The following is a 102211-nucleotide window of genomic DNA, read 5'->3' as shown; positions in this document are numbered from 1 at the left end:
AATGGACTTGTCCTCATCCTGAACGAGCTTCACGACCGGCTGGATGCGGCGGTGGCGGAAACCTATGGCTGGCCCGCCGATTTGCCGGAGGCGGAAATCCTCTCCCGGCTGGTGGCGCTGAACAAGGCGCGGCTGGCGGAAGAAGCGCGCGGCAAGGTTCTATGGCTGCGCCCGGAATACCAAATCCCCCGCTTCGGCACGGCGCTGCAAAAGCTGGACCTGCTGGGCACCATGCGCGAGCAGGCGCAGGAGGAAACCGCCACCCGCAAGCCTTTCCCCGCCAGCGAGATGGAACAGACGGCGGAGATCATGGCCCTACTCGCCAATGCCCCGGCGCTGGAAACCGGCGACATCCTCGTCCACTTCAAACCCGGCAAAACCATCCGCCCGAAAGTGGAGGCCGTCCTCTCCGGCCTCGTCCGCATGGGGCTGGCCGGGAAGCAGGGCAACGGCTACAGCCTCCGTCGCGCGGGGTGATACCCTCCGTCAGACGGCAAGCTAGGACCGGCCCGGCTAAGCTGGCAGTGTCGTCTCTCCATTTCCATCCACCGCAGCTTGCGGCTGTTGTGTGCTTTCCTGCCCTCCAATATCGGCGGCAGGCCGAAACTCATTCAAGAGAAACGATTCTGGTTGAGCAAGCGAACTATTATCGGGGTTCGGTGGATCGTTTTCTTCAGCGAGCTGATTGAGGTTCTCGTTATAGATTTTGAGATATTTTTCAAACGCAGTTTGGTACTGAACATAACTTTCTGGAAAACTCTCGCTCCAATCTGCACGCCCCTCGCCGAGGCAAGGCTTATCAATGTTGGCGACTTCCATGAAGGTCTCTAAGAAGTCACATAGCGCGTGGGGCAGAATTGTCGCTTCGCCGGTTAGCGCAGCTTCCCGGCTTTTGAGCTTTGACTTAATCTCACTGCGTTCAGTATCCACCGAAACAACTGGATAGGGCGCTCCCTCAATGACACCCTTCAGAGGTTCACGCCCATGATAGCCAAATGAATACGAGAATTTTCTTTTTGTCGCGGCGCGCGCAAGAACATAGCCAAGCTGTACCGAGCATACAAAGCGATCTTCCGACGCATTCTTTGCAATACGGAAGCCCGTATCAATTCCTTTGCCCAGGAAATCATACCGACTTGGAGTAGTGTCCACAGCCTGCTCAAACTCCTCGGTATTTTCGCTGAGAGCAGTATCTCTGGACTGAGCGGCGCCCAGATCGGAAGTAACATTAATGCTAATATTAGGAGCCGGAAAAGCCGCCAGCCACCCCGCTCCTTTCAAACGTAGAGGTTTATCGTCACCCTCTAGCCTCTTAGAATAACGTTCTAGGGCCTTAAGAAAAGCGGACACGGATGCGGCAGTATGTTCGACACTTCGGACGCGCCCACAGAAGATGATCTCGTCTCCAATAGTTTTCCAAACATTGGGGCAGTTGTCTATGTCTCCTTGCCACTCGTCTCCAAGCTCTCCAATCACGCGCTGGTAGGCCGCTCTGACCTCGACAGGAAATGCTTTATAGAACGCCCGAAACTCGTCTATCCATGGAGGTGATGGACTGCCGTTCAGTGGTTCCGCATGTTTCTTGTCGGCCTTAAACGCAGTTGACCCTACTAAGTCCACCGACATGAACAACCTGATCCGATAGGAGGGGCAACTGGTCGAATCAGAGTCCAAGCGTACTCGCTCGAACTTTGATTGCGCTCTGACTAACCCCGAAATGAGATGCCAAATCAGAAATATTCTTTTGCTGATAGGCCTGCTTGAACGGTTCTTCGGGCATTAAGAATGCCGCAGCGAACCAGTTAGCCTCCCACTCGGCGCGCTGCTGTTCAGCGTCATCTTTGTCCACTCGGCGTGTTGCAGCCATCGGGCGCCCAGGATTCTCATGCTTCACTTTTGGGAAGTGAAGAAATAGATGCCCGAGTTCATGCGCGATGGTAAATCTGTCCCGTTCCAGGGTTGTCACTGTGGGAAGAAAAATCTGAAACTCCCCGCTCGACTGCACGATGATCGACTCAGGTTCTTCGGCACCGGGACGCACAGACTCATTATACGAAATCCGACCACCAAGACGCGCCACGAACAGTCGCATATCTTCGCCAATTTGATACTTCAGATGCCGAGCCACAACTTCCGCAAAACTTGAAACGGCCTTCTTGCTTGCCCCAAGGGGGCTGGGCTTGACATAGTCCATACCGTCCTCCTCGAAAACAGACAAAACAAGAACAAATGGGTCGACGCCTTACTACAACATAGGGCCCGTGGTCAAGGCAAGGCGGTTACGATACTCGCCCGGCAGTAATTGCGCGGGTTTCCGTTTATTTGGGCCTGTGCCGTCAGCGCCCGGCATATTGGAGTGACAGCAGGCGGCGCGGAGCCATGGTTTACCTCCCCCAGCACTGATAGCCCCCGCATTGCTCCCTTGGCGTGCAAAGGAGCTAACCCTTTCTTTCAGATAGCAATTCTTCGGGCTTAATCCCCAGTGCATCCGCAATGCGGCCCAGGACTGTAACGCTGACAGAAACGTCCGCCCGCTCAATCGCCCCAATATAACGGGAGCTGACCTCGGCCCGGCTGGCAAGCTCCTCCTGGGTCAACTGCGCCTCATGGCGCAGCCTGCGGAGATTGATGGCCACGGCATCTTTAAGGTCCATGGCCTCAATCGGCCCAGGCAGGAAGGATAATTCCAGGAACGATAGTTCCTATTCGTTATGACTCGTGTCATAGAATTCTGGCGCCCTCAAAGGCTCAAAGGGACGCCGGGTGGAAAACGCCCTTCGACTAGACTGCAAAACTCAACTTTATCGGGGAAGGCTTACATAATGATCTGGTACATCGTCGCGGTGCTACACGTAGTCTCTTCTGGTGCCGTGGCAGAGATTGATTACTACCAAACGAAAGGGTACGGGGATTGCGAACAGCAAATCGCAATGACCGGCCCAACCGTTTCATACACCATGCATGATGGCACCCCCGTGCAAATTGTTTCAACATGTGAGAGTTTTTCTCCGGCTGCCGCCGCAAAATTGCCCCCTTCGGTTGAGTATTTCGTGCCTTAACCCTGCATCAGTTTCCGCCGTTCAAGCGGGCTGTGTAGGAGGCATTAACCTCGAGCAGACGGGTGCGGATGCGCGCAGCGGTGGCAGGGTCCGCCTTGGCCACCTCTGCCAGCACGACACGATGGAACTCGTCCACCTCCGCACCGTCCTGGATGGCTTCTTGCAGCTTCACGGCAGTTTCTAGCGAACGCCTTAGATTTTCCGCCGCCTGGAGTAAGAGACGCGCGTTCCGCACCTCCCCGTCAACCCCGCGCGCTTTTGCGATGACATCTTGCCCGGCTTGGATACACTGGCAGACCAGCGCCATGACCGGCACCACAGCGGCGGCGGTTTCATCAAGCGTGGGGAGGGGCAGCGCCAGCGGCAAGGGCGGGGGTACGCGAGCAGCGGCAGACGGCGGGACAACGCGCTCTTGGATTTCCCGCACGACGCTCCCCACCGTGCCTGCGTCACCGGAGCGGGCATCCGTCAACATCTCCTTGGGGGTGCGGGCCAGGGGCTGCTTTTTGGCTTCTGCAATCCATCTGTAGATGCTCGATTGCGGCGCGCGGTCGATGAACCGGGCTACGAGGGAGGCGCGATCCACGTGCTTCCAGCCCGTCACGCGTGCAGCGGCGAGTGCAGCTTGTTGGACTTCGAGGCGAACGGCGGATTTCGAGAAAGCAGGGTTTTTCATGGAGCCAAATTCTCATCACGATGATTGCACGTTATCGGCACCGCAAATGAAGGGCGTAGGGTTTTCTTTTGTAGCTCAAATGAATTTTGCAATTCTGGAGATAGTGCAGAGTTGAGAATTCGGATATTCCTCACCTTGGCAAGGGATGCACGGGGGAGTGAAACAAGGCTCAGAATCCCCTAATATCCCCCCTTACGCCGACACAGAGAGGGTGACGGCGGGGTCTTCTATATCCGCGTTATCAGGACATAACTGCTACGAATCCACCCTTCCGGTGCGATTAGTCGAGTCCGTGGTGCGGCCACCTACCTGGCAGTGGTCATACGGTTTCCCGTGTATTCATCCCATGGCCACAAACGACGATGAGGGCGAGATTCGCGGCGGGACGCCGCCGATTACGAAGTAATCGGAATGATTCTACGTCTGTTGAAAAGGACTTGATTTACCTTGATACACCTTGATGTTGCATGTCGGCTTTAATTTACTTCTGCGGCAGGTGAGTATTGAGACAGAATTTCCATGTATCGCGCGGCGGCACGGCGATTCTGCTCCTCCATGCCGGAAAACCACGCGGCAGTCATGGATGTGCGCGGCCTGAATTTCAGCCGGGCAATACCTACGACCTGTACCTCGCCGAGGTGGCGAGGAGCGGGGATAAGCAAGGCATTAGATGGAATCTTCTTCCGGCTGGCGGCGTCAAGCAGCACTGCGCCAGCCCGAGAGGCAGCCACAGCCGCCGTGCGTTCGGCTTCTTCACCACTCCACCAGCCGACAGCGTGTAGCGTCTCACCATTGTCTCCAGATTCGAATAGATACGGGACAAATTCGAGCAGCTTGATTGCGGCCAATAGACTCAGAGCTTCCCAAAATACTGGCCAGCCAGCATCCCGTTTCTGGCCATCTACTGTTTCTATGCGTCCTGTCATAAAGGCTTGCGCCGGGAGCTTATCTGGCCACGCACGGCGTACTCCAGCCGTGAACGCCCAAACCACATGTTGCCCGCGTTCGTAGAGGTGCATTGCAGTGTACTCTTGCCGCAAGGCTCGGCGATCTATGCCACTGTCATCAAGAAGCCGGTGCGCTCCATAGAATTCGATAAGCAGCCTCAGGGCATTCTGATTTTGTGTTTGACGAATCTGCGCTAGGGGGGAGTCAGTGCCCACTGTGAGGCCCGTAACAAGGGCATTGGGAAGCCAGATTAGTGCATCGCCCTTATTCCGTTCGGCGCCATCTAGGCCGATTACATAGGCGGGACGCCCAGTGTCTTTGACCTTGCGAACGAGCCTGGCCTCGATCAAACCGACAACAGCATCATGTGCGCGCTTGCGCCCGATGCCTGCATATTTTTCGATGGCGTGAACACTCCATGCGGTGCGCCGATTGTCACCGCCAGTGCCAGCTGCCATGACCAGATAGGCGCACGCTGGGTTAAGCCCCAGGGCACACGCGGCACCCCAAGATTCACGGTCAACGGCGAAGAATTTACCGCTCATATTTGCAGTCCCTTTATGATGGACCGCCAGAAACCGTTGCCCGCAGAAACTCCGTGACGTAGGATTGTGCTGTTGCTGTCACAATCCTTTCTTAAGAGGGAGAACGCCGCCAGGCGAAAGTTTGGCGGTGTTTCTTTAGATGGCGTCCGAGGATGACGTGACGTTGTCGTTCACACTCAGCTTGCTCAACTCTGCCGTGGAATGGACCTTCTTGGAGAGACGGTTGCGCGCCCATTCGAGCGCATCTCCCCATTCATACAGCACCATCGAACCCCACTTCGTGAAAGGCGGTCCCTCGCCACGGCAGGCAAACACAGCCAAGGTTGACGTCTTAATAGGAAATCCCTCCTCCGTCAGCGACTCCGCCAGCTCTTTGCGTTTGAGAAGACGGCGACAATCCGAGGTGGGAGAAGACATAAGGCTCGCTCCTGTAATAAAAGGGAAGCGAGTATAAACATATAAAGCCCGATCAATGGAATAGAGCGAAATCCTATTGAGTACGTTTTTTTGAAGAAAAATGCTTTGGATTTCCTATTCTGCCTTCACGCGACAATTTCCGCGCCGGGAAAGGGGATGATGTTGCCTTCCTCAGTCACCGGCACCAGCCCCATACGGCGGGCAATCTCCAGCGCCACTTCATCCGCTGCTGCAAGCAGCACATCATCCGCGTGGTGAGTGTACCGGCCAGTCACGGAATGCTGCTTATGCCCCACGAGCGCGCCGATGGTCGATTCCGGGCGCCCCATGTCCGCCGCGACTGAAATGAAGGAATGCCGGAGGACGTGCGGTGTAACGCTCTTATCCAGCCCGGCCTTGTCCACAGCGCATTGGAAAAAGGACCGGAACCCGCTCATCACCCCGCCGCCGCGCGTGGGCGGGAAGAAAAGCTCATCGGCCTTACCCTTACCCTGGGCGCGCAATATGTCCGCCGCGACCCTGGCCAGGGGGCGGGCGCTGGCATCCGTTTTCGTATCGATGATTGCCAGGCGGCCATCCTGGTGCATATCGCCACGGCGCAGATTGATGGCTTCACCAGAGCGCCAGCCTGTGAAGGCTAGAAATTTTATTGCCGCCAGGGCAGGTGGCCACATCTCGTTGCTCAATGCCACCAGGGCGTCTCCAAGCGCGGCGTATTCCTCATCCGAGAGGCGGCGTTTCTTCTTGTTATCAGCGTAGCGCGTCACTCCGCGCACCGGGTTGTCCGCCCGCATCTCCTCCTTTACCGCGTACTCAAAAATGGCTCCGAGCAAGCCCACGGTACGCGAGGCCGCGCCTTTTCCACCACGGACATTGTGCAGGACACGAGCCTTCTCCCCCTTCTCGCGCTTTGCGGTTTTACCCGCCGCGACCTCACGCAGAAACTTTTGAATATCCTTACTGGTGACGCCCTGCACCTTTTCCTTGCCCAGCAGCGGCTTGATATGCGCCTCGATCCGGCTCCTATCCGTGGCGATGGTTGAGGCCTTCTTGGCCTTGCCGCCGCGCTTCAGAACCTCGCCCTTCGCCGCCGCAGTGAGGTACTCGTCGCATAGCTCCGCCATCGTGGGGGCTTCCCGCCGCGCGCGCTTCTCCGCCGCCACATCGCGGCCCTTTACCTTTACCTCGTTCAGCAGCTCCTGCGCCCGCTTTCGGGCCATGTCCAAGGTCCAGGGGGCGCCGTACCGCCCGATTGTGATCTTCCGTTGGCCACCGTCCTGGTTGCGGTAGGAGAAAACGAACACCGGGGCTTTCTCTCCCTGCCGCCGCACCATGAAGCCGGGAACGGAGGCACAACTCACCTGCGCCCCGACAGGCAGGTCTTCGACATCAGCCCTCGTCAGTTTCCTCAATTCCTTCATGGAGATACCCCTGGAAAACAGGCAGCACATAGGCAGCACAGAGCGTTAAATCGCGTAAAACGCCATATAACGATACAGGGTATATAACAAGTAAAATCAATGAAATAGGAAATGCGTGAAGGGCCTTAAACCCCCTTAAAACGCTTATGATTGCCCTCCGAAGGCAAAGGTCGCGCGTTCGAATCGCGCCGGGTCCGCCAATAAATCAAAAACTTAAAGGGTCGCGTCCCTACGCCATAAGCCGCTCGGCGGCAAAGCCGATCATCTCGCGCACAAAACTGGCGTCGGAGGACTTCTCCAGAAGCCTGGGAAGCGCAATCTTGTCGTCGGTCTTCGGTGTGGTTCCTTGGGTTAGCATTGAGATTCGTAAAACCAATGCTACCCAAAAACCGCCCCGGCGGGCCGCCAATCGGCCCGCCTCCGCCAGACTCTCGGCGGTCGCTACGGCAGGCCGATTACCGGCCTCCTACACCACCAGACGGGGCACGACCGGGTACCCGAAAGGAACTCTAAGCGGACACAGCCCAGTTTTGCATGATATCACGCATGGTGTCCCGCAACCATTTCTGCGCCGGCTCATTTTCATGCGTAGGGTTCCAGGCTATTGCGAAATCCAGTTCCGGCAATTTGACCGGGGTGTTGATCCACTTCACCCGGCCTTGGGCGCAGGCTTTTAAGGCGAAACGCTTAGGTACGATTGCGACTACATCACTCTCGGCGACCACATCGGGGAAGCTGGCGTAACCAGGCATCAACATGCGGTAATTCGGCTCGACCCGCATATCTTGCCAGGAAATCGCCTCGTGACTGAATATCATGCGCGGCATGGCCGAGAAGCCGATATGTGGCAAAGTCAGAAATGCTTCCACATCCATACCCTCAAAAATATTCTGGTTGTCCTTGTTCGCAATGCAGACATATTCATCCACATAGCATGCCTGTTTTCTGACCCCAGCGATGCGCACGGCGTTGGCAGGGAATATGAACAGATCGATACTTGTTATGCTGGTCTTGTTTATCTGCGCCGGCCCCAGTGTGACAAAGTCGAGCTTAAGGTTGGGCGCCTCCTGCATGGCACGGGTGATCAACTCAGCGCCATAGAGAGCGACCACAAAATCAACCGAAGCAATAACCAAGTTCCGCTCGACGCTGAGCGGCGCGCCGCTCGCCTTCTCTAGCAGGGTACGAACACGGGAGAGAACATCACTGGCAAGCGGCATGAGTTGCTCTGTAACCGGCGTCGGAACCATTTCATGTCCGTTCCATACAAACAACTCGTCATTCAACTGGTCGCGCAGCCGGTTGAGCGCCGCAGAGATAGTGGATTGCCCAAGATTAAGGCGACGCGCCGCGACACTGACACTGCGCGTGAGCCAGATCGCTTCGAGAATATTGAGCAGGTTGATGTCGAAGTCCCGGAGCTGCATGTTTCCAACCAATATTATCAATAGTCGTTATCGAATTTAATCGCTTTGCATGATAGTATCGCGCAATTAGATGGGTATCAATAAGCCCTGTGGTAACGGGGCATGCTGGGGAGTCGACACCTGAAATTTCTGGTATTTTCCGTATTTTCGGTGCCGTGCCCTGGTTCCGTCGCCAGCTGTCCAGTCCTTTTCGAGCGGATGTAACCCCATGAGCAAAAACCTTGAAACCCAATTGGTCATCGCTGGCGGCGGACTCGCCGGGTTCACCGCCGCGCTCTCCGCGGCGCAGGCCGGGCTCAACGTCGTGCTGCTGGAGAAGCAGCCGGAAACCGGCGGCTCATCCGCCATGAGCGGCGGCTGTCTGGCCTTCGCCGGCACGGATATCCAGCAAAAGGAGGGGGTGGAGGATTCGCCCGAGCTGCTGTTCAAGGATCTGCGCGAAGTTGGGCAGTTCGAGAACGACGAAGCACTGGTCAAGGCCTATGTGAACGAGCAACTGGCGACATATTATTGGCTGCGTGACAACGGCGCGGTCTTCAGCCCGATGCTGGAAGCGGCGTCCGGCCAGTCTGTGCCGCGCGCGCATACGGTGGACCCGGCGGACACGGTGCGCCAGCTTGCCGCCCGCGCCAAGGCCACAGGCAAGGTACAGGTGCTACTCTCCACCCGCGCGACCGCGCTGGTGCGCGACCCGGTGAGTCGTCGCGTCACCGGCATAACGGCGGAAGGGCCTGATGGGGAGATCACAGTCAGCGCCACACACGGCGTGCTGCTGGCGAGCGGAGGGTTCTGCCGCAACAAGGAGCTGGTGCACCGCTTCGTGCCGCAATACGACGAGGCGATCTTCATCGGCGGTGACGGCAATGAGGGCGACGGGCTTCGCATGGCATGGGCGTTGGGCGCTGATTTCCGCGACGTGGCATATATCAAAGGCACCTACGGCAAACACCCGACGGACGAGACCAATCACCATAGCTGCATGGCGGTGTACAAGGGTGCCATCGCCGTGAACCAGAATGGCAAGCGCTATGTGAACGAATCGATCTCGTACAAGCTGCTCGGCGATGCCTGCATGGTGCAGCCCTACAGCACGACCTACCAAATCCTCGACCAGGACATCATGAAAAGTGGTGATAACCGCATACGAATCATGGATTTTGAGCGCCGGCTAGAGGAAGGGCTATTCATCCAGGCCGACACGCTGGAGGCGCTGGCCGCACAGCTTGAAATTGACCCGGCCGCGCTGGTGGAAACCGTGGCGCGGTATAACAGCTTCGTCGAAGCTGGGCATGACGAGGATTTCGGCCGCGAGCATCTGGTGCATCATCATGGTGCGCTGCGCCGGATTGAACGCGCCCCCTTCTACGCCTACCCCTCAACCGCCGTGGTATTCGGCACCTATTGCGGCGTGTGCGTGAACACGCAGATGCAGGTGCTGGACGTGTTCGGCAATGTCATCGAAGGACTGCTGGCCGCAGGCGAAATGGTCGGCGGGCTGCACGGCGCCGCTTACATGACAGGCTCGGCGCTGGGCAAGGCGGCTATCTTCGGCCGCATCGCGGCACGCACCGCGACGGCAGGATAAGGGCATGAACATCGTCGTCCTCCTCGCTGGTATCGCGGACCCGAAATGGCCATTGCCGCCCATCGCGCTGGACCCGATAACCATGCGCAAGGCCGCACATCTGGCTTTCAGCCCGTTCGACGAGGCCGCGCTAGAAACCGGCTTACAGATCCGCGATGCGTTTCCCGGAAGCACCCTCACCGTCGCCATGACCGGCGGACCGGAGAGCGAGGCGCTGCTGCGCAAGGCGGCGGCGTATAAGCCGACGCGCGCGGTACGGGTCGATGCGGCGACGCTGCATCCGTGGGACCCGCGAGCCCAAGCGGCGCAACTGGCCTCCTCGGTGCAGGCACTGGACGACGCGGCGACGCTTATCGTGATCGGGCGCGAGTTCGGCGATTATGACTGGGGCGCTTTGGCTCCGAGCTTGGCGGCGGCGCTCGGCTGGGGGTTCTTCGGCTTGGCTCAGCATACAAAGCGTGAAGGCGAGGCGCTAACACTACTGCGCGAACAGGGTAGTCTGGAGGACACACTTACAGTATCCGCGCCGCTCGTGGTGAGCGTGACCAATGATCGACGCAACCGGCTGCGGCACCCGTTGATGAAGAATGTGATGGAGGCCAAGCGTCTTACGTTGGAAGTCGTGACGCCGCCAGACGCGCCCGTCGCGCTGACCCTGGATGACATCACTCCCGCACCGCCGCCCGCGCGGGCTGGACAGGGGAGGATCCTTTCCGGCCCGTTGGAGGCACAGATCAGCGAATTGGCGGCGTATCTTGAAGGCTGGAGGACCCAGTCATGAGGACGATGATTCTGGCGCTGACGCCGGTGAATTTGGGAGATGCGACGGATTGGCGGAATTGCGTGGCAGCGGCACGAGCCGTAGCCGAACCGCATGGCGCCAGCGTTGGCGCTGTCCTGGTAGGTGGCACGGCGGAGGATGCGCAAGCCGCGCTGATGGCGGGGGCTGACAAGATATGGCTGCTGAGCGACGCCGCCTTGGCAGAACAGATCGACCCTGCACAGTTCGCCGCTCTCTTCGCCGACGCGCTGGCACTGCCGGATCTCTCCGGTTTCCGCCTAGCCTTGCTGCCCGTGGGGGGCGTGGGCGATGCCATCGCCGCGTCACTGGCCGCGAAATTGAACGCAGCGCTGCTCGGCTTCTGTATCAGCGTGAGGCTGACGGAAACAGGCGTGACCGCTGAACGTCCTGCCTATGGCGGGCGGGCATGCCTGCAGGTGACGGCAAACGGCCCGTGCCTCGCCAGCATGCGTGTGGCCGAGACTGAGAAAGGGGCCGAAACCGGTACGGTTGAAACTCTGATATTGAACACGGATTTGCCTCCTGCGCCGCCCATCTCCCGCCGGGATAGCGGCGTACAGAATGCCAGCCTGGATGGCGCAAAAATCGTGGTCTCCGGCGGACGCGGCATTGGCGGGCCCGAAGGCTTTGCGCAGTTGGCCGATCTGGCCGCCGTGCTGGGCGGCGCGCTCGCCGGCAGTTTACCGAGCGTGGATGCCGGATGGGTGCCGGTGGCGCGGCAGGTGGGCCAATCGGGCAAATTTGTTACACCGCACGTGTATGTCGCGGTTGGTATTTCAGGCACGCCACAGCATATGGCAGGCATCAGCCTCCACACGCGCATCGTTGCCATCAACAAGGAACAGGACGCGGATATTTTCCGCTTCGCCGAAATCGGACTGGTTGGCGAATGGCAGCAGGTGATTCCAGCGCTACTCGAAAAACTGACCGAAAAAAATGAATGCATGAGAAAAGCCGGCTCCTAAGGAGGCCGGCTTTTCTGTTGCGCCGTGGAGTGACCACGGCACAATAAGCAGCTTCAATTCTTTAGGAAATCGATCACCAGCCGGTTGAACTTATCGGCATGTTCCCACTGCGCCCAATGGCCGCATTTGTTGAACACATGCATGTCTGCGTTCTGCAGCCCCCAGAGCAGGCGCAGACCGGAATCCAGCGGCACGAAGCGGTCGTCCCTACCCCAGGTGATCAGTGTCTTGGCTGAGATCTCCGAAAGGCGCGAGCTGTGATCAGGGAACTGGCGCGGATTTTTATCCAGGCTCTCGACAAAATTTTCCAGATGATGCTTTTGCTGCATCATGTTGTTGAAGCGTCCTTCGATCAACTCCGGCGTCAGGCTGCTCGGGTCGTACACAAAAATATCCAGCATGCGCTTGAGGTTTTCCATCGTCGGCGCGCGGTATACGCCAAATAGCGCCTTGATGCCTTCCGGCGGCATGGGCACGAACAGGCTGGGGCCAACACCGCCGCCGCCCATGATCACCATCTTGCCGAGGCGCTCCTTATATTTCAACGCGAAGGCGATGGCATTGACACCGCCCATGGAGTTGCCGACGAGGTGCGCCTTCTCGATGCCCAGTACATCCATGAGTCCCTTGATTGCCGCGGCGTTGATATCGGCGCGCGAACCGGAGGGGACCAAGATCGGGTCGCTCTTGTTCCAGCCAGGGCTGTCGAGCAGGATGACGCGGTACCCAGCCGCAACGAACGGCTCGACATTCCGGTGGAAGTTGCTCCAGCCGGACGCGCCGGGGCCGGACCCATGCAACATGAACACGGCCTCACCGGAACCGGCTTCATTGTAATGAACCTTAAGATCCAAATCTCCCTCTTTGATATGCGCGAACTTGCTTGTTGCCGCTTCAGTGATGGCGCTCATAATGTCCTCCGTTAAAAATATTGTTTGCGTTCATTTGCCTCGCCGGGCGGCGTGGCCGCCCGCAATGCGGCCGAACACTGCCCCGGACATCAGCCCGGCACCGCCCGCATAGCCGCCATAATAAAGCCCGCCCACCAACTCGCCCGTGGCGTAAAGCCCGGGAATTGGCGCCTGTTCCTCATCCAGCACCTGAGCATCCTCGTTGATGCGTAGACCGCCATAGGTGAAGGTGATGCCGCAGGTGACACCGAAGGCCAGATAAGGCGGCTTGCTCAGCGGGTTAGCCCAGTTGGTCTTGGGCACGGCGAGGCCCGTGGTGCCGCGGCCATCCTTGATGTTCGGGTTGAACGGAACCTCGGTTCGCACGGACGCGTTGTAGCGCCCGATATAATCATGAAACCCCCGCCGATCCACGTCGCCCATTTTCTCGGCCAACTCCTCCAGTGTATCCGCCTGCACTTTCGTGATCTGTTTCATGCGGTATTCATCGGAGAGCAAATGAGCGGTGTGCTGGTCGAAAATTTGCCAGGCAATACCGTCGGGTTGAGCCAGAATGGCGCGGCCGAGATCAGCGTATATATAGTTGCGGAAATCCGCGCCTTCGTCGAAAAAGCGCTCACCGCGAGCATTGATCATGATACCCATGGGGAAGCTGTTTTTCTGCAGCCCCAGCACACCAGGCTCGCCAAATTCTGGTGCATTGCGTTCATACGCGACGGAGTGGCAACCCGACCAATGGCCGTAAGACATCGCGCCAATATCCAGCGCCATGCGTATACCATCACCGGTATTGAACCGCGAGGCGCGGGGCTTGGCCAGATCCCAGTTCGGCCCGAGATAGCGGGCGCGCCATTCCGCATTGGCATGGAATCCGCCGCTGGCGAGAATGACTGCGCCAGCATGAATCTGCACGCTGCGCTGCTCATGCACCACTTCAACACCGGAAACCGTGAGATCATCCCGAACCAGCCGCATGGCGCGGGCGCCATACATGATCTCGACACCCATTTTCTCCGCGGCGCGGAACAGGGAGTCCACCAGCCCCTGGCCACCACCGACAGCCTCCACCGTGAGCCCGCCCCAGAACTTAAAGCGGCCATCTATCTTATAGGCCTGCCGACCATAAATCGGCACAAAGCGAACCCCATGCCCGCGCATCCACAACATGGTCTCCCGGCTACGCCAAACGACCGCGCTCACCAGATCCTGATTCATACGGTAGTGCGAGAGCTTTGCCAGATCATCGAAGAACTGATCTTCATCATAGATGCCGAAATCGGTAGAGGCGATCTCATCCTCGGAAAGATCCGGCATGATTGCGCGCAGGTCTTCGACATCGCGATACGCGACACGGATGGCACCACCGGAATACGCACTGTTGCCGCCGCGCTCGTCGATCGGTGCACGCTCAAGTACCAGTACGCGCGCCCCTTGCTCAGCGGCAGAGACCGCGGCGCATAATGCCGCGTTACCCGCGCCGATAACGATGACATCATATTGCTTCATAGTCTCTCCCCGCAGCTTATCCGTTGTTTCGGCCACGCATACTAATCCGGCCAGAGTCCGCCATTCACGTCGAGAATTTCGCCGGTTATGAAACCACTCTCCTCCGCCGCGAGAAAAGCAATCGCGGCGGCAACTTCATCGGCTTGGCCGAGGCGGCCGACGGGAATCTGCTGCACCAGGGCCATCGGGAAGGAAGCAGTCATCTGGCTTGCGATCGGACCAGGTGCCACCGCATTCACCGTAATGCCATGCACGGCCAACTCTTTTGCAAGGTAAACGGTAAGCGCATGCACGCCAGCCTTGGCGGAACCGTACGCCGCGTTGCCCGCCCGCGTCTGCTCCGACGCATCCAGCCAGGGCCGAGGATTGCCGCCATTCTTGCCGAGCACGGAGCCGACATTGACGATACGTCCATATCCGCGCGCCTGCATCGGCACGATGACCGCTTGGTTGCAGTAGAAAACGCCACGTAGATTGACGCTGTGTACCTTCTCCCACATCTCCGGCGTAATCGAGGCGAAGGAACCCAGCGAGGTGATCCCTGCAACAGTGATGAGAATATCGACCGCACCGAATTCCGCAACGGCTATATCCACTACGCGCTGCACTTGCGCCTGATCGCTGACGTCCGTTTCCTGCGTCAGCGTTTTGACGCGGTATGGCTCAACCGCCTCAGCTACAGCGCCAAGGTTTCCTATACCTGCAAGGACGAGATTCGCTCCGCCAGCGGCAAAACGCTGTGCCGCAGCGGTGCCGATCATGCCCTCCGCGCCGGTGATCAGCACCGTGCGCCCGGTGAAATCGACCGAGACACGCCCCCTGCCTTGGCCCACAGAAGAGCTCATCAATTCCCTGCCGCGTGCCGGGCGGCACGCCGGCCGAATACCGCGCCGCGCAGTACTGAGGTTGCGCCGGTATAAGTACGGTAATAGACGCCCGCCGTCTCACCCGCTGCATACAGGCCTGGGATCGGGTCACCGTCATTATTCACCACCCGGGCGTCACGGTCTGTCTTCAACCCGCCGAAGGTAAACACATTGGCGGAAATCACCGGATAGCACTTGTATTCCGGAACATCGATCGGTCGGGCCCAGTTCGATTTCTTCGGTTCCAGCCCTTGCGTCGCAAGATTGTCGATTTGCAGCGGCTTGAACTCTCCGGCCATGCAGGCGGCATTATATGCTGCCACAGTCTGCGCCAAAGCATCTTTGTCCACGCCGATTTTCTCCGCCAGATCGGACAACGTCCCCGCGGTAATGGCCGGCTTCGTGGTACGTAGGCTCTTGCGCCAATTTGGTACATCGTCGATTTTGGCGTCAAGAATCAGATAGGCGATACCATCACGCTGTTCGAAAATTCGGCGTGTGACGTTCTCATAATGCGCATCAACAGTGCCGGGCGCCTCATCAGTGAAGCGTCGGCCTTCCTTATTAACCAGAATGCCGTACGGGAAGGTAAATACCGCCGGTTCCGCCACATCGCAGCGGGGATCTATAGGTTCGGCGTGATAGCTGCCGAAGTCGCCATTTGGCGCGGCGCCGATATCAAGCGCCATACGGATTCCTTCTCCCTTGTTGTAATAACCACCACGGGCAACCGGGCGCAGATTAATGGAGCGCGGACCAACATATTGCGCCAACATTTCCGCATTACCCTCGAACCCGCCACAGGCGAGAATCACGGCACCTGCCTTGAACAGCAGCTTCCGCCCCAACCGGCGCACGAACAAACCAGTGACCGCACCAGCCTCATCCGTTTCAAGCGATTGCGCCGATGTTTCGAAATGAAAAATAACGCCCAGCGCCTTGGCCTTGGCGGTGAGCGCCTCGACCATAGCGAGCCCCCCACCAATGGGCAGCAACCGGGTCGTCGTGGTCGTGATGAAGGCCGTAGGAAGGAAGTCGAACTTGACGCCTGCATTTTGCAACCAACGCAGCGTCGGACCGGCCGATTCAGAAAAGGTACCAATGATCTCTGGGTCGAGGAAACTCTGCGTCCTCGTTAGCGCAGACCAACCCTCATAAGGCCGAATCGACTCCGCAAGAAATGCAGGGTCGATATACCCGCCTGCGTTATCCGCAAAATGGGCCTCGAAGTCATCGGCCACCTCGTCCACGCTCTTCATGCGTAGATAAGCCTCGGTGTAGCGGGTATTGCCACCATGCTCACCTTCTGGCGCCCGTTCAATAATGGCAACGCTTCGCCCCAACTCCGCGGCGCTCACCGCCGCGGAAAGCCCAGCGATACCACTGCCAGCCACAATTATATCGTAAGACGCAGCGATATGCGATTTTATCATACTAACGCTCCCCAAGCCTTTCTTGTTGCGCGGCCCACCTTATGCGTTGCAGCTCACGCTACGAACGCCTCGGTAGAGGATATATTGGCAAAAAGCGGTAGAATCTTTTGCGTCGAGAAGTCATGCCACTCCTGATTCGGCGCCGCGCAGGCATCTTCCAGCACCGTCACAGCAAAACCCGCGTCGTCAGCGGCGCGAGCGGTTGCCTCAACCACCAAATTGGTCACAACACCACCCAGCACGACATGTTTGACGCCTTTGTGCAGCAGCCAGTTCATCAAGCCCGTGTTATAAAATGGGTTGACGCATTGCTTAGTAATGACCAGCTCACCCTCAACCGGGGCTAGTGGCGCGGGAAACTCGGTGCCCCAGGTGCCGAGGATCGCAGCCTTGTGCTCCTTCAGACGGGCGATCCGCGGCGCAACGCTCAACGCGTCGGCGTAGTCCGCGCGGAAGCCTAGGCGGACATGCGCGACGGCGTTGCCACGGGCGCGCGCCGCAGCGAGGGCATTCGCTGCTTTATCCACGACACCGCGCTGTGCGACGACCGCAGCCAGACCACCACTGCCGATTTTACCGGCGGGATCCACCATTTCGTTTTGCAGATCGAGTAGCAGTAAGGCGGTCTGGCAAGCTGGCGCCGTGTCTTGAGTCGACATAAAAAATCCTTGTCTTGATTGTAAATTAATGGAGCATTCAAAGGTTATAGAAAGCCATTACTTCCCGCAGCCGCGTAGGATCTGGTAGCGCGGAGAAATACCCGCGTCGGCTGGTCTTCATCCCGTTGGCGCGACGCAAAGTGACAAGCGTTTCCGCCTGTTTGATCCAACAGGCGAGAGAGTCGAGAACAGGAACACCGTCCACTTCGTTGATACCGTTACGCGCAAGCAAAACATTCAATGGTGCTTCACCGGGAATGATTACATCCGCACCTTCGGCAATCAACGTGCGCGCAGACGCCTTGAAAAGTTCGATGAGAGGTTCAGGTGAATCAAAAGCTTTCAGGATATCTGTAAAGCCAAATGGCAATGTGCGTGCGCCAGCAAAGCGGTCGCTAAGACCATGCCGGAAAGCATTATCCGTAATCAAATCCACCATGTCTCTGATAAACATCAGCACACCAAATCGCCTACCAAATATGCAAGCCTGCAACATTGCAGATTCACCATAGCCAACTACAGGAATATCAATTAGTGCGCGCACCTCCCGTAAGGCGGGTTCCGGCAAAGTGCTGATTGCATATGCATCAAAGCCCTGCCGTTCAGCCTCGATGCCGGCCTGGATGAACTGCAGCCCATGCAGATATTGTAGCCCGACGTGTTTGATGTCATCGCCGGGATAGTTGCTGCGATATGTTCCGGGCCGCATGCCATGCATGACAATTTCCGTATCGGCACTGGCTACACGGGCAAAATGGGCCGTCAACGCCTCGTCATACGCCGAAAGATCACTCAGAACCGTGAAGCTCTGATGCCAGATACGGATTGCCATTGGTTATACAATCTCCTGACGGCTGTACATTAGCGGAGGCGGCTCCTGACCGAGCAGCACACCGCCGAGGAAGCCGGCATTGTTATCAGCATCCTGCGTGATATGATTGGCAGCAACCAACACATCACGCAAAATCCGCTGAAGCGGGTTGTTGAGATAACAACCACGCGCTGAAGTGCACTTGAACAACAACAGCATCGCCTCTTCGCATTCTCGGCCGATACGCGCGCCATCGAGCATGTATGCCATGCGGTCAGGGATAGTGATCAGCTCACCACTCTCGATCTTTGCCTCGGCTTCAGCCATCATCTGCTCCAATCGCGCCCGGGCCGAACGCACCTTGGCAACGGCATTGCCAAGTCGATCTTTCACGTAGGGGCTCAGCGCCGCAAGCTGGCCAGTCCCGTTATCACGCCGGACCGACATCTGCTCAATGAACACATCAATACCTGCCTGAGCAAATCCGAGAATAACGGATGACACCGATGTGTAAAAAACCATATTGAACGGGTACAGATAGGGCTTCGGCCGATCAGAGAGCTTATAATCCACCATGCTGTGAGCGCGGTGCTTCGGCACAAACACGTCCTTCTTCAACTGCAGGCTCTTACTGCCCGTGCCAGACAGTCCGAACACGAACCAGTCATCGACCACCTCGTAATCAGTGCTGGGCACCAGCAGGGCTATACGATCAACCGGCTTGCCGCTGGCATCTTTCTTCAGCGCGCCAAGAAACGCCCAGGTTCCATGATCAGTGCCGCTGGAAGTGGGCCAACGCCCGTTCAGAATATAGCCGCCTTCAACCTCTTGCAGCGTGCCCGTGGGTGGATAGGACGAGGCGATAACCGCTTGGTCATCTTCACCCCACACATCGGCTGCGGCTTGCGGATCCATCAAGCCGAATTCCCAATTATGCACTCCAAGAATCATCATCACCCAAGCACTGCTGCTGCAGCCTCGCCCAAGTTCAGACAAGACGTGCATGAAGACGATCGGATTCATTTCGTATCCGCCCCAGCGTTTGGGCTGCAGGATACGGAAGAAGCCGGCATCCTTGAAGGACTGCACGATATCGGCCGGTACGCGGCGGGCTTTTTCAACCTCTTCAGCCCTCGCCCGCAGCGCCGGAACCATGGCGCGGGCACGTGCCAGCAACTCGGCTTCAGTTGGTATTGTGTGCGTGCGCACATCTGGATTGATCATGTTCACGAAGGTCTCCTCTTTTTATTTCCGTTGCGTTGAGCTTAACTAAAGAATGCGCCATTGAAGTAAACGAGTGGATCCGTGACTGCACCGTGGTCGTTAACTTCTACGACATCACAAATAAAAATATCATGTGTGCTAGCTGCAATGGTCTCGGCTATCACACAATCGAAGGTGACCAGCGCATCTTCCAGTAGCGGTGCACCAGTTATCCCTGCCCGCCATTTGCTGGAATGGAACTTCTCCTCGGGCGCGCAAACGCCAGCACCGGAGAACCGACTGAGAACAGCGTCCTGTGCCCTTCCCAGCACGTTTACCGCCAGAACGCCCGAGGCAGTGATGGTCTTGTGCGCCCAGACATTGCGGTTAACGCAGACCAGAAGACGCGGTGGATCAGCGGTAACGGAACAGACTGCCGTTGCTGCCAAGCCAACCCAGCCTTCGGAGACCCCCGAACCATCCGCCGAGGTGATGATGGTGCACGCTCCAGCCAGGCGACGCATGCCCCGGCGAAATGCTTCCGGCGTTGCCGACACGCGCATCGTTCCTTCCAACACGGTCATGCCTCCCCCGTTTGCAGATAGCGCGTGACCACGTCGTTGAACTCGGCGTCATCCTCATATTGCGGCCAGTGTGCGGCGTCGGTTTTCATAACGTAGAGCTTGCCGCGTTTCAGCCGGGGGAGCGCCGCCCGCGCTGCATCAATATCATGTATTGGATTATGCTTGGTCCAGAACAGCAACGTCTCACAGTCAATCTTTTCCAGGTCGACCATGTCTGGCGTGGCGTCACCCGCTGCGGCCTTGTTGAGGCGGGCGAATACGAGCGCCGCAGTTTTCTGGAAGTCGGGTCGCTGATAGATGCGCAGACGAGACTCCACCAACTCATCTGTCAACAGCCTGTCCCAATTGCGCTCATAGATTAGCCATTGCATACGCCCCCGTACACTCTCATGTGTGGGCGCTTTACCGAAATTCTTTGCGCTTAGCGTCGCAAGATCGATGAGATCTTGGCGCCCCTTCTCGCTCACTACTGGAATCCCACCCGTTGTGTTGAGTACGCACCGTAGAACCCGGTCGGGATAGGAGATGGCAAACTGTCCCGCTACCATGCCGCCCAAAGATTCTCCGGAAATATGGGCCCGCCTGATACCAAGCACATCCATGAGCTCGCGCAGCTGCTCCCGGTAGGTGAGCGCGTCATAAGTGATGTCGTCTGGTTTTGCAGAAAGGCCGTGGCCGACAAAGTCGAAGGCAATAACGTGGAAATACTTCGCTAGAGCCACTACATTCTTAGAATACGCCTCGATATGCCCGCCAATGCCATGCATGAGGATTAACGCCTCAGCATTGCCTTTACCAGCTTCGGCGATGCGTGTGCGGCCGAAGCTTGGCGTTTCCACATATCGGATCTCCGCGCCCAAAAAATCCAACCAGATCGACATAAAGGTTACGCTCCCACGCTAATAATTTCTCGGTATGACACGCTTGTGTCCCCAGTCACTGAGCTGGGAGTAGGTCACTACTTTCCAGTTTTCGTCATCTATAACGATCCCACCACTGCCGACCTCCATGGCAAAGCCCGATGGTGTTTGGACGTAGAAGGAGAACATCTTATCATTAGGATGATGCCCTAACTCTAAGACTAGCGGGATGTTCGCACGACTCACACGGTCATAAGCAAGCCCCACATCGTTCATATCCGCATACTGTACCATGACATGATTAAGAATCTTGGTGGCTGGAAATTGTCCTGTCGCCAACGAGTGATGCCGCCCAGTGGCAGAGTGGAAGAAAGTAGCATCCACCTTCATTCCTGGCGCGAGCTCGGCACGAATATAGTCGCTAATGCGCAACCCCAGAATATTTTGATAAAATGGCAAAGATACAACAACATCTTTACTGACGGGCAGGATGTGCCCAAGTCCAAGCGAGCCGGTGATGAATCCAGGACCCGATAATACCTTAGAAACAAAAGGCTTGCTTATGGGCAACATCGTTGGACCAAAAAAAATTTCATGTACAAAGCCATTTGGGTCTGAGCAGGTAAAGAGACGCTCAACGCCGCGGATCCGGGCAAGCACGGGGTCTTCCACCACCATACCGCCAGCAGAACGCGCCTTGGTGACAAATGCCTCCAACTCCTTTTCGGCAGGAATCTCCCAGCCGGCAACCAAAATATCGTCCTGCACACCAGGCTGAAGCAGGATACGATAAGCATATTCATCCATGCGCAGCGCCAAACCTTCACCTGCGAGAGGCACCGCAACTTGAAAACCGATGATGTCGCGCGCAAAGCTTTCCCATCTGGCGAGATCACTGACTTCGAAAACTACGTAAGCAAGATTGGAAAGTTCCGCCATGTTCATTCCTTTGGCCAACCGTTCGTCAAACCACTTTGAGATACTTACAACATCCAGCCGATACGATATCGAGATCGGCAATGAAATTACGAATGCGATCAAATGATCGAGACAAGGATCCAATTAAAAACTTCGTGTTTATCACCCCAGCGTCTTTAACATTTCATCTTAGGTGAAATCGACTCACTCCCTCCACCAACCCGATACATATGCCGGATCGCGTTTATGAATTTTATTTACCGTTTTCGCTGTATTATATAAAACGATATTTATTGATATTGACTATCGATCAAGCTGCTAGAGAAACATGCTCGACTTCTCCGGATCCCGGCCAAATCCAGAAAAGGATCGCTCGGCCCTGATCGCCCGCATCTATCCTATTGTGAATTATTTTAACCTCACCTGTTGCGTCAGTATTTCGTCAGGCCGGGTACCATCCATGCACCAGGTCATTGATGAGAAATGAATACTATTTACCTGCCCCAAGACCTTCCTTCTTGGACGCAGGAAAAATAAAATGCGATAACGCCGGAATAAGAATGAGCGCGCCAACCATGTTCCAAAGGAACATGAAGGTCAAAAGGACACCCATATCCGCCTGGAATTTAATAGGTGAAAATGCCCAAAGGGAAACGCCTGCAGCCAGAGTGAAGCCAACCAGAGCAACAATACGGCCAGTAAAACGCAATGCCTTGCCGTAAGCCACACTGGATGGTTCACCCATGCGCTGGAAGGCCATTTGGATTGAGAGCAAGTACAGCGCATAGTCCACACCAATACCGACGCCGAGTGCGATGACCGGCAGCGTTGCCACTTTAACCCCGATGCCAAGCAAGACCATAAGCGCACGACACAATACCGATGTAACAATGAGCGGCACAATCGCGACGACGACAGCACGCCAATTGCGGAAGGAAATGAAGCACAGAAGAATCACGGCGGCATAAACTAGATAGGGCATGAACCCATCCGCACGTGTCACCACCATATTTGTCGCTGCTGCGATTCCTGCAGATCCTGCAGCCAGCAGAAACTGCTCGGCGGGGCTGCTGTTGGCATCGGCGAAGCTCTGTGCCGCCTTGGCAACGGTAGCGAGCGTCTTGGCCTTATGGTCTTTTAGGTAGATGATCAACGGCGCAGCCGAGCCGTCGTTGTTCACCAACTCTGGATTGCCGACAAACACGTCATTCATCGCGGCACCCGTGATAAATGTATTCCGATTAATGCTAAGCCATTTCAAATTTCCTTCAAACTGACCAGCCGTGTAGAGGCGGGCAAAGTCCGCAGCGGAGACTGTAGTCTGCACGCCGGGTATTTTACGCATATACTGTTCAAAGCGGTCCATCTCTAGCACTGCGGGAAATGTATCAAGCCCACCCGGCGGGCTACGCACGATGATCGCGAATTCATCGTTCGACAGACTATAATGCGCCATCACATAGGCATTATCTTGGTTATAGGTAGAGTTAACCCGTAGCTCCGGGGCACCCGCATTAAGATCACCGATCTGTACGTTCCGCCCTACCAGATAGCCACCGACGAGGAGTACACATGTTCCTGCCAATACGACGCTCGCCCAGCGCCGGCTACTGAAATGTTCCAAAAATCGGAACAGATTTTCAATAACTCCTGGTACCGCATCAGGATCCTCAGCTTCAAGACTGCGCAACGCAGCAGCGTTGCTGACACCGATATAGGAGAGCAGCACCGGCAATAGTACCAGATTTGTGAAGATCAGTACGGTAACACCGATACTTGCCGTCACTGCCAGGGAGCGGATCGCTTCGATATCTATGACGGTAAGCACAACGAAACCAACAGCATCCGCAATAAGTGCCGTTAGTCCGGCGATAAACAGACGTCGGAAAGTAAGACGCGCCGCGACAAGGCTCGACGTACCTCTGCCGATATCCTGCATGATGCCGTTCATCTTCTGTGCACCATGGCTAAGGCCGATTGCAAACACCAAAAACGGCACGAGAATAGAATAGGGATCCAACACGTAGCCAAGTAGTTGAATGAGGCCCAGCAGCCAGACAATGGCGACCAGAGAACAGGCGAGGATGGTGAACGTGCTACGGATGCATCGCGTGAAGGTGAAGATAAATAGAGTAGCTATCAGTGCCGCAATGGCAAAGAAACCCAGCATCTCATGCACACCCGCGATGAGATTGCCCATGACAGCGGCGAAACCTATAACGTGAATACTGATACCAGGAGATTGTTGTGATTTCAGGATGTTCTGCAACTGCGTCCAGAACTTCCCGTAATTAAACGGTCGGCCTGTGGCGGCGTCACGCTCCAGCAGCGGCACAAAAATCTCACTAGATTTTTGATCGTTGGCGACAATGGAGCCAATAATACCGGCCTGCATAATGTTTTGCCGCAATTGCGCTATACTATCGGCGGAGCCGTTATACGAGTCCGGCATTACCGGCCCCCCGGTTGCGCCCTGCTCGGTGATTGTTGTCCACCGTACCGCAGGCATCCAGAGCGACTTCATGAAGGAGCGGTCAACACCTGGCAACAGGAATACCGCGTCGTTAATCTTCCTTAATACCGCAAGATAATGCGGGTCGTAGATGTTACCAGACTTGTTCTCCACCACGATCCGCACTGAATCACCCAGCGCCTGTGTGGCCGAACTATTAGCCTCGTAATTGATGATATACGGGTGATGCTCGGGCAACATAGCCGTATAGCTGGCATTTACCTTGAGATGAGCGGCACTCCAACCAAAAATCACCGTTAATACCATACATAACGCGATAATCAGGCGGCGGTTGTTGAAGATCAACAGCTCCAAAAAGCTGCCTGAGTAAAAATCGAAGCTGCCATCACTGAGCCCTTCAGCCCGAATGGTTTCCTGGGGAAGCGGTTTAAGCATCATTCGTCGTATCTACCTGCACAAGCATGCGGAAACTGAGCATTTATTTGTTTGGAACATCGAAAATACCACCGGGACCGACCACGGTAAGCGTAGCGGCGCCAGTTTCCACCACACCGGCCAGCGGCGCCCCTGGGATTGCGGCGGCGGCCTGGAAACTCCTGCCCCCATCGGCGCTGAAGAATATACCGCCATCGGCGGTAACAAGCACAATCCGTCCGTCACGCAAAACGGTCCCATCCATGATCGCGCCGGTGATCGGTGTGGTTACCTGAGCCCAGGTTTTCCCCTGATCCTCACTACGAAATATCGTGCCGCGCATACCAAAAGCGAGCAGTACCTTTTCCGTCCCGGTGATACCAAAAAGACTACCTTGGTAGCCTGTAGGCAAAGCCACGAATGTCTGCTTAGCTTGGTCTAGCCTGTAGACCATACCTTGCTCACCGACGATATAGAGTTGTCCGGCAATGCCTGAAATTGCATTTAGATCATAAAAGTTTGGATTGTCGATATGATCCAACCAGGGCGTCCACGTTTTGCCGCCATCAGTGGTCATGGCGATATCTCCGAACGAGCCAACTACATAGCCGGTCTTATCGTCACTAAACCAAACACCGAGCCAAGGTAGGTTGGGGCCATTATCAAAATTCAGCTGAATCTGCGCCAGTGCCGCGGCCGCCTGGGAGTTAGGCGCCGGATGCTGTTGCTCGTAATATGTTTCAAACATCGACCTGGCGGTATTGCCGTCAAGTTGGCGGGTCCAGATCTTACCGCCATCAGCCGTGTGCAAAATCACGCCGTCATGACCACAGGCCCAGCCCTCGCGCGGAGTGGCAAGAAATGCGGCTGTGAGATCTGACTGCACAGGCACGTTACCCTGCATCCATTTTACAGTACCCGGCAGCTTATAAATCGCAACACCGCGTAGCCCAACGGCTACCTCCGAATCGCCATTCCTGGCGATGCCAATCAGCTGTGCCTGAGTAGGATTTTGCACCAGCAACGCGGGCGCTGATAGGGGATCGACAAAGTTGGCGACGGCCTGCCCAGGCATAAATCCAACGATCAGAAAGGCCAATCGACCAAATTTCTGAAAAGTTACCAGTAAATGTTTGTTAGCACAAAAAATACTCAATTGTTTTGCCTCGGCAATGGATGCGGGAAATAAACCTAGCTCCACTATATCGTTGATATGGGAGGAAATTAGGGCATTTAGTGTCAGCATCTCCAAATGCCCTATCCTGATTTATCGAACGCCCTCAGCCGCAATGGCTTGCGGAGTATAGTCGTTCATATTCGGCAGCTTTGCATTACAGCTCAGGTAACCAGAGGGTGTCGTGTGAGCGAACGCAATTTGGTAGTCACCTTTGCTCAGATCATAGAAGCCAAACGTACGCGAAAATGTGATAGCGCCGGTCTGGGTGTAGTTCTGATTTGGATAAGAGAATCCAACTCGGTAAAGCGCACCAGAATGATCATAAGATTCACTCGCGACGATACGCCAAGAATCTTCGTCAACATAGAAAGTCCAGCGACTATAGATATGCCGCTCATTCGGTTTCAGCGTCGCATCAACAACCCAAACCCGGTGCCGCTCCCAGCGAATGCCGTCCGGGTTCAGGAAGTGTGGACCCAAAAGTGCTGATGTTGTTGTATTCACGAACTTATAATCGTTATATGGTACGATGATCTCTTTTTTACCGACCAGCTTGAAATCAAATTTGTTCATGCGGCCGTAGAACATCTCGATCTCGTCCCAGTCTATAGCGCCACCATAGGTCGCCACTGGAGTGTCATATTTGAACTCAGGCCCTAGGCGGATCCGGCGCGTGCCGGGTGAGTAGAACCAAGTCGTATCGTCACTCTTAGTGAAGTCAATTGGAAACTTCAGTAAGAACATCGTTCCTGCTTCGGAAGCAGGGCTGTGCAAGAAGAGCTTAACATCACGGTAAAACACGTCGTTAAGCGCTGTCGCATCCGGGTTGTAATAAGGGAACAAATACTCACTCGTGATGGTCCCAAGATCAGTAACAGAGCCAGATGTATCAACAAGATAACTCTGATATGTCTCCTTGCAGTAGGCCGGGCTATAACCGAGCGAGACATTCCACATCACCTGGTACCCATCCTGCGGGATAGGAAACGGGATGCCGCCGTAAGCATCCGATACGCCATCACCGTTCCCCACCTCCTGCGCTGTGGTGGCATTCTGCACAGTGTTCTTTAACACCCAATCAGGGTACGATGCGGTGCGGTGAGTCGGGTACACATCCATCCGGAAATCCGGAAAACGCTTAAGCAGCCCCTGCTCACCGGGCGTCAACTGGTCGGCATATTGCGCCATGTTCGCCGCGGTCACGGAGAACAGCGGCCTCTCACTGGCAAACGGGTCGGGGTAGCCGACATCCGGGCCACCGGCGGGCAAGCCGGTCATAGCCGCTATTCCGCCGGTGTAGGGGGGAATAACGCCATCCGCGCTGCCGGATTTTTCGGCGCCAAACTGGGTCAGCGTGGTGCCGAGGGCCGCAGCCTGTGACGGAGAAACCGCCGCGAAAGCTGCGGCTGTCCAACTGGATGAAAGGACGCCAGCTAGAAGGATTGATTTAATTTTCATAATGATTCCGTTGCATTCTTCAAAAGCTGGTAGAGAGAACGAGTTGAACTTGCCCCTTGTCGTTCCACATATACTGACCACTGCCGCTGGCATAGTAGGGTTGGCCATTCGGCGTATGAGCGACACCCGAGGTCGGAGACGTATAGCCACTATAGAACAATTTAACATTATACTTCTGCTTAATCAGCGCATTGATCCCCGCGCTATAAGCAAAAGTGCCGGCATTGTTGCCCGTGCCTGAAATGGCCAACGTCTGGCCATTGCCATGCACACCCACGGCCAGGGTCATCGGCGCGTCCAGATCTACGCCAGGGAAGACCTGTAGCCATTGAGGATCGAATACCACGTTCAACGAGACATCGTCCGTCGTCGCGCAGCCATTCACCTCACCGCCCAAATATCCCGCATGCGAGCAGGCATAACCTTTAGCGAGATACAGCGCCTTGTTCTGCGTTACCTGCAGCAGGTGCGTCCACGCAACCTCCCCAACGAGTGAACCGGTCTGCCAGAACGGCGACGGAGGAAGACCGTAAATCGCGTTGCCGATGACGTTCAGCAGATTTCCCCGCGCACTATCCCGACCATAGGGGTCGACCCCAGGTTCACCCAACCCCAAATATCCCGCCGGCACGGTGAGCAACGCGGTGTTCTGCCTCACCGATACTTCAAACCCAGTGCTAGCCGTACCGATATTTCGGTCAAGGCTAACGCCAAACAGCCTTTCATGCTGCGCGTAAATGAGATGGTAATTTGTGATCGGCGCCACAGCGATAACAAAGGGAGATGATGGCGTTGGATCATCAAACTGTCGTGCATAAAGACCGATAGAGCCGTTTAGGAAGTCTGGCGACCAGACCGCCTCGACACCAAAATTTCCATTTACATTCGGTGGAGAATAATCCTTGCCACGGACCGGCGAACCGGCGCCCTCAAACACCTGCGGACCAACCCAGAGAGGATCTACAATTCCCTGGAACGTACCACCTTCGGGCAGACGATTTGGACGGTATTCAAATGCATACTGAAAACCAAGCATCAAATCTGGAAGGACTTGGGCATGCACGGAAACCTGCCCGCGCGGCATGAATAAATCTTTAACCTCCGTCCCAGGAGCGTCAACAGCTTTGATAATGTCCACCGGACTCTGACCATAAGAAATGGCCTGCCCACCCGAGAAAATAGCATTTCCCCAGTATTCCGTGAACCGCCCCACCTTGACCGACACGGGAACATTTCCAAAATTAAAATTCTTGAAGATAAAGGCATTGCCCAGCTCACCACCAAGATTATAAAAATGGCTTGTGTATGAACCGTATTTTCCGGTCAGAGAACTACTCAGCGCGGAATATGGTACGCCAGGCGCGAACATTCCTGGATTTGTTTCGACCTTATCGCCATAGGCAAAATCTTTCCAGCCGAGCGCGCTGATATCAAGTCCAAAATTCTGCTGATACTCGACCGTGAGTTCACTTGAAATATTTAAGCGGTTTGAAGTGAAATCCCCAGCTTTCGGGAATTTAAATTCGTTGTTTTGTTGCAGTGGGTTGTTGGCGATCATCGGATCCTGGGATTGTGCACGAATGCCCATCCCGTAGGATATGGCCGTATCGAGTTCAACATCCCAATTGGAGTTCGTATTAAACGTGTATGCGGAGGCCTGCGTACCATCCATCCAGCCGATAACAGCAAAAGCAGCAAGAACCGCAATCGAGCTCCCGCTTAATTTCAAATTGATACGCCTGTTTTTTAACTTCACATTTTCCTCCCTTTTTACGTTTTATGATATTCTTTAGGCGCCGACACGACATCACCTCGCCGTAGCCTGATAAAGGTACCGAATTTTATGAAGGCTCTGAAACGCGCCTATGCCCCCAATCACTCAACTGCGAATAATTGACCACACACCATTTCGAATCATCAATAACGATTCCTCCGCTACCGATTTCCATTGCAAATCCAGAAGGTGTCTGAACATAGAATGAGAACATCTGATCGTTGGGGTGGTGGCCAAGCTCCAGCACCAGCGGAATGCCTGCGCGGCGCACACGGTCATATGCCAGGCCGACATCATTCATATCAGCATATTCTACCATTATGTGATTCAATATCTTCTGCGACGGAAACTGCGCTGTAGCCAGAGAATGGTGTCGACCGGTGGATGAGTGGAAGAAGGTCGCGTCCACGGCAATGTCCGGCGCGATCTCTTGCCGGATGTAATCGCTGACGCGGAGCTTGAGTACGTTCTGATAGAAGGTAAGCGAGGTCGCGTAATCGCGCGACACGGGCAGGATATGGCCAACGCCCAGCGCCCCCGTGACAAAGCCGGAACCGCTGAGCACGCTGGACACAAACGGTCGGCTGATCGGCAGGATCGTCGGACCGAAGAAGAATTCATGCGTGAAGCCGTTCGGATCCTCGCAAACATATAGTTTTTCCACACCGCGGACCTTGGCCAAACCTGGGTTTTCTGTAACCCCCGCTCCGGCCTCACGCGCTTGGGCGACAAACGCCACCAGTTCGGCTTCAGTCGGCACCTCCCATCCTGCCGTGACGAGGTCATCGCGCGCTCCGGGCTGAAGCAATATGCGGTAGGCGTATTTATCCATACGCAGAGCCAACCCACCTCCGGATACGGGCTGGTCGAGCTGAAAGCCTACGACATCTTTTGCAAAACTCTCCCAGGCGGCAAGGTCACCAACCTCAAACACCACGTATGCCAGACTAGATAATTCCACCATATTTTCCATTCCTCCCGCTTTACCCTCATTTTTTTGATTTTCTTTGCGGGGAAAAGCTTATGCACGAACCTCCCGACACACGGCAGCTTGAGCGGCACAATGTCGCAGCACTTCAATATGCGTTAAAATTGCATCTATTTCCTCCACCCAACCAGCTTTTGCCTTATTATTACAGCTGATAGACTAGGCGGAGGCCCTAGTTATTCGAAGCGATATTTATTGATAGCCATTATTTTGTAAATTAATATGCACCAGAATGCTAGCGGCACCAGAATCCCAGTCAAACTTTGCTTGATCACGTAGACGATGCCCCCGATCACCCGCCAGTCATCATCTCGCGGCACACCGTTCGAGAGCGGGAAAAACATCGGTATCCGCGGCAGTTTGCGCGCGCTCAACAAAAACGCATCGGACATGGCGACAGTCCTCCGCCATGTCCAGAAACACACCCAGCCGCGCCTGAGCAAGAAATCAACCGGTCCTGAGCCTACATCATAATGCAACCTCAGCGTTTATCCCGCGCGCGTTCAGCAGCCCCTTAGCCGAGCTTCAGCTTGCGCAACTCATGAGCTGTGTCACATAACAGCGCGGGATCGGGCGAGGCTCCCGCCGCAATCATCAGTTTCGCCAGCTTCATGTCGCGGCCGTTATTCACTGTTACCGCGCCGGTGACCCGTCCACCGGTGAGGCCGAACAGCATGTATTTGCCACTGGCCGGATCGCCACGGGCAAGCCATTCATCAGCCTCATATTTGCCGGCGACCTGGAAGTTTATGCCGTACTGGTCGGTCCAATACCAAGGAACCTCGAACGCAACGCCTTCGCCGGTAGCCATCACACGCCCAGCCAATGTGCCCTGGTGCACGGCATTGGCCCAGGTTTCCTGCCGAACAGCCTCGCCCAGAAAAGGCTGGAACTGCCGGGCAATATCACCGGCGGCAAAAATCTCTGGCACTGACGTACGGCATAATTCGTCCACCAGCACGCCGTTATCCAGCGCGAGCCCGGCCTCGCGGGTCAACCGGTCGTTGATCTCCACGCCAACACCGTAGAGAATTGAAGCGCCCGCAAAGGTACGGCCATCCGCCGCGCGGAGATGGAATTGGCCGTTCGGCCCGCGCGTGGCCTCTGTCAACTCGACGCTAAGCTCGAAGCTGACACCCTGCTGCTCGTGCAGGGCACGCAGGATATTGACCAGCGGCAAAGGCACGCCTCGTGTCATCAGCCTCGGTGCGCGCTCGAGCACCGTCACCGCCACGCCGAGCTTGGCGGCGCTGGCCGCAACCTCCAGCCCGATGATCCCGCCGCCGACCACCAGCAGATGCCGCCCCGGCAGAAGCTCCTTTTGCAAGCCCTGGCCGTCTTCCAGCGTGCGCAGCACATGCACGCCCTCGCCTAGCGCATCGAGCAGAGGATAGCGCCGCGCGCGTGCGCCGGTGGCAAGCAGCAGCTTATCGTAGACCAACGTCTCGCCGTCCGCGAGGACAAGGCGCCGCGCCGCCGGCTCAATGCGCTCGACAAGGGCACCGAAGCGCGTCTCAATGTCATGAGTGGCGTAATAATCCGCCGGATAGATTGGGCGCGGCCCGGTCCCGGGCGAGAGCAACACGTCTTTGGAGAGCGGCGGGCGCTCATAAGGGACATGCGGCTCATCGCCGATAAGGATAATGCGTCCAGCGAACCCGGCCCCGCGCATGGCCGCAACAGCGGCGGCGGCGGCATGGCCAGCGCCGACCACGATGTACACGGGCGCGCTCATGCGCACACCGGCTTCGCACTGACCATGGCCATGCCCGCGAGCCATTCATCGATGGCGTGGTAATAGCGCCGCTGGCCCTCGTAGGGGCCGATGGCGCGCAGCGCCGCAAAGGCCGCGATCCAGGCGCGGATCTCCTGCCCCCCGCGCCCGCCCATTACGGCAATCTCATCATCCGTCATCGCGCTGAAGCGGTCGAAATCGCCGGCCAGGAAACTCTCCAGCAGCCCTTCATCCCAGACGGCGTTCAGCGGAAGGGTTTGGCCCCGTCCCTCGCCGCGCGCGAGCTTGCGGCCATTCTCGACCACACGGTTCTGCCGTGTCTGGCGGGCCTCGGGCGTCGGGTTACGCCCGGCAATGAGGAACTCCTCCACCTCCGGCGAGACGGCGCCCATTTGCGGGGTCGGCGGATCATGTGAGAGCCCGCCGGAGCCAAGGATAAGGATGCGCTCCTGGCGCCCGGCAATGAACTTGCCGACGGCGTTGCCGAGGGCCACGGCGCGGCGGCAGGGCGGCAGGGGGCGCGCGGCGCCGTTAATGAAAATGGGAATCACAGGGTAGCGCGCCACGCCGCCGGTGAGGAGTTCGAGCGGCTGGGTGAAGCCATGATCCGCCTGCATGCGGTAAGAATAGGCGACATCGACATCCTGCGCCTGCACCGCTTTCACGAGGTCCAAAGCCAGTTGTTCCGGCACGTTGAGCAGGCCGTGGCCGATATCCCAATCCCCGGCGCAGGCGGCCCGCACCCCGACGCAGAACGGCGGCATCAAATCGTAGAAGAAGCCGTTGAAATGGTCAGGCGCGAAGAGCACGATCAGATCGGGGGCGTAGGCTGCAACCTCGCGCGAAAGCGCCGCGAAATGTTCGCGGGCCGCGGCCTCCACCTCAGCCGGGGGGTGGATGAAATCCATCATCGGCGTGTGCGAGACACAGATCAGTTCAACAGGCATGTCAGTCTCCCGGGAGATTACAAGGCGAGCCCGCCAGCGACATGGCGGATGCCGCGGATGCCGAGGCCGCAATCGGCGTTGACCAAGACTCCACTCAGCGTACGATTATCAGCGCGCGAGGCGAGCATCACGTAGGGGCCGACGAAATCTTCCGGAGCGGGGAAGAATTGCAGCGGCAGGATGGCGCGGATGGCCTCCGGCGAGCGTGACTCCATGATCCGCATATTCTCCTGCCCGAGTGCCGCCGGACCGCGCAGATCGCTGGCCATGCCGCTGGGCGCAACCGCATTCACCCGCACTTTTGGCGCCAGCTCGTAAGCCAGCTGGCGCACCAGCCCCACGGCGGCGTGCTTGGCGGCGGTGTAAACCGGCCCGCCGCCACCAGGGTAAAAGGCGGCATTGGAGAGGGTGAAGATCATCGAGCCTTCCGCGGCGACCAGCGCCGGGGCGGCTGCGCGCGCGCCGAGCAGATAGCCCTTCACGTTCACATCGAAGATTTCGTCATAAGCCTTGCCGAGCCGCGCCGGCTCCGTACCGAGCAGAGACGCGTTGTGGTCCCAAATACCGGCATTGCCGATGAACACATCCAGCTTGCCGAACGTCTCCAGCGCCGTATTCACGGCGAGTTCATTGTCCGCGTAGCTGCGCACATCGCCCGCCACGGCGACCACCACCTCAGGGAAATCCGCTTGCAGTTGCGTCACCTTATCGGGCGAGCGCTCCAGCACGCAGAGCTTGGCACCCTCGACCACGAAGCGCTCGACAATGGCGCGGCCAAGGCCCGAGCCGCCGCCCGTGAGCAAAACAACCTGCCCGGCCAGACGGCTCATGCCGCCACCTGCGCGGGAGCGAGGACGTAGACATTGTCTCCCTCGACCTCGACCTTAAAGGTAGCGAGATCAACGGTGGCGGGCTGGGTCAGCGCCTTGCCTGTCTTCAGGCAGAATTTCGCGGAATGGATCGGGCACTCCACGGTGCAGTCATCTTCCACATAGCCATCCGACATCGATGCCTCGCCATGCGTGCAGCGATCGGCCAGGGCATAGAATTCGCCGTCCTGGTTAAATACGGCGATCACCGGATCGGTTTCGATCCGACGTGCCTCGCCGGGCGGTAATTCCGCCACGGCACAAACGAATATTTTGTCCATTGTTCCGCGTAATGTCAGATTACAGGAAGATCGAGATATTGGCTGTCACCAGCACGAACTCATCGAGCTCTAGCTCACGCGAGACAACAATCCAGCTATCGCCGTTGCGGCGAAGCGTGTCGCGCCGCGTCCCGTAAAAGGTGTGGTGGTCGCGCGCCTTGGCGGCACGATGCACCGCGTAATTGCAAGAGAGCCTCACCTCATCACCAGCTTGGCCGGTGATACGAACATTGGTGATGAAGCGGCGCGTGCGCGATTGCGGCTCCTCGACCCAGGCCATGCCGGTCTCCAGGCGTGCCACACGGCGCTCCAACGTGTATTTGTTCTCGTTGAAGATATAGGTGGTGGGCGGGGCGATGCCGCGGCGGCGGTCGCGCACTTGGGCCAGCGTGTTGGTGGAGAGGGTGTAGCGGACATCCTCTGACAGCAGGCCCAGCCATTCGCGGAAGCGGTGCTCGTCCTGCAAGGCCGCCTCCAGATACAAGAATTGCTCAACCTCGTGCTGCAGCTCCGGAGAGACCTTATACACGGCTGAGGCCGCCGCCTTGGCGCTCAGATCATCCATGAACCAGCTCCTTCTGGTATTCTTTGGTCCGGGCTTCGATCTCAGCCCAGGTTTCGGAGGTCATCATATCCACCCAGCGCTGGTAAAAGCCGCGCGCTGCGGTTTCAGCGAAGGTGTAGTTGGTCACGCCGGGGATGCCGTCCTTGCGACGCTCCTCGAAACCCAGGCCCATCTGCACGCAGAAGCCTGTCTGCTTGGCCTTGTAGCCGCGCAGCACCTTCTGCACTTCGACCCAGTTTTCGGAATCATCCTGCTCCAGGAACCCGGCAGGGCCGAAGGCGCGGGCATGGCTGGCCTTCAACGCTTCTTTCACTGAGTCCGGCGCCGCCTTGTCGGCGATGCAGAACACCCAAACCTCGATCTGGTTCGGCCCCTTGGGATGCCAAACACGCAGGGTCTGCGTGCCGTTCAGCCAGGACAGGGTCGGGAACATGGTATTATGGCCCGCGAGGCGCAGGGCCCGCACGGAGCCCAAGCGCCGCTCGGCCTCGGGGTATGTCTCACGGAAATATTCCGAGACTTCACCGCCGACCCACACATTCGCATCAGGCTTCTCGGTAAAGAAAAAGGCGCTGCCATGTCCTTTCTCCGAGAACTGCACGCCGCCGAGGCCGTTCGCCCAGGCCGGGCGCTGCGTCTGGCCGTCGCCCAGCGGTTTGCCGTCGGATTTGTTTTCCGGCGTGGGGGCAAGCACCTGAATGGCGGAGCCGTGCGTGTAGGGGGCGTGGTACTGGTCAGAACAGAACTGCTCGGCTGCGAATTTCCAATTGCAATCGATCACCCATTTATGGACGCCGCCGACCACCTCCGTGCCGCCCTCCCGGCGGTCGAGGAAGCCATCCATGTACCAGGCCATATCGCCCAAATAGTCTTCCAGCGACGGGGCGGTCTCATCCCAATTGCCGAAAATCAGGCCCTTATAGGTGGTCAGGCGCGGCACCCGGACGAGACCCCATTTGGATTTGTCCAGCCCGTTGCGATAGGCTTCCTGCTCCAGCGGCACGACGGAGAGACCGCCCTCCAGGCCGAAGCCCCACCCATGATATGGGCAGGTGAAGGCACGGGTGTTGCCGGAATCAGCATGACAGAGCTTCATGCCACGATGGCGGCACTGGTTGAGGAAGGCGGCGATGGAGCCATCCTTCTGCCGGGTGACGATGACCGGGTCCTCGCCCATATAGGTGGTGAAGAAATCACCCGCCTTCGGCAGCTGCGATTCATGCGCGAGGAACAGCCAGGACCGGCCGAAGACGCGCTCCAGCTCCAGGTCGTAGATATCCTGATCAATGTAAATCGCAGGCTTCACGGTGCCCTTGTGGGCATCAACGAGTTGCCTGACGTTGAGCTTGTCATCCATGCGGTTTTTCCTCCGAAAGCCGGCCGTCTGCGCGGGGGCGGCCATAACGATCAGGGGCTGTACCAACCGCACATGGGGAAGTGAAATATTTTGCAGGTTGTTGAGTAATAGATTTTGCGTCTAATTAGCTTATGGAACTCCGTCATCTCCGCTACTTCATCGCCGTCGCCGAGGAGCTCAATTTCACCCGTGCGGCGCAACGCCTGAACACCGCCCAGCCCTCGCTCAGCCAACAGATCCTGGACCTGGAGCACGAAATTGGCACGCCGCTGCTCACCCGCACAAAGCGCAGCGTGGCGCTCACCGTTGCCGGGCAGGCGTTTCTGAACGAGGCGCGCCTCACCATCGCCCAGGCCCGTAACGCCGTGGCCACCGCCCGGCGGGCGGCGGAACTGGAGGGGCATAAATTGACCATCGGCTTCGTCCCTGCGGCCGAGATCAAGGTATTTCCCGGTATTCTCACCCTGCTGCGCGAGAGCTTCCCGAAGCTGCAATTGCAGTTGCAGTCCTTCACCTCGCTGGAGCAACGCGACGCGTTGCTGCGCGGCGATATCGACATCGCCTTCATGCGCCCACCGCTCAGCGAGCCCGGCCTGGTCGCGAAAACCGTGTTGCAGGAGCAGCTGGTGGCCGTGCTGCCGGCCGACCACACCCTGGCGAGCCGTGATGAAGTGAACCTGCATGAGCTTGCTGAAACGCCGTTCCTGGAAATCTCGCCCATGCATGGCGGCCGGCTGTTTGATACCATCCGCGAGCATTTGCGGGCGCAGGGTGTGGTGCTGGACACCGTGCAACAGGTGGAGAACGTCCTGACCTTGTTTACCCTGATCGGGCTCGGCGTCGGGTTCTCGCTGATGCCGGATTACGCAGAGAGCCTGCTGTTCCGTAACGTCACCACCAGGCGGCTGGCCGGCGAGCCGATCCGTGTCGACCTAATCATGGCCTGGCGCGAGGACGACAAATCCCCTGAGGTCACGGCATTTCGGGAGCTGGTGGATGCGCGCGGGCCGGTTAAGTAATAGGATTAGCGTCTTAAACTTATCCTGATTATGTATTTGTAAATCGCTGCTCTTCGCGCAATTTGCCGGGCTATTAAAGGCCGATGGAGGAAATATGCCCCGCCCCGCCATAACCGGGCTGGATGGCACCTTTCAGCGGTTGCCATAAGGGGAAACGCAATGACAACGCAGATCACCGAAGCCTCGACAAGCCGCTTCGCCAAAATCGGCGATTTCAACATCCATTACAACGACACGCAGAGCGGCGGCGAAACCGTGGTGATGCTGCATGGATCCGGCCCGGGCGCCAGCGGCTGGGCCAATTTCTCTCGCAATGTCGAACCGCTCGTGCAGGCTGGGTATCGCGTCGTGCTGATGGATTGCCCGGGGTGGAGCAAAAGCGACACGGTGGTTTCCACCGGCTCACGCTCGGACCTGAACGCCAGCACCTTGGCCGGGCTGCTCGATCATCTGGGCATTCAGCGCGCACATATCATCGGCAATTCCATGGGCGGGCATAGCGCGGTCGCCTTCGCGCTCTCCAATCCGTCCCGGGTTGGAAAATTGGTGATGATGGGGGGCGGCACTGGCGGTCCCAGTCATTTCGTGCCGATGCCGACGGAGGGGATTAAACTGATCCAGGCGCTGTATCGCGACCCGACCATCGAGACTCTCAAGAAAATGATGGCCGTGTTCGTGTATGATTCGTCGGCGCTCACGGAGGATCTGTATCAGATGCGCCTCAATGCCATGCTGGCCCGGCGCGATCATCTCGAGAATTTCGTCAAGAGTCTTGCCGCCAATCCCAAGCAATTTCCCGATTATGGCCATCGTCTTGGCGAGATTTTTGCGCCGTCTCTGGTCATCTGGGGGCGTGACGATCGCTTCGTGCCACTTGATTGCGGGCTGCGGCTGCTCTGGGGATTGCAGAACGCGGAATTGCACGTGTTCAACCGTTGCGGCCATTGGGCGCAATGGGAGCATGCCGAGAGTTTCAACCACATGGTTGTGGAGTTTCTCCGCCGTAACGGCTGAACCCGCAATTCACCGCGCCGGTCGTCGCGGCGCGGTGAAAAACGAATAATTCATCGGAAAGATTTCACCAAACACAGCCAGAATCGTCGGCTTTGCCCACACAAAGCTTAGCGCCACGCCGTGAAGCGTGGAGCGTCGGCGCGTGTCTGTGCACTCGCGTACTACAAGGAGGTTTCTAAAAATGATAAAATACGTTTCTGCTTTGTCCGGTACCGCAGCTCTGCTCGTCCTGGCCACCACGCCCCTGGCCGCCCACGCGGAAGCGCTCTGGGATCCGTATCTCCGTGGCGCAGAGGTGGGCAATCCCTCCGGGGCCTTGCCGCCGCCCGGCGTTTACGCCTTCCTCGACAATTACGTACCGGTTTACACCTACTTCGACAGCAGCGGCCACAAGGTGCCGGGCACGCAGCTGAACGGCCTCATCGAAGTGCCCGGCGTGTTGTGGGTCATCGAGCCGCATATTTTAGGGGCGAGCTACGCCCTCGGCATCGTACAGCCATTCGACTATACTGTGTCGGCGGGGCTGAGCCATTCCGTTGGTGGCGGCAATTTGGGCACGTACAACACCATTCTGGTTCCAGCGGAACTCTCGTGGGCGCTGCCGCATGGCTTGTTCATTTCCACGGGGCTTAAGGTACATCTCCCCGATTCCAGTTCCACGCTAAATGGCCTGGAAACCGGTAAGCTGGCCAATGGCGGTTTGCCATCTGGCAACGGCCACGCCACGATGCAGCCAGATTTTGGGCTCAGCCTGCTGACTGGTGGATGGAACATCAGCGTCGGCGTGCATATCACTCTACCGATCACCGATGATGTATGGAACAACGTGCACTACCATTCGGGAGACGAGATCGCCCTGGATTACACGGTGACGAAGCGTCTCGGGGCCTGGACTTTGGGTGTTGGTGGGGAACAGGAAAACCAATTCACGCCTGACACCATTAACGGACAAAGCCAGATCGGCGTCGGCCGCTCCAACGCTAATTTCGGTTTAGGCCCAATCGTCGGCTATGACTTCAAGAATTTCGACGTGCAGGCGATGTGGATTCACAACATCGTAACGCGTAACGACGTGGCTGGCGATTTCTTTAACATACGCCTAACGCACGCATTCTGAGATCGCGCCTTTGAATTGAGGCATCCGACCGGTGAATCGGAACCCGCTCCCCGCCAGCGCCAGCTGGCCGGAGCGGGATGATCGAACAACGAGGATTACCGTCTTATCGAAACGACCTGATTTGACGGCGATCTTTAACAACAGCAAGGCGTTGGCGATGATCCACTTCACCGGCCAGCAGACGAAAACGGCGCCGAATGCGAAACCCACTGGCATCTGCCAGACGCCAACGGAAATCGCCCACGCAATAAGCCGAGCAACACCAGCACGATCATCACCGGCAAAGCGGCAAGCTACCGTCCACGGGCGTCAAAAGCCGTTGGAACATGGCGGACGTTTCTTCTCGGTTATGAGTTGGGGGAACCGACGAGGATGATGTGCAGAAAACCAGGCCCGTGCGCGCCGCGCACCAGCGTACCCTCGATGTCGGTCGCACTGGAGGGGCCGTTCACGAATTTCAGGTTGCTCGTCGCCGGGCGCTGGGCCTCCAACGCCGCGGCGTCTTCCAGCCAGGGCACGATGCTGGCGGCCTCCAGCACGACCAGATGATGGCACGGCAGGAGGGCGAACAGGACCGGCATGTCCGGACCCGACCGGAAGACCAGTGAGCCGGTCTCGGCAACGGCATAGGGCGCCTGCAGACCGAACCCGCGGGCATTGGTCGAACATCACGACGCGGCGACACGCGAGGTGCGGTTCAATGCCAAGCTGCATGCCTTCGCGCGGTACTGGGGGTTTACGCCGCGCGCCTGCGCGCCCTACCGGGCCCGGACCAAGGGCAAGGATGAGCGCGGCGTCGGCTATGTGAAGAAGAACGCGGTCGCGGGCCGGAGGTTTGCCAGCTGGGCGGCGTTCGAGGCGCATCTCGAGCAGTGGACACGCGAGGTCGCCGACCAGCGGCTGCATGGCACGACCGGCGAAGCGCCGGCGCTGCGCTTTGCCAAGGAGGCCGGCGTGTTACGCGCGCTCGGCGGCCGGGCACCGTTCGGGCAGTTGCGGGATCTGGTGCGCAAGGTGCAGGCGGATTGCGCAGTTGATCTCGACACCAACAGCTACTCGGTGCCCTGGCGGCTGATTGGTGAGAGCGTCCAAGTGGTGGTGCTGGGCGGGCGCGTCATCGTGCGCCATGCCGGCCAGGTGGTGGCGGATCATCCTGTTTGTGACGGCCGGCGGCAGCGGATCATCGACCGGGCTCATTTAGCTGGGGTGGCTGGCGCAACGGGAACGGTACGCTTGTCGCGGCCGTTGCCGGCGCCACCGCCAGACTTGCTGCGGCCGCTGGCTGAATATGAGGCGGTGACGGGAGGGGGCTGGTGATGGCGGTTGATCATGCGGCGCTGGTGGCGATGCTGGACCGGCTGAAGCTGACCGCGATCCGCGACCAGCTGGACACACTGCTGGACGAGGCGGCACGCTCGGAGATGAATTTGCGCGAAGCCCTGGCGTTCCTCACCGGGCGTGAGATCGCCCGGCGCGATGAGCGCCGCATCGGCATGGCCAGCAAGATCGCGCAGTTCCCGTTCGTGCGGGAACTCGAAGGCTTTGACTTTGACGCCCAGCCCTCGCTGGATCCACGCCAGCTCCGTGAACTGGCCGCCTGCCGGTGGATTGCGCACGGGGACACGGTGCTGTTCCTGGGGCCGCCGGGCACCGGCAAGACGCATCTGGCGGTTGCCCTGGGGCGGGAAGCGATCCGGCAGAATTACAGCGTGCAGTTTGTCACCGCGGCGACGCTGGTGGCGATGCTGGCCAAGGCCCATGGCGACGTCGTCCTCGACAAGCAACTGACGATCCTGTCGCGTCCAAAGCTGCTGATCATCGACGAGCTGGGCTACCTGCCGTTCGAGGCCAACGCCGCGCATCTGTTCTTCCAGTTGGTCTCTCGGCGCTACGAGCGGGGCTCGATCCTGATCACCTCCAACCGCTCGGTCGGGGAATGGGGTAGCGTATTCGGTGATCCGGTGGTCGCCACCGCCATCCTGGACAGGCTGCTGCACCATTCCACGGTGATCACCGTCTGCGGCGACAGCTACAGGCTCCGCGAAAAGCGCCGATCCGGCCTTCTGCAGAAGGCCGGATCGGCGCTCGAACCAACCGAAACCACCGCGCAATGAAAGGGGTCAGTTCTTCAGTTCGCCCAGGGGGGCAATTCCGTGATTCGCTTGACAGCTTTCTATGAGCGGGTCGGCTTCGATCCGTCACCGCTTGACCCGATGATGCTGATGGCCACTCTGGCAAACCTGCAAGCCGCGCTGTAGGCTCGCGCCCTTTGCGGTCAGAGCAGGCTTTGTCATGGCTCCTTTGCAATGAAAGAAGCCAACATCCTCAGGCTGGGCCGCCCAAATCCTCAAATAAAACCTGCACGCCACACCCAGCCGGCGCCATCACAGGAGCACCATTCCCGCGCAGCGGGTTCGTTCTTCGGCGCCATTCCGTCCAAAAGCAGTTGCCCCCTAACCGGCTTCGAAAGCTATGGACACTTGGTCCAGAGCCTTCTGCACCAGATTTATCGAATCCTGAGATACTCCAGCACTCCGTGCGCGTGTCGGCCACTGAGCAACAGCCACGGCGACATCTTCGATAATCGCCGCCATACGCTTGGCATCAAGCCCATGCCTCCTACCAAGGCTCATGACCTGAGCGCGCGTCGGGCGACGGCCTTCGCCCTCGATGTCGAGGTAATGCTCACCACCAGGGCCTGGCGCATAGGTGAGGTCGAACGCCGGCGCCAGACGCCATTCGCCGGTTGAATTCATAAGGTACGCATGCTGGCGCGCGTGGTCATCCCGGTTGCAGGCGAGCACGTTGAACACCATCCTCCGGAAGGCGGTCGCAACATCGTCAGCCCGGCGCGTGATGGCGCGCGTTGCCCGCAGGAAGATATCATAGCTTGAGGGCGCTTCGGGCGGCGCCTCGATCGCCCCCGCCAAGGACACCATGTGCAATCGGCCACCACCCGTCGGGCGATCAAACCGCCGCGTCGCGAAGTATCCCGGCCCGGATTTCGCGGGTAGCAGACGGTGGGCGCTCATGGTCAGGCCCGCCGCCTCCGCCATACACGCATAGGCTTCCTCGATGGGACCGATATCGACAGGATCAGACGGCGCCCGGAATTTCACCAGCCAGGCATCGTAACCGGCGGGCATCGTACCCTCGCCCACCGAAATATGGCCCTGGCCATCGAACCCCACCTGTACCTTGGGCCGCGCACCACCAGAGCCGCCGGCCAGGCCCGCCAGAGTGTCCGCCAGTCGGCTCTCTTCACCCATCAACAGCGCCGTGGCGTCCTGCGCCAGAGCGTCCAGATCGAGACTTTCCAAATCATCATTAGGCGTGGCTGCCGGCTCGAACGCCAGCGCACCACGGCCGTGATTGCCAACCAGCGCCAGACGCTCCAGGGGGGTGAGCGCGGCGATGTCGACGCCCAGCTTCGCCAGGCGTTTGCGCATGAGCAGATAGCCCCAGCCATCAGGCAGGCTGTCGGCCAAAAACCCGTGCAGCCCGTCAAAATTTCGGGTCCGCGCGGCTAACAGGCCGGGCTCGGGCGGGTAATAAAGTGGCGATACCGGCAGAGCGCGCTCGATGACCTCCTTGGACCATTCGAGTTGGGCAAGACCACCATCCATCGCGAGCCGGCCAGCTTTGAGCGTTTCCCTGCCAGGCTCGAAATTGAGCGCGATGGATAAGGGCGTACCGGGTGCTAATCTCATGGCGCCGCCTTGCGCCGTGGTGCCCGTTGGCGGAGCTTGCCCGCCGCAGCCGCCTGGCGCTGCAAAAGCTCATCAAGGCTGGTGGCAGCCGGTACCGGGAAAAGCTGGCTAAAGCCCTCCTCGCAACTCAAAGCAAAGGCGGCGTTGATCAGGTTCTCGACAAGACTCGGCCCGCGGGCTTCCATCCGCTTCCAGGTGCTAAGCCCCATGCCGGCGCGTGTGGCCGCCTCTTCCTGCGACCAGCCCCGCCCGATCCGCCGTGCGCGAATGGCTTGGCCAAGCTCCAATCGTAGCTCCTCAGGGGTCTTCAACATAGGTCATATATGAGCTTTTATTTATTAAAAAACAACTTAAAAGGTCATCTTTGATCTTCCTGAACGCCAAGACCTTCACCGGCTCGACTAATTTGAAAACGCCCGGACGAGGAGAAAATCAAAGCGGCGCGCAGAACTCGGGGATGGGGCCAAACCGCTTGGTACCGCCGCAGCGAATAACGGCAACGGCTCATCCCGTAGCACCTTGATCGCCCAGAGCGCCTCCCTGACGCACTGCGGCAAATTCAGTCTTATCTTGTGTGTTGCCCGGCAACCTTTACAAGGAGGAATTGACCCACGGACGAGGCGCTTGGAGAGCTTGTGCGGACAATCAAATACACCATCTCTGTTCGGGCCGACCGGTTCAACAATTGCTGGATCATCGGGCCCACTAGAAATATGCCCTGGCAAGACACCGAGAAATTCTACCACCTGGTGCCGAAAAGCCCCCAAAGTAACGCACCTTACACCAAACAGTATCAAGAAAAACCAGTGTGGTTCACATCTCGACCTGGAACAACGGCATGACCTCTCTTGAGCACCACCTCCCCTCAAACCAAAATGCCCGTACCCAGGACTTAGAGGCCCTACTTCTCTCCGCCCAAGAGTTACAGCGGAAAGGCGAATTTTCAGCTGCCGAGAACGCATACAGGGAGCTTGTTTTCAATGGCTTGCCCGGTGCCACAGCCTGGCTTGGACTCGGCCAGTGCGTAAGAACCCGGGGAGACCGCCAACTTGCTCTGACATATTTCCTCGCCGGCCACGCAGTGGAGCCATCCAACCCATGGCCGATATTGGAAGCCGCCGGAGAGTTCCTTACGCTGGGTCAGACCAAAAGAGCGATCACCGCTTATACCAAAGGGATTGCCGCCTTCCCACAAAATGTCGAAGCACATCTTGGGCTGGGGCGCTGCCTAAAACGCATTGGCCAAATAGAGGGAGCACTGACACAGTTCAACGCAGCTATTACCCTCGCGCCGGAAAACAAGGCTATACGGTTAGAATTGGCTGCCCTCCTTGAAGAAATGGGCCTATGGGACGAAGCCGAAGCCGCCTATAAAACTGCAACACCTGACGGCCGCCTGCCCGCCGATTTCAGCATAGCGCGCGGGCAACAAGCCCGTAAGAATAATGACCGCAACGCCGCTCTTCGTTACTTCCAAGACGCGGTGGCGGCTGCCCCTGAGAATCACTGGGCAAATTTAGAGGCTGGCTGCGAAATGCTGGCTCTCGGACGCCCAAAAGAGGCATTGGCGTTCTACATGGCGGGGATAGCCTTGGCCCCCGACCTCTCGGCGACTCATTTGGGTGCGGGGCGCTGCCTGCGAATACTTGGCAGCCGGGTTGAAGCGCTGCAACATTTCCGTGAAGCGGCGGCGTTGGCGCCGGATGACAAATATGCGCAACTCGAGTGGGCGGCCGAAGCAAGGGATGCGGGGGATTTTGCCACCGCACTCGAAGCTGCGAACAAAGTACTCGCCCTGCAGCCAAATAATACGGACGCCTTGGCCAGCATCGCGTTAACGGCGCGAGCTTCCGGCCAGCCCGAGCGCGCCGTGGCCACATTGCACAGCATCCCCCTCACCGGCCCGGAGCAGATACCCCTTCTTCTCGATCTTGCCGCTGAGGAATACAGCCTTGGTCTACTCGCCGCAGCCAACGAGCACCTCGCCCTGGCGCGGCACATTGCGCCAGATCATCCTGCCTTACTCCAGCATCTCGCGGCCCAGGCCATGCGCGCAGGTAAGCCTGACGAGGCTCGGACGCTTTATCAGCGCGCCGCCGCGGTGGCGCCAGAAGATCTCACCCCGCAATTGGGTCTCCTCGATGCCGTTGCCGCCTCGGGTCATCCAGACGAGGCTCTGGCTCTGGCTACGCAGCTGCAAGGCCGTTTCGGCGAGCAGCCGATCCTGCTCGCAAAGATAATTTTCCTGCACCGTCTCGCCGGAGATTACCACACCAGCCTGCACCTGGCTCACCGCGCCACCAGTGCTTTCCCTCAATATTTCTGGATCGCCTCGGAACGCGTACAGACCGAGCTGCTCATCTGCGACGCCGCGGAAGTGGCGCACACCTTGCTGCAGATGTCCACCTTCGGCCCACGCGAGAGCGCTTTGCGCCTTTGCTTCCGGGCAGCGCTGCATGAGCGGGAAATGGCACTGGACGAGGCCGCCGCGCTTTATCGCCAAGCCTCGGAGCTGAGCCCAGACAATGCCGACCTGCAATGGGCTCTCACGCGCGTCAACTTGCTATTAATGAACCTCACGGAAGCGACCGAACATCTTCGCCGTTTTGTCGAACTATCCCGGCCATTATTGGCGCTACAACAAAAATCGACCAATATCTCGCAAACGCATTACGGGCAGATTCTGGATGACTTCCGGCTTGACGCCGATCTCGTGCAGCAATTGCGCGCACTGCGCGGTTTGTCTCCCAAGTCACGCATCCCCGCCCTGGTCCAGCTTGTTGCGCAAGCGCCCGAAAGCATTGCCGCTGCCGTGGCGCTGATGATCGCGCTGCGCCAGAACGGCGCTCTTGGCCAACCGGCGGTGCCCGGCCCGAATCCGATTCCCGAGATCATCATGCAATATTGGAATGACTCGACAGTGCCGGCCGATGTGGAAGCGCTGACGCAAAGCTGGCGCCGCCTGCATCCCGGCATGCCGGTGGTGCGGTATAACGATGCAACAGCGCGGGCGTTTCTGGCCCAGGAATTTCCGCCCGAGGTGTTGCGCGCCTATACGCGCGCGCTGGAGCCTGCCCAGAAGGCGGATATTTTCCGCCTGGCCTGGCTGGAGCGGCACGGGGGCATCTATACCGACGCCGATAATCGGTGTCTGGAGCCCATCGCCCCGCTGCTGCCGGCCGGCGCCACGCTGGTGCTGTATCAGGAGGATCTGGCCACCCTGGGCAATGATTTCATCGCCGCCGCGCCGGGGCATCCCGTAATCAGCTGGGCCTTGGCGCAGGCGGTGGCCGCGCTCAACCGGGGGGATACCGATCTCGTCTGGCTTTCCACCGGCCCCGGCCTGATGACGCGCGCCGTGGCCCAGGCGGTGGCGGCGGCTTCAGCCTCCGGCATGGCGCTGCCGCCAGGGCTGCATGTGCATGCCCGCCACACCATGTTGCGGGCCATGGCGCGCAACTGCATGCTGGCATACCGCGCCACCAGCCGAAACTGGGTGGTGGCGGCGTTTGGGGGAGAGGGAGCGGAGCGGGATACAACAACCGGCTAGCCCGACGCCAATTAGCAGCGTTGGGCGTAGCCCCGTTGCCGCATCTGTTCGCGTAGCGCGTTCAGATCGCCCAACGCAGAGACCCTCTTTTCCCCGCGGGTTTTAACGGTCTGGGCTTGCAGGGCCATCGGCACGACCCCGAGGAAATTGCAAATTTTGGTGGATACGGCATCCTCCCACCCAACAATGTCTTCGTACACCAGTTCAATGTGAGGATTCGCGAAGAAGGTTGTATAGAGCATGTTTTCCAATGCCAGCCCTTTTTCGATCGCCTGGCAGACCGCATCCGGGGCTAGGCAATCGCGCAGCCAAGCCTCGGCCATGGGTGCGTTTTGCGTGCTGTCGGTGCTATTGAAACGGCCTGTTGCCCAGGCTTCGACTTCCGAAATATAGCGATCGAAAAGGTTCCGCCGCCGGACAAACAAAACATGCAATCTTTTGGACACGATATAATCGACCACGGCGGGCCAATCAGCGAATTCTTCGAACTTGAATTTAAACCCGATCGCTTGCCTTGCCGTATCGGCGAACACCAACTCATCGAGGAACCGAACCGGATCGGCATCCCGCATTTTTTTCAGGTAGATTTCGAGCGGCGTTGGCCAGGGCAGCATCTCGTCGATACCATAGAAATTCAGCGGCGCTGGGCCGGAGCCAAAAATCTCCCCATGCATCAGCATTTGCGGATGGCTGGCAAGCGCACTGCCAAGCATGGTACTGCCAGACCTCGCCTCAGAAATCACGACAAACCGGGTCATGCCTCGGCCACCCCGCGTTCATGCGCCGTTGTGAGGGCCTGCTGTACCGCATTTTCACAAACAAGGGCGCCCGCAATCGTGGCATCGTCCAGCAATACGGTGGCGATAGCCGGCTCCTGCACTGGCAACCCAGCCGTAATCTGGTCTGCGCCATACACAATCTCGGCCACAAACCCCTGCCCAACTTGCCCCGCCCGCGCTAAATCGGGTCGCGCGTAACGGTAGATAATCTTGAACAAATACGGCTTCGAGGGGTGAAAAACACAGACATAACGAAGCCGCGGCGCGATATCGATCCATCCATGGACCGCGCGGACCGTGCGATGCTGCGTTATAGCGTTTTCGATGAAACCGCGCTTGATCATAACGGTATTTTCTACAGTCAAAAAACCAAGCCGCAAGTATGACCCGCGCACGCCTAAAATCCACCCAGAATTAGGATTTTTTACCTAATTCAATCCAGCCTAGCGAATTGCGCGCACTACTAATTGCCACTAAAAATACCTTGAACCTGTTGTCTTAGAGCTACATTAAAATCTTGCTTCACAGAGTATGATATTGGAGTCCGTGATATGCTACCTGAGACGATAACGAACATCATTGATGGAAAAGATCGCATTCAAGCACTGCTATCAAAACACGGGACTGCAAATTTCCAGATTAATATTGAGATTGCCAATATCTTGAAGGCAGAAGGGCATTCCTTTGAAGCCAGCTTCTTCTTCGACAAAGCTTTTCAGATAAATCCTCATTCAAAGGAAGTTCTGCTCGCCAAAATGATGGCGCTTCTTGACGCACATCAAATTTGTTCGGCTGAGGACGATGAAAGGCTAAAAAATTTAGACGAAAATTTCTATAAATTCTATCGTTCATACCAAATAAGCCTTAACAAAAGCTCGAATGCGAAAGAAATACTAGAGACTTTGGACGCCTGCTTCGAATCGTTTCGGTCTGGTTCTGAGGTCGATTGGCTCTACATTCGCACTGCAATGAAATTAGATAACCAAAACAATTCATCAAATTCTAATAGTCGTTCAGTATTCACACAAGATGTCATTCCTCGTCGTTTGTTTTTCTATTGGGATAAAAACCCTCCCCGCGAAGTTCTAGAAAACATTGAATACCATAAAAATCTTAGATATTTTGATGTTGTTTATTTCGATCGATCTTCAGCAATCAATTTTCTTTTTGAAAATTACGGGAAGCACACCGCACAACTATTTGAATCGCTTCGCCACCCAGCCGAAGAAAGTGACTTCTTTCGCCTTCATGCTCTTTATGCGCTTGGCGGTTATTATCTTGATACCGACAATCAAATCATTTCCCGGGAACTATTTCAATCACAAATCTGTTCCGGTTCGGATAGTGCAGTATTTATTCTTGCTCACTCAGGCCCGTTTTAAATGGATTTTTAGGCGCCACGAAAGAACACAAAATCCTTGCAGAATGCATTCGGATTTTAAGCTATAATTGCTTTTACGAACCACATCTATCTATTTGGTTAAAATCTGGGCCGGGCCCTGTGACCCGGGCATTGGTTCGCCAATATTATAAACACCTCATTAGAGGAAGTGAGAGGGAAAGTTTCAAAATCTTACCCGAAGACAGTTTTCCCAAGGTTTTTAGGGCTGTAGAAATGTCCTATAGAAAAGATCAGAGAGATTGGAGAGTTTTTGAAAGCTCTGCACCATAAACCAAAATTAATTTCCGAGGCTTGTTAACTCTGCCAACAAGCCTCACAACAACTCATAAAATTAATCGTAGTTGTTTAGCGAACACCGCCGGATCGCATTCCGCGGCGATCCGCGCCGTCTGGTGTTTCGCGGTCTGGGCCCAATATTTTTTATCGGTATAAAGCCGGCTCAAGGTTTCAGCGAATTGCCGGGGGGCGTCATCGCCGGTTACCTCGCTCCACACCAAATCCTCCCACCCGAGTTGCGCCGCGAGCAGCGCGCTCATCATCACCGGCACGCCGTGGCTCGCCGCCTCATGCACTTTAAAGGGGATGCCCCCGGCAAAGCGCGTGGGCGCCACCACCACCCGCGCCTTGGCGTACACACTCGCCATGTCCTTCACATCAGACATCACGGTATAGCGCCCGGTGAGTTCGGCCTTGGCGCAGAACTCGGCGGCCTTATGCCCCGCCACCACATATTCCACCCCAGGCAGCGCCTGGCCCAGCAGCGGCCGCACCGCGCGGTCAAACCAGAGCAACGCATCGGCATTCGGCCCGGTGGGCGAGGCGAAAGAGCCGGTAAGAACAATCTGGCCAGCCTCATCAAAACCCGCCACACGCGCGCGCGGCGAAAGCGCGTGGCCCAGTATCGAAACCGGCCGCTCCACCCCAATGGATGCGAGATATTGCAGCACGGCCGCCTCGTCGGTCTCGTTGACCACGCAAATATGGTCGGCAAGCTCAATGCCCTTCAACTCCTCGGCCAGCAACGCGGGCAGGTCAACCTCCACCCCCAGCAGCGCGGCCTGGTTGCGCATGCGCAGCGCGCCGATGGCCTCGGTATCGGCGATGATCTTCACGCCCCGCCGCCACTCCGGATTGGCTTGCAGAAAATCCCGCAGGAACCGGATATTATGCGTGCGCGAGAGCCAGATGTACTGATACACCCCCTCCACGCCGCGCAGATAATCCGCAAAGTTCTCCTGCGTCACGTCATCGCGGATTTCCAGATTGGCGGCGGCGGGCATCCGAGCCCAAAGCGGCTTCTTCTCAGGCGGCGGATTCAGCCCCACCATCGTGGTAAAGCCCATCAGCTTGCGCAACTCCTCCGCCACATAGGCCGAGCGCACAAAACCCTGCCCCGTGCCTGCCGCGGGGATTGTGTCTTCAATAAACAGCAGGCGCGGCGTGGCCGCCTTGCGCATCCGCGCCACCTCAATATTCGCAACGGATGGCGCGCAGCACTGGCGCAGATAATCCCTGTGCTTGTCGCGGAAATATTTCTGGTTCCGCCGCATCAGGGTCAGCGCATCCTCTGGCAGCTTGGAGCTGCCATATTCGAAATGCCAGACGACAATTTTCGGATCGTAGACAACCCGCCTACCCATCTCCCACACTCGCAGGCATAGATCAGTCTCTTCGTAATAGGCCGGGGCATACGCTTCGTCGAACCCGCCAAGCGCGAGCCAATCCTGCCGTCTTAGCGCCAAAAAGCAGCCGGAACAGTAATCAACATCACGCTCGAACAGCACGGACCCATGATGCGGCGAAAGATCACGCCCATAGCCAAGACAGGCACCATCTGCCCAGACAATCGAGCCAGCCTCCTGCAACATGCCGTGGGTGCGGACAATGCGTCCACCGATCGCGCCTATGCTTGTGTCTTCCAGCAACCGTTGCACAGCACGGTCTACAGCGCCTGGAGCAACCTCAACGTCATTGTTCACGAGCAGAACGACATCACCTCGGGCAAGCTCCGCTGCCCGGTTCGCCGGAATCGTGAAGCCGAGATTACGCTCTGAGCGAATATAGCGGATATGCGGGTGGCGCTGGGGGATCTGGGCGACGCCATCTGTGGAACCGTTGTCATAGATGATAACTTCAAATCCACACTTTGTGCCAGTCTGAATGCTTTGTATGCATTGCATGGTCTCTGCATACATATTTTGCGTTACTATTATGATGCTCACAACAGGCGCGGGGATTTCGCGAACATCGACACCCCCCAGCTCCGCCAACAATGCGGCCTTGCGCTCAAAAATCCCCTTGCCAGCATCCTCCGCACAATCACGCTCGGCGAAAGGCCTGCCAATGCGTAGAGCGCGGCTGCGCCGATATTTAAGAAAATGGAGGTAGGGAGGCAGACCTTCCCTGCGGCACTCATTTGCGACACCCACATTCGCCGCCAGATAATACTGCGTATCAAAAACAGAAATTGGCTCGCGTTCTTCGGCCATGCCAAAGAGGAGGAAGTGATGGAAGCCGCATTCAAACGACTTCTGTTCAATGTTAGAGTTCACATCCGGATAACGCTGTCGATAGAATTTTTCGTCAAATGTCGCGCTTGGCGAGTAGCCTTTATCTGCCACCCCTTCGACATAGGTCTGCACACATTCATCGTGATCGAAGACCCCATATTTCGAGGACCACCACGCAGCATCAAAAATAGGAGCCAGCCACTGGGCCTGCCCGCCGGGTCTTGTCAGACATTCATGCAACTGCTGAAAAGACCGCGGAATATCCGGGCTGAGTTGCGCCTTCGCCACGGCTTCCGTCAGCCACACGGCTCCAAGATTTTTTTCGAGACCTACCGCAAGATAGTGGCTATACGCATCCTCGAACCCCAAAAAACTGAGATCCTTTTCCGAAATATCGTGCTTAGCCACGTACCATTCGCTGGAAAAAAACCAGGTTGGACTATAGCCCTGTCGTACACCCACAAGCCGGAAATGCTCGAAACCAGAGCGAAACACACCGCGGTCCACGGCATGAGCCACGGCAGGATAACGCGCTATGTAACGCTTCTCGTCGAAAAATGGATTCGGACTAAGCCGGTGCAGGCCCGCAAATTCATTATAATGCTCCAGCAAATCCCGCGATTCAACCGATGGAACCGCAACTCCGGCCATAGCACACTGCTTTAGATAGTACCCAGCATCCAGGTATGACCAGTGACGCCCCCTTGCCGATATTAATTCCACCCATCAACTCCGTTCAACACGCCTTGGGCAACCGGTCTTAGCCGCTCTCACTCGATATATTTATCCGAGCACTAATGCAGCAAGTGCGATGCCAAGGCGCCGATCATCGGGCACGCCCTCCGCCGTCTTTGGTGACAGCGCGTTGGGCACAAAAAATTGCAGCGTGACACTTCCGGAAGAAGAGACGTTCTGCATGTCCGCTTTAAGAATTGTTCTTTCTGCGACCTCAGCCATCGCGACCATAACGCCGTTGGCAAAAATAATTACGCGTTGTGCGGTGTGTCCCGCGGGCACATAACCCCAAAGACTGAATGAAATATTGGTACACACGCCAGATGGTGGCAAATCGATTACACTGAACGGCCCTTCCGTCCATACAAACCCATCCTCCGGCGCTCCCCAGCCCGCTCCAAGAAGACGGTTGCCCTCACGACCTGCGCCAAAGTGAAAAATATTCTGAGCGCCGCCGTTTCCTAAATTAGATTTTTCCATAGTTTCTGACATATCTATATCTACCATTAATCCATGATAACTATTCCGCTTTTATCGTTTCAATGTATCTTTTACAACAATACAAGCCTCTGACTTCATGTTGCCTTGACGCTACTTCTCTGACCCACAAGAGAACAATTAGCGGTTCTGCTAGAAGGCAACGCCGATAGCCAGGTATTCGGAACTTGACCGGGTCCTGCATAACCGTGAACGTTCCACCGCGAGTGATTGCGGGACCCGCTTGAAATTTATGAAATTTTCATAAAGCCTAAAATTTAATGTGCGATACAGACAATCGCGCACCCAAGTCGTTCTATTTAGACATCACTGCTAGATGATGCCGGCAGTCATAACCCCTGGGACGGAGGTTTAAATTCTTCTGCCATTGCCGAATTGTTTGTTTCTACCTCAGATCTTTGTCCGCTCAACACGCCCTCCCGCCACGCATTGCGAACCATTCGCAATTTTACGCACCGCCCGCGCGTATTCATGGCACCCCCGGCGGATTTGGCAAGTATCCTTACATTACAATTAGGGCCTTCAGCGTGTCGCCGGAGGCCCTAATCCTCACGGGCGCCGTTCACGCCCCGGCCAGGGTCATGGCCTCGACGCGCAGGGTTGGCGCGTCGGTGCCGCGCTTGAACACGAGGTCATCCGCCGGGGTGAGCTGGCGGAACATGTCCTTGAGATTACCCGCGATGGTGCATTCGGCCACCGGCTCCGCGAGCTGGCCTTTCCGGATCATGAACCCCGCCGCGCCGCGCGAATAATCGCCGGTCAGCCCGTTCACGCCCATACCGATCAGCTCGGTCACATACAGCCCTTCGGCAATGTCGGCCATCAGCGCCGCCGGGCTCACCGCGCCGGGGGCGAGGTAGAAATTGCTCAAGCCGCCGGCATTGCCGGTGGTCTTCAGGCCAAGCTGGTTGGCGCTGCGCGTGTCCAGAATCCAGCTGGTCAGCACTCCGTCCTCGATGAAGGCGCGGCGCTGCACCGTCTGGCCCTCACGGTCATAGGGGCGCGAACGCAGCCCGCGCACGCGGAACGGATCGTCGATGATGCTCACCCCCGGCGCGAACACCGCCTGCCCCAGCGCCTCTTTGAGGAACGAGGTGCCGCGCGCGATGGCCGCGCCCGAGATCGCCCCGGCCAGATGCCCGAGCAGCCCGCCCGCCACGCGCGGGTCGAACACCACCGGCAGCTTCGCGGTTTGCGGCCGCCTGGGGTTGAGCCGGGCAAGGGCGCGCTGGGCCGCGCGATGGCCGAGCGTGGCCGGGTCTTCCAGATCCGCCCCGTGCAGGGTGGAGGAATAATCGTAATCGCGCTGCATGCCGGTACCCTCACCGGCGATGGCGGTAACCGACACGCCATGGTGCGAGCGCGCATAACCGCCGATGAAGCCGCGGCTGGTGGCCAGCAGCGTGGTCCCACGCGACCAACTGGCCGAAGCGCCCTCGGAATTGGTGATGCCGGGCACGGCGAGCGCTGCGTCCTCGGCGGCGGCGGCGCGGGCGATCAGCGCCGCCATGTCCGGCTCCACCGGGTCGTCCAGGTCCAAGAAGGCCGCGTCCCGCGCCGCCGGGGCCTCGGGGATCTCGGCATACGGGTCGGCGGGCACCACGCGGGCCATGGAGACCGCCTGTTCCGCCAGGCGGATGAAGCTCGCCGGATCGATGGCGCTGGCCGAAACCGAGGCATTGGCCCGGCCCAGAAACACGCGCAGCCCGATCTCCCGGGTTTCCGCGCGCTCGGTCTCCTCGGTCTTGCCCAAGCGGCGCTGCACCGAGACGGAGGCGCTCTCATGCAGCACCACCTCCGCCACATCGGCCCCCGCCCGTTTGGCCGCGGCCAGCAGCCCGGCGGCGGCCTCGTGCAGCGCGCTCATGCCGCCAGCCGGTCGATGATGGCCGAGAATTTCGGCACCTGCCCCACCGGGCCGATGGTCGCCAGGGTCGGCTTCTGGCGGAAGATCTTCGCCGCCGCCGCGCGCACCTCGTCCACCGTCACCGCCTCGATCTTCGCCACCGTCTCCGATGCCGGGATGACGCGGCCGAAAATCTGCCACTGGCGGGCGAGCTGCTCGCAGCGGCTGCCGGTGGATTCCAGGCTCATCAGCAACCCGGCCTTGAGCTGCGCGCGCGCCCGCGCCAGCTCGGCCTCGCTCACCTCGCGCTGCACCTTGGCCAGTTCCTCCAGCGTCACCGGCATCAGCTCGGCGGCCTCGGACTCGCCCGTGCCGGCATAGATGCCGAACAGCCCGCCATCCACCGCCGGGGCGGTGAAGCTGTAGATGGAATAGACCAGCCCGCGCCGCTCGCGGATCTCCTGAAACAGCCGCGAGGACATGCCGCCGCCGAGCAAAGTGGAGAGCAGCATGGAGGGGTAGTAATCCGGCTCGCCATAGCCCGGCGCGCTGAACCCCAGCACGATATGCGCCTGGTCGAGGTCGCGCAGCTCGCGGTATTCACCGCCCATGTAATCGGCGGGCATCGGCGCGGCGGCCTCGGCGGTGGGCAGATCGGCGAAATGCTTCGCCGCCAGCTCCACCACCTCGGCATGGTCCAGCTTGCCGGAGGCGGCGATCACCATGTTCCGCGGCGTGTAATGCTGGCGCATGAAGCCGTGCAGCGCCTCGCGCTTCATGCCGCGGATAATGCCCTCGGTGCCCAGCACCGGGCGGCCCATCGGCTGCGCCGGATAGGCGGCGGACTGGAAATGGTCAAACACCACGTCATCCGGCGTGTCGTTGGCCTGGCCGATCTCCTGCAAGATCACGCCGCGCTCGCGCTCCAGCTCATCCGGCTCGAAGGTCGAATGGCACAGAATATCGCCGATGATATCGGCGCCCAGGGCCAGATCCTCCTTGAGCAGCTTCACGTAATACGCCGTCTGCTCGCGCGAGGTATAGGCGTTGATATGCCCGCCGACATTCTCGATCGCCTCGGCGATGTCGGCGGCGCTGCGCGTCTCGGTGCCCTTGAAGGCCATGTGCTCGAGAAAATGCGCGACCCCGTTCTCGGCGGCGGTTTCGTGGCGGGTGCCGGCGCCGACATAGGCGCCGAACGACACCGTCTCCACCCGTTCCATGCGTTCCGTCAGCACCGTCAGCCCCGAGGGCAGGGTGGTGATGGAGACCTGTTCATTCATCAATCAAACATTCCTGTTGGCAAAATTCCGCACGCAGGCCTCGATGGCCGCCAGATCATTGGGCGCGCGGGTATAGGTTTCATGCCTCTCATATAGGTCGGCCAGATGCGCCGGTAAGGGCGGGCGCACGCCAACCGCGCGCTCGATCGCATCCGGGAACTTGGCCGGGTGCGCGGTGGCGGCGGCGATCACCGGCATGCCGACCGGCCCCAACTCGCGCGCGGCGGCGATGCCGATCACCGAATGCGGGTCGGCGAGGTAGCCGCTCTCGCGGTGCAGCCGCGGGATTTCCGCCAGGGTCTCCTGGTCGGAGCGGCGGTAGCCCTTGAAATCCTTGGTGATCGCCCGCCACACCGGATCGGCCACCGCCATCTTCCCGCTGGCGCGGAAGGTGGCCATGGTCTGCGCGGTGAGCGCCGCGTCGCGGCCCAGAAACTCGAACAGCAGCCGCTCGAAATTGGACGAGACCTGAATATCCATCGAGGGCGACAGGCTGGGCGCGACGCCCTGCACGCTCATGTCGTTGGCGTCCAGGAAGCGGGCCAGGATGTCGTTGCGGTTGCTGGCCACGATGAAGCGCGCGATCGGCACGCCCATCTGCCGGGCCGCCCAGGCCGCCAGGATGTTGCCGAAATTGCCGGTGGGCACCGCCACCGCCACCTCGCGCTCGGGCGCGCCGAGGTTGAGCGCGGCATAGACATAATACGGGATCTGCGCGGCGATGCGGGCGAAATTAATGGAGTTCACGGCCGAGAGGTTCATCTCGGCGCGGAACGGCGCATCGGCGAACATCGCCTTCACCAGATCCTGGCAATCGTCGAAATTGCCGTCCACGGCGATGTTGAGCACGTTATCGGCCTTCACCGTGGTCATCTGCCGGCGCTGCACCTCGGAGGTCTTGCCATGCGGGTGCAGGATGGTGATGTCGATATTCTGGCGGTTGGCCACCGCCTCGATGGCGGCCGAGCCGGTATCGCCCGAGGTGGCGCCGACGATGCGGATCTTCTCGCCCCGCCCGGCCAACACATGCTCGAACAAATGCCCGACCAGCTGCAACGCCATGTCCTTGAAGGCCAGGGTCGGGCCGTGGAACAGTTCCAGCGCGTAGATATTGGTGTCGAGCTGCACCAGCGGCACGGTGGCCTTGTGCGCAAACCCGGCATAGGCGCGCCGGCACATGGCCTGCAGATCGGCGAAGGCGATGCACTCGCCCACAAACGGGGCCAGCACCCGCGCCGCCAGCTCGGCATAGGGCAGGGCGCGCAGGGCGCGCAGCTCGGCGGGCGAGAAGCGGGGCCAGGTTTCGGGCATATACAGCCCGCCATCGGCGGCGAGCCCGGCCAGCAGCACGCCCGTGAAATCCTTTTGCTCCGCCTGGCCGCGGGTGGAGAGATAACGCATCGGCAATCCTTATGTTCCGCCCTGGCCTATACTATCGGAGCAAAGCGGGCAGCAATGCGTCCAGCAAGTGCCTTCCCTGTTCCGTCGCGGCAATCCGCTCTTCGGTGAGGGTCAGATAGCCCTCTTCAAGGCAGGCGGCGAGGGTGCCGGGCTCCACCGCCTGCGCCAATGCCAGCCCGGTGCGGGCGGTAAAGCGCGCCAGCGCCACGCCCTCGGCCAGACGCAGCCCCATCAGCAGCGCCTCGCGCGCGCGCTCCTGCGGGGCGATGGCGGTTTCCTCCACCGTGCCATGGCCCTGGCGCTCGACAAGGTTCATCCAGGCTTCGGGCGCGCGGTGGCGGCTGGTGGCCCGCAACGCGCCGTCCAGGCTGAGCCGCCCATGCGCGCCCGGGCCGATCCCCGCATAATCCTGATAGCGCCAATAGGCGAGGTTATGGCGGGATTCCGCGCCGGGCTTGGCGTAGTTGGAAATCTCATAGGCAAGCAGGCCGAAGCGCGCCGCCTCCTCGGCGGTGGCGTCATAGAGCCGGGCGGCGAGGTCCTCATCAGGCAGGCTGAATTCACCCCGCCCATACAGCGTCGCGAATTTCGTGCCCTGCTCGATGGTGAGCTGGTAGAGCGAGAGGTGGTCGGCGGCCAGGGAGAGCGCCTGGCGCAATTCCGCCCGCCAGGCGGCCTCGGTCTGTTCGGGGCGGGCATAGATCAGGTCGAAGGACAGGCGCGGGAAGATTTTCGCGCCCAGCTCGATGGCCCTGATCGCCTGCGCCGCCGAATGCTGGCGGCCGAGAAACCTGAGCGAGGCTTCCTCAAAACTCTGCACCCCGATGGACACCCGGTTCACCCCGCCCGCGCGGTAAGCGGTAAAACGCCCGGCCTCGATGCTCGTCGGGTTGGCCTCCAGCGTGATTTCGGCGTCCGGCGCCAGGGCGAACAGCCGCCCGGCCTCCTCGATCAGCGCCGCCACGCTGTCCGGGTCCATCAGGCTCGGCGTGCCGCCGCCGAAAAAGACCGAGGTGACCCGCCGCTTCCCCAGCCGCGCCGCCTCCCACGCCAGCTCGGCGCGCAGCGCGGCCAGCATCCGCGCCTGCGGGATGCGCTCAGCCACATGCGAATTGAAATCGCAATACGGGCATTTCGAGAGGCAAAACGGCCAGTGGATGTAGAGGGCGAGATCGTCCATCGCCTGGACATACCCCAACCGCACCTTCTATCCAAAACCCATGGATGCGATCCGCGTGGAAAACTTGGTGAAGCGCTACCCCCACACGCTGGCGGTGGATCATATTTCCTTCACCCTGGCGCCGGGGCAGATCCTCGGCCTGCTCGGCGGCAATGGCGCGGGCAAGACCACCACCATCGCCATGCTGCTCGGGCTGCTGGTGCCGAGCGCCGGGCGCATCACCGTGCTCGGGCACGACATGGCGCGCGACCGCTTCGCCGCCCTGGCGCGGATGAATTTCTCCTCGCCTTATATCGCCCTGCCGGCGCGGCTGAGCGTGTATGAAAATCTCGCGGTTTACGGCCATCTCTACAACGTGCCCAACCTCAAGCGGCGCATCGCGGAGCTGGCCGAGCAATTCCACCTCACCACCCTGCTCAAGCGCCCGGCGGGCGAGCTTTCCGCCGGGCAGAAGACCCGCGTGGCGCTGGCGAAATCGCTGATCAACCAGCCCGAGCTGCTGCTGCTCGACGAGCCCACCGCCAGCCTCGACCCCGACACCGGCGATTATGTGCGCGGGGTGCTGGAGGATTACCGCCGCGCGCGGGGGGCGGCGATTTTGCTCGCCTCGCACAATATGGGCGAGGTCGAGCGGCTCTGCGACAATGTGCTGATGCTGAAGACCGGGCGCATCGTGGATCGCGGCCCGCCCGCCGAGCTGATCGCCCGCTACGGGCGCGAGGATATGGAGCAGGTCTTCCTGCACATCGCGCGGAGCGCCGAGCTATGATCCGCCGCATCTGGGGCATGCTCTACCGCCATCTCGCCATGTACCGGCGCTCCTGGCCGCGCCTGGCCGAGATCGCCTATTGGCCGACGCTGAACATGCTGATCTGGGGGTTCACCTCCTCCTATATCGCGCAGGCGCATGGGGCGCCGCGGGCCGTGGCGGCGGGGGCGCTGATCGGCGGCGTGCTGCTGTGGGAGATCATGCTGCGCGGGCAGCTTGGCGTGACCATCGGGTTTCTGGAGGAAATCTGGTCGCGCAATCTCGGGCATCTATTCGTCAGCCCGCTACGGCCGGGCGAACTGCTGGGGGCGCTGGTGCTGGTTTCCGCCATGCGCACCGCGCTTGGCCTGCTTCCTGCCACAATCATCGCCTATCTGCTTTACAGATATGATATTTTCGCGCCTGGCCCGGTGATGCTGCTGTTCTTCATCAACCTGCTCGTGATGGGCTGGTGGGTGGCGCTCGGCATCGTGTCGCTGCTGTTCCGCTACGGCGCCGGGGCCGAGGCGCTGGCCTGGACAATCGCCTTCGGCATCACCCCGCTGGCCTGCGTTTATTACCCGCTCTCCGCCCTGCCCGTCTGGCTGCAACCCTTCGCCCAGGCATTGCCGGCGGCGCATATTTTCGAGGGGCTGCGCACCGCGCTGCTCACCCACGCCACGGATTGGCGGCAATTCGCCCTGGCCACCGGGCTCAACGCGCTGTGGGCGGCGCTCGCCATCGGCGTGTTCGCGCTGGAATTCCGCCGCGCGCGGGTGCGCGGCGCGCTGCTGGCGATCGGGGAGTGAGCATGCATCAGTTCTGGCTCATCCGCCACGCCCTCGTGCACCCCAACTCGCTGAGCTACCTCTACGGCACCGACGACGTGCCGCTCTGCGAGGCGACCATGCAGGCGCAAACCGGGCGCTATGCCATGCTGGCCGCGCGCCTGCCCCGCCCGGCGCGCTTCGTCTGCACCCCGCTCTCGCGCACGCGCCTCACCGCCCAGGCGCTGTTCCGCGCTGGCTATCCCGAGACCGAGATGCTGGTGGACCCCGCCTTCGTCGAGCAGAATTTCGGCCAGTTGCAGGGCCTGCCAATCGCCGGGTTCGACGACCGCGCCGAGGGCGAGCGGCATCCGTTCTGGCCGATCCACGCCGCCGAAACCCCGCCGGGCGGCGAGAGCTTCGCGCATCTCATCACCCGCGTCGGCGCCGGGCTGGAGGCGTTGCGCGCCACCGCTACCGGCCGGCACACCATCATCGTCTCGCATGGCGGGGCCATCCGCGCCGCCTGCGCGCATGCGCTGGGGCTCACCGCGCACCAGGCGCTCTGCCTGCAAATCGACAACATCTCCCTCACCCGGCTGGAATTTAACGCGCGCGGCTGGCGCGTTCTCTCTATCAATGAGCATCTGGCCGAGCCGCCCGGCCTCACGCAACCGCAATAACCCCGAAGGAGCCCACGCCCATGAAACGCCTTCTCCTTGCCGCCGCCCTCGCCCTTGGCACCGCCGCCCCGGCCTTCGCCGGCAGCCCGCAGCATCTGGTGGACAGCTCCACCCTGGCGCTGGAGGACATGATGGGCAGCGCCGAAGGCACCCAGGCGCAGGATTTCCTGAAGAAAGCCAAGGCGGTGGTGGTCTGCCCCAACATCTTCCGCGCTGGCTTCTTCCTCGGCGGCGAGGGCGGCGGCTGCGTGCTCTCCGCCCGCACGCCCGATGGCGGCTGGTCCTACCCGGCGTTTTACACCATGGGCAGCGGCAGCCTGGGGCTGCAGATCGGCGTGCAGAGCGCCGAGGTGATGATGATCATCATGACCGATAACGGGCTGAACGCGCTGCTCAACTCGCACTTCAAGATCGGCGCCGATGCCGGGCTCTCCATCGCCACGCTCGGCGCCGGAGTGAATGGCGCGATGTCCACCGGGCTGACCGCCGATATCGTCAGCTTCTCGAAGAGCGAGGGCCTGTATGGCGGCATCTCGCTCTCCGGCTCCGTGCTGTCGGACGACACGGATTACGAGCAGCAATATTACGGCATGGCGCCAGGGGCGCGGGCGATCGTGGTCGGCGGCCAGGGGGCCAATGCCGGGGCCAACCCCCTGCGCACCATGCTGCAGCGCTACGGCCAATAAGGCGCGGTCAATCCTGCCAGCCGGGCATCATCGTGCCCGGCCCAAAGCCGCCACCCCAGCCAGCGCCCCACCCCCTGTGGCCCGCGGCCAAACCGGGGAGGATTTCGCTGGCCTGGCCCTGCTGGAAGGGTGTGAGCTTGGGCAGCAGCGCCGCCGCCGCCTCTTTCTTCTGGTCATAGCTCTGTTTTTGCAGCGCGATCATCTGGCTCATCGCATCGAAACGCTGATCTTGCGTCATCCCCGGCCCGGCATTGCGCCATAGCGGCTCCACCCCGCTCGCGAAGGCTTTATCCGCCGCGCTGACGGCGGCGGCATAGCTGGTCCAGGCATCCGTCTCGTCGCTGGTGATCTTCAGCTCCTGCTTTAGCGCCGCCAGCCTGTCCTCATCCGAAAATCCCGGCCCGCCCCAATGCCCGGCACCCGGGCCAAATCCAGGGCTGCCCCAGCCGCGCATCATGCCCGGCCCGAAGCCGCCGCCCCATGCGCCCATCATCCCGGGGCCTGGGCCAGCGCCGCCGTTCCAGCCATTCATCATACCTGGGCCATAGCCGCCCGGCCCGGCCTGCGTTGCCGCCGGAGCGGCAGTCTCCGTCTGCGCCAGCGCCGCCGGGGCGAGGGCGGCCATAGCCAAACTCGCCGCCAAAATGCGGCCCAAATTGTACGGTGTCTTGCTCATGCGAGGCTCTCCTATGCCTGCCCGCGCCAGCGCGCGGAGCCAGGCCAGAGAGCATAACCGGGGCGGCGGCGCCTTGACCTCGCGCAACCTCCCCCGGCGGCGGGCTTAATACACCACGACGGAGCGGATGCTTTCGCCCTTGCGCATCAGCTCGAAGCCCTCGTTGATCTGCTCGAAGGGCAGCACATGGGTGATCAGCGAGTCGATATCGATCTTGCCGTTCATGTACCAATCCACGATCTTCGGCACATCGGTGCGCCCGCGCGCGCCACCAAAGGCCGTGCCTTTCCAGCTGCGCCCGGTGACGAGCTGGAACGGCCGGGTGGAAATCTCCTGCCCCGCCCCGGCCACGCCGATGATGATCGAGGTGCCCCAGCCGCGATGGCAGCATTCCAGCGCCTGGCGCATCACCTTCACATTGCCGATGCACTCGAAGGAATAATCCGCGCCGCCATCGGTGAGGTTAACCAGATAGGGCACCAGATCCTCGCCGATTTCGCTCGGGTTGACGAAATGCGTCATGCCGAATTTCTCGGCCATCGGCTTGCGGGCGTTGTTGAGGTCCACGCCGATGATCTTGTCGGCCCCGGCGATGCGCGCGCCCTGGATCACGTTCAGCCCGATGCCGCCCAGGCCGAACACCACCACGTTATCTCCCGGCTGCACCTTGGCCGTGTTGAACACCGCGCCAATGCCGGTGGTGACCCCGCAGCCGATATAGCAAATCCTGTCGAAGGGCGCGTCCTCGCGCACCTTGGCCAGGGCGATCTCGGGCAACACGGTGAAATTGGCGAAGGTCGAGCAGCCCATGTAATGCATCACCGGCTCGCCATCGCAGGAGAAGCGCGAGGTGCCGTCCGGCATCACGCCGCGGCCCTGGGTGTCGCGGATGGCGGTGCAGAGATTGCTCTTGCGCGACAGGCAGGTTTTGCACTGGCGGCATTCGGGCGTGTAGAGCGGAATGACATGATCGCCCTTCTTCAGGCTGGTCACGCCGGGCCCGACCTCGACCACCACGCCCGCGCCCTCATGCCCGAGAATGGCGGGAAAGCGCCCTTCCGGGTCCATGCCGGAGAGGGTGTAGTCATCGGTGTGGCAGATGCCGGTGGCCTTCACCTCCACCATCACCTCGCCGTATTTCGGCCCTTCGATATCGACGATCTCCAGCGAAAGCGGCTTGCCCGCCGCGCGCGCCACTGCTGCCCTGGTCTTCATCTCTCACTCCCCCGTTTTGAATGCGCTTGCCGGGTATCCTTGCGCAAACAGCAGCGCGGTCAAGTCCGTATGCTGCACGCAATTGGCCACCTGCGCCGCCACCACCGGCTTGGGGTGATAGGCGATGCCCAGCCCGGCGGCGGCGAGCATCGGCAGATCATTGGCGCCATCGCCCACCGCCAGCGTGGCGGCGAGCTTCACGCCGCGCTTGGCGGCCAGCTCCTCCAGCGTGTGCAGTTTGGCGTTTTTGTCCAAGATCGGCTCCGCCACCTCGCCGGTCAGCTCGGAGCCATTGTCGCGCAGCTCGTTGGAGCGGTGAATGTCGAACCCCAGCGCGGCGGCGACGCGCGCGGTGAAAAAGGTGAACCCGCCCGAGACCAGCGCCGCAGTCGCGCCATGCGCGCGCATGGTCGCCACCAACTCCCGCGCGCCAGGGCAGAACTGGATTTCGGCCCAGGTCGCCTCCAGCGCCGAGAGCTTCAACCCCTTCAGCATCGCCACGCGCTCGCGCAGAGCGGCGGCGAAATCCAGCTCGCCATTCATCGCCCGTTGCGTGATCCCGGCGATCTGCTCCTTGAGCCCGGCGAAGGCGGCCAGCTCGTCCAGCGTTTCGGCGGTGACGATGGTGCTGTCCATGTCCGCCACCAGCACGGCCTTGCGCCGGCCGCGGGATTTGGTGACGAAGATATCCACCTGCCGATGGTCCAGCGCGGCGGCCAGGGCGGCGCGGTCGGGCGCGGCGGGGGCCGCGAATTCCACGGCATGGCCCTCCTCCAGCCAGGTCAGTTCGAACCCCTGGGCGAGATCCTGGGCGCGCTTGGCCTCGGCGGCGGTGAGGGAACCGGCTTGCCGGTTGGCGACGAAAGTGACGATATGAGACATGGGCGCGACTGGTAGGACAGAGATCGAAACAGGGCAACGCATCGCCGGAGGCGAACGCACCGCGCTGCTCCTGGCCGGGCCGACGGCGAGCGGCAAATCCGCCCTGGCCCTGGCTTTGGCGCGGCGCCTCGGCGGCACCATCATCAATGCCGACGCCATGCAATGCTACCGCGAGCTGCGCATCATCACCGCCCGGCCCAGCCCGGCCGACGAGGCAGCCGCCCCGCACCGGCTCTACGGCGTGCGCGAAGCCGCTGAGCCCGCCAACGCCGCCTGGTGGCGCGGCGCCGCGCTGGCCGAAATGGAAAGGGCGGCGCTGCCGATCCTGTGCGGCGGCACCGGCATGTATTTCTCGGCGCTGGTGAACGGCATCGCCGACATCCCCGAACCCGACCCGGCGGCGCGGGAGGAGGCGCGGCGGCTGATCGACGAGATCGGCCCCGCGGCGCTCCACGTGAAGCTGGACCCCGAAACCGCCGCCAAGCTGCGCCCCGGCGACTCCCAGCGCATCGCCCGCGCCTATGAGGTGCTGCGCTCCACCGGCAAGGGGCTGGCCTGGTGGCAGGCGCGGCCGACCGCGGCGCTCACCGGCTGGCGGCTGCGCATGATCCTGCTCGACCCGCCGCGCGACGCCTTGCGCGCCGCGATCGAAACCCGGTTCGCGGCGATGCTGGCCGAGGGGGCGCTGGAGGAGGTGCGGGGCTTCCTGGCCCTGGGGCTGGACACGGCGCTGCCGCTGATGCGCGCGCATGGCGTGCCGGAACTCGGCGCCTATCTGCGCGGCGAGATCTCGCTGGACGAGGCCAAGGCCCGCGCCGTGCTGGTCACGCACCAATACACCAAGCGCCAAGGCACCTGGTTCCGCCATCAGAAATTGGTCGGCAGTTCTGCCATGCAAATAATTCATTCAAGAATAGGCCATTCCGCGCAACTTTCGGAAAGTTTCCTTGATGGTTTTGTGAATTTTATAAACACCCCCGGTTGACCGCCGCCGCCCCAGCCGCTAATCGCTGGCAGACTTATCACCCCCCGAGCGGCAGGATTGAGTTATGGACGGCACGATCGCAACGACCGAACTGATGAATTCAGGCGCGGAGGCCATTCTCCGGGCGCTGAAGGCGCAGGGCGTGGACACGATCTTCGGCTATCCCGGCGGCGCGGTGCTGCCGATTTATGACGCCATCTTCCAGCAGAACGAGATCCGCCACATCCTGGTGCGGCACGAGCAGGCGGCGGTGCATGCGGCCGAGGGCTATGCCCGCTCCACCGGCAAGGTTGGCGTCGTGCTCGTCACCTCCGGCCCCGGCGCCACCAATGCCGTCACCGGGCTGGTGGACGCGCTGATGGATTCCATCCCGGTCGTCTGCCTCACCGGCCAGGTGCCGACCCATCTGATCGGCAATGACGCCTTCCAGGAGGCCGACACCACCGGCATCACCCGGCAGGCCACCAAGCATAATTACCTGGTGAAGAAATCCACCGATCTGGTGCGCGTCATCCACGAGGCCTTCCTCGTCGCCCGCACGGGCCGCCCCGGCCCGGTGGTGGTGGATCTGCCCAAGGACATCCTGATCGCCCCGGCGCCGTATCACGACCCCAACGGCCAGCCGCATCGCTCCTACCGCCCATGCACCGAGCCCGACCCGGCGCGCATCAAAGAGGCGGTGGCGCTGCTCAAGCGCGCCAAGCGCCCGGTCGTGTATGCGGGCGGCGGCATCATCAACGCCGGCCCCGAGGCGAGCCGCCTGCTCACCGAATTCGTGCGCCTGACCGGCTTTCCCTGTACCAACACGCTGATGGGGCTGGGCACCTATCCGGCGACCGACCCGCTTTTTCTCGGCATGCTGGGCATGCATGGCACTTACGAGGCCAACCTCGCCATGCATGGCTGCGACGTGATGCTGAACATCGGCGCGCGCTTCGACGACCGCGTGACCGGGCGGCTGAGCGCCTTCTCACCCAACTCCAAGAAGATCCACGCCGATATCGACCCCGCCAACATCAACAAATCGGTGGTGGTGGATGTGCCGGTGGTGGGTGACGCGCTGGCCGTGCTGAAGGCGCTGATCGGCGCGTGGAAGGCCGATTCCACCCCCACGGACAAGGACGCGCTGGTGCAGTGGTGGGCGCAGATCGATGTCTGGCGGGCCAAGCAATCGCTGCGCTACACGCAAAGCCGCGACCCCGGCAGCATCATCAAGCCGCAATACGCGATCGAGCAGCTCTACAAGGCGACGCGCGGGCGCGAGACCTTCATCACCACCGAGGTCGGCCAGCACCAGATGTGGGCGGCGCAATATTTCAAATTCGACAAGCCGAACCACTGGATGACCTCCGGCGGCCTCGGCACCATGGGCTACGGCCTGCCCGCCGCCATGGGCGTGCAGGTGGCGCATCCCGGCGCGCTGGTCATCGACATCGCGGGCGAGGCGAGCACGCTGATGAACATCCAGGAGATGGGCACGCTGGCGCAATACCGCCTGCCGGTGAAGATCTTCATCCTCAACAACCATTACATGGGCATGGTGCGCCAGTGGCAGGAATTGCTGCACGGCAGCCGCTATTCCAACTCCTACTCCGACGCGCTGCCCGATTTCGTGAAGCTGGCGGAGAGTTTCCACGCGGTGGGTCTACGCGCGGAAAAGGTTGATGATCTGGACCGGGTGATTGCGGAGATGATTGCGGTGGACAAGCCGGTGATTGCGGATATCTGCGTGGACGAGAAGGAAAACGTGTTCCCGATGATCCCCTCGGGCGCGGCGCATAACGAGATGCTGCTCGGCCCCGAACACAAGGGCGAAGGGCAGCCGGGCGTGACCGATGCCGGGATGGCGCTGGTCTGATGGCAAACGGAAACCTGCGCAGCGCCACCATCTCGGTGCTGGTCGAAAATGAATCCGGCGTTCTGGCCCGCGTCATCGGGCTGTTCTCGGGGCGTGGTTATAACATTGACAGCCTGACCGTCGCCCCGGTGGAGCGCGATGGCAGCAAGTCGCGCATCACCGTCGTCACCCAGGGGACGGAGCTGGTGATCGAGCAGATCAAGGCGCAGCTCGACCGGCTGGTGCCGGTCTATAAGGTGCTGGACCTCTCCGAAGGCCCGCATCTGGCGCGCGAGCTGGCGCTGATCAAGGTGCTGGGTACCGGCGAGAAGCGGGCCGAGGCGCTGCGCCTGGCCGACGCCTTCCGCGCCCGCGTGATCGACGCCACCACCGAGAGCTTCACCTTCGAGCTGACCGGCGCCACCGACAAGCTGGACGCGTTTCTCGACCTGATGCGCCCGCTCGGGCTGGTCGAGGTCTCGCGCACCGGCGTCGCCGCCATCGCCCGCGGGGTGAAGACGATCGGCTAAGGCCGGGCCAGCCTCTCTATCCGGCGCGGCCCCGCGGCGAGCGCCGCTGTCCAAGGTGACAGCGGCGCTAAAACGTAATAGGGGACCCGCCAGTATTTCTTCGAACCAAAAGCAGGGACATAGTCACATGCGCGTTTATTACGATCGGGATGCCGACGTTAACCTCATCAAGGCCAAGCGGGTTGCCATCATCGGCTATGGCAGCCAGGGCCACGCCCATGCGCTGAACCTGCGCGATTCCGGCGTGAAGGAGCTGGCCATCGGCCTGCGCCCCGGCTCCACCGCCATCGCCAAGGCCGAAGGCGCCGGGCTGAAGGTGATGACCCCGGCTGATGCCGCGAAATGGGCCGATGTGGTGATGGTGCTGACCCCGGATGAAGGGCAGGCCGACCTGTATTACAAGGACCTGCAAGAAAACCTGCGCCCCGGCGCGGCGCTGGCCTTCGCCCACGGCCTCAACATCCACTTCAACCTGATCGAGCCGCGCGCCGATATCGACGTGTTCATGGTCGCCCCCAAGGGCCCTGGCCACACCGTGCGCGGTGAGTATCTGAAGGGCGGCGGCGTGCCGACGCTGGTGGCCGTGGCGCAGAACGCCACCGGCAACGCGCTGGATATCGCCCTCTCCTACGCCTCGGCCAATGGCGGCGGCCGCGCCGGCATCATCGAGACCACCTTCAAGGAAGAGTGCGAAACCGACCTGTTCGGCGAGCAGGCCGTGCTGTGCGGTGGCGTGGTCGAGCTGATCAAGGCGGGCTTCGAGACGCTGGTGGAAGCCGGCTACGCCCCCGAGATGGCGTATTTCGAGTGCCTGCATGAGGTGAAGCTGATCGTGGACCTGATCTACGAGGGCGGCATCGCCAACATGAACTACTCGATCTCCAACACCGCCGAATACGGCGAGTACGTGACCGGCCCGCGCCTGATCACCGCCGAGACCAAGGCCGAGATGAAGAAGGTGCTGGAGGATATCCAGACCGGCCGCTTCACCCGCGACTGGATGCTGGAGAACAAGGTGCATCAGGCCAGCTTCAAGGCCATCCGCCGCCGCAACGCCGCGCATCCGATCGAGGAAGTGGGCGCCAAGCTGCGCGCCATGATGCCCTGGATCGGCAAGAACGCGCTGGTCGACAAGAGCAAGAACTAAGCCCTGCTCCATCTGATCAAGCTCGCCGTGGGGGTGCGCGACATCGCGCACCTCGCCGCGCTGCAAAAAGCAAGGGCGGAGGCTTCTCCGCCCTTGCGTCATTTTACGCGCAATTTTCCCAAGCGCGCGGCGGAGCTGACGGCGGGCGGCTCGATCTATTGGGTGATCGGCGGAGCGGTGCTGGCCCGCCAGCTGATCCTCGACATTCGGCACGACCAAGAGCCGGACGGCACGCCCTGCACCGCCCTGGTGCTGGAGCCGACGCTGGTGCGTGTGGAAGCCCGCGCCCAACGCGCCTTTCAGGGCTGGCGCTACCTGGAGGCGAAGGACGCCCCGGCGGACCTGACCAGCGTGGCTGGCGATGACGCCATGCCCGAGGCCATGCGCCGCGACCTCGCCGCGCTCGGGCTGCTCTGACTAAATTAACAAGAGTTTTTTGGGGCCGCCTTTTTTGCAAAAAATGGCGGAATCCTCCTGGGGGCTTTTTGAAAAAAGCCCCCACACCCCCAAAAACTTTTAATTATTTCAGGCGGTTGTATCATAACTTCCGACCCGATTTTGCGTCGGCGACGGCTCATGCTAGTCCCCCCGTCACGTTAGAGGAGACCCACGATATGGCGGTGAACGCCTTTATTTTCCCGGGCCAGGGCAGCCAGGCCGTCGGCATGGGCCGCGACCTCGCCGCCGCCTTCGCCCCGGCGCGGCAAGTGTTCGAGGAAGTGGACGAGGTTCTGAAGCAGAAGCTCTCCAAGCTGATGTTCGAAGGCCCGGCCGAGGAGCTGACCCTGACCGAGAACGCCCAGCCGGCGCTGATGGCGGTGTCGCTGGCCGTGCTGCGCGTGTTGCAGGCCGAGGGCGGGGTCAGCCTGAAGGAGAAGGCCGCCCTGGTCGCCGGGCACTCCCTGGGCGAATACGCGGCGCTGGCCGCGGCCGATGCGTTCTCTGTCGCCGACACCGCGCGGCTGCTGAAGCTGCGCGGCCAGGCCATGCAGCGCGCCGTGCCCGCCGGGCTGGGCGCCATGGCCGCCCTGCTGGGCGTGGAGATGGACACCGCGCGTGAAATTTGCGCCGAGGCGGAAATGGGCCCCGAGGGGCGCGAGATCGTCTCCGCCGCCAACGATAATGGCGGCGGCCAGGTGGTGATCTCGGGCCATAAGGCGGCGGTGGACCGCGCCATCGAGATCGCCAAGGGCAAGGGCGTGAAGCGCGCCATGCTGCTGCCGGTCTCCGCGCCCTTCCATTGCGCGCTGATGGCCCCGGCAGCCGACGCCATGGCCGAAGCCTTCGCCAACACCCCGCCCCGCACCCCGGTGGTGCCGCTGGTGGCGAATGTGACCGCGCAGAAAGTGAGCGACCCCAATCTGATCCGCGACTTGCTGGTGCAGCAAGTGACCGCCACCGTGCGCTGGCGCGAGAGCGTGCAGGAGATGGCCGCGCTCGGCGTGACCAATTTCGTCGAGCTGGGGTCCGGCAAGGTGCTGGCCGGGCTGGTCAAGCGCATCGCGCCGGACGCCACCGCCATCTCCGCCGGTTCCCCGGCCGATATCGAAGCCCTGCTGAAGGTTCTGTAAATGTTTGATCTGACTGGTAAAACCGCCCTCGTTACCGGCGCCTCCGGCGGCATCGGGGCCGAGATCGCCCGCGCCCTGCACGCCCAGGGCGCCATTGTCGCGCTCTCCGGCACGCGGCGCGAGGCGCTGGACACCCTGGCCGCCGAGCTGGGCGAGCGCGCGCATGTGCTACCCGCCGACCTCGCCCAGCCCGACGAGGCGGCGCGGCTGATCAACGACGCCGAGGCGGCGCTGGGCAAGGTGGACATCCTGGTGAACAATGCCGGGCTGACCAAGGACGGGCTGGCGATGCGCATGTCGGACGCCGATTGGGAGAAGGTGCTGAACGTGGACCTCGCCGCCCCGTTCCGGCTGATCCGCGCGGCGCTGAAATTCATGCTCCGCCGCAAGGCCGGGCGCATCATCAATATCGGCTCCATCGTCGGCGCCACCGGCAACCCCGGCCAGGCCAATTACTGCGCCGCCAAGGCCGGGCTGATCGGCCTCACCAAGTCGCTGGCGCAGGAAGTCGCCTCGCGCGGGATCACCGTGAACCTGGTGGCGCCCGGCTTCATCGAGACCCCGATGACCGACGCGCTCTCCGACGCGCAGCGCGCCGATCTCTCGGGCAAGATCCCGCTCGGGCGCCTCGGCGCGCCCAAGGACATCGCCGCCGCCGTGGTCTATCTGGCCGCCGAGGAGGCGGGCTGGGTCACCGGCGCCACGCTGCATGTGAATGGCGGCATGGCCATGATCTGAGCCCAAACCGGGCGGCGGCTTGGCTTGGCGTGAAAAACCATGCTAAGCGCCGCCTCGGTTTGGATTCACGCGTTATCCCCAGCGGTGCTAAGGTCGCACCGTCTCCACCCATTTAGTTGCAGGAAAGTGAAGTTTTATGAGCGAAATCGCCGACAAGGTTAAGAAGATTGTGGTCGAGCACCTGGGCGTGGACGAGGCCAAGGTGACCCCGGAAGCCTCCTTCATCGACGATCTGGGCGCTGACTCGCTGGACACGGTGGAGCTGGTGATGGCGTTCGAGGAAGCCTTCGGCGTCGAGATCCCCGAGGATGCCGCCGAGAAGATCACCACCGTGAAGGATGCGGTCGAGTACATCGAGAAGCAGAAGGCCGAGTAATCAGCCCCCGCTTGTTGCGCTAAAGCCGTCCAAGGAGTTCGCATGCGCCGTGTTGTCGTTACAGGTATGGGGATCACCTGCCCGCTTGGGGTGGGGGTTGAACATGTCTGGAAGAGGCTGCTCAATGGGGAGTCTGGCATCACCGCCATCGACTCCTTCGACACCACGGATCTTGCCGCCAAGATCGCCGGCCAGGTCTCCGCGGGACCGGCCGCCGAGGGCAAGCTTGACCTCGCGGAGTGGATCGCGGTCAAGGAACTCAAGAAGATGGACCGCTTCATCCATCATGGCATGGTCGCCGCCGCCCAGGCCATGGCGGATTCCGGCTGGGCGCCGGAAACCGAGGAGGATAAATGCGCCTCGGGCGTGATGATCGGCTCCGGCATTGGTGGGCTGCAGACCATCTATGAGACCTCGATCATGGTGCATGAGGGCCGCGCCAAGCGCGTCTCGCCCTTCTTCATCCCGGCCGCGCTGATCAACCTGATCTCCGGGCAGGTCTCCATCAAATACGGGCTCAAGGGCCCCAACCATTCCGCCGTCACCGCCTGTGCCACCGGCGTGCACGCGATCGGCGACGCCGCCCGTCTCGTCGCCTATGGCGATGCGGATGTGATGGTGGCTGGCGGCGCCGAGGCCGCGGTCTGCCCGCTGGGCATCGCCGGGTTCTCCGCCGCGCGCGCCCTCTCCACCGCCTTCAACGACCGCCCGGCCGAAGCCTCCCGCCCCTGGGACAAGGACCGCGACGGCTTCGTGATGGGCGAAGGCGCCGGCGTGGTGGTGCTCGAGGAATACGAGCACGCCAAGAAGCGCGGCGCCAAGATTTACGCCGAGATCGGCGGCTACGGCATGTCGGGCGACGCCCACCACATCACCGCCCCGGCCGAGCATCACGACGGCGCCTTCCGCGCCATGAAGGCCGCGTTCAAAAACGGCGGCATCTCGCCGGATGTGGTGGATTACATCAACGCGCACGGCACCTCGACGCCGCTGGGCGACGATCTGGAGCTGGAGGCGGTGGAGAATTTCTTTGGCGACCACGCCAAGAAGCTCGCCATGTCCTCGACCAAATCGGCGGTCGGGCATCTGCTCGGCGCGGCCGGCGCGGTGGAGACGATCTTCTCCATTCTCGCCATCCGCGACAATGTCGCCCCGCCGACGCTGAACCTCTACGAGCCGAGCCGCGCCTCGGTGGTGGACCGCGTGGCTCTGCAGGCGCAACCGCGCAAGATCGACGTGGCGCTATCCAACTCCTTCGGGTTTGGCGGCACCAACGCCTCCATCATCTTCAAGCGGGCCGTTTAAGCCATCTCTCTGCGCGTCCGCATTTTCTTCGTGCTGCTGACCCTGCTCGCCGTGCTGCGAGTGGGGCAGATGGCAGCCCGTGAGAGCTATCTCTCCCCGGGCGCCGGACAGACCAATGCCGATGTGGTGATCCCCGCCGGGGGCAGTGGCGCCGCCGCGCGGGCGCTGACCGCGGCCAGGGTGATCCGGCATCCGCTTATTTTCCGCGCAGCCGCCCTGTTCACCCGTGGCGATGGCGTGCTGCATAGCGGGGAGTTCATCTTCCCCGCCCATGCCAGCCTTAAGGATATTCTGCACATCCTGCGCCACGGGCAGCAGGTGGAGCATCAGGTCACCTTCCCCGAGGGGCTCACCGGCGCGCAGATCGCCGCCATTCTCAACGCCGCGCCCGCCGCCACCGGCAGCGTGGCGCCCCCGCCCGAGGGCGCGGTGCTGCCGCAAACCTATAATTACCTCTGGGGCACCAAGCGCGACGCCATCCTGGCTCGGGCCGAGGCAGCGATGCAGACCACTCTGACCACCGATTGGGCGCAACGCGCGCCCAATCTGCCGCTGGCCACGCCGCAGGAGGCGCTGATCCTGGCCTCCATCGTGCAGCAGGAAACGCCGCTGGGGCAGGAATTGCCGAAAATCGCCGCCGTGTATGAAAACCGGCTGCGGATCGGCATGAAGCTGCAGGCCGACCCGACGGTGATCTACGCCGCCACCCAGGGCAAGCAGTCAGGCGGCGCGGTCATCACCCGCACCGACCTCGCCAACCCCTCGCCCTACAACACCTACGCCCATGCCGGGCTGCCGCCGGGCCCGATCTGCGCGCCCGGCGCGGCGGCCATCGCGGCCGTGCTGCACCCGGCGCAGAGCGACGCGCTGTATTTCGTCGCCACCGGCTCCGGCGGCCATGTATTCTCGCGTTTCTTCCAGGACCAGCTGCGCAATATCGAGCATTTCTTCAACGCGCGCCGGTGATCAGCCATAAAAAAGGCCCCGCGAAGGGGCCTTTTCCGCCACGCCCATGCGGGCCAGGGCTTACTTCTTGCGCAGACCGATGCTGGCGAACTTCTTGTTGAACTTAGCGACCTGGCCACCCGTGTCCATCACGCGCTGCACGCCGGTCCACGCCGGATGCGACTTCGGGTCGATGTCCAGGCGCAGGGTCTCACCCGGCTGGCCCATGCACGAGCGGGTCTTGAACTCAGTCCCGTCGGTCATGATGATGTTGATCTCGTGATAGTCCGGATGGATGTTGGCTTTCACCGTGTCAGCTCCAATAGGTTTCGGGCCGCCGATCCCGACCGGCAGCATGGAGGCCCGGCTTTACGCTGGCCCCGCCCCGGATGCAAGGGAAGATAAGCGGTTTTTGGCGGCTGGGGCGCGGGATTCGCGCTTCGGCGGTGGGCTTTGCTGCGCTATGGGCGGAGCGGCATGCGAGGGATGACGCGATGATACGAGCCTTGGCGGTTTTGCTGCTGTGCCAGCTGGCCGGGACAATCCTGCAACAGGGCACCGGGCTGCCCATTCCCGGCCCGGTGCTGGGGCTGGTGCTGCTGCTGGCGGTGCTGCTGCGCCGGGGCGGGCCGAGCGTGGAGCTGCGCGAGACCTCGCAGGGGCTGCTGCGCTATCTCGGCCTGCTCTTCGTGCCTGCCGGCGTGGGCGTGGTGGCGGAGCTGAACGTGTTCCGCCAAAATCTGCTGGCCATCGTGCTGGCCATCGCGGTCTCCACCGTGCTGGGGCTGCTGGTCAGCGGCGTGATCATGCAATGGTTCATGGCCCGCGCCGGGGAGGAACCCCATGCATAGCCTGCTGCCGCTGTTCCACATCTGGGTTTACCTGCAAACGCAGCCGCTGCTTGGGCTCACCGCCACGCTTTGCGCCTGGGAGCTGTGCCTCTTCATCGACGCCAAATGCGGGCACAAGGCGCTCAGCAACCCCACGGTGCTGGCCATCGTGCTGCTCTCGGCGCTGCTGCTGGCCACGCATACGAGCTACCAGGCCTATTTCACCGGCGCGGTGTATGTGCATTTCCTGCTCGGTCCGGCCACGGTAGCGCTGGCGGTGCCGATGCACGCCAACTGGGCCGCCATCCGCAAGCATTTCCTGCCGATCTTCGTCTCCCTCACCGCCGGCTCGGTGGTGGCGGCGAGCTCGGCCATGCTCATCGCCCACGCGCTGGGCGCGCCGCGCGCGGTGGTGATCTCGCTGGGGCCGAAATCGGTCACCTCACCCATTGCCATGGGCATCTCGCAAAGCCTCGGCGGCATTCCCTCGCTCACCGCCGTGTTCGTGATGATCACCGCGATGTTCGGGCTGCTGGTCTATCCGGCCTTTTTCAAGCTTGGGCGGATCGGCGACTGGCGCGCGCGGGGGCTGGCCGCGGGCGTGGCGATGCACGGGCTGGGCACGGCGCGCATGCTCAGCCTGAACGAAACCGCCGGGGCCTTTGGCGGGCTGGCGATCGGGCTGAACGGCATCGTCACCGCGCTGCTGCTGCCGCTGCTGGTCACGCTGTTCGGGTTGTAAGCCCTACCACCGCGCCAGCCCGGCGGCGCGGGCGCGGGCGATGACATAGCGCGTCCACCCCAGCTGCACGGCCAGCGGCAGCAGGCCCATCGCCGGGCGGATGGCGGGCGGCGCGGCGAGGAAGCCCAGCGCCGCCAGCCCGCCCAGCCCGGCGAAGCCCCAATGCAGCGCCGCCACCGCCCGCGCATCCAGCCCCGCGCGCCGCGCCACCTGATAGAGATGCCCATTATGCGCGCGCGCCAGATTCTCCCCGGCCAGGGCGCGGCGGATGAGGGTGAAGGCGACATCATAGAGCACGCCGGAGAGCAAAAACGGCACCAGCAGGAAGGAGAGGGGCACACCCTCGAACCGTGTGGCGGCGACGCCGAACAGCGCCAGCATGAAGCCGCAGAACTGGCTGCCGACATCGCCCATGAAGATCCGCCCGGCGGGGAAGTTGTAGGGCAGAAAACCGAGCACCCCGCCCGCCAGCAGCAACGACGCGGTATAGACGAAAAACCCGCCATGCAGCCCGGCAATGCCGGCAAGGAACAGACAGGCGATCAGCGTCACCCCCGCCGCCAGGCCGTTCAGCCCGTCGATGAAATTCATGGCGTTGGTCACGAGGAGCAGGAAACCCATGGTGATGCCCACCCCCACCCAGCCGAAACCGACAACGCCGTAATAGGGCAAAGAGAGGCTCTGCACCCACAGCCCCGAGGCCACCGCCCCGCCGGCCGCCACGATCTGCGCCAGCAGCTTCACGACGAAGGAGAGGTTGAACAGATCGTCGAGCAACGACACCGCCGCCATCAGCGCCGCCGCCGCGATCACCCCGCGGAAATAGGGCTCGGCCAGGCGCGAGACCTGCCCGTAATGATAAAGCAGCAGCACACCGAGCAGAAACGCGGCGACGATGCCGACACCGCCGGATTTGGGCGTGACCTGGCTGTGCGCCTTGCGCGCGTCCGGGCGGTCCGGCACGCCGATGGCGATCATCACCCGCACGATGATGCCCGAAACGATGGCCAACCCGGCCATCAGCGCCAGATGGCGGGGCAGGGCGAGGGCGGCGAGGGCGGCGGGGAGGGTCATGCCCGCGCAACTTGGCGGAAACCGGCGCAAATTAGAAGATGCACACGTTTCCGCGAAAGGGGCTTGCGAAGGCGCAACGGCCACGCCAGAACCGGGGCGTTGCGGATGCGGGAGAGCAGGGCATGAGGATTGCGATTATTGGCGGCGGCTATGTCGGGCTGGTGTCGGGCGCCTGCTTCGCGGAGTTCGGGGTCGCGGTGGCGGTGGTCGAGGCCGATGCCGCCAAGCGGGAGATGCTGCTGCACGGGCAGATCCCCATCTATGAGCCGGGGCTGGACAAGCTGGTGGCCGATAATGTCGCCGCCGGGCGGCTGACCTTTCCGGCCACGCTGGCCGAGGGCATCGCCGGGGCGGAGGCGGTGTTCATCGCCGTCGGCACCCCCACGCGGCGCGGCGATGGCCATGCCGACCTCACCTATGTGTTCGCCGCCGTGGAGCAGGTGCTGCGCGAGCTGGACCATCCGGTGGTGATCGTCACCAAATCCACCGTGCCGGTCGGCACCGGGCGGAAGATCCTGCAAATGGCGCGCGAGCTGCGCCCGGATCTCGGCGTCGAAGTCGCCTCCAACCCCGAATTCCTACGCGAGGGCTCGGCCATTGGCGATTTCATGCGCCCGGACCGCGTGGTGGTCGGCGCCGAGAGCGACATGGCGCGCGACGTGCTGCGCCGGCTCTACCGGCCGCTCAACCTGATCGAGACGCCGATCCTGTTCACCGGCATCGAATCCGCCGAGCTGATCAAATATGCCGCCAACGGCTTCCTGGCGATGAAGATCACCTTCATCAACGAAATGGCCGATTTGTGCGAGAAGGTCGGCGCGGATGTGAACGACATCGCCAAGGGCATCGGGCTGGATGGGCGCATCGGGCGCAAATTCCTGCATGCCGGGCCGGGTTTCGGCGGCTCCTGCTTCCCCAAGGACACACTGGCCCTGATGCGCATCGCCGAGGAGGCGGGGGCGCCATCAAGGCTGATCCAGTCGGTGGTGGCGGTGAACGACGCGCGCAAGGAGGCGATGGCCGCGCGCGTGGTGGCCGCCTGCGGCGGCGATGTGCGGGGCAAGACCATCGCGGTGCTCGGCCTCGCCTTCAAGCCCGAGACCGATGACATGCGCGAGGCGCCGTCGCTGCCGCTGGTCCGCGGGCTGGTCTCGCGCGGGGCGCGCGTGCAGGCCTTCGACCCCGAGGCGATGAACACCGCCAAGGCGCTGCTGCCGGAAGAGGTGGCGCTGACGCCAGACGCCGCCACCGCGCTGACCGGCGCCGACGCGCTGGTGCTGGTGACGGAATGGAACGAGTTCCGCGCCCTGGCGCCGGCCCGGCTGAAGGAATTGATGCGCGGCGATGTCGTGGTCGACCTGCGCAACGCCTTCGACCCGCAGGCCCTGCGCGACGCCGGCTTCGCCTATACCGGCATTGGCCGCCCGAATATTTGAGCCCAGCGCACCGCCCTTTGCGAGGACCCCACGCCGTGAACGCCGTCCACACGCATTACCCCGATTTCGCCAACCCCGAGCTTCTGGAGAAAATCCCGCTCACCGCCAGAACCATCCTCGATGTCGGCTGCGCGCAAGGGGCGCTGGGCGCCGATTATCTGCGCCGCAACCCGAATTGCCGGGTGCTGGGGATCGATCTCGACGAAGTGGCGATCAGCCATGCGCGGCACCGCATCAGCGAGGTATTCTGCGGCGATGTGGAAAAAACCCCGATGCCGTTCGAGGTGCCGGAGGGGATCGACTGCATCATCTATGGCGATGTGCTGGAGCATCTGGCCGACCCCTGGGCACTGCTGGCCGAACACGCGAAATATCTCTCGCCCGAAGGTACGGTGCTGGTCTGCATGCCCAATGTCGAGCATTGGAGCTTCGCCGCGCGGCTGCTCACCGGCGCGTTTGATTACGAGGAGCAGGGGCTGTTTGACCGCACGCATCTGCGCTGGTTCACCCCGCGCACCATGGCGCGCGCGCTGAGCGAGGCCGGGTTGCAGCTCTCCGACCTCTCGCCTCGGCCCTTCGCCAGAGAACCGGCGGAGCAATTCGCCGCCGCGCTGGCCCCGGCACTGCAAACCCTGGGCGTGGAGCCTCAGGAATATCTCAACCGCGCCGGGCCGCTGCAATTCATCTGGCGCGCGCGCAAATCGGCGCCCGAGCGGCTGGAGCTGGACGCCACCATGCTGGCGCCGCAAGGCGGTGTCTCCGATGTGCGGGTGCTGGAGCCGGTGCGCGCGCTGCGCACCGACAGCGCGCTGTTTGGCGTGATCATGGACGAAGCGCAGATGCGCCCCGCGCTGCCGGACACGCCGCGCATCGCCGTGCTGCACCGCCCGCTGCTCACCGGCGCCAACGGGCTCGCCCGCGTGCGCGCGCTGCTCGAAAAAGGCTATGTCGTGATCAGCGAGTTTGACGATCATCCGATGTTCCTGGAGGAGCGCGGGGTGAATTTGAACGAGCTACTCACCTTCCGCGGCGTGCATGCGGTGCAGACCAGCACGCGCCCGCTAGGCGAGGCGCTGCGCGCGCAAAATCCGGAAGTGGCGGTGTTCCCCAACGGCATCTTCGAACTGCCGCAGCCGCGCAACTTCCAAAACCCTGAGCAAATGACCCTGTTTTTCGGCGCGCTCAACCGGCAGGCGGATTGGGCGCCGCTGATCGGCGCGATCAACGACGTGGCGCGCGCGGTGGGCGAGCGGCTGAAATTCCAGGTGTTGTACGACGAGGCGTTCTTCAACGCGCTGGAAACGCCGCATAAGAGCTTCGCGCCGATGGCCGATTATGCCGGCTATATGAAGATGCTGGGCGAGGCGGAAATCTCGTTCATGCCACTCGCCGACACCGAATTCAACCGCGCCAAATCGGATCTGAAATTCATCGAGGCCGCCGCCGCGCGGGTGGCGGCGCTGGCCAGCCCGGTGGTGTATGCGGGCAGCATCGAGGACGGCAAAACCGGCCTGCTGTTTGAAAATCCGCTGCAATTGCGGGCCGGTTTGCTGCGCCTGCTGGCCTACCCCGAGGCAACGAAGCGCATGGCCGAGGCGGCGCACGCCCATGCCGCCAGCAAACGGATGCTGGCCTATCAGGTGGAGGCACGCGGCGCGTGGTACCGCAGCCTGTGGGCGCGGCGCGACGAGCTGAACGCGGCGCTGCGCCAGCGCGTGCCGGAACTCTTCGCATAATGCCGCCATCCGGCAAAATCCGCATCGCCGCGCAGATCGAGATCGAGTGGCTGCACGGGCGCACCGCGCAAGCCACCTGCCCGAATTGCGGTTTTGCCGGCGAGATGGCGCAAATCCTCACGGTGGATGACGATCTGGAGGGCGAGAACCGGCACAAGACGCTGATGATCTGCCCGCGATGCAGCGTGCGCACCGTGGACGATCTGCAAATCGCCGAGTACGAATCCGAAAAAGCCATCCGGCTCGGATGGCATCACTACCAGGCGCAGATCGGCGCCGGCATCTGGCCAATCACCGCGCCGCTGGCGCGCGTCGTCAAGCCGGCGGGGGCGCGCGTGCTGGAGATTGGCGGCGCCTACGGGTTCGGGCTGGATTTCTGCATCCATGCGCGCGGCTGGCGGGGCGAGGGGTTCGATCCTTCCCCCCTGGCCGCGCATGGCGCCCGCGCATTGGGGCTGAACATACGGCAAAGCTATCTCACCGCCGATCATCTCGGCGCCGGGCCGTGGGATGTGGCCATCGCCACCGAAGTGATCGAACATCTGGCCGACCCGCCAGCCTTTCTGCGGCTGATGCGCGCGGCGCTGGCCACGGACGGCATTCTGGTTTTGACCACACCGGATGCGGAATGGATCACGCCAGAGCTGGGCGCGGGCGATTTGGTCGCGCTGCTGGCGCCGGACGCGCATCTGATCTTGCAGACATGGCAGAGCCTGGAGCATGCGCTGCGCGCAGCCGGGTTCACGCATGTGGCGCTGCGGCGCGACGGAATGACGCTGATCGCCTATGCCTCGGCCGCGCCCTTTGCCCTGAACGAGGATTTCGCCGCCGCACACGGCCTCTACCGGCACTATCTGGCTGAGCGCGGGCAGGGGGCCGAGCCGGGCAGCGACGCGCAGCTCGGCTTCGCCGGGCGCGCCTTGTTCGAGGCCGTGAACGCCGCCGATTGGGCCACCGCCGAGGCCGCCTGGGCGGCCTTCCGGGCCGGGGTACGGGCGCGTTACGGCTACGACCCCGAAGCGCTGCTGGACGCCCTGCCGCCGGGCTGTGCCGATGCCAGCCTGGTCGAGCTGGGGCAGCGCATGCCACTGGGGCTGGGGGTGATTTTCTACAGCCGGGCCATGCAGCGCCTGGGCCAGGGCGAGGGCAGGGCGCCGCTGCGGCCGCTCTTCGCGCTCGCGCTCACGGCCCTGACGGCGCTGCAAAACGCGCTGGCCAAACGCTCGCTGGGCGACGGGCTGGCCGGGAATATCGCCGATCTCGCCGCGCTGGAGCTGCTGCTCTGCGCCGCCGAGGCCGGAGAGCCGGAAAGCGTTGACGCGCTCTGCGCGCGGGGCGATGTGGCGGCGGGCTGGCGGGGCTTCGTGGCGCTGGTCAATGCCGGGGCCTATGCGCAGGCCGCGCGCCTGCAACAAGCCCTGCTGGGCGAGACGCCCGGCGATACCTTGCCCGCCGGGCTGCGGCGCGATGCGCTCTTCGCCGCCGCCATGCTGCATCTGGCCGAGGAAAACTGGCTGCTCAGCGCGGCCGGCTTCGCCAAGCTGCGCGATGGGCTGTGCCGCGCCAACCCGCCCGGTGCCGCGCCGGAACCGCTATTCTGGCCAAGCTTGCGCGGCGAGGTGGTGGCGCTGCACCGGCTGGAACGCTACGAGGAGGCCAGCCTGCTGCTGCGGGACTGCATCGCCGCCTATCCCGGCGCGCCCGATGATTTGCGCCAGCAGATTGACCCCATTGAGACGCTAACCCCATGATCAAAGACAAGCTCCTGCGCCTGCGCTCGCTGCTGAAATGGACCCTGCTGGTGCCGCTCGCCCGCGTGGTGGCGCGGCGGCGCGGTCCGCGCCAGATCATCTTCGCCGCGCCGCCAGGGCAGATCGCGCTGGGGCCGAAAGTGGCGCTGTTCATGCATTTCGACGGGCGCGGGCTGATCCGCGAGCAGGTCCTGCATTATATCCGCGAACTCAAGGCGGCAGGACGCGATGTGGTGTTCGTCACCAATTCCGGCCAACTCCAACCCGCCGCGCTGCGGGCGGCGCAGGCGCTGTGCAGCGCCGTGATCGTGCGCAAGAATATCGGCTATGATTTCGGGGCCTGGCGCGACGCGCTGGAGCATCTCGGCCTGCCGCGCGCGGAGACGGAGGAAGTGATCCTCGCCAATGACAGCGTGTTCGGCCCGATCCTGCCGCTGGCGGACACGCTGCGGCGGATCGACTACAGCAAGGCTGATATCTGGGGCCTCACGGAAAGCTGGCAGGTACGCTACCATCTGCAATCCTTCTTCCTCGCCTTTGGCCCTGCCGCGCTGCGCGCCGAGGCGTTCCGCGCGTTCTGGGCGCAGGTGATGCCGGTGCCGATGAAAACCTATATCGTGCGCGAATATGAGGTCGGCATCACCCAGGCGATGACCGCGGGCGGGCTGCGCTGCGCCGCCGTGTGGCGGTATGACGAGCTGGTGCGCATGGTCGGCCGCGGCGAGATCGACAAGCTGGTCGAGGAGGAGGAGACCGATCTCGGCAAGGCGGACCCGATTCATATCACCCGCAAGATCCAGGTGCTGCGCATCCGCGACGGCGTGGCGCGGCGCGTGGCGCTGAACCCGACTTCCGACCTGTGGCGTCAGCTTTTGCTCGCCGGCTTTCCCTTCATTAAGCGCGAATTGCTGCGCGACAACCCGACCCGCGTGGAAGACGTGGGCGACTGGGTGGAGGTTGTGCGCGACCAGCTCGGCGCCGATCCAGGGCCGATCCTGCAAGATCTGCGGCTGATGCTGAAAGGCGGCGCACCCTGATCCGGCTGATCTACCGCCTGACGCTGTTCGCGCTGTGGACGGCGTTTTCCATCCCGGTGCAGGCCGTGCTGCTGGCGCTGCCGGTGCGTGGCAAGGAGCGCTTCGCCCGCGCGTATTGGCGCGGCGTGGCCTGGATCATCGGGCTGCGCCTGCGCGTGCTGGGCGAAATTTCCACCGCGCGCCCCGTGCTGTTCGCCGCCAATCATTGGTCATGGGTCGATATCATCGCCCTCGGCGCGGTGCTGCCGGGCTGTTTCGTGGCCAAGGGCGAGGTTGGCTCCTGGCCGGGGATCGGGCTGATCGCCAAGCTGGGGCGGACGATCTTTGTCTCTCGCGGGCGCGACACGCTGGCCCGCGAGCAGCAGGATATGGCCGCGCGGATGACGGCGGGGGATAATGTCATCCTGTTCCCCGAGGGCACATCCTCCGATGGCAACCGCGTGCTACCCTTCGCCGCCGCGTTTTTCTCGCTGGCCTTCACCCCGGCCGCGCCCTGGGTGCAGCCGGTGACGATCGTCTATGACCAACTCGAAGGCCTGCCCGTGCGCCGGGCCGACCGCGCCGGGATCGCCTGGTTCGGCGACATGGACCTCGCCCCGCATGCCGGACAATTGCTGCGCCGGCGCAGCCTGCGCGCCACCATCTGGCTCGACCCCGCCATTCCACCCGGAACCTATAAGAGCCGCAAGAGCCTCAGCGACGCGCTCTATGCGCGCATCGCGGCCAATGCGGCGGCATTGCGCCAGAATCGCCCCCCGGCGGACGAGATTTAAGGGATATTTTTCAAAAACTTAGTGCAACATCGCCGTCCATCTGCTCCACGTGGAGCGGCCCAGCCCCCGATTCAGCGCTTGGCGTTTGCCGCCAAGACCCGCTAATACCCCGGCCATGCACTATGATGTCATCGTCATTGGCGGCGGACATGCCGGCACCGAGGCCGCCGCCGCCGCCGCCCGCTATGGCGCCGCCACGCTGCTCGTCACCCACCGGGCCGACCGGCTGGGCGAAATGTCCTGCAACCCGGCCATTGGCGGCATCGGCAAGGGGCATCTGGTGCGCGAGATCGACGCGCTGGACGGGCTGATGGGCAAGGCGGCCGACGCCGCCTGCATCCATTTCAAGCTGCTCAACCGCACCAAGGGCCCGGCGGTGCGCGGCCCGCGCGCCCAGGCCGACCGCAAGCTCTACCGCCAGGCCATCCAGGCGCTGCTGGCCGCGCAGCCCAACCTCACCATTCTGGAAGCCGAAGCCGCCGGGCTGCTGCAGGATGCGCATGGGCGTCTGCGCGGCGTCACCCTGGCCGATGGCCGCGAGATTTCCTGCGCCGCGGCGGTGCTGACCACCGGCACCTTCCTCAACGGCGTGCTACATTTCGGCGCCGAGATGGTGCGCGGCGGGCGGATCGACGACGCCCCCTCGACCCATCTGGCCGAAGCGCTGAAACGGCTCAACCTGCCGCTCGGCCGGTTGAAGACCGGCACCCCGGCCCGGCTCAACCGCACCAGCATCGACTGGGAGCATTTGCCCGAGGACAAGGGCGAGGACCCGCCGGAGCCGTTCTCGGCGTTGACCGCGGCGGTGACCAACCCGCAAATCTCCTGCCGCATCACCAAGACCACCGAGCGCACACACGAGATCATCCGCGCCAATATTCATAAATCCGCTGTCTATGGCGGCAACATCGCCGGGCGCGGGCCGCGCTATTGCCCCTCGATCGAGGACAAGGTGGTGCGCTTTGCTGAAAAGCCGGGGCATCAGATCTTCCTGGAACCCGAAGGGCTGGATGATGATACCGTGTATCCCAACGGCATCTCCACCTCGCTGCCGCCGGATGTGCAGCTGGAGTTGATCCGCTCCATCCCCGGGCTGGACCACGCGGTCATCCTGCGCCCCGGCTATGCGGTGGAGTATGACTATATCGACCCGCGCGCCCTGGACCATGCCTTGCAAGTAAAGGCGCTGCCGGGGCTGTTCCTGGCCGGGCAGATCAACGGCACCACCGGCTATGAGGAAGCCGGCGCGCAGGGGCTGATGGCCGGGCTGAATGCCGCGCGCCTGGCGGGCAATGCCGGCATGGCCGTGCTCAGCCGCGCCCAGGCTTATATTGGGGTAATGATCGACGATCTGGTGACGCAGGGCGTGACCGAGCCTTACCGCATGTTCACCTCGCGCGCCGAATACCGCCTGCAATTGCGCGCCGACAATGCCGAGCTGCGGCTCACACCGCTGGGCCTGGGCTGGGGCTGCGTGGGGGCGGCGCGCGAAACCGCCTTCGCCGCGCTACGCGCCGAGATCGCGGGTTTCAACGGTAAGCCGGAGGGCGAGAGCCGCGCCGCCAACATCCTGCGCGCCGATCTGCATTATGCCGGCTATCTTGCCCGCCAGGAGGCTGAAATCAAAGCCCGTGAGCGCGACGAGGCGGTGCTGATCCCGGTGGATTTCGACTTCGCGCAAGTGGGCGGATTATCGGCCGAGCTGCGCGAGAAGCTGGAGCGGGTGCGCCCGCGCAACTTGGCCGCCGCCGGGCGGATCGAGGCCATGACACCGGCGGCGCTGGGCGCGCTGTTCGGCGCGTTGAAAAAGGGGCGCCGGGCGGCATGAACGAGGACAAGCTGCGCCAATTCGCCGCGCTGGTGGAAAAATGGTCGCCCAAGATCAACCTGGTGAGCAAGGCCGACCTGCCGCATCTATGGGAGCGGCATGTGCAGGATTCGCTGCGGCTGGTCCCCTATATCCCCGCCGGGACGGCCCGCGCCATCGATCTCGGCTCCGGGGCCGGGTTTCCCGGCATGGTGCTGGCCATCGCCACCGGTATCCCGTTTGATCTGGTCGAAGCCGACACCCGCAAGGCCGCCTTTCTGCGCGAGGCGGCGCGCATCACCGGCGCGCCCGCGAAAATTCACAATACCCGCATCGAGGCGACAAACCTCATCCCGGCCCCGCTGATCACCGCCAGAGCCTTGGCCCCGCTGGATAAATTGCTCGGGCTGGCGGCCCCGCTGCTGGCCCCGGACGGGGTTTGCCTGTTCCCCAAGGGGCGCGGCTGGGAGGCCGAATTGACCGCCGCCAAGGCGCTCTGGCACATGCAGGCCGAGCGCATCGCCGCCCCGGGCTGGGGTGACAGCTGCATTCTGAAAGTGAGCCAGATCCGCCATGCCGCCCAAGCTTAAGCGCCCGCGCATCGTCGCCATCGCCAACCAGAAAGGCGGCGTCGGCAAGACCACCACGGCCATCAACCTCGCCGCCGCGCTCGCCGTCGGCGGCAAAAAAGTGCTGCTGGTGGATATCGACCCGCAAGGCAATGCCAGCACCGGGCTGGGCATCGACGCCGCCAACCGCAAGGGCGGCACCTATGGGCTGCTGGCGGGCGAGGCGAATCTGGCCGAAAGCACACTGCCGACAGCGGTTGAAAACCTCACCATCGCGCCCTCGGTGGCGGATCTGATCGGCGTGGACCTCGAATTCGGCGGCACGGAACGGCGCGAATTCATGCTCCGCGACGCCCTGCGCGAACAGGCCCAGGCGGATGTCGTGTTCATCGATTGCCCACCCGGCCTGGGGCTACTCACCCTCAACGGGCTGGTGGCGGCGGATGCCGTGCTGATCCCGCTCCAGGCGGAATTCTTCGCGCTGGAGGGCATCTCGCAGATCATGCGCACGGTGGACATGGTCAAGCGCAACCTGAACCCGGCGCTGGAGGTGGAAGGCATCGTGCTGACCATGACCGACCGGCGCAATAACCTCTCCGAACAAGTGACCAACGACGTACGCGCCTTCTTCAAGCAGCTGGTGTTCGACACGGTGATCCCGCGCAATATCCGCGTCACCGAGGCCCCTAGCCACGGCATTCCAGTCCTGCTTTATGATTTCCGCTCCGTCGGGGCGCAATCTTATCTGGCCCTGGCGGCCGAATTCATGAAGCGGGCAAGGGCAAAGAAGGTGCTGACATGAGCGCGAAGGAACAGCCGAAACGTTTGGGCCGCGGGTTAGCGGCGCTGCTGGGCGATGCAGCGGCGCCCGGCGTGAGCGCGCCCGGCGTGCAGCATCTGCCGGTGGAGATGCTGGAGCCGGGGCCGTTTCAGCCGCGCCAGACGATGCAGGACGACGCCTTGCAGGAGCTGGCCGATTCCGTGGCCCAGCGCGGCATTTTGCAGCCTTTGCTGGTGCGCCCGCACCCGAAAAAGGCCGAGCAATACCAGATCATCGCCGGTGAGCGCCGCTGGCGGGCCGCCCAGCGCGCCAAGCTGCACGAGGTGCCGGTGCTGGTGAAGCCGCTCTCGGATGCCGAGGCCATGGCCGCCGGGCTGGTGGAAAATTTGCAGCGTGAGGATTTGAACGCGGTCGAGGAAGCCGAGGGTTATCGCCGCCTGGTCAGCGAGTTCAACCTCAGCCAGGACAAGCTGGGCGAAGCGGTCGGCAAGTCGCGCTCGCATATCGGCAACATTATGCGCATCCTGGAGCTGCCCCAGGCCGCACTGGCGCTGGTGCGCGAGGGCAAGCTGACCGCTGGGCACGCCAAGGCGCTGCTCGGCCATCCGGACCCGGCGAAAGCCGCGCGCGAGGTGCTGAAAAAAGGCCTGAATGTGCGCCAAACCGAGGCGCTGGTGCAGGCCGCCAGCCGCGCGGCGAAGGCGGGCGCAGAGCCCAAGGCGAAGAGCAGCGCCCATGCCGATTCCGACATCGCCGCCCTGGCCGAGAGCCTGACCGAACGGCTCGGGTTGCGGGTGGATATCAAATATACCGGCAAGGGCGGGCAGCTGGTGCTGAATTACGCCAATCTGGACCAATTGGACTCGCTGCTGGCCCTGCTCAACGGCTGAACGCTCCACGTGGAGCGGCGCCATTCAGCGCCGCGCCACGCTCCGGGCGCGTGAGGCCAGGGCCAGCAAAGTCTGCCGGCAATAGGCTTGGTCGGGGATATGCGTGGTCTTGCACGCCGCCTCCGCCGCCAGCGCCGCCGCGATCGCCTGCTCCAGCGCGGGCAGCGGCCAAAGCCGCAGCATCTTGGTCACCACCGGCTGGCGCTTGAAGAACACCGGCGGGCGCATCCCGGCCATGGCCTCCTGCGTCGAGGCGCCCTCCGCCACGGCTCCGGCGGCCACGCGCAGGCGCAGCAACTCACCCAGCAACACGCGGATCAACCCGACCGGCGACACGCCTTCCTCGTAGGCCAGGCTCAGCGCCTTGTCGGTGGCCGCCACATCGCCGGTCAGCGCCGCGTCGATGGCATCGCCCATCGAGGTATCGCCGCCATCGGTGAGCGCGGCGGCGACATCCGCGAGGCTCAGCGCCTTGCTCTCCCCGGCATAGAGATACAGCACCTCCAGCGCCTGGCCGAGCGGGCCTTCCTCGCCCGAGAGATTCTGCCCAGCCCAGGCGGCGGCGTCCTGGTCGATGCTCACCCCCATGCCGCGCAACCGGGCGGTGACAACTTGCGGCAATTTCGCCGGGTCGATCGCATAACAGGCGATGGCCGCAATGTCGGGCGATTTCTCGGCCAGGGCGCGTAGCTTGGATTTCGGTGTCAACTCCCCCGCTTCCAAAATCACCAGCGCTTCTGGCGGGTGTTTCAGCAGCGTTTCCAAGGGCTTGGCCAGGGCCTCATGCGCCTCGCGCACGCGCACCACGCGCCGCCCGCCGGTCAGCGCGGCGGCGGAAGCCTCAGCCAGCAGCGTATCCGGCGGCGGGTTGCTCAGCTCGGCGAAGCGGAACGGATCATTCAGCGCCCCCGGCACCGCCCGCGCCAGCGCCAGCCCGCGCTCGGCAACCAGCCCCGCATCCGGGCCGTGCAGCAGCACAATCGGGGCCGTCGGCGCTTTCAGAAAGGCGTCGATACGGCCGGCATCGAGCTTCATGCGTTGGGGTGGGCGCGGAACCAGGCGGCGATCTGCGCGGTAATCTCGCCCGCCACCTGATCGGCCAGTTGCTTGTTCACCGTGTCGCTTTCCAGCGTCAGCGCGAAATATTGCTGGTCGACCACGTTTTCCGCATTCATCGCGGTAGCGGTGCCGCTGAGCAGCGCCTGCCCCGGATTGCCGATCGGCGTCAGGCTCCATTGCGCGGTGGCGGTGAGCCGGTTGCGGGTGGTGGCGGTATCCTGCAACACGCCGATGCCGGAGGTGGCCACGGTATAGGTGACCTTCAGCTCATACAGCTCACTCACCGGCGCGCCCGCGGTGTGAAGCTGCGTCTCCAGGCTTTGCCGCAGGAGCTGGCCGGTGCGCTCGGGGATATTCGCCACCGCCACCTCGTCGAGCTGGGCGCTGGCAGCCACCCCTTGCGGCCCGCCATAAAGCGGCGTGAAGCCGCAGGCGGAGAGGCCGAGCAGGGCGGCGAGAGCGGCGGGCTTAAGCAGGTTTGACGACAAAGTTCACGATCCTGTCCGGCACGTGGATTTGCTTGACAATGGTCTGCCCGGCCAGCGCTGTCGAGACCGCAGCGGCGGCGGCGGCGATATTTTGCTCCCCCGCCTGGCCCGCGGGCACGGTGATGGTGCCGCGCAGCTTGCCGTTCACCTGCACCGCAATGGTCACCTCATCCACGGTGAGCAGCGCCGGGTCGGCCTTCGGCCAGGGCTGCTGCGCCACCAGCCCGGCGCCTGGGTGCAGGCGGGCGAAAATCTCCTCGCCCAGATGCGGCATCATCGGCGCCACCAGCCGGGCGATGATATCCATCGCCACGCGCCGCGCATAAAGCAGGGCCGGATCTTCCGGTGTGGTGCCGGCGAGGTTGCCGGCGAGTTCATAAATCCGCGCCACGGCGAGGTTGAAGGCGAAGGTGTCCAGCGCCTCGGTCACCGCGGCGATGGCCTTGTGCGTCTGCTTCAGCAGCTTCTTCGCCTCGCCCTCCAGCGCCGCCGGGGCATCCACCATCGGCTCCGCCGCGATCAGCGCGCCCAGCCGCGCCAGGCGCTGCACGAAGCGGAACGAGCCCTGCACGCCGGTCTCGGTCCATTCCACATCGCGCTCGGGCGGATTGTCGGAAAGCACAAACCAGCGCGCCGTGTCGGCACCAAAACGTTCAACGATCACACCCGGATCGACCGTATTCCGTTTCGATTTCGACATTTTCTCGACGCGCCCGACCGTGACCGGCAGGCCGGTATCGCGATGCGTGGCGCCGTCGGCGGTCTTGATCACCTGATCGGGATAGAGCCAGTTTCCACCTGCATCCTTGTAGGATTCATGCGTCACCATGCCCTGCGTGAACAGCCCGGCGAATGGTTCCTTCACCGTAACGTGTCCGGTGCGCTCCATGGCGCGGGTAAAGAACCGCGCATAAAGCAGATGCAAAATCGCATGCTCGATGCCGCCGACATATTGATCCACCGGCAGCCAGTGCTTCACCGCGTCCAGCCCGGTCGGCGTGGCCGCGCGCGGCGCGCAGAAGCGGGCGAAATACCACGAGGAATCGATGAAGGTGTCGAAGGTGTCAGTCTCGCGCTGGGCCGCTTCGCCGCATTTCGGGCAGGCCACATGCCGCCAGCTCGGGTGATGGTCGAGCGGGTTGCCCGGCTTGTCGAAGCTGACATCCTTGGGCAGCGCCACCGGCAACTGGGCCTCGGGCACGGGCTGCGGGCCGCAGGCCTCGCAATGGATCACCGGGATCGGGCAGCCCCAATAGCGCTGGCGGGAAATCCCCCAGTCGCGCAGGCGCCAATTCGTCACCGCCTTGCCCGCGCCAATCGCCTCCAGCTCGGCGATCGCCTTTTCCTTCGCCTCCTTGGTGCGCAGGCCGGAGAGGAAGCCGGAATTGACGATATAGCCCTCGCCATCCAGCGCCTTGCCGGGCAGTTCGGGCGCTTCGTCCGGGCTGGGCGACACCACCACGGGGATCGGCAGATCATATTTGCTGGCGAATTCATAATCGCGCTGGTCGCCGCAGGGGCAGCCGAAAATCGCCCCGGTGCCGTATTCCATCAGCACGAAATTGGCGATCCAGACCGGGTATTCCTGCCCGTTGAACGGGTTGATGACCGTGAGCCCGGTGGCGAAGCCTTTTTTCTCCGCCGCCTCGATCACCGCCTCCGACGTCCCCTGGCTGGCGCATTCCGCCACGAAGGCCGCCGCCTGCGGGTTGGCGGCGGCCACCGCCTTGGCGATCGGGTGCTCCGGCGCGATGGCCAGAAACGACATGCCGAACAGCGTGTCCGGCCGGGTGGTGTAAACGGTCACGCTCTCAATGCCGTCCACCGGCGCGGCGAGGGGGAAGGTGACATCCGCGCCCTGGCTGAAGCCGATCCAGTTTTCCTGCATCAGCTTCACGCGCTCGGGCCAGCGCTCCAGCGTCTTCAGCCCGTCGAGTAATTCCGGCGCGAAATCGGTGATGCGCAGGAACCATTGCGAGAGCTTCTTCTTCTCCACAATGGCGCCCGAGCGCCAGCCGCGCCCATCGATGACCTGTTCATTGGCCAGCACGGTCATGTCCACCGGGTCCCAGTTCACATAACCGGCGCGGCGCTCCACCAGCCCGGCCTTCCAGAAATCCAGGAAGATTTTCTGCTGCTGGCCGTAATATTCGGGGTCGCAGGTGGCGATCTCGCGGTCCCAATCCAGTGAGAAGCCCATGCGCTTCAGCTCGGCGCGCATATTGGCGATGTTGGCGTAGGTCCAGCTCGCCGGATCGGCGTTATTCTCGCGCGCGGCGTTTTCGGCGGGCAGGCCGAACGCGTCCCAGCCCATCGGGTGCAGCACATCGAAGCCCTGGGCGCGCTTGTAGCGGGCCACCACGTCGCCCAGCGTGTAGTTACGCACATGGCCCATGTGGATCTTCCCCGACGGGTAGGGGAACATCTCCAGCACATAATATTTGGGCTTGCCCCCGGCGGGCACATCTTCCGCCTTGAAGCAGCCGGCCTTCTCCCATTCGCCCTGCCAATGGGGCTCGGAGGTGGAAAAATCGTAGCGTGAGGTTTCGGTGTCGGACATGGCCCCGTCTTTAGTCTTGCGCCCAGGCCGCGCCAAGGGGCGGGCTAGATGGTTGAATTGAACTCGCCGCCATCGAGCAAAATGTTCTGGCCGACGATGAACCCGGCATGGGCCGAGCAGAGAAAGGCGCAGACCGCGCCGAATTCCGCCGGGTTACCCACGCGCCGCGCCGGAATCCGCGCCGCCCAGGCCGCCATGCCGCGCTCGGCGGCGGCGTTGTCGATAGCGCCGCCCGGCGAGAGGTTGCGCCGCAGCCGCCCGGTGTCGAACGGGCCGGGCAGCATGTTGTTGATGACGACGTTGGCCCAGGCGACCTCACGCGACAGCCCGGCGACAAAGCCGGTCAGCCCGGTGCGGGCCGTGTTGGAGAGGGCCAGCCCCGGCATCGGCGCCTTCACCGCGGCCGAGGTGATGTTGACGATGCGCCCGAAGCGGCGCGCGGCCATGCCATCCACCACGGCGCGCATCATGGCGATGGGGGTGAGCATGTTGGCGTTCAGCGCCGCCTGCCATTGCGCTTCAGTAAACTCGCGGAAATCGCCCGCCGGCGGACCGCCGGCATTATTAATGAGAATATCCGGCGCCGGACAAACCGCGAAAGCCGCCGCGCGCCCGGCTTCCGTGGTGATGTCACCCGCCGCGGCGGCGATCTCGGCCCCGGTCTCCGCCCGCAACCGCGCCGCCGCCCGCTCCAGCGCCGCCGCGTCACGCCCAGTGATCGTCACCGCCGCGCCCTCGCGCGCGAGCGCTTCGGCGCAGGCATAACCCAGCCCGGCGCTCGCGGCGCAGACCAGAGCGCGGCGCCCGTTCAAGCCCAAATCCATCGCCCGCTCCTCTCAGCCCGCGTCATCCGCCGCTGGCGGTTTTTCGCGCTTGGCGTGCCAATTATCCATCAGCTTCAGCACGGTCGCCGATGTCTCCTCGATGGAGCGGCGGGTCACGTCGATGGTCGGCCAGCCGCGCGCATTGCACAGCCGCCGCGCCCAGAGCAGCTCTTTTTCCACCGCCTCGTAATCCACGTAATCGCTCTTATCGGCGCGGGCGAACCCGGCCTCGGCCCCGCCGCCGATGAGTTGCAGCCGGTGCCGGCGGATGTCGATCAGCGATTTCGGGTCGATGGTCAGGCCGATCACCGGGCAGGGCGGGTCATTCATCAGCGCCTCCGGCGGCTCGATGCCCGGCACCAGCGGCACGTTGAGCGCCTTGATGCCGCGATTGGCGAGATAGAAGCAGGTCGGCGTCTTCGACGAGCGCGACACTCCCACCAGCACGACATCGGCGTCGGAAATGCCGCGATTAGCCTGTCCGTCATCATGGCTGATGACATAATGCATGGCATCGATGCGTCGGAAATAATCGGCGTCCAGCACATATTGGCGGCCGGGCTTGTGCCGGGCCGGGGCGCCGAACTGCGCCTGCAACATCTCCAGCACCGGGTCGAGCACATGCAACAGCGGCACGCCCATGCGCGCGCAGGCTGAATCCAGCTCATGGCGCAGCGCCTGGTCGACCAGTGAGCACAGCACCGGGCCGGGCTCGGCCTGAATGCCCTCCAGTACCCGGTGCAATTGCAGGCGCGAGCGGATCAGCGACCAACGGTGATACGTCACCAGCGCTTCATCGAACTGCGCCACGGCGGCCCGCCCCAGGGAGTTCAAAGTATCCCCAGTGGCGTCGGATATCAGGTGTATATTGAGCTTATCGCTGTCCATAACTGTGTTAATAGCGTGGATTATTTGCCCCGACCTCCCCCTTTTTGCGAAAGCCGGGGATAAAAATGCGAAATCGTGAACATGGGATAAAACCGGCCCAACTTGTTCTAGGCCTGTGAATAACCATGGGGGATATGTAAAAATCAGCAGCTTACCGCTGGTTTCTGGATGTGGATAACTTTGTGGAATTATCCGCGCATTGGGTTAAACCCCGTTATCCACAGCCAACCACCCCCACCCCTCAACCTTTAAAGAAATAATGTTTAGGTTTAGGCGGTGTGCATGAAATTGCTCCAAGCCCTGAATGGCGAGCCCATCTGGCCGCCTCCCGCCTGGCTCATGCGCCAAGCCGGGCGCTATCTGCCGGAATACCGGGCCACCCGCGCCCAGGCCGGGGATTTCATCAGCCTGTGCCTCAACCCGGCCCTCGCCGCTGAAGTAACCCTGCAGCCGATCCGTAAATTCGGGTTCGATGCCGCTATTTTATTTTCAGACATCCTGATCCTGCCAATGGCGCTGGGGCAGGGGCTGCGCTTTGCTGAAGGCGAGGGTCCGCGTTTGCCGCCGCTGGAAAGCCTCAGCACGCTGGACACCGCGCGGGCGCCGGGTGTTTACGCGCCGGTGATGGAGACCGTCCGCCGTGTGCGGGCCGAATTACCCGCCGAGACGGCACTGATCGGCTTCGCCGGCGGCCCGGCGACGGTGGCGTGTTACATGCTCGATGGCGAAGGCGGCGGAGAGTTTCCCCGCACCCGACGGCTGGCTTATGAGCAGCCGGGCTTTGTCGCCGCCGTGCTGGAGGTTTTGAGCGAGGCGACGATCGCCTATCTCTCCGCGCAGGTCGAAGCCGGGGCGGATTGCGTGATGCTGTTCGAGAGCTGGGCCGGGATTTTCCCCGCGGCGCAGTTCCGCGAGCTGGTGATCGCGCCCAACCGGCGCATCATTGCCACGCTCAAGGCGAGGCATCCGGGTCTCAAGGTGATCGGCTTCCCGCGTCTGGCCGGGCTGATGCTGGGCGAATATGCGCGAAACACCGGGGTGGACGCGGTCGGGTTGGATACGGTCACCGATCTGGCCAAGGCGATTGACGTCTGCCCGCCGGGCACGGTGTTTCAGGGCAATCTCGACCCGCTGCTGCTCAAGCTCGGCGGCGTGGCGATGGACGAGGCCGCGCGCAAGCTGCTGGCGCAGGCGCGTGGCCGCCCCCATATCTTCAATCTTGGCCATGGCATCACCCCGGACGTGCCGGAGGCGAACGTGGCCCGTCTGATGGAGATCATTCGCAGCGCATGAAGACGGCCATCGTCCTGTTCAACCTCGGCGGCCCGGACAGCCCAGCCGCGATCCAGAAATTCCGCGTCAATCTGTTCTCCGACAAGGCGATCATCCGCGCCCCGGTGTTCATCCGCTTCTGGCTGGCGCGGCTGATCGCGGGGCGTTCGGCCAAGGCGGCGGCGGAGAATTACGCGCTAATGGGCGGATCCTCGCCGCTTTTGGGGCTGACCCAAAAACAGGCGGCGGCGCTGGAGCAGGCCTTGGGCGGGACGAATAAAAGCTTCATTGCCATGCGCTACTGGCACCCCTTCGCGGCCGAGGTGGCGCGCGAGGTGAAAGCCTGGAACCCTGACCGCATCGTGCTGCTGCCGCTTTATCCGCAATTTTCCAGCACCACGACCGGCTCCTCGCTGAATGATTGGCGCGAGGCGGCGGCGCGGGCCGGGCTGGCCAAGCCCACCACCACCATCTGCTGCTGGTTTGACGATGCCGCCTATTGCGCCGCCACCGCCGCGCTGGTCGACGCGACCATCGCCAAGGCCAAGGCGGCGCATCCGGGGATGAAGATCCGTGTGTTGTTTTCGGCGCATGGCCTGCCGGAAAGCATCATTAAGGCCGGAGACCCGTATCAGGCGCAGGTGGAAGCCACGGTTTCGGGCGTGATGGCGCGGCTCAAGGACCAGGATGTCGAGCATCTGGTCTGCTTCCAATCGCGCGCCACGCCGCAAAAATGGCTGGAGCCGAGCACGATCGCCGCGATCGAGCAGGCTGGGCGCGACGGCGTGGTGGCGGTGGTGTCGCCGATCGCCTTCATTTCCGACCATATCGAGACGCTGGTCGAGCTGGACATCGAGAACCGCCATGTCGCGGAGCAGGCCCAGGTGCCGGGCTATTTCCGCGTGCCGGCGCAGAATGACGACCCGGCCTTCATCGCGGCACTGGCCGGCATCGTGCGCCGCGCCGCCAACCCCGGATTATGCCGCGGCGGCTCGCCCTGCGGCGCGCATAAGGATTGCCCGTTCAATGCCGCCTGAGCTGATCATTTTTGACTGCGACGGCGTGCTGATCGATAGCGAGGGCGTGGCCTCGGCGCTGATCGCGCGCGAACTCACCGGGCTGGGCTGGGCGATGGACGCGGCGGAGGCGATGCGCTTGTTCATGGGCATGTCGATCGGCGACATGGTGCCAATGATCGAGGCCGCGTTGAAGCAGCCCTTGCCGCCTGATTGGCGGCCCAATCTCGCTGAAAAACTGGTGTTGGCGCTGGGCGAGGAGTCCAGGCTGATCTCCGGTGCCGATACCATGCTGCACCGTGTGAACGAGCTGGGGATCGAGTGGCGGGTGGCGAGCAATTCCTCGGACGAGGAAATGGCGGTGAAATTCACCCGCACCGGCATCGCGCATCTCACCGCCGGGCGGGCGCATTCGGCGGCCAGCGTGATCGCGCGCGGTGGCCGCCCGAAGCCCGCGCCCGATGTGTTCCTGGCTGCCGCCGCCTCGGCCCAGGCCGCCCCGGCGCGCTGCATCGTGTTGGAGGATAGCCGCCTCGGCGTCACCGGCGCGGTGGCCGCGGGCATGACCTGCTACGGCTTCGCCCCGCATGGCGGCGCTGAACCGCTGCTCGCCGCCGGGGCGAAGGCGGTGTTTTCCGATTTGCACGAGATTTTTGGAGTTCTGGCATGACCATCCCCGCGCTGATCCCGGCTTTTCATTGGCTTCTCGCGTTTCATGTCGTCAGCTTCACGGCCTGGATGGCGGGCATGTTCTACCTGCCCCGGCTCTACGTGTATCACTGCCAGACCGTGCCCGGCACGGCGGAATCCGAGCGCTTCAAGGTGATGGAGGTGAAACTCCTGCGCCTGATCATCAACCCGGCGATGATCTCGACTTGGCTGTTCGGCATCCTGCTGATGCTCACCCCCGGTGCGGTGAATTGGCACGCCGCCTGGTGGTGGAGCAAATTCACCTGCGTCATCCTAATGTCGGGTTTCCACGCGTTTCTGTCGCGCTGGCGGCGGGATTTCCTGAACGACCGCAACACGCGCAGCGAGCGTTTCTACCGCATCGCCAATGAGATCCCGACGGTGTTATTCGTAATCATCGTATTTAGTGTGGTTGCCTGACCAATTTTCGGGCAGCGGGCATTGCGGCGGGGGAGGACTTGCCGTTAAAACGCCGTTTGAGGCCGGGTTTTTAGGCATGAATCCGGCATAAGGAGCAGGTTTGTGAAGCATTTCAAGCGCCTTCTGGTCGCCAACCGGTCCGAGATCGCGATCCGCGTGTTCCGCGCCGCGGCTGAGCTTGGTATTTCCACCATCGCCATCTACCCGGAGCATGATAAGCTGTCGCTGCACCGGTTCAAGGCGGATGAGGCGTATCTCATCGGCAAGGGCATGGGGCCGATCGAGGCGTATTTGTCCATCGACGAGGTGATCCGCGTCGCCAAGCAGGCGGGGGCGGACGCCATCCACCCCGGTTATGGCTTCCTCTCCGAAAACCCGGATTTCGCCGAAGCCTGCGAGCGCGAGGGCATCACCTTCATCGGCCCGCGGCCGGAGACGATGCGCCAGCTCGGCAACAAGGTGGCAGCGCGCAACCTCGCCATTTCCGTCGGCGTGCCGGTGATGCCGGCGACCGACCCGCTCCCGTATGACGATGCCGAGATCAAGCGCCTGGCCAACGAGGTTGGCTATCCGGTAATGCTGAAAGCGAGCTGGGGCGGCGGCGGGCGCGGCATGCGCCCGATCGAGAGCGAGGAGACGCTGCTCGACTCCGTGGCCACCGCCCGGCGCGAGGCCAAGGCCGCCTTCGGCAATGACGAAGTGTACTTGGAGAAGCTGGTCCGCCGCGCCTGGCACGTGGAAGTGCAGATCCTGGGCGATTCCTACGGCAACCTCGTGCATCTGTTCGAGCGCGACTGCTCGATCCAGCGCCGCCACCAGAAGGTGATCGAGCGCGCCCCGGCCCCGTATATGGACCCGGTGACGCGCGAGGCGCTGTGCAACGCCGCGCTCGCCATCGGCAAGGCGACGAATTACTGCAATGCCGGCACGGTCGAGTTCCTGATGGACCAGGATACCGGCAAATTCTACTTCATCGAGGTGAACCCGCGCGTGCAGGTGGAGCACACGGTCACCGAGGTCGTCACCGGCATCGACATCGTCAAGGCGCAGATCCATGTTGCCGAGGGCGGGCATGTCGGCATAGTGGACGAAACCGGCGTGCCGCCGCAGGATCAGATCCACCTCTCCGGCCATGCGCTGCAATGCCGCATCACCACCGAGAACCCGGATAATAATTTCGTGCCCGATTACGGGCGCATCACCGCCTATCGCGGCGCCTTCGGCTTCGGCATCCGCACCGATGGCGGCACCGCCTATTCGGGCGCCGTGGTCACCCGCTATTACGACGCGCTGCTGGAAAAAGTGACCGCCTGGGCGCCGACGCCGGATGAGGCCATCGCGCGCATGGACCGCGCGCTGCGCGAATACCGTATTCGCGGCGTCGCCACCAACCTCGCCTTCTTGGAGGCGCTGCTCAACCACCCGGATTTCCGCGCCGGGAAATACACCACGCGCTTCATCGACAACACGCCCGAGCTGTTTTCGGTAAAGAAGCGCCAGGACCGCGCCACCAAGCTGCTGCGCTACATCGCCGACGTGAGCGTGAACGGCCACCCGGAGACGCGCGGCAAGCCGAAACCGCCCGCCCATGCCCGCACGCCGGAGCCGCCGAATTTTGGCAGCGAGCGGCGGGAGGGCAGCAAGCAGCTGCTCGACAAGCTGGGCCCAAAGGGCTTCGCCAACTGGATGCTGGAGCAGAAGCGCGCGCTGGTGACCGACACCACGATGCGCGACGCGCATCAATCGCTGCTGGCCACGCGCATGCGCACCTACGACATCGTGAACGCGGCCAAGGCCACCTCGGTCGGGCTGCCGCAGCTATTGTCGCTAGAATGCTGGGGCGGGGCGACCTTCGACGTGTCGATGCGCTTCCTGCAGGAAGGCCCGTGGGAGCGCCTGCAATGGATCCGCGAGCGCGCCCCCAACATCCTGCTGCAGATGCTGCTGCGCGGCGCGAATGGCGTGGGCTACACCAACTATCCCGACAATGTGGTGAAGTTCTTCGTCAAGCAGGCGGCGGAGCGCGGCATTGACCTGTTCCGCGTGTTCGACTGCCTGAACTGGGTGGAGAACATGCGCGTCGCCATCGACGCCGTGTGCGAGGCCGGCAGGCTGGCCGAAGGCGCGATCTGCTACACCGGCGACATTCTGGACCCCGACCGGGCCAAGTATTCGCTGAACTACTATGTCGGCCTGGCCAAGGAGCTGGAGGCCGCGGGCTGCCATATCCTGGCGATCAAGGACATGGCCGGGCTGCTGAAGCCCGCCGCCGCCACCGTGCTGGTGAAGGCGCTGAAGGAGGCGGTGAGCCTGCCGATCCACCTGCACACGCATGACACCTCGGGCATCTCCGCCGCCTCGGTGCTGGCAGCCGTCAACGCCGGGGTGGATGCCTTCGACGCCGCGATGGACCCGATGTCCGGCCAGACCTCGCAGCCCTGCCTGGGCTCGCTGGTGGAGGCGCTGCGCCACACTGAGCGCGACACCGGGCTCGACCCGCGCGCGATCCGCCAGCTCAGCTTCTACTGGGAGGCCGTGCGCTCGCAATACGCTGCGTTTGAGAGCGATCTGCAATCTGGCGCCTCGGAGGTCTATCTGCACGAGATGCCCGGCGGGCAATTCACCAATCTGCGCGAACAGGCGCGCAGCCTGGGGCTGGAAACCCGCTGGCATGAAGTGGCCCGCGCCTATCGCGACGCCAATGACCTGTTTGGCGACATCGTGAAGGTTACGCCCTCCTCCAAGGTGGTGGGCGACATGGCGCTGATGATGGTGTCGCAGAACCTCACGCCGGAGATGGTGGCCGACCCCGACCGGGAGATCTCCTTCCCGCAATCGGTGGTGGAGATGATGCATGGCGATCTCGGGCAGCCTCCGGGCGGCTGGCCGGAGACGCTGCAAAAGAAGGTGCTGAAGGGCAAGACGCCGATCACCGTGCGCCCTGGCTCGCTGATGCCCGAAGCCGATCTCGCGGCCATCCGCAAGACCGTGTCGGAGCGCTGCGGCATCGAGGAGGTGCAGGATTACATGCTCGCCTCCTACCTGATGTATCCGGAGGTGTTCACCACCTTCACCGGCGCGCTGCGCACCTATGGCCCGGTCTCGGTGCTGCCCACCCCGGTGTATTTCTACGGCATGCAGCCGGGCGACGAGATTTCGGTTACGCTGCAGGCCGGCAAGACGATGATCATCAGCCTGCAAACCCTCTCGGCCACCGATGAGGACGGCAATGTGTCGGTGTTCTTCGAGCTGAACGGTCAGCCGCGCATGATCACGGTGCCCAACCGCAGCGCCACCGCCATTCGCCCGGCCAAACGCAAGGCGGATGAGGCGGATCCGAAGCAGCTCGGCGCGCCGATGCCGGGCACCATCTCGGCCATTCTGGTGCGCGAGGACCAGAGCGTGGAGCAGGGCGAGCCGCTGCTGGCGATCGAGGCGATGAAGATGGAAGCCCAGATCACCGCGCCGCGCGCCGGTACGGTGAAAACCATCCTCGTGCGCCCGGGCGAACAGGTGGACGCCAAGGATTTGCTGGTCGAATTCGCCTGAGGATGGCGTGGCCGCCAGGGGCCGAGCCCCTGGCGGCGGAACGCTTTCCACCAGCCCGGCTCAGCCGAGGCTGACCAGCGTGTGCCGGGCGATCATCAGCTCCTCATCGGTCGGGATGATGCGGATCTCCACCTTGCTGTCCGCGGTGCTGATTACAGGCTGAGCGGCCGCGTTGGCTTCCGGGGAGAGACGTGCGCCGGTCCAGGCCAGGCGCTGGCAGATGGCGGCGCGGATCGGGGCGGCGTGTTCGCCGATCCCGGCGGTGAAGACGATGCCGTCCAGCCCGCCAAGGCAGGAGATCAGCGCCCCGGCATGGCGGGCGGCGCTGTAGGCGAATAGTTCCAGCGCCTCGGCGGCTTCCGGCGCTTTGCTTTGCAGAAGCGTGCGTACATCCGGCGAGATGCCGGAAACGCCGAGCAACCCGGATTGTTTATAGAGCAGATCGGTGATCGCGGCGGCGTCCATGCCGTGGCTTTGCGAGAGATAGATCAGTACGCCGGGGTCGATGCTGCCGCAGCGTGTGCCCATCATCAGCCCTTCCAGCGCGGTGAAGCCCATCGTGGTGTCGACGGAGAGGCCGCCGCGCAGGGCGCAGAGCGAGGCGCCATTGCCCAGATGCGCCACGATCACCCGGCCTTGGGCCAAGTCCGGCACCGTCTCGCGCAGCCGCCCGGCGATGTATTCGTAGGACAGCCCATGGAAGCCGTAGCGGCGCACGCCCTCGTCGTGGAACGCGCGCGGCAGGGCGAGGCGCGTCGCGGTTTCGGGGATGGTATGGTGGAAGGCCGTGTCGAAACAGCCGATTTGCGGCAAAGCAGGGCGCACCGCCAGCACCGCGCGCACGGCGGCGAGGTTGTGCGGCTCATGCAGCGGGGCGAGCGGGTTCAGCTCGGCCAGATGCGCCATAACCTCGGCATCCAGCCGGGTGGGGGCGGTGTAGCGGTTGCCGCCATGCACGATGCGATGCCCGGCGGCGATCAGCCGATCCGCGCCGAGATGCGCCTCCACCCAGCCCAGCACCTCGCGCATCAGATCCTCATGCGTCTCCGCCGCATGCGCGGGCCAGCGCCGCTCCAGCGCCAGCGCGCCATTGGCGCTGATGCGCAGATGCGGCGCGGTGCCGATGCCTTCGGCCAGCCCCTCGGCGATGCGCGTCAGCCCGTCTGCGGTCTCGAACAGCGCAAATTTGATGCTGGAGGAGCCGGCATTGATGGTGAGGACGGCGTCAGCCATGCGCTTGCGCTTCCGCCATGATCACGGCGACGGCGCAGGAGGCGAGGCGGGCGCGGTCGTCATCGGCCCGGCTGGTGAGGATGATCGGCACCGCCGCGCCGAGCACGATTCCGGCCGCATCGGCATTGGCGAGGAAGGTGAGCTGCTTGGCCAGGATGTTTCCGGCCTCGATATTCGGCACCACCAGGATGTCCGCCTGCCCGGCGACGGCGGATTTGATGCCCTTCTGCGCGGCGGCGGCGGCGGAAACGGCGTTGTCGAACGCCAGCGGGCCATCGAGCACGCCGCCCGTGATCTGGCCGCGATCCGCCATCTTGCACAGGGCGGCGGCGTCCAGCGTCGCCTGCATCACCGGGTTCACGGTCTCCACGGCGGCCAAGATCGCCACGCGCGGGGTGTCGATGCCCAGCACATGCGCCAGCTCGATGGCGTTTTGCACGATGCAGACCTTATCCTCCAACGTCGGCGCGATGTTGATCGCGGCGTCGGTCACCAGCAGCGGGCGCGGGTAGGAGGGCACATCGAGCACGAAGACATGGCTGAGCCGCTTGCTGGTGCGCAGCCCGGTGCCGGGCTGCATCACCTCGTGCAGCAACTCGTCGGTGTGCAGCGAACCTTTCATCAGCAGCTTGGCCGTGCCCGCGCGCACCAGGGCCACGGCGCGGGCGGCGGATTCATGGCTGTGTTTGGTGTCGATGATCTGGAAACCCGAAATATCCAGCCCATGCGCGGCGGCGGTTTCGCGGATGCGCGGCGCCGGCCCGACCAGGATCGGGGTGATGAGGTTGCGCTCGGCGGCCTCCACCGCGGCGAGCAGCGAGATGTCGTCGCATGGATGCGCGATCGCGGTGGGGATAGGCTGGCCGGCGGTGGCGCGGGCCAGCAGGTTGCGGAAATGTTGATGCCGCAGCAGCCGCACCTCGGGCAGGGTGATGGCCGGGCGGCAGACTTTTTCGTCCGGCGCGCGCACCGTGGCGGTGCCGCGCAGCACCTCCTGGCCGTTTTGGTTGGCGCAATGGCAATCCAGGATCACCCGGCGCTTCTCGGGGATCTTGCCGGTGACGGTGCAGGTCGCGGTGATGGTGTCACCAGGCGAGACCGGGGCGATGAATTTCAGCTCCTGCGCCAAATAGATCGTGCCCGGGCCGGGCAGCTTGGTGCCGAGCACGGCCGAGATCAGCCCGGCGGTGAGCACGCCCTGGGCGATGATGTGGTGGAACAGGTCGGTCTCGGCGTATTCCGGGTCGAGATGCGCGGGGTTGATGTCGCCGGAGACGACCGAGAACAGGGCGATGTCGTCGGCCGTGATCTCCTTGGCGAGGCTGGCGGAATCGCCGACGGCGATATCGTCGAACACCCGGTTTTCGAGCAATTCGGTCTTCATATCCATGGCGTTCGGTCTTTCAGCGCTGGAAGATGTATTGCCCCGGGGCGGCGTCGAGAATGGGGTAGCCGTTTTGCGGCGCGCCCATGGGCGGCGGTGCCACCGGCTCGCCTGAGTGCGCGTTGAGCCATTCAACCCAGGCGGGCCACCACGATCCCTCGGCGCAAATGGCGTTCTCCTGCCATTCCTCGGGCGGCACGTAGAGGTCGTCATGGCGGCGGCGCAAAATGCAGTAATGGCGGTGCGGATGCCCCGGCTCGCTCACCACGCCCGCATTATGCCCGCCAGAGGTGAGCACGAAGGTGAAATCATTATGGTTGAGCAGCTGCAGCTTATACACCGAATGCCAGGGCGCGATGTGGTCGGTCTCGGTGCCGATGACGAAGAACGGCCCATGGATATCGGCGATCGAGATCTTATGCCCGCCCGCCTCGAAGCGCCCCTCGGCCAGATCGTTATTGAGGAACATGTGGCGCAGATATTCGGCATGCATCCGGTAGGGCATGCGCGTGGCGTCACGGTTCCACGACATCATGTCGTTCGGGTTGGTCTCCTCGCCCAGATAATAGCGGCGGATCAGGGTGGACCAGACGAGATCGTTGGAGCGCAGCAATTGGAAGGCGCCCGCCATCT

97 protein-coding genes, 1 tRNA gene and 2 pseudogenes (1 of these 100 only partly in view) are annotated in these 102211 nt (G+C 62.1%); 44 read left to right on the top strand and 56 right to left on the bottom strand.

Going from position 1 to position 102211, the window contains the following annotated elements; translation table 11 throughout:
• Positions 1-477 (top strand): annotated as a pseudogene (locus LI953_RS05810) (class I SAM-dependent DNA methyltransferase); the annotation flags it as partial.
• 36 nt (positions 478-513) lie between these two features.
• On the opposite strand, the gene LI953_RS05805 reads toward LI953_RS05810, so the two are convergent.
• The 3 genes from LI953_RS05805 to LI953_RS05795 all read right to left on the bottom strand — a co-directional run bounded on the left by LI953_RS05805 (position 514) and on the right by LI953_RS05795 (position 2654).
• Positions 514-1626: a hypothetical protein gene (locus LI953_RS05805; RefSeq protein WP_227075088.1), complete on the bottom strand. Its 1113-nt coding sequence runs from the start codon at positions 1624-1626 to the stop codon at positions 514-516.
• 37 nt (positions 1627-1663) lie between these two features.
• Positions 1664-2194, bottom strand: coding sequence for an ImmA/IrrE family metallo-endopeptidase (locus tag LI953_RS05800; RefSeq protein ID WP_227075087.1), 531 nt, complete (start codon positions 2192-2194; stop codon positions 1664-1666).
• Positions 2195-2438: 244 nt separating this feature from the next.
• Positions 2439-2654, bottom strand: a complete 216-nt coding sequence (locus LI953_RS05795) for a helix-turn-helix domain-containing protein (protein ID WP_227075086.1) — start codon at positions 2652-2654, stop codon at positions 2439-2441.
• Positions 2655-2822: 168 nt separating this feature from the next.
• Here LI953_RS05795 and LI953_RS05790 point away from each other — a divergent pair, with 168 nt between their 5' ends.
• Complete coding sequence (locus LI953_RS05790) at positions 2823-3059, top strand: hypothetical protein (RefSeq protein ID WP_227075085.1); 237 nt, start codon at positions 2823-2825, stop codon at positions 3057-3059.
• Between the two features lie 7 nt (positions 3060-3066).
• On the opposite strand, the gene LI953_RS05785 is transcribed toward LI953_RS05790, so the two are convergent.
• The 4 genes from LI953_RS05785 to LI953_RS05770 all read right to left on the bottom strand — a co-directional run bounded on the left by LI953_RS05785 (position 3067) and on the right by LI953_RS05770 (position 7096).
• Complete coding sequence (locus tag LI953_RS05785; protein ID WP_227075084.1) at positions 3067-3735, bottom strand: hypothetical protein; 669 nt, start codon at positions 3733-3735, stop codon at positions 3067-3069.
• A gap of 476 nt (positions 3736-4211) precedes the next feature.
• Positions 4212-5228 (bottom strand): hypothetical protein, encoded by a 1017-nt coding sequence (locus tag LI953_RS05780; protein WP_227075083.1) that lies wholly within the window; start codon positions 5226-5228, stop codon positions 4212-4214.
• 135 nt (positions 5229-5363) lie between these two features.
• Positions 5364-5645: a hypothetical protein gene (locus LI953_RS05775; protein WP_227075082.1), complete on the bottom strand. Its 282-nt coding sequence runs from the start codon at positions 5643-5645 to the stop codon at positions 5364-5366.
• A 125-nt stretch (positions 5646-5770) separates the two neighbouring features.
• Positions 5771-7096, bottom strand: coding sequence for a site-specific integrase (locus tag LI953_RS05770; protein WP_227075081.1), 1326 nt, complete (start codon positions 7094-7096; stop codon positions 5771-5773).
• A 77-nt stretch (positions 7097-7173) separates the two neighbouring features.
• Between LI953_RS05770 and LI953_RS05765 the strand changes: the two genes are divergently transcribed.
• Positions 7174-7266, top strand: a tRNA-Ser gene (locus tag LI953_RS05765).
• 29 nt (positions 7267-7295) lie between these two features.
• On the opposite strand, the gene LI953_RS15405 is transcribed toward LI953_RS05765, so the two are convergent.
• Positions 7296-7424: a hypothetical protein gene (locus tag LI953_RS15405; RefSeq protein WP_255643077.1), complete on the bottom strand. Its 129-nt coding sequence runs from the start codon at positions 7422-7424 to the stop codon at positions 7296-7298.
• A gap of 151 nt (positions 7425-7575) precedes the next feature.
• The gene (locus LI953_RS05760) at positions 7576-8493 is read right to left on the bottom strand and encodes a LysR family transcriptional regulator (RefSeq protein ID WP_227075080.1); all 918 of its coding nucleotides are present in this window, start codon (positions 8491-8493) and stop codon (positions 7576-7578) included.
• A 208-nt stretch (positions 8494-8701) separates the two neighbouring features.
• Here LI953_RS05760 and LI953_RS05755 point away from each other — a divergent pair, with 208 nt between their 5' ends.
• The 3 genes from LI953_RS05755 to LI953_RS05745 are packed head-to-tail and all read left to right on the top strand — an operon-like array spanning position 8702 to position 11845.
• Positions 8702-10078, top strand: coding sequence for a flavocytochrome c (locus tag LI953_RS05755; protein ID WP_227075079.1), 1377 nt, complete (start codon positions 8702-8704; stop codon positions 10076-10078).
• A 4-nt stretch (positions 10079-10082) separates the two neighbouring features.
• On the top strand, positions 10083-10859 hold the full coding sequence (locus LI953_RS05750; RefSeq protein ID WP_227075078.1) for a hypothetical protein: 777 nt from the start codon (positions 10083-10085) through the stop codon (positions 10857-10859).
• 5 nt (positions 10860-10864) lie between these two features.
• On the top strand, positions 10865-11845 hold the full coding sequence (locus LI953_RS05745) for an electron transfer flavoprotein subunit alpha/FixB family protein (RefSeq protein WP_227075077.1): 981 nt from the start codon (positions 10865-10867) through the stop codon (positions 11843-11845).
• Positions 11846-11898: 53 nt separating this feature from the next.
• On the opposite strand, the gene LI953_RS05740 is transcribed toward LI953_RS05745, so the two are convergent.
• From LI953_RS05740 to LI953_RS05695, 10 genes are read right to left on the bottom strand one after another with little or no spacing between them, the layout of a single operon-like run.
• Positions 11899-12756 carry an alpha/beta fold hydrolase gene (locus LI953_RS05740; RefSeq protein ID WP_227075076.1) on the bottom strand — a complete coding sequence of 286 codons (858 nt, stop codon included), beginning with the start codon at positions 12754-12756 and terminating at the stop codon, positions 11899-11901.
• A 30-nt stretch (positions 12757-12786) separates the two neighbouring features.
• A complete protein-coding gene (gene tcuA / locus LI953_RS05735) occupies positions 12787-14262 on the bottom strand; it encodes an FAD-dependent tricarballylate dehydrogenase TcuA (RefSeq protein ID WP_227075075.1) in 1476 nt (491 codons plus the stop codon).
• Positions 14263-14303: 41 nt separating this feature from the next.
• A complete protein-coding gene (locus LI953_RS05730; protein WP_227075074.1) occupies positions 14304-15107 on the bottom strand; it encodes an SDR family NAD(P)-dependent oxidoreductase in 804 nt (267 codons plus the stop codon).
• Entirely contained in the window at positions 15107-16561 is a 1455-nt protein-coding gene (locus LI953_RS05725; protein WP_227075073.1) for an FAD-dependent oxidoreductase, read from the bottom strand. The genes LI953_RS05730 and LI953_RS05725 overlap by 1 nt, the downstream gene beginning before the upstream one ends.
• A gap of 53 nt (positions 16562-16614) precedes the next feature.
• On the bottom strand, positions 16615-17220 hold the full coding sequence (locus LI953_RS05720; RefSeq protein WP_227075072.1) for a cysteine hydrolase family protein: 606 nt from the start codon (positions 17218-17220) through the stop codon (positions 16615-16617).
• Positions 17221-17257: 37 nt separating this feature from the next.
• Positions 17258-18052 carry an aspartate/glutamate racemase family protein gene (locus LI953_RS05715; RefSeq protein WP_227075071.1) on the bottom strand — a complete coding sequence of 265 codons (795 nt, stop codon included), beginning with the start codon at positions 18050-18052 and terminating at the stop codon, positions 17258-17260.
• A 3-nt stretch (positions 18053-18055) separates the two neighbouring features.
• Entirely contained in the window at positions 18056-19255 is a 1200-nt protein-coding gene (locus LI953_RS05710) for an acyl-CoA dehydrogenase family protein (protein WP_227075096.1), read from the bottom strand.
• 41 nt (positions 19256-19296) lie between these two features.
• Positions 19297-19818 carry a flavin reductase gene (locus tag LI953_RS05705; protein WP_227075070.1) on the bottom strand — a complete coding sequence of 174 codons (522 nt, stop codon included), beginning with the start codon at positions 19816-19818 and terminating at the stop codon, positions 19297-19299.
• Positions 19815-20699, bottom strand: coding sequence for an alpha/beta fold hydrolase (locus LI953_RS05700; protein WP_227075069.1), 885 nt, complete (start codon positions 20697-20699; stop codon positions 19815-19817). The genes LI953_RS05705 and LI953_RS05700 overlap by 4 nt, the downstream gene beginning before the upstream one ends.
• 18 nt (positions 20700-20717) lie before the next feature.
• On the bottom strand, positions 20718-21617 hold the full coding sequence (locus LI953_RS05695) for a VOC family protein (RefSeq protein WP_227075068.1): 900 nt from the start codon (positions 21615-21617) through the stop codon (positions 20718-20720).
• A gap of 307 nt (positions 21618-21924) precedes the next feature.
• Between LI953_RS05695 and LI953_RS05690 the strand changes: the two genes are divergently transcribed.
• Complete coding sequence (locus LI953_RS05690; protein ID WP_227075067.1) at positions 21925-22083, top strand: hypothetical protein; 159 nt, start codon at positions 21925-21927, stop codon at positions 22081-22083.
• 3 nt (positions 22084-22086) lie between these two features.
• On the opposite strand, the gene LI953_RS05685 is transcribed toward LI953_RS05690, so the two are convergent.
• The 12 genes from LI953_RS05685 to hcaE form a co-directional block, all read right to left on the bottom strand.
• On the bottom strand, positions 22087-24507 hold the full coding sequence (locus tag LI953_RS05685) for an RND family transporter (RefSeq protein ID WP_227075066.1): 2421 nt from the start codon (positions 24505-24507) through the stop codon (positions 22087-22089).
• A gap of 40 nt (positions 24508-24547) precedes the next feature.
• Positions 24548-25729, bottom strand: a complete 1182-nt coding sequence (locus LI953_RS05680) for a YCF48-related protein (RefSeq protein ID WP_227075095.1) — start codon at positions 25727-25729, stop codon at positions 24548-24550.
• A gap of 21 nt (positions 25730-25750) precedes the next feature.
• Positions 25751-27118: a DUF1329 domain-containing protein gene (locus LI953_RS05675; protein ID WP_227075065.1), complete on the bottom strand. Its 1368-nt coding sequence runs from the start codon at positions 27116-27118 to the stop codon at positions 25751-25753.
• A 19-nt stretch (positions 27119-27137) separates the two neighbouring features.
• Positions 27138-28874 carry a DUF1302 family protein gene (locus tag LI953_RS05670; RefSeq protein WP_227075064.1) on the bottom strand — a complete coding sequence of 579 codons (1737 nt, stop codon included), beginning with the start codon at positions 28872-28874 and terminating at the stop codon, positions 27138-27140.
• A gap of 85 nt (positions 28875-28959) precedes the next feature.
• Positions 28960-29856, bottom strand: coding sequence for a VOC family protein (locus LI953_RS05665; protein WP_227075063.1), 897 nt, complete (start codon positions 29854-29856; stop codon positions 28960-28962).
• A gap of 200 nt (positions 29857-30056) precedes the next feature.
• On the bottom strand, positions 30057-30272 hold the full coding sequence (locus LI953_RS05660) for a hypothetical protein (RefSeq protein WP_227075062.1): 216 nt from the start codon (positions 30270-30272) through the stop codon (positions 30057-30059).
• A gap of 122 nt (positions 30273-30394) precedes the next feature.
• The gene (gene hcaD, locus LI953_RS05655) at positions 30395-31615 is read right to left on the bottom strand and encodes a 3-phenylpropionate/cinnamic acid dioxygenase ferredoxin--NAD(+) reductase subunit (RefSeq protein WP_227075061.1); all 1221 of its coding nucleotides are present in this window, start codon (positions 31613-31615) and stop codon (positions 30395-30397) included.
• Complete coding sequence (locus LI953_RS05650) at positions 31612-32562, bottom strand: 3-carboxyethylcatechol 2,3-dioxygenase (protein WP_227075060.1); 951 nt, start codon at positions 32560-32562, stop codon at positions 31612-31614. The genes hcaD and LI953_RS05650 overlap by 4 nt, the downstream gene beginning before the upstream one ends.
• A 17-nt stretch (positions 32563-32579) precedes the next feature.
• Positions 32580-33392: a 3-phenylpropionate-dihydrodiol/cinnamic acid-dihydrodiol dehydrogenase gene (gene hcaB / locus LI953_RS05645; protein ID WP_227075059.1), complete on the bottom strand. Its 813-nt coding sequence runs from the start codon at positions 33390-33392 to the stop codon at positions 32580-32582.
• Positions 33389-33712 carry a 3-phenylpropionate/cinnamic acid dioxygenase ferredoxin subunit gene (gene hcaC, locus LI953_RS05640; protein WP_227075058.1) on the bottom strand — a complete coding sequence of 108 codons (324 nt, stop codon included), beginning with the start codon at positions 33710-33712 and terminating at the stop codon, positions 33389-33391. Before hcaC ends, hcaB begins: the two co-directional genes overlap by 4 nt.
• Before the next feature lie 19 nt (positions 33713-33731).
• The gene (gene hcaF, locus LI953_RS05635) at positions 33732-34277 is read right to left on the bottom strand and encodes a 3-phenylpropionate/cinnamic acid dioxygenase subunit beta (RefSeq protein WP_227075057.1); all 546 of its coding nucleotides are present in this window, start codon (positions 34275-34277) and stop codon (positions 33732-33734) included.
• A complete protein-coding gene (gene hcaE, locus LI953_RS05630) occupies positions 34270-35634 on the bottom strand; it encodes a 3-phenylpropionate/cinnamic acid dioxygenase subunit alpha (RefSeq protein ID WP_227075056.1) in 1365 nt (454 codons plus the stop codon). Before hcaE ends, hcaF begins: the two co-directional genes overlap by 8 nt.
• A gap of 131 nt (positions 35635-35765) precedes the next feature.
• Here hcaE and LI953_RS05625 point away from each other — a divergent pair, with 131 nt between their 5' ends.
• The 3 genes from LI953_RS05625 to LI953_RS05615 all read left to right on the top strand — a co-directional run bounded on the left by LI953_RS05625 (position 35766) and on the right by LI953_RS05615 (position 38784).
• Complete coding sequence (locus LI953_RS05625) at positions 35766-36653, top strand: LysR substrate-binding domain-containing protein (RefSeq protein WP_227075055.1); 888 nt, start codon at positions 35766-35768, stop codon at positions 36651-36653.
• Between the two features lie 159 nt (positions 36654-36812).
• On the top strand, positions 36813-37667 hold the full coding sequence (locus LI953_RS05620; RefSeq protein WP_227075054.1) for an alpha/beta fold hydrolase: 855 nt from the start codon (positions 36813-36815) through the stop codon (positions 37665-37667).
• 181 nt (positions 37668-37848) lie between these two features.
• On the top strand, positions 37849-38784 hold the full coding sequence (locus tag LI953_RS05615) for a transporter (protein WP_227075053.1): 936 nt from the start codon (positions 37849-37851) through the stop codon (positions 38782-38784).
• Here the strand turns inward: LI953_RS05615 and LI953_RS05610 are convergent.
• Together LI953_RS05610 and LI953_RS05605 are read right to left on the bottom strand one after the other, a co-directional pair.
• Entirely contained in the window at positions 38767-39000 is a 234-nt protein-coding gene (locus LI953_RS05610; protein ID WP_227075052.1) for a hypothetical protein, read from the bottom strand. The genes LI953_RS05615 and LI953_RS05610 overlap by 18 nt on opposite strands.
• A gap of 131 nt (positions 39001-39131) precedes the next feature.
• Complete coding sequence (locus LI953_RS05605) at positions 39132-39425, bottom strand: LUD domain-containing protein (protein ID WP_227075094.1); 294 nt, start codon at positions 39423-39425, stop codon at positions 39132-39134.
• Positions 39426-39429: 4 nt separating this feature from the next.
• Here LI953_RS05605 and LI953_RS05600 point away from each other — a divergent pair.
• A pseudogene (locus LI953_RS05600) lies at positions 39430-40101 on the top strand (Mu transposase domain-containing protein); the annotation flags it as partial.
• Complete coding sequence (istB, locus tag LI953_RS05595; RefSeq protein ID WP_227075051.1) at positions 40098-40898, top strand: IS21-like element helper ATPase IstB; 801 nt, start codon at positions 40098-40100, stop codon at positions 40896-40898. The pseudogene LI953_RS05600 and the gene istB, both read left to right, overlap by 4 nt.
• 339 nt (positions 40899-41237) lie before the next feature.
• Here istB and LI953_RS05590 read toward each other — a convergent pair whose 3' ends face one another.
• Entirely contained in the window at positions 41238-42494 is a 1257-nt protein-coding gene (locus LI953_RS05590) for a type II toxin-antitoxin system HipA family toxin (protein WP_227075050.1), read from the bottom strand.
• Positions 42491-42808 carry a helix-turn-helix domain-containing protein gene (locus LI953_RS05585; protein WP_227075049.1) on the bottom strand — a complete coding sequence of 106 codons (318 nt, stop codon included), beginning with the start codon at positions 42806-42808 and terminating at the stop codon, positions 42491-42493. Before LI953_RS05585 ends, LI953_RS05590 begins: the two co-directional genes overlap by 4 nt.
• A 524-nt stretch (positions 42809-43332) precedes the next feature.
• Here LI953_RS05585 and LI953_RS05580 point away from each other — a divergent pair.
• Positions 43333-46044: a tetratricopeptide repeat protein gene (locus tag LI953_RS05580; RefSeq protein WP_227075048.1), complete on the top strand. Its 2712-nt coding sequence runs from the start codon at positions 43333-43335 to the stop codon at positions 46042-46044.
• Positions 46045-46055: 11 nt separating this feature from the next.
• Here the strand turns inward: LI953_RS05580 and LI953_RS05575 are convergent, their stop codons facing one another.
• Positions 46056-46802 carry a sulfotransferase gene (locus LI953_RS05575; RefSeq protein ID WP_227075047.1) on the bottom strand — a complete coding sequence of 249 codons (747 nt, stop codon included), beginning with the start codon at positions 46800-46802 and terminating at the stop codon, positions 46056-46058.
• Complete coding sequence (locus tag LI953_RS05570; RefSeq protein ID WP_227075046.1) at positions 46799-47167, bottom strand: hypothetical protein; 369 nt, start codon at positions 47165-47167, stop codon at positions 46799-46801. The genes LI953_RS05575 and LI953_RS05570 overlap by 4 nt, the downstream gene beginning before the upstream one ends.
• Before the next feature lie 207 nt (positions 47168-47374).
• Here LI953_RS05570 and LI953_RS05565 point away from each other — a divergent pair, with 207 nt between their 5' ends.
• Positions 47375-48205 (top strand): glycosyltransferase, encoded by an 831-nt coding sequence (locus tag LI953_RS05565; protein WP_227075045.1) that lies wholly within the window; start codon positions 47375-47377, stop codon positions 48203-48205.
• Positions 48206-48548: 343 nt separating this feature from the next.
• On the opposite strand, the gene LI953_RS05560 is transcribed toward LI953_RS05565, so the two are convergent.
• The 6 genes from LI953_RS05560 to hemW form a co-directional block, all read right to left on the bottom strand.
• Entirely contained in the window at positions 48549-51386 is a 2838-nt protein-coding gene (locus LI953_RS05560) for a glycosyltransferase (RefSeq protein ID WP_227075044.1), read from the bottom strand.
• A 132-nt stretch (positions 51387-51518) separates the two neighbouring features.
• A complete protein-coding gene (locus LI953_RS05555) occupies positions 51519-51977 on the bottom strand; it encodes a hypothetical protein (protein ID WP_227075043.1) in 459 nt (152 codons plus the stop codon).
• Between the two features lie 553 nt (positions 51978-52530).
• Positions 52531-53835, bottom strand: coding sequence for a TldD/PmbA family protein (locus tag LI953_RS05550; RefSeq protein ID WP_227075042.1), 1305 nt, complete (start codon positions 53833-53835; stop codon positions 52531-52533).
• Positions 53832-55097, bottom strand: coding sequence for a pitrilysin family protein (locus LI953_RS05545; protein WP_227075041.1), 1266 nt, complete (start codon positions 55095-55097; stop codon positions 53832-53834). Before LI953_RS05545 ends, LI953_RS05550 begins: the two co-directional genes overlap by 4 nt.
• A 3-nt stretch (positions 55098-55100) precedes the next feature.
• A complete protein-coding gene (gene thrC, locus LI953_RS05540) occupies positions 55101-56498 on the bottom strand; it encodes a threonine synthase (RefSeq protein WP_227075040.1) in 1398 nt (465 codons plus the stop codon).
• A gap of 31 nt (positions 56499-56529) precedes the next feature.
• Positions 56530-57678, bottom strand: coding sequence for a radical SAM family heme chaperone HemW (gene hemW, locus LI953_RS05535; RefSeq protein WP_227075039.1), 1149 nt, complete (start codon positions 57676-57678; stop codon positions 56530-56532).
• Positions 57679-57718: 40 nt separating this feature from the next.
• Here hemW and LI953_RS05530 point away from each other — a divergent pair, with 40 nt between their 5' ends.
• Genes LI953_RS05530 through LI953_RS05515 form a run of 4 tightly spaced genes read left to right on the top strand, consistent with a single transcriptional unit; the run spans position 57719 to position 60562 of the window.
• A complete protein-coding gene (locus tag LI953_RS05530; protein WP_227075038.1) occupies positions 57719-58447 on the top strand; it encodes an ABC transporter ATP-binding protein in 729 nt (242 codons plus the stop codon).
• A complete protein-coding gene (locus LI953_RS05525) occupies positions 58444-59235 on the top strand; it encodes an ABC transporter permease (protein WP_227075037.1) in 792 nt (263 codons plus the stop codon). The genes LI953_RS05530 and LI953_RS05525 overlap by 4 nt, the downstream gene beginning before the upstream one ends.
• 2 nt (positions 59236-59237) lie before the next feature.
• Positions 59238-59876, top strand: a complete 639-nt coding sequence (locus tag LI953_RS05520) for a histidine phosphatase family protein (protein ID WP_227075036.1) — start codon at positions 59238-59240, stop codon at positions 59874-59876.
• Positions 59877-59896: 20 nt separating this feature from the next.
• Positions 59897-60562 (top strand): lipid-binding SYLF domain-containing protein, encoded by a 666-nt coding sequence (locus LI953_RS05515; RefSeq protein ID WP_227075035.1) that lies wholly within the window; start codon positions 59897-59899, stop codon positions 60560-60562.
• 7 nt (positions 60563-60569) lie between these two features.
• Here LI953_RS05515 and LI953_RS05510 read toward each other — a convergent pair whose 3' ends face one another.
• From LI953_RS05510 to serB, 3 genes are all read right to left on the bottom strand, one after another.
• Positions 60570-61238, bottom strand: coding sequence for a hypothetical protein (locus tag LI953_RS05510; RefSeq protein ID WP_227075034.1), 669 nt, complete (start codon positions 61236-61238; stop codon positions 60570-60572).
• Positions 61239-61343: 105 nt separating this feature from the next.
• Complete coding sequence (locus LI953_RS05505) at positions 61344-62453, bottom strand: S-(hydroxymethyl)glutathione dehydrogenase/class III alcohol dehydrogenase (protein WP_227075033.1); 1110 nt, start codon at positions 62451-62453, stop codon at positions 61344-61346.
• Positions 62454-62456: 3 nt separating this feature from the next.
• Positions 62457-63335: a phosphoserine phosphatase SerB gene (serB, locus tag LI953_RS05500; protein ID WP_227075032.1), complete on the bottom strand. Its 879-nt coding sequence runs from the start codon at positions 63333-63335 to the stop codon at positions 62457-62459.
• On the opposite strand from serB, the gene miaA reads away from it, so the two are divergent.
• The 10 genes from miaA to mltG all read left to right on the top strand — a co-directional run bounded on the left by miaA (position 63334) and on the right by mltG (position 72790).
• Positions 63334-64320, top strand: coding sequence for a tRNA (adenosine(37)-N6)-dimethylallyltransferase MiaA (gene miaA, locus LI953_RS05495; protein ID WP_227075031.1), 987 nt, complete (start codon positions 63334-63336; stop codon positions 64318-64320). The two genes, serB and miaA, sit on opposite strands and share 2 nt — an antisense overlap.
• 64 nt (positions 64321-64384) lie before the next feature.
• Positions 64385-66178, top strand: a complete 1794-nt coding sequence (locus LI953_RS05490) for an acetolactate synthase 3 large subunit (RefSeq protein WP_227075030.1) — start codon at positions 64385-64387, stop codon at positions 66176-66178.
• Positions 66178-66687 carry an acetolactate synthase small subunit gene (gene ilvN / locus LI953_RS05485; RefSeq protein WP_227075029.1) on the top strand — a complete coding sequence of 170 codons (510 nt, stop codon included), beginning with the start codon at positions 66178-66180 and terminating at the stop codon, positions 66685-66687. The genes LI953_RS05490 and ilvN overlap by 1 nt, the downstream gene beginning before the upstream one ends.
• Before the next feature lie 127 nt (positions 66688-66814).
• Positions 66815-67834 (top strand): ketol-acid reductoisomerase, encoded by a 1020-nt coding sequence (gene ilvC, locus LI953_RS05480; protein WP_227075028.1) that lies wholly within the window; start codon positions 66815-66817, stop codon positions 67832-67834.
• Between the two features lie 3 nt (positions 67835-67837).
• The gene (locus tag LI953_RS05475) at positions 67838-68251 is read left to right on the top strand and encodes a DUF1489 family protein (protein WP_227075093.1); all 414 of its coding nucleotides are present in this window, start codon (positions 67838-67840) and stop codon (positions 68249-68251) included.
• Positions 68252-68448: 197 nt separating this feature from the next.
• Positions 68449-69405, top strand: coding sequence for an ACP S-malonyltransferase (gene fabD / locus LI953_RS05470; RefSeq protein WP_227075027.1), 957 nt, complete (start codon positions 68449-68451; stop codon positions 69403-69405).
• Positions 69406-70143 (top strand): 3-oxoacyl-[acyl-carrier-protein] reductase, encoded by a 738-nt coding sequence (fabG, locus tag LI953_RS05465; protein WP_227075026.1) that lies wholly within the window; start codon positions 69406-69408, stop codon positions 70141-70143. It begins immediately after the preceding gene.
• 136 nt (positions 70144-70279) lie between these two features.
• The gene (locus LI953_RS05460) at positions 70280-70519 is read left to right on the top strand and encodes an acyl carrier protein (protein WP_183266581.1); all 240 of its coding nucleotides are present in this window, start codon (positions 70280-70282) and stop codon (positions 70517-70519) included.
• Between the two features lie 42 nt (positions 70520-70561).
• Positions 70562-71824 (top strand): beta-ketoacyl-ACP synthase II, encoded by a 1263-nt coding sequence (fabF, locus tag LI953_RS05455; protein ID WP_227075025.1) that lies wholly within the window; start codon positions 70562-70564, stop codon positions 71822-71824.
• Positions 71825-71854: 30 nt separating this feature from the next.
• Positions 71855-72790: an endolytic transglycosylase MltG gene (gene mltG, locus LI953_RS05450; RefSeq protein WP_227075024.1), complete on the top strand. Its 936-nt coding sequence runs from the start codon at positions 71855-71857 to the stop codon at positions 72788-72790.
• Between the two features lie 60 nt (positions 72791-72850).
• Here the strand turns inward: mltG and rpmE are convergent, their stop codons facing one another.
• Complete coding sequence (gene rpmE / locus LI953_RS05445; RefSeq protein ID WP_227075092.1) at positions 72851-73078, bottom strand: 50S ribosomal protein L31; 228 nt, start codon at positions 73076-73078, stop codon at positions 72851-72853.
• Between the two features lie 185 nt (positions 73079-73263).
• Here rpmE and LI953_RS05440 point away from each other — a divergent pair, with 185 nt between their 5' ends.
• Complete coding sequence (locus LI953_RS05440) at positions 73264-73620, top strand: CidA/LrgA family protein (protein WP_227075023.1); 357 nt, start codon at positions 73264-73266, stop codon at positions 73618-73620.
• The gene (locus LI953_RS05435) at positions 73613-74341 is read left to right on the top strand and encodes an LrgB family protein (protein ID WP_227075022.1); all 729 of its coding nucleotides are present in this window, start codon (positions 73613-73615) and stop codon (positions 74339-74341) included. The genes LI953_RS05440 and LI953_RS05435 overlap by 8 nt, the downstream gene beginning before the upstream one ends.
• A 3-nt stretch (positions 74342-74344) precedes the next feature.
• Here LI953_RS05435 and LI953_RS05430 read toward each other — a convergent pair whose 3' ends face one another.
• Positions 74345-75415, bottom strand: coding sequence for a glycosyltransferase family 4 protein (locus tag LI953_RS05430; protein ID WP_227075021.1), 1071 nt, complete (start codon positions 75413-75415; stop codon positions 74345-74347).
• Between the two features lie 122 nt (positions 75416-75537).
• Here LI953_RS05430 and LI953_RS05425 point away from each other — a divergent pair, with 122 nt between their 5' ends.
• The 9 genes from LI953_RS05425 (at position 75538) to LI953_RS05385 (ending at position 86195) form a co-directional block, all read left to right on the top strand.
• Positions 75538-76851 (top strand): UDP-glucose/GDP-mannose dehydrogenase family protein, encoded by a 1314-nt coding sequence (locus LI953_RS05425; protein ID WP_227075020.1) that lies wholly within the window; start codon positions 75538-75540, stop codon positions 76849-76851.
• 35 nt (positions 76852-76886) lie between these two features.
• Positions 76887-78587, top strand: a complete 1701-nt coding sequence (locus LI953_RS05420) for a class I SAM-dependent methyltransferase (RefSeq protein ID WP_227075019.1) — start codon at positions 76887-76889, stop codon at positions 78585-78587.
• Positions 78587-80338, top strand: a complete 1752-nt coding sequence (locus tag LI953_RS05415; RefSeq protein ID WP_227075018.1) for a class I SAM-dependent methyltransferase — start codon at positions 78587-78589, stop codon at positions 80336-80338. Before LI953_RS05420 ends, LI953_RS05415 begins: the two co-directional genes overlap by 1 nt.
• Positions 80335-81375 (top strand): rhamnan synthesis F family protein, encoded by a 1041-nt coding sequence (locus tag LI953_RS05410; RefSeq protein WP_227075017.1) that lies wholly within the window; start codon positions 80335-80337, stop codon positions 81373-81375. Before LI953_RS05415 ends, LI953_RS05410 begins: the two co-directional genes overlap by 4 nt.
• A 56-nt stretch (positions 81376-81431) precedes the next feature.
• The gene (locus LI953_RS05405; protein WP_227075016.1) at positions 81432-82148 is read left to right on the top strand and encodes a lysophospholipid acyltransferase family protein; all 717 of its coding nucleotides are present in this window, start codon (positions 81432-81434) and stop codon (positions 82146-82148) included.
• 115 nt (positions 82149-82263) lie between these two features.
• A complete protein-coding gene (gene mnmG, locus LI953_RS05400; protein ID WP_227075015.1) occupies positions 82264-83976 on the top strand; it encodes a tRNA uridine-5-carboxymethylaminomethyl(34) synthesis enzyme MnmG in 1713 nt (570 codons plus the stop codon).
• A complete protein-coding gene (gene rsmG, locus LI953_RS05395; RefSeq protein WP_227075014.1) occupies positions 83973-84545 on the top strand; it encodes a 16S rRNA (guanine(527)-N(7))-methyltransferase RsmG in 573 nt (190 codons plus the stop codon). Before mnmG ends, rsmG begins: the two co-directional genes overlap by 4 nt.
• Positions 84529-85326 (top strand): ParA family protein, encoded by a 798-nt coding sequence (locus tag LI953_RS05390; RefSeq protein WP_227075013.1) that lies wholly within the window; start codon positions 84529-84531, stop codon positions 85324-85326. Before rsmG ends, LI953_RS05390 begins: the two co-directional genes overlap by 17 nt.
• The gene (locus tag LI953_RS05385; protein WP_227075012.1) at positions 85323-86195 is read left to right on the top strand and encodes a ParB/RepB/Spo0J family partition protein; all 873 of its coding nucleotides are present in this window, start codon (positions 85323-85325) and stop codon (positions 86193-86195) included. The genes LI953_RS05390 and LI953_RS05385 overlap by 4 nt, the downstream gene beginning before the upstream one ends.
• Positions 86196-86219: 24 nt before the next feature.
• Here the strand turns inward: LI953_RS05385 and holA are convergent, their stop codons facing one another.
• Genes holA through LI953_RS05360 form a run of 5 tightly spaced genes read right to left on the bottom strand, consistent with a single transcriptional unit; the run spans position 86220 to position 92014 of the window.
• The gene (holA, locus tag LI953_RS05380) at positions 86220-87230 is read right to left on the bottom strand and encodes a DNA polymerase III subunit delta (protein ID WP_227075011.1); all 1011 of its coding nucleotides are present in this window, start codon (positions 87228-87230) and stop codon (positions 86220-86222) included.
• Positions 87227-87742 carry an LPS assembly lipoprotein LptE gene (lptE, locus tag LI953_RS05375; protein WP_227075010.1) on the bottom strand — a complete coding sequence of 172 codons (516 nt, stop codon included), beginning with the start codon at positions 87740-87742 and terminating at the stop codon, positions 87227-87229. The genes holA and lptE overlap by 4 nt, the downstream gene beginning before the upstream one ends.
• Entirely contained in the window at positions 87723-90302 is a 2580-nt protein-coding gene (gene leuS, locus LI953_RS05370) for a leucine--tRNA ligase (RefSeq protein ID WP_227075009.1), read from the bottom strand. Before leuS ends, lptE begins: the two co-directional genes overlap by 20 nt.
• 44 nt (positions 90303-90346) lie before the next feature.
• Complete coding sequence (locus LI953_RS05365) at positions 90347-91126, bottom strand: SDR family oxidoreductase (protein WP_227075008.1); 780 nt, start codon at positions 91124-91126, stop codon at positions 90347-90349.
• A gap of 12 nt (positions 91127-91138) precedes the next feature.
• Positions 91139-92014 carry a pyruvate, water dikinase regulatory protein gene (locus LI953_RS05360; protein WP_227075007.1) on the bottom strand — a complete coding sequence of 292 codons (876 nt, stop codon included), beginning with the start codon at positions 92012-92014 and terminating at the stop codon, positions 91139-91141.
• A gap of 282 nt (positions 92015-92296) precedes the next feature.
• Here LI953_RS05360 and hemE point away from each other — a divergent pair, with 282 nt between their 5' ends.
• From hemE to pyc, 5 genes are all read left to right on the top strand, one after another.
• Positions 92297-93307 carry a uroporphyrinogen decarboxylase gene (gene hemE / locus LI953_RS05355; protein WP_227075006.1) on the top strand — a complete coding sequence of 337 codons (1011 nt, stop codon included), beginning with the start codon at positions 92297-92299 and terminating at the stop codon, positions 93305-93307.
• Positions 93304-94323 carry a ferrochelatase gene (gene hemH, locus LI953_RS05350; RefSeq protein ID WP_227075005.1) on the top strand — a complete coding sequence of 340 codons (1020 nt, stop codon included), beginning with the start codon at positions 93304-93306 and terminating at the stop codon, positions 94321-94323. The genes hemE and hemH overlap by 4 nt, the downstream gene beginning before the upstream one ends.
• Positions 94313-94972, top strand: coding sequence for an HAD family phosphatase (locus tag LI953_RS05345; protein WP_227075004.1), 660 nt, complete (start codon positions 94313-94315; stop codon positions 94970-94972). The genes hemH and LI953_RS05345 overlap by 11 nt, the downstream gene beginning before the upstream one ends.
• The gene (hemJ, locus tag LI953_RS05340; protein WP_227075003.1) at positions 94969-95412 is read left to right on the top strand and encodes a protoporphyrinogen oxidase HemJ; all 444 of its coding nucleotides are present in this window, start codon (positions 94969-94971) and stop codon (positions 95410-95412) included. The genes LI953_RS05345 and hemJ overlap by 4 nt, the downstream gene beginning before the upstream one ends.
• A 102-nt stretch (positions 95413-95514) precedes the next feature.
• The gene (gene pyc, locus LI953_RS05335; RefSeq protein ID WP_227075002.1) at positions 95515-98961 is read left to right on the top strand and encodes a pyruvate carboxylase; all 3447 of its coding nucleotides are present in this window, start codon (positions 95515-95517) and stop codon (positions 98959-98961) included.
• A 60-nt stretch (positions 98962-99021) separates the two neighbouring features.
• Here the strand turns inward: pyc and LI953_RS05330 are convergent, their stop codons facing one another.
• The 3 genes in view from LI953_RS05330 to LI953_RS05320 are tightly spaced (at most 13 nt apart) and all read right to left on the bottom strand, a layout consistent with a single transcriptional unit that may run on beyond the window.
• Entirely contained in the window at positions 99022-100194 is a 1173-nt protein-coding gene (locus tag LI953_RS05330; protein WP_227075001.1) for an acetate/propionate family kinase, read from the bottom strand.
• On the bottom strand, positions 100187-101584 hold the full coding sequence (locus LI953_RS05325; RefSeq protein WP_227075000.1) for a bifunctional enoyl-CoA hydratase/phosphate acetyltransferase: 1398 nt from the start codon (positions 101582-101584) through the stop codon (positions 100187-100189). The genes LI953_RS05330 and LI953_RS05325 overlap by 8 nt, the downstream gene beginning before the upstream one ends.
• 13 nt (positions 101585-101597) lie before the next feature.
• Positions 101598-102211: the final stretch of an alpha/beta hydrolase gene (locus tag LI953_RS05320; RefSeq protein WP_227074999.1), read on the bottom strand. Its footprint extends 1096 nt past the window's final position; 614 of the gene's 1710 nt are visible here — the last part of the coding sequence; the start codon falls outside the window, past its right edge — the gene reads right to left on this strand; its stop codon occupies positions 101598-101600.

The sequence above is a fragment of the Acidocella sp. KAb 2-4 genome, from assembly GCF_020567705.1.
Lineage (GTDB): Bacteria > Pseudomonadota > Alphaproteobacteria > Acetobacterales > Acetobacteraceae > Acidocella.
The sequence above is the reverse complement of the archived record's forward strand: the minus strand, read 5'-3'. Positions and strand labels throughout refer to the sequence as shown.

Bases quoted from the DNA above. Each gene is read 5' to 3' on its own strand.
- LI953_RS05590 (WP_227075050.1), bottom strand. From the start codon at position 42,494: ATGAGATTAGCACCCGGTACGCCCTTATCCATCGCGCTCAATTTCGAG.
- LI953_RS05745 (WP_227075077.1), top strand. From the start codon at position 10,865: ATGATTCTGGCGCTGACGCCGGTGAATTTGGGAGATGCGACGGATTGG.
- LI953_RS05755 (WP_227075079.1), top strand. From the start codon at position 8,702: ATGAGCAAAAACCTTGAAACCCAATTGGTCATCGCTGGCGGCGGACTC.
- serB (WP_227075032.1), bottom strand. From the start codon at position 63,335: ATGTCTCATATCGTCACTTTCGTCGCCAACCGGCAAGCCGGTTCCCTC.
- LI953_RS05525 (WP_227075037.1), top strand. From the start codon at position 58,444: ATGATCCGCCGCATCTGGGGCATGCTCTACCGCCATCTCGCCATGTAC.
- LI953_RS05410 (WP_227075017.1), top strand. From the start codon at position 80,335: ATGATCAAAGACAAGCTCCTGCGCCTGCGCTCGCTGCTGAAATGGACC.
- LI953_RS05550 (WP_227075042.1), bottom strand. From the start codon at position 53,835: ATGAGCGCGCTGCACGAGGCCGCCGCCGGGCTGCTGGCCGCGGCCAAA.
- LI953_RS05490 (WP_227075030.1), top strand. From the start codon at position 64,385: ATGGACGGCACGATCGCAACGACCGAACTGATGAATTCAGGCGCGGAG.
- LI953_RS05805 (WP_227075088.1), bottom strand. From the start codon at position 1,626: ATGTCGGTGGACTTAGTAGGGTCAACTGCGTTTAAGGCCGACAAGAAA.
- LI953_RS05665 (WP_227075063.1), bottom strand. From the start codon at position 29,856: ATGGTGGAATTATCTAGTCTGGCATACGTGGTGTTTGAGGTTGGTGAC.
- hemE (WP_227075006.1), top strand. From the start codon at position 92,297: ATGAAATTGCTCCAAGCCCTGAATGGCGAGCCCATCTGGCCGCCTCCC.
- LI953_RS05330 (WP_227075001.1), bottom strand. From the start codon at position 100,194: ATGGCTGACGCCGTCCTCACCATCAATGCCGGCTCCTCCAGCATCAAA.
- LI953_RS05545 (WP_227075041.1), bottom strand. From the start codon at position 55,097: ATGAATGAACAGGTCTCCATCACCACCCTGCCCTCGGGGCTGACGGTG.
- LI953_RS05515 (WP_227075035.1), top strand. From the start codon at position 59,897: ATGAAACGCCTTCTCCTTGCCGCCGCCCTCGCCCTTGGCACCGCCGCC.
- hcaD (WP_227075061.1), bottom strand. From the start codon at position 31,615: ATGAGCGCGCCCGTGTACATCGTGGTCGGCGCTGGCCATGCCGCCGCC.
- rsmG (WP_227075014.1), top strand. From the start codon at position 83,973: ATGAACGAGGACAAGCTGCGCCAATTCGCCGCGCTGGTGGAAAAATGG.
- LI953_RS05715 (WP_227075071.1), bottom strand. From the start codon at position 18,052: ATGGCAATCCGTATCTGGCATCAGAGCTTCACGGTTCTGAGTGATCTT.
- LI953_RS05775 (WP_227075082.1), bottom strand. From the start codon at position 5,645: ATGTCTTCTCCCACCTCGGATTGTCGCCGTCTTCTCAAACGCAAAGAG.
- LI953_RS05685 (WP_227075066.1), bottom strand. From the start codon at position 24,507: ATGATGCTTAAACCGCTTCCCCAGGAAACCATTCGGGCTGAAGGGCTC.
- LI953_RS05625 (WP_227075055.1), top strand. From the start codon at position 35,766: ATGGAACTCCGTCATCTCCGCTACTTCATCGCCGTCGCCGAGGAGCTC.
- LI953_RS05695 (WP_227075068.1), bottom strand. From the start codon at position 21,617: ATGGCGGAACTTTCCAATCTTGCTTACGTAGTTTTCGAAGTCAGTGAT.
- fabD (WP_227075027.1), top strand. From the start codon at position 68,449: ATGGCGGTGAACGCCTTTATTTTCCCGGGCCAGGGCAGCCAGGCCGTC.
- tcuA (WP_227075075.1), bottom strand. From the start codon at position 14,262: ATGAAGCAATATGATGTCATCGTTATCGGCGCGGGTAACGCGGCATTA.
- LI953_RS05795 (WP_227075086.1), bottom strand. From the start codon at position 2,654: ATGGACCTTAAAGATGCCGTGGCCATCAATCTCCGCAGGCTGCGCCAT.
- LI953_RS05560 (WP_227075044.1), bottom strand. From the start codon at position 51,386: ATGGCCGGAGTTGCGGTTCCATCGGTTGAATCGCGGGATTTGCTGGAG.
- LI953_RS05660 (WP_227075062.1), bottom strand. From the start codon at position 30,272: ATGTCCGATGCGTTTTTGTTGAGCGCGCGCAAACTGCCGCGGATACCG.
- leuS (WP_227075009.1), bottom strand. From the start codon at position 90,302: ATGTCCGACACCGAAACCTCACGCTACGATTTTTCCACCTCCGAGCCC.
- LI953_RS15405 (WP_255643077.1), bottom strand. From the start codon at position 7,424: ATGCTAACCCAAGGAACCACACCGAAGACCGACGACAAGATTGCGCTT.
- LI953_RS05675 (WP_227075065.1), bottom strand. From the start codon at position 27,118: ATGAAAATTAAATCAATCCTTCTAGCTGGCGTCCTTTCATCCAGTTGG.
- LI953_RS05690 (WP_227075067.1), top strand. From the start codon at position 21,925: ATGCTCGACTTCTCCGGATCCCGGCCAAATCCAGAAAAGGATCGCTCG.
- LI953_RS05435 (WP_227075022.1), top strand. From the start codon at position 73,613: ATGCATAGCCTGCTGCCGCTGTTCCACATCTGGGTTTACCTGCAAACG.
- LI953_RS05710 (WP_227075096.1), bottom strand. From the start codon at position 19,255: ATGATCAATCCAGATGTGCGCACGCACACAATACCAACTGAAGCCGAG.
- LI953_RS05345 (WP_227075004.1), top strand. From the start codon at position 94,313: ATGCCGCCTGAGCTGATCATTTTTGACTGCGACGGCGTGCTGATCGAT.
- LI953_RS05700 (WP_227075069.1), bottom strand. From the start codon at position 20,699: ATGTCGATCTGGTTGGATTTTTTGGGCGCGGAGATCCGATATGTGGAA.
- LI953_RS05510 (WP_227075034.1), bottom strand. From the start codon at position 61,238: ATGAGCAAGACACCGTACAATTTGGGCCGCATTTTGGCGGCGAGTTTG.
- LI953_RS05780 (WP_227075083.1), bottom strand. From the start codon at position 5,228: ATGAGCGGTAAATTCTTCGCCGTTGACCGTGAATCTTGGGGTGCCGCG.
- LI953_RS05740 (WP_227075076.1), bottom strand. From the start codon at position 12,756: ATGAGCGCCATCACTGAAGCGGCAACAAGCAAGTTCGCGCATATCAAA.
- hcaF (WP_227075057.1), bottom strand. From the start codon at position 34,277: ATGGATGATCTGAGCGCCAAGGCGGCGGCCTCAGCCGTGTATAAGGTC.
- LI953_RS05365 (WP_227075008.1), bottom strand. From the start codon at position 91,126: ATGGATTTGGGCTTGAACGGGCGCCGCGCTCTGGTCTGCGCCGCGAGC.
- fabG (WP_227075026.1), top strand. From the start codon at position 69,406: ATGTTTGATCTGACTGGTAAAACCGCCCTCGTTACCGGCGCCTCCGGC.
- LI953_RS05385 (WP_227075012.1), top strand. From the start codon at position 85,323: ATGAGCGCGAAGGAACAGCCGAAACGTTTGGGCCGCGGGTTAGCGGCG.
- LI953_RS05575 (WP_227075047.1), bottom strand. From the start codon at position 46,802: ATGACCCGGTTTGTCGTGATTTCTGAGGCGAGGTCTGGCAGTACCATG.
- LI953_RS05415 (WP_227075018.1), top strand. From the start codon at position 78,587: ATGCCGCCATCCGGCAAAATCCGCATCGCCGCGCAGATCGAGATCGAG.
- LI953_RS05390 (WP_227075013.1), top strand. From the start codon at position 84,529: ATGCCGCCCAAGCTTAAGCGCCCGCGCATCGTCGCCATCGCCAACCAG.
- LI953_RS05360 (WP_227075007.1), bottom strand. From the start codon at position 92,014: ATGGACAGCGATAAGCTCAATATACACCTGATATCCGACGCCACTGGG.
- LI953_RS05460 (WP_183266581.1), top strand. From the start codon at position 70,280: ATGAGCGAAATCGCCGACAAGGTTAAGAAGATTGTGGTCGAGCACCTG.
- hcaE (WP_227075056.1), bottom strand. From the start codon at position 35,634: ATGGATGACAAGCTCAACGTCAGGCAACTCGTTGATGCCCACAAGGGC.
- LI953_RS05650 (WP_227075060.1), bottom strand. From the start codon at position 32,562: ATGCCTGTTGAACTGATCTGTGTCTCGCACACGCCGATGATGGATTTC.
- hcaB (WP_227075059.1), bottom strand. From the start codon at position 33,392: ATGAGCCGTCTGGCCGGGCAGGTTGTTTTGCTCACGGGCGGCGGCTCG.
- miaA (WP_227075031.1), top strand. From the start codon at position 63,334: ATGGGCGCGACTGGTAGGACAGAGATCGAAACAGGGCAACGCATCGCC.
- LI953_RS05750 (WP_227075078.1), top strand. From the start codon at position 10,083: ATGAACATCGTCGTCCTCCTCGCTGGTATCGCGGACCCGAAATGGCCA.
- LI953_RS05680 (WP_227075095.1), bottom strand. From the start codon at position 25,729: ATGCTGACACTAAATGCCCTAATTTCCTCCCATATCAACGATATAGTG.
- LI953_RS05580 (WP_227075048.1), top strand. From the start codon at position 43,333: ATGACCTCTCTTGAGCACCACCTCCCCTCAAACCAAAATGCCCGTACC.
- LI953_RS05585 (WP_227075049.1), bottom strand. From the start codon at position 42,808: ATGTTGAAGACCCCTGAGGAGCTACGATTGGAGCTTGGCCAAGCCATT.
- ilvC (WP_227075028.1), top strand. From the start codon at position 66,815: ATGCGCGTTTATTACGATCGGGATGCCGACGTTAACCTCATCAAGGCC.
- LI953_RS05565 (WP_227075045.1), top strand. From the start codon at position 47,375: ATGCTACCTGAGACGATAACGAACATCATTGATGGAAAAGATCGCATT.
- LI953_RS05760 (WP_227075080.1), bottom strand. From the start codon at position 8,493: ATGCAGCTCCGGGACTTCGACATCAACCTGCTCAATATTCTCGAAGCG.
- hcaC (WP_227075058.1), bottom strand. From the start codon at position 33,712: ATGGACAAAATATTCGTTTGTGCCGTGGCGGAATTACCGCCCGGCGAG.
- LI953_RS05785 (WP_227075084.1), bottom strand. From the start codon at position 3,735: ATGAAAAACCCTGCTTTCTCGAAATCCGCCGTTCGCCTCGAAGTCCAA.
- LI953_RS05555 (WP_227075043.1), bottom strand. From the start codon at position 51,977: ATGGTAGATATAGATATGTCAGAAACTATGGAAAAATCTAATTTAGGA.
- LI953_RS05425 (WP_227075020.1), top strand. From the start codon at position 75,538: ATGAGGATTGCGATTATTGGCGGCGGCTATGTCGGGCTGGTGTCGGGC.
- LI953_RS05615 (WP_227075053.1), top strand. From the start codon at position 37,849: ATGATAAAATACGTTTCTGCTTTGTCCGGTACCGCAGCTCTGCTCGTC.
- hemJ (WP_227075003.1), top strand. From the start codon at position 94,969: ATGACCATCCCCGCGCTGATCCCGGCTTTTCATTGGCTTCTCGCGTTT.
- mnmG (WP_227075015.1), top strand. From the start codon at position 82,264: ATGCACTATGATGTCATCGTCATTGGCGGCGGACATGCCGGCACCGAG.
- LI953_RS05705 (WP_227075070.1), bottom strand. From the start codon at position 19,818: ATGACCGTGTTGGAAGGAACGATGCGCGTGTCGGCAACGCCGGAAGCA.
- ilvN (WP_227075029.1), top strand. From the start codon at position 66,178: ATGGCAAACGGAAACCTGCGCAGCGCCACCATCTCGGTGCTGGTCGAA.
- LI953_RS05505 (WP_227075033.1), bottom strand. From the start codon at position 62,453: ATGAAGACCAGGGCAGCAGTGGCGCGCGCGGCGGGCAAGCCGCTTTCG.
- LI953_RS05440 (WP_227075023.1), top strand. From the start codon at position 73,264: ATGATACGAGCCTTGGCGGTTTTGCTGCTGTGCCAGCTGGCCGGGACA.
- LI953_RS05570 (WP_227075046.1), bottom strand. From the start codon at position 47,167: ATGATCAAGCGCGGTTTCATCGAAAACGCTATAACGCAGCATCGCACG.
- hemW (WP_227075039.1), bottom strand. From the start codon at position 57,678: ATGGACGATCTCGCCCTCTACATCCACTGGCCGTTTTGCCTCTCGAAA.
- holA (WP_227075011.1), bottom strand. From the start codon at position 87,230: ATGAAGCTCGATGCCGGCCGTATCGACGCCTTTCTGAAAGCGCCGACG.
- LI953_RS05530 (WP_227075038.1), top strand. From the start codon at position 57,719: ATGGATGCGATCCGCGTGGAAAACTTGGTGAAGCGCTACCCCCACACG.
- LI953_RS05430 (WP_227075021.1), bottom strand. From the start codon at position 75,415: ATGACCCTCCCCGCCGCCCTCGCCGCCCTCGCCCTGCCCCGCCATCTG.
- LI953_RS05720 (WP_227075072.1), bottom strand. From the start codon at position 17,220: ATGTCGACTCAAGACACGGCGCCAGCTTGCCAGACCGCCTTACTGCTA.
- LI953_RS05620 (WP_227075054.1), top strand. From the start codon at position 36,813: ATGACAACGCAGATCACCGAAGCCTCGACAAGCCGCTTCGCCAAAATC.
- hemH (WP_227075005.1), top strand. From the start codon at position 93,304: ATGAAGACGGCCATCGTCCTGTTCAACCTCGGCGGCCCGGACAGCCCA.
- LI953_RS05800 (WP_227075087.1), bottom strand. From the start codon at position 2,194: ATGGACTATGTCAAGCCCAGCCCCCTTGGGGCAAGCAAGAAGGCCGTT.
- LI953_RS05520 (WP_227075036.1), top strand. From the start codon at position 59,238: ATGCATCAGTTCTGGCTCATCCGCCACGCCCTCGTGCACCCCAACTCG.
- LI953_RS05730 (WP_227075074.1), bottom strand. From the start codon at position 15,107: ATGAGCTCTTCTGTGGGCCAAGGCAGGGGGCGTGTCTCGGTCGATTTC.
- LI953_RS05325 (WP_227075000.1), bottom strand. From the start codon at position 101,584: ATGGATATGAAGACCGAATTGCTCGAAAACCGGGTGTTCGACGATATC.
- LI953_RS05790 (WP_227075085.1), top strand. From the start codon at position 2,823: ATGATCTGGTACATCGTCGCGGTGCTACACGTAGTCTCTTCTGGTGCC.
- LI953_RS05770 (WP_227075081.1), bottom strand. From the start codon at position 7,096: ATGTGCTGCCTGTTTTCCAGGGGTATCTCCATGAAGGAATTGAGGAAA.
- thrC (WP_227075040.1), bottom strand. From the start codon at position 56,498: ATGCGTTATCTCTCCACCCGCGGCCAGGCGGAGCAAAAGGATTTCACG.
- LI953_RS05725 (WP_227075073.1), bottom strand. From the start codon at position 16,561: ATGATAAAATCGCATATCGCTGCGTCTTACGATATAATTGTGGCTGGC.
- LI953_RS05610 (WP_227075052.1), bottom strand. From the start codon at position 39,000: ATGCCAGTGGGTTTCGCATTCGGCGCCGTTTTCGTCTGCTGGCCGGTG.
- fabF (WP_227075025.1), top strand. From the start codon at position 70,562: ATGCGCCGTGTTGTCGTTACAGGTATGGGGATCACCTGCCCGCTTGGG.